Below are 115,343 nucleotides of genomic sequence, written 5' to 3'. Positions count from 1 at the left end.
CTCGAATCCGAAGCGGAAGCGATTGAACTGGAAGTGGCGCCCGAAGGGTTTGATATTGCAGCGGAATTGATCGAAGAACCCGTGGTCAACCAGGAATCACTGACTGGCACGCTCGAAGAGATTTATCATAAACACTATCGCCGGGTGTACAGCCTCTGTTTGCGGATGACCTCAAATGCGGCTGATGCTGAAGATCTGGCACACGATGTGTTTATCCAGCTTCAGCGTAAATTGAGCAGCTTCCGCGGCGAATCAGCCTTCACCACCTGGTTGCACCGCATTACGGTCAATCAAGTGTTGATGCACTTCCGCAAGAAATCCTATCGGTCTGAAACGGTAACCGAAGACGGTGAACTCCCCGAAGTCGTGCAACCGTCAACCAAACGACCGTCAATGATGCCGATTATTGATCGGATTGCGCTCCTCAGAGCAATTGAACAACTGCCTCGGGGCTACCGGATTGTGTTCATCATGCACGACATGCAGGGGTATGAACACGAAGAAATCGGGCAGATTTTAGGCGTGAGCGCTGGAACATCCAAGTCCCAGTTGCACAAGGCCCGAATGCGGCTGCGAGAATTGCTGCTCAAGCGGGTTGGGGTCGAAGCCATTGAAGGTCTTGATGATGCAAGCCTGGCGCTCCTGGCCCAATTATGATGATACTGCACTTGACGGGTTCTGTGATGAACCATTGATTGAAACCTGGTACGTGACTTTCTCTTTCGTAACGCGATTCCTTTCCTCTTCATGTTAAAAGCTGTGCCTCACCGTAGGCACAGCTTTTTTGTTTGTCCAGGTTTTCCCGATCCAACCGGGCTACTTCTTTTCGACAACAGCCGCCGAAACAGTGTATTCCTGTTCATTTCGCCAGATTCGGATGTTGACTTTGGTTCCAGGAGTTTTGCGAGCAATCAGGCGGTTGAATTGTCCACTTGAAACCACTGGGGTGCTATCAATCGCCAAAATAATATCTTCACGACGGATTCCAGCATCATCTCCGGGGAGCCCGCGCTCGACTTTGGTCACCAGAACACCCCGCGCCTGCGTGCCAAGTCCCAGTGTCCGGCGGACAATCGCGGAGATGTCACGGGTTTCCACACCAAGTGAACTTCGACGGACAAACCCATTTTCGCGCAATTGCGGTGTAATTTCCCGTAAAATGTTGATCGGAATGGCAAATCCAAGCCCCTGAGCCCGAACCAGCACCAGCGTATTGATTCCGACGACTTCGCCTTTTAAATTCACCAGCGGCCCGCCAGAATTTCCAAAGTTGATTGCGGCATCCGTCTGGAGAAAATCATCATACTCGCCATCCAGCCCGGTTCGCCCTTTCCCACTGATAATTCCAAGCGTTACGGTATGATCCAGTTCAAAAGGGCTTCCGATAGCAATCACCCAGTCTCCGACCCGTAGCGTATCGCTGTCGCCAAAAGGTAATGCAGGGATTGGTTTTTCCCCGAAATCAACTTCGAGCAGGGCCAGATCCGTGGCTTCATCATATCCCCGCAGGCTGGCTGTCAAAGTGCGAGCATCTGGGGTGACCACAGTGATTGGGCCATCAAGCTTTAACGATCCTCGAATGACGTGAAAGTTGGTAACGATCAATCCCTTGGAGTCCAGACAAAAGCCACTTCCAATCGAAATACTGCCGTCCTCAGCCGTGGCTTGAATATTCATGACAGATTGATCTACCTGAGCCACAACATCAGCGATATTGACTGGAAGAATTGATGGAGCAAGCGTGGCACCTTTGGTGGGCAATGCAGATGGCGGAATGTTTTTCTGGGAGAGTGCGGGTGTTTTTTTGGCTGACCGGGGATTTTTTTCCTTTTGGACAGCCGTCCCTCTGGAGTGCCCTGGCTTGCCCCAAACAGATGGTTGAAAACCGAACCAGGTTTCCGCCCCGAGAAACACTGAAATCATCAGAAGTGCAGTTAATCTTGTCATTGGTAGTCCGTTTCGTTGACAGGGGATTGGCGTTTCTCGTGGTCGGCTTGAGGTGGGGCAAATACCCGGCGTCCGCGGATGATTTGTTGAGGGCCATGCGTTGGACGATGGCCAGAGCGGACCATTTCGGCTAACAAATCCACGTCATAGTCACATTCACGTGCCATTTCTTCGCGGATCGCATGTAATTCCTGCAAAAAGCGTGGTTTACGATACATATCCCGGAATCCTCAAGCATCCTCACACATTACTCGACACCAGAAATTCCGGGGTCACGATCATTGGTGAGAAAAAACCACTTGATGTGTTGAAGAGACGTACTCTGGTTTGACGCTGGACATTGGCGATATGCCCAAAATTCCAGGTTACCAGAAAGTCAATTTTATGAATTGAGGCCAGCGCCACGTGAAGGGCATCAGCCATGTATTTACGCTGAAAGATCCCGCGGCTCAAATATCCGTCAGCCAGGATTGCAGCTTCGTCGGAAATTTCAACCTGCGGGATCTCTCGAATCAAATTTAAATATGAAGCACGATATGGTTCAGGAAGGCGTTCCAATTCGCGCTGTACCAAAAGCGACGTCAGGGGACGAAACGTATTCATTTCGTGTTCCCACCAGCGGATAGTTAAATCCCGGCGAAAAGGGTCATCATTATCGAGATAGGCGCCGATCACCGAGGTCTCAAGGTACAGGCTCAGTTTCATGCTTTTCCAATTCTTTGGTTGTCTGCAGATTGACACGCCGGACCGCATCATTAAAGGGAGTAAAAATCAAATTCTGGGTGGCAAAATTGATCTGTACCCGACAGTTATACAGGAAATCTCCACCTAAAATCCCATGTTGCTCGAAACCGGCTGATTCATTTAACCGAACCAAATCAAGCACTGGAAGTCGAACATCCTGTTTCACTAAATCAGCGACCTGAACTGTTTTTGTCTGAAGCAACTCCACGTTTTGGGTCACTCCGGCGGCACCAACAATATGAATTTTTTCCGCAGTCAGGATTTTATCTTCCCAGTGAAGCCGCTTGACAGCTCGATCAGAAATCACGCTGATGCTGGCCCCTGAGTCAAAGATAAAATGCATTTTCTCGGCGCCGTCGAGCATCGTCTCAATACTGATCAATCCGCTTTCCGTGAACCGGAACGGAATAATGCTCGATTGAGGGTCTACCGCCTGGGTAACCACGGACTGACCAGTCCTGGTATTTGGCTCCATTCTGAGTTCCTTGGCTTGATAATCAAGTGTGACCAGGAATTCATTCAAGACCGATAACCCCAAAAACCCATCAGTGGCCTCAGTTGCAGTACTGGTCCGGGGACCCTGAACTTCGCGTAAATACACCGGCACTGATGTAATTTTGATATTGCCAATTTCAAGGCTTTTCAAAAAACCATAGACAATCGGAAATGCCCCTTGACCACCAACGGCTCGGGCCTGCCCTCCCTGAGCAACGGGTTTGATCCCTAACTTTTCAGCCGTTATCTGTGAAATCACTGAAATACCGGCACCCGTGTCAATCACAAAGTTTAAGGGGCCTTTCCCATTCACTTTGACTTTGACATGGGGGCGCCGATTGCGAATCGTCAGCGGGATCGTGGCACTCTTGGGGTCTTCCACCACATTGGTGTGAGAATCACCCAGATATGAATAAAACCGAATGACGCCTTCGATTCGATCTCGGCGCTCAATATCGGTTTTCGGCGTCACCCGAAGAAAATCTTTAAGGGCATCGGCTGCCACTCGAAACCGCTCCATTCGCGAAGCAATCCGCGCCTGTAACAGGTAATAATCTGGTTCATTGTGATTGCGTGAGATAGCATTGTTGATCAGTCGCTCCGCCTGCTCCAGTTGATTTTCATAATAGGCAACCTCAGCAATGGCTGCCAACGCCAGATCATCCTGCCGGTCAATTCCCAATGCCAGTTTTAATTCATCGTAAGCCAGGCCGAAATAGCCAGATCGCAAGAGTGCAATCCCTTTAATCGAATGAGCCCTGGCCAGGGGAAGATCTGAGGCGCTGGTGAATGACACTTCGTCATAGGCTTCGCTCAATCGGCGTTGCTTGACAAACAGATAGGCCAGCTCCAATCGGGCGGGATGGCAGTTGGGGTCTGCCGTTAAAATCTGCCGAAGACTGGTTTCAGCCGCCTGCCAGTCACCCTGGCGGACAAGTTTGCGGACAGCTTTAAGTAGCTTTTCAGGGTTTGTCTCGTTTTGTTCTGATACGACTTTGGGCACCCCAGATGGTAGGGCCCAAACACCTGGCGATTGCCCAACTAAAAAAATACACAGCAATCCCCACATCAGTCCCCGTTTGAATCTTCCCCTGAAGCTACCTGCAGGCCGAGTGGAGAAGGGCCACAAAGCGAATTGTTGCATATGCCTGATACCTCCTAAAAGTTGTCGCCCGCACAATAAAACCGCATCACAGACAAGTAATACGGCGGCCTGGAAGGATGGGGAAGCCGGCATCCCGAAATTGGTGCTTACGACGTTGTGGGAAAAATAAATTGTAGGGCTTACTGACACGTCTGTCAAAACAAGAATTAAGTGGTTTTCTTTCTATATTTTACCAGTATGACAGAGGGATAAAACGAGGGATTGGGTACGACTTACAATCGAATCGAGGGGCAACAGGAGTCCTGAAATAAGAGCCACGCTGGCAGCTCCCGCCTGCAGGACTTCGGAAACACGGTTCGCCGGAATGCCGCCAATGGCAACCACGGGTTTTGAAACCTGAGCAGTCACTGCTCGAACCAGCTCAAGCCCAACGACTGGAGAAGGATTTTCTTTCGTCTGCGTACGAAAGACGGGGCCAACGGCAATGTAATCAACTGGAAGCTGGTCAGCATTGAGCGCCTGATCCAATGAATGGGTGGAGTAACCAATGATTTTTGACGGACCTAAAAGCTGGCGGGCCGCGGCAGGAGGCAAATCTTCCTGACCAACATGCACTCCATCAGCATCAACGGCCAGTGCGATATCCACCCGGTCATTGATGATGATTTTGACCCCACGTGGCCGGGCATAATCCATGATCTGTCGGGCAATGTCATACCAGGTCCGGCCATCAATTTCTTTATCGCGTACCTGGATCAAGGTGGCACCGCCTGCAATCAATTGCTGAACCAGTTCCAGGTGCGATACCCCTGTCAGAGATTGATCAGTAATGGCGTACACCGGGGGAAGCACCATCGGTTGAGGAAGCACTAAATCATCAATGAACGGCGTTGCCATGGCTCAATCCTTCTTTTCTGTTGCTCCATCAACCAGTGCCTGGAGTAGGGCTTCATTGAATTTGTACCCTTCTCCCCACACAGTCAGAATATATCTCGGCTTGGCATCAGGTGGTTCCAGTTTGGCTCGAAGCCGGTTGATATGAGGGTCAATATTGCGCTGAAACCCGTCATATTCATTACCCCAGACTTCATCCAACAATCGGTCTCGCGAAAAAACCCGCCCTGGGCGAGTTGCCAGAATATGCAGGATTTTAAATTCAGTTGGTGTGAGATCCAATCCCTTCCCTTTCCGACTGACGACATGCCGGGCGAGATCAATGCGAAGATCACCTCGGATTAAAATCTCGCCTTCAGATTGAACCGGAGCAGTCCGTCGTCGCAAAATGGCCCGGACTCGAAGCTCCAACTCACGCAAACTGAATGGCTTGGCAAGATAATCATCCGCGCCATGCTCCAGACCTTTGAGACGATCTTCAATTTCCGTGCGCGTTGAGAGAAACAAAATTGGCGTTTCATTTCCAAGCTGACGTAGTCCCCGGCAGGCGTCAAACCCATCCATGACAGGCATCATCACATCCATAATGATCAAATCAGGATGATGTGCCAACGTCAGGTGAATTGCTTCACGACCGTTTTCAGCTTCGATCAGGGCAAAATTCATCCGAGAAAAAAATTGCCGGATGGTAAAGCGTGCCCGATCATCATCATCCACAAGGAGCAGCGTTGCCTCAGCGCTCGTCATGGCGGGGGGTCTCCGTTTAATCTGAAATGTCCTGGATGGACTACAATGCAAGAAACGCAGGTTCAGAAAGTATCAAAAACTTTGCTAAACTACTGATTTTTAAGGGTGGTTTGACAGGTCACACAAGGGATTCAGTCATCATGCAACATGGGATGATTCTTTTGCAAGAAAACACTGACAGTTCCTCCAATCACTTCGATGGGATCAGTCTCCGCCTGGTACGAGTTGCCAGGAGTAAAGTGGTGAAAGCGCATCTTTTCAGATGGTTATCAGGTTTGATCTAGTTCAAAATTGACAGATTGCCCCTGCACTGTGATAGATTCACTCTCACCTCAACACCTTGCACCCCAAGCAGTTTTGCCTGTCTGATCTGTCGCATTCGGGAGGCGTCTACTATGTCAACACCACTCAATATTGATACGCTCCTGGCAATTGCCTGCAGCAAAGGAGCCTCGGATCTCCATATTAAAGCGGGAAGCCACCCCTTTACGCGCATTAACGGCGAATTGGTCCCGATCATTGATGCACCACGATTATCTCAGGAAGATACACTCGCCATGGCGTTCAGTATTATGAACAACCGTCAAAAACAGCGCTTTAAAGATGCCTGTGAAGTTGACATTGCCTACGGGGTATCTGGGTTGGGACGGTTCCGGTGCAATATTTTCCAGCAACGTGGCGCGGTCGGCATGGTTTTGCGCGTCATTCCGACCAGCGTTCGAACCGTGGACGAACTGCAACTCCCGAAAGTGATTGAGAAAATCGCTGAGGAACGCCGTGGGTTGATTCTGGTAACTGGTACCACCGGGTCGGGGAAATCAACCACCCTCGCCGCCTTGATTGACCATATCAATCGAACCCGAACTGATCACATCATTACCATTGAAGACCCAATCGAATTTCTCCACCGCGATAAAAAATCATTTGTCAATCAGCGTGAAGTTGATGTTGATACCCGCAGTTTTCAAGAAGCCCTACGTGGTGCGCTTCGCCAGGACCCAGATGTGGTGCTGGTTGGTGAAATGCGCGACTTCGAAACCATTGAAACGGCCCTCACCGCGGCTGAAACCGGGCATCTGGTGCTTTCAACACTGCACACCCTGGATGCCACTGAAACGATCAACCGGATTGTTTCAATCTTTCCTCCACACCAGCAAAAAGCAATCCGCATTCAGTTGGCCAGTGTACTGCGATCAGTTGTTTCCCAGCGACTGGTGCGAGCCCATGACCAGACCAGCCGGGTTCCAGCCTGTGAAATTCTCATCAACACATCCTATATCAAGGATTGTATTGTGAATCAGGAAAAAACATCGTTGATTCGCGACGCCATTGCTCAGGGAACATCACAGTACGGCATGCAGACGTTTGATCAGTCACTCTATGATCTGCTCCAGCGCGGATTGATCTCTTACGATCAGGCACTCAATGGGGCCTCTAACCGCGATGAATTCATTTTGCGTACCAAAGGTATTCAATCAACGACCGATCAGGCACGCGAGGAAATGGAAAGCAAGCTCACCACCCGGAGCGGTGGGACTGGAAGCTCACAGCCAACCGAACGCATCAGCCGCTTTTAGAATGAAGAATTGAGAATGAAGCCAGTGGTTAGTGGTTAGAAATCAATAATGCCAGTTAAGGGTTGAAGCCGTTTTGGTTCTCAGCCCACGAAGTGGGCGCCGGCTCGTAGCCCAGGGCGAGTCGTCGAGCCTGGGAATTCGGGTCAGCCCCCACCGTTTCTGGTGGTGGCGCGCCCAAAGCGACGCTGACCACCGGCTAACCTGGCTCCATCCCAACGGGAATGAGGACCAACAACCACTTCAACCCTTAACTGGCATTATTGATTTCTAACCACTAACCACTAACCACTGGCTTCATTCTTCATTTTTCATTCTTCACCATGGATGACCGTCTCTTCCAAACAATGCTGACTGCAGGCATCAAATATCTCGCCCTTCGTCCCCGGAGCATTACCGATACCACCCAGCATCTAAACCGCAAGCTGAAAAAATTGAATATTGAGGACCAGGAGCGAGAAGAGATAGTGACAGAAGTCATTGATCGGCTGAAGGAATATGGCTATCTCGATGATCAACGCTTTGCCGAACAATTTGCCCACGGGCAAGTGGCACGCCGCCTGGTTGGCAAACGCCGACTCACTCAGGAATTGACCCAGCAGAAAGTGAAGTCAGAAACGGTGCGCGAAGCCGTGAACGAGGTATATGCTGAAATCCCTGAATCAGATGTCATGGAACAGCTCCTGGAAAAATTTATCCGCTCTAACGGACTCCCAACATCCCCTCAAGAAATCAACCGACTCACCAATGTACTTGTCCGGCGTGGCTTTTCATTTGAGTTGATCCTCCCTCGACTCCGGCAACTTGCCCGTCAGGCAAAACTTGAAGCAATGTCAGAAGCACTGGACACCATTCAGATGAATGAAGAATGAAGAATTGAGAAAGTGGTTAGTGGTTAGTGGTTAGTTCCTGGTTCTTGGTTCTTCTTCGAAAGTATTGATTTCTAACCACTAATCACTAATCACTAACCACTAATTACTAGCCACTAGATGGTTTCTTCATTCTTATGAACATTCTCATTACCGGTGCCGGTGGGCTACTAGGACAGCATCTTGCGACTGAACTCAAACCTTCTCATAGAGTTACAGGATGTCGGCACAGTGATCTGGACATAACAAAGGCTGATTCTATCGCACAGGTTTTTGATCGGATTCATCCTGACATTGTGGTGAATTGTGCCGCCATGACGGCGGTTGATGCCTGCGAATCTGAGCGGGAACGTGCATTTCAATCTAATGCCATTGCTCCGCAATTGCTGGCTGTGGCTTGCCGCCAGCACTCAGCCCAACTGGTTCATATCAGCACTGATTATGTGTTTGATGGGAGCAAAGATGGTTTGTATGAACCGGAAGACAAACCAAACCCGATTTCGGTTTATGGTCAATCAAAGCTTGAGGGCGAAGTTCTGGTTCAGCAGGAACTTCCATCGGCCTGTATTGTGCGGGTCGCGGGGTTGTATGGCAAAGGAGGTCGTAACTTTGCCAGTCAGCTTGGAACACTTCTGCGCAAGCCCGGAACACTCCGGTCAGTGGCGGATAACCGCATCCTGACCGGATATGCCGTTGATGTGGCTGCCCGCCTTCGTGAGTTGATCGAAGGCCATCACACCGGGCTTTTTCACGTAACCAACAGCGGTACGCCTTGTAGCTGGTATGAACTGGCCTTGTTTGGCGCCGAAGTCGTGGGCGCTGATGTCCAGGCTGAAATACTTCCTGTTACAGAAGCTGAGTTAAACCGCCCGGCACCACGCCCGATGAATTCCGCCCTTGGCTGCTCAACCAGCACTCAACTGGGGTTTAAACCATTGCGGGACTGGAAAGAGGCGTTGGTCGCTTATTTATCAGGCTGCTCATTATTCCAATCAATTGAGTGATCGAAGTTTTAGACTTATCGATCAGGCGAGTTCTTCAACTGTATTGGGACGGTTCCCACCATAAAAAGCAAACCGACCTTTGATGTTTTCATATCCCGGTTTTGGGCTGGGATACACCCAGGCAATCCGCATCGCTGTTTTTCCTTGCCCTGAGAAACTGACCCAGTTACAGGTGCCCTTGTACGGGCAGGTGTAAAGATCGTCGGTGACCTGCAACACTGCCTGGTTCACTGTGGATGGATCAAAGTACCAGTTTCCTTCAAAAGATTCGACTTTTGACGGATCGTCAGTTGAAGCCAGAATAATCCCAGTGATTCGTTCTTTAATGGTCACTTTCATCGCGGAATTCCTTTCCCTTTGACAAAAAAGCCCCCGTTGGAACGGGGGCTTCTCTTTTTTGAGCTGGTCGGTGGAAGCTGATTAGTCGCCAGCCGCCGCTTCAGCCACGACTTCTTCAGAAACCTCTGGTTTTTTCGTGAGGAATTTCTCAGATGTGTCAGGCACTTTCCCTGAGAATTTTTTAATCGCGGCGTTGTCAATATTGATCGAACACAGGCTGCCGCACATTGAACAAACCTTCGAGCCAGCCGCTTCGGATTCTTCCTTGTAGCGACGGGCTTTCTCTGGATCCATCGCCAGCCGATACATCCCTTCCCAATCCAGACGTTTGCGATAGAGCGACATCTGGTCATTCCATTCTTTGGCACCTTTGACGCCCTTGACCAGATCGCCGGAATGAGCCGCAATGCGGGTGGCAATGATGCCTTCGATGACATCCTGGTGGTCTGGCAGGCGGAGGTGTTCGGCTGGTGTCACATAGCACAGCATATCGGTGCCAGCCGCCGCTGCAATCGCCCCGCCGATAGCACCGGTAATGTGGTCATAACCAGGTGCCACGTCACACGTCAAGGGGCCAAGGACATAGAACGGTGCGCCTTCGCAAACCTTCTTTTGCAACTGGACATTGGCCTGAACCTGATCGAGCGGCACGTGCCCAGGGCCTTCGACCATCACCTGACAACCTTTGGCCCGCGCACGAGCGGTTAATTCACCCAACACCAGCAGTTCTGCCAGTTGTCCCCGGTCAGACGCATCACCCGTGGCGCCAGGGCGCAACCCGTCACCGAGCGAGAAGGTCACATCATAGCGGGCAAAGATGTCGCACAGCCGGTCAAATTGTTCATACAGTGGATTTTCTTTGCCGGTGGCTTCGATATATGCCGCCAGCAGCGAGCCACCACGGCTGACAATGCCTTCGATACGCTGGTGGCCACGCAATTTTTTGACCGTTTCCTTGGTAACTCCGCAGTGAACCGTCATATAATCCACGCCCTGTTGAGCCTGTTTTTCAATGACGGCAAACAATTCTTCCGGATCCATCTTGAGGATTGAACCTTCCGAGGCCACCTGGTAAATCGGAACCGTTCCAAGCATCAAGGGACTGCGCGAAATCAATGTTTCGCGAATCAAATCCAGGTCCGTCCCAGTTGAAAGGTCCATCACGCTATCGGCACCATAGTGTACCGAGACGTGCAGTTTTTCGATTTCTTCTTCAACAAACTGATGATAGCCAGAGGCACCGATATTGGCGTTGACTTTGGTTCGCAAGCCCTTTCCAATGCCGATGGGCCGGAAGTCATGGTTGATGTTTTTTGGAATGACAATTGTGCCGTTGGCCAGCCCCTGACGAATGAACTCTGGCTCCAGTCGTTCATCCTCGGCCACCATGATCATATCCTCGGTGATCTTGCCCTCGCAGGCAAGCATTCGCAACGTTTGATATTCACCTCTTTTCACAAGAGTGCCTCCCTGTTCTAAAACTAAATGCCATGTGTACAACTGTGGTTGGGTAATTGGGTAAGTCAGTAGTCAGTAGTCAGTAGTCAGTAGTCAGTAGTCAGTAGTCGAGCGTTGGGGGTTTGAGAGATCTTGTCAAGTGTATTTGGTTCTATTTGAGTCAGTTATGAACAATTCTCTTCAAGAATTCGACGGATTCAACGATCCGGGTTTTGTCTACTGACTACTGACTACTGACTCAGTTCTACTGACTCAGAAATCAATCTTCATCATGTTCTTTCCCATCATAGTGCAACACGAGACTTTCATTGTCCACCATGGTTTCAAGATGCACCGTGCGGCCCCACAGCTTTTGGACATATTCGAGCACCTTGCGGCCATATTTTAAATCCAGTTCAGTGCCTTCAAAGCGATGGGTCAAATAGAGTTCGCGGTTGCGGTTATAGTCGGCATCGGTGACTTCAATGTAGGGAAAGCCAAAGTTGGTTCGACTGGCAACAAGCTGATCGCGGACCCGTTCCCAACGTTTCTCGGTAATGGTCCATTCTTCATCATCCACCAACTCATAAACATACAAATCCAGTTCTTCGACTAATTGTTCGGTCAAATAATTGCGCAGCAGCGATGTGTCGTTTTCCATTTCGCGAACTTCAAAGAGTTTGTGTCGCCCTTCGCCGCCTTTGCGTCCATATTTTTCACGTTCTTCAGCCGTCGGGTTGTCCCAGCGGCGCTCGATGTCTTCGAGGATTTTGTAGCCCAGATAATAGGGATTGAGTTGTCCTTTATGTGGTGAAACAACACCGGCATGGAGTTCAGCAAACTCAATGTATTCATCACCTTCCAGACCAAGTTCACGCATTATCCGTGCATGCCAGAATGAATTGTGATGGACCATCCCGTTGGCTACATAGGCGTGTTTGGTCGCTACCGTGATGTCATATACATCAGCGCAGCCTGGTTCGATGGAAACGATCTCATCGGTAAAGTCTTCTTTTCTAAACCATTGACGACATTCGACATATTCAGTTAATCCTTGCTGCTTTCTACTTAAACTAAAGCCGATTTCGTCGAGGAACCGTTTGGCTGAGGCCCCCTTGATATGGAGTTGCGTGCAACTATCCTGGCAAGGCTGCTGGGTTGAGAGAATGCCATAGTTGAGCAAAATGACCTGAACCAGGTGGATCAGGTTCTGACTGGAGGAAGAAAGGATGATCCCGTGTTTCCCCGCATAGGCATCTGCATCGAAATAGCCGCGCAAAAAGGCCGATATCACGTTTTTTGGAGAGCGCAAAATCAAATCTGGGATTCTTTTTTGAGGTGCTTTTTCCGCCAGATTGATACCAATCGAGTTGAGCCAGGTAAGGAGCTCGCGCGAATGAACAATCACGCGCCATCTGCCTCCAACTTCAGTGGGATCCCAGTGACGAAGTGGTGTCACCCCCCATACTTCAGGGATGGTGTGTTCCAGGCGAATCGCCAGTTCTTCATCACCCGTGGTAAAGCAAATTCCTGATTTTGTTCGGTTTCCATCTCCGATGAAGTAGCCGAGCACCCAGGCCAGGCGGTCATCAAGGACCTGATTGGTCTTTAAGGCAACCCGCGTCGGAAGAACTTTGCCGGCACGTCCTGGCTGGTAAGCCGCCTGTTGCAATGCAAGCTGAATCCCCGATGCGTTTTGTGTTCTTCGGCCTTTTAAATGGCGAAGAACTGTCCAGATCGAAACTCCCGCCAGTACGGCAACTTCTTCCAGCGTGGGAGTGGGATGTCCGGCCTGAAACGGAATCGCCTGTGGTTTGGTCGGCCAGATATTTGCCCCACATTCAATCGGAATCTGATCGCCCACCTGCAAGTCCTTTAAAAATCCCCAACTCCCGTCAGAAAGAAGTACTCGATGTTGATGTGAGCCTTCAATGGTCAGACCACGACGGGTTCGAATCCGAATTGTTGGGACCTGCTCTTCCTTGTGAAAGTCAGTGATTGGGTAAAGTTTGGTTTGTCTGCCACTCGCCACCTGGATTTTTCGCCCATCCTCGTAAAGCTGGTCAAACCGGATAAAGCCATTTTCAGTCAATAAGATAGAGTCACCGGTACAACATGCCCATCCTTCGTTTAATGTCTTCGTTTGCATCTGTGGCACGAAGTACAACATTTCTTCGTGGACCATACTCATGATATCGCGTTGCCAGGGTTCAAGGATCGGCGAATATTGGGCAATGAACCAGACCAGATCTTTTTCAGGCAGCACTGGTTCACCGGGCACATAAATTTTTGGGGCTTCGGTTTTTCGGTCCAGCTCCTGATCGGTGAACATATCGTCATATTTGCCCTGACGTGCACCTTTCTTCTGGCGTTCTGACGGGGTTTGATTCCGGGCTTTTTTGATCAGGAAATCAGGGTCAACGTGTTCTTCAATTGACAAGACCGCATCCAGGAACTCTTCGACGGTCTTACGGCCATAGGTGAATTCATACTCGTTGATGCGCGACGAATGGACACCAACTTCGTCAACCATCCGGCGGTTGGTACGTGAGAAATAGGCGTTGTTTTTAAAGAAATCAACGTGACCGAGCACATGGGCAATGACGAGCTTATTTTGGGTCAGGGAGTTGGTTTCGAGTAAGAAGCCGTAGGAAGGATTCGTATTGATGACAACCTCGTAAATACGTGACAGTCCAAGGTCATACATCATTTTCATCCGATGATAGGCTTTCCCAAATGTCCAGTGTGAGTACCGACCAGGCAGGGCATAGGACCCGATTTCATACATCACGGTAGCCGGCACAATCTCAAAATGCACTGGAAATGGATCAAGTCCAAACTTCAGCGCGATATCCCAAATCTGTTCGAGCGCTTTTTCAAGTTCCTTGATTTCACGATCCATTGGGTAACCTCTTTCTGGAGAATGAAGAATTGAAAATGAAGAATGAAGAAAATGGGTTGGTGATGGGTGCTTCGTACCGGGCAGTTCGTTCTCAAGTACTGGTTTTTGATTTTTCGAAGGTACCGGCTTCTAAGGGCTAAGAACAAGGGATCAGCTACCAAATAATTTCTTCATTCTTCATTCTTTATTCTGCTTTCTTCCGCCCTATTTCTTCAGGCTTTCCAGAATGCGCGTGCGATAGAGCAGGGCTTCTTTGCGAATGGCAACTGGATTGAGTGTGAGCACTTTGCGGTCGCGCATCACGATTTTTCCATTGATGATCGAGGTTTCGACGTCAGACGCCTTGGTGGCATAGACCAGTGTCGAATAGAGATTATACACCGGCCACTGGTGTGGGGTATCCAGATTCACCACAATCAGGTCCGCCAGCTTGCCCGTTTCAATCGAACCAATCCGGTCTTCCTGATGAATGGCCCGGGCGCCGCCAATGGTTGCCATTTCCAGCGCCTCGCGGGCCGAAACCACGGTTGGGTTGCGGGAAAATTCCTTGTGAAGTTTGGCTGCCGTGTCAATTTCTTCAAACATATTCAGGTCGTTGTTTGACGCCGCCCCATCGGTTCCGAGGCCAACCCCGAGGCCAGCCTTTAACATATCTGGCACGGGTGACACCCCGGCGGCCAGTTTCATATTGCTCTGGGGATTGTGTGCCACGCCAACGCCGTGGTTTTTGAGAATCTGGATTTCTTCCGGGGTTACCTGGATCACGTGGGCGGCAATCACGCGGGGCCCAAGCAGTCCCATTTTCTCGACGTGTTCGACCGGGCGGGCCTGGTAGCGACCCTTGATGATATCAACTTCGCTATAGTCTTCGGCCAGGTGGGTTACGAGCGGCACTTCGTAGCGGTCAGACAGTGCTTTCGCGGCTTTGAGTAAATCCGGTGAACAGGTATAGGGGGCGTGCGGTGCGATGGCTGGTGTAATCAGCGGGTTCCCTTTGTATTTCTTGATGAAGGCTTCGGCGTATTTCAGCCCATCCTGCGGAGTTTTGGCGTCCGGCACTGGAAAATCGAGCACCGTTTCGCCCAAAACGGCACGCATCCCGGCCTTGTGGGTTTCATCGGCAATGTGGTCTTCAAAATAGTACATATCCACAAAGCAGGTTGTACCGCCCAGAATCATTTCCAGACAGCCAAGCCGTGTTCCGGCACGGACAAACTCCGCCGTCACATTTTTAGCTTCTGCCGGGAAGATAAAATTCTGCAACCAGTCCTGGAGTAACAAGTCATCGGCCACACCCCGGAACAGGGACATCGGCACGTGGGTATGAGTATTGATCAGGCCGGGAATTACGGCTTTGCCAGTGGCATCAATCAGCGTTTTGGCCCGATAGCGCGCCCCAAGCTCTTTGGCATCACCCACCGCCACGATTTTGTCGCCTTTGATGGCAACCAGCCCGTTCGCATACACGTGGTGTTCGGCGTCCATGGTCACCACCTGGCCGCCACGCAAAATGATATCAACCGTTTCAACGGCCCGCCTTTTCTCGGCGCCCCAGATACTCACCCCTGGCCCAAGGATCAGAAATAGACTAAAGATACTTGCAACCCAACGACTTAGCCGGGGAAAGAAAGGAATTGAGTTCATAAAAATTTACTCGCTTTGCAATTCAATTTTTTCAGAGACAGACACGAAAGCGGTCAGCCTCAACACACTTCAGGCTGACCGCTTCGTTGGATGAGGGTTTGACCATCGGGTAGGCGCTCAAATAAACATCTCTTCATCCTGATAAGCCTGGTCAATTTGCTTGCGTTCTTCGGCAAACAGAACCTCCAGAAAGCCCTTGGTCGCGGCCAGAACCGCCGTAATTTCGCTGATTGGCTTGAGCACATCGCGCTGGACCAGACCCGCTGTGTCGTCAATGCGCAAGGCCGTCCGCGAGGCCACCCGGTCAAAGCGTTCAATCTGAAGATGGATCTTGTCCGTCGTCTCCTGAACCAAATCACGGATTTCACGGGCTTCTTCCTCGGTCATCCGGGTGATTTCGCGTGTGGTTGTGGTGACTGCCGCCATGCAGGCTTCGGCTTCGGTTTTGAGCGTGGTCACGGCTTGTTTGGCCAGGAGTGTGGTTTCGTTGGTGGTCGCCAGGATCTGCTGGGTTTGCTCCAGAACCGGAGTCACCGCCATCACCGAAGCCCGAGCCTGCTCAACCAGGGGTTTGGTTTCAATGACCGTTGCATTTAAGTTTTCCAGCAATGGCTTGAGACTCTCAACCGTCGTGCGTGTTTGAGCGATAAGCGGTTCGGTTTGGCCATGTAAGCTCTGGATAATCGTTGCTACTTTCATCAGGGCAACCAGCATGCCGATTAAGATAAAGAGCTGAAGGCCGGCAATCGCCAGAATTCCATATGTCAAGAGTTCCATATCAATGACACCCGTTTACTCAACCTTAAGTCACTGTGAGTAGGTGAAGAAAAAAGGAGGCCCAGGAGCCCTGGCTCCAATGCCTCCTCTCGGCTAAGTTGTCAAACACAACGTGATGAAAACGTGGGGGTTATACTTCTTCTGGTTCAGCTTCCTCCAGTGCTGCTTCGAGCGCCTGGACTTCGGCTTTTTTGTCCTGATAGGCACGTTTGCCGGCATCAATCGCCGCCGCCAGACGTTGGCGTTGTTCTTCAACCCGCTCGCGCCCGGCACCAATCAAACCGGAAGTTCGTTCTTTGACCTGTTCATTGAGGTGAGTGGCTTTCTCACGCCCGGTTTCATACAATTCAGATGCCTTGCTACCAAGCCGACGGGCATTGTCCCGGGTATATTCGACGCTACGCTTGCTGGCATCAGCAATGTCGCCGCGGAGTTCACGGCCTGATTTTGGCGCAAACAGCAGCGCGACGACGGCGCCGATTCCGGCACCGACCAGAAAAAAGGTAAGTTTGGTTGAGGCTGAATCTTCGGCCATGGGTAAACATCCTCCTAAAATATGCTTGGTTCGATCAAAAATGGGTGCTGAAACGAAAAAACAAGGGATTGCACTTGCCGACTCTACCACAAGACCCCTCACGCAAAATAGCAAAATGGAAAAGTGAGGGACGAGGAGCGAGAAGCGAGAAGTTAAACCCAGTACCTGAAACATTGGGTTGTTTCAAATGGAAACCTCGATCTGAGCTGTTTTGAGACTGGAATCAGACATCGTCGTCATCGAGCAAACCCCAACCCTCCGCCGAATCAACTTTCTGCCATAACCCGGTGTCCATGGATGAGACGATCAGCCCAGCCTGTTTCATCGTGGCCAAAACATAATAGACTCCATAATGGCACGACGGAACTTCCTGCAGGAGCTGGACCACCGTTGGCTGTTCGGCGTGCAGGCGATACCAGATGTCATTGGCCAGGACCAGATAGCGTTCTTCGCCTTCCCAGATCAGTTCGGTTTGTTGGGGCTGGTAGATTGATTCAAGATCAATCTGCGGGCGGAAATTATCGAGTTCATCCTGCATCCGGATCGCGTCCATCAGCATATTCATCCCTGGAGGGCAGCCTTCAAACAAGCCCAATAATTCCCTGGGTGGACGTTCTCCGCTCTTAAAATCAAATGTTCCTTCAACCGGTGGTGGTTGAAAAAGCTGATTAAAGGCTTCTGGCCCAGATAAATGGCCGATTTTGGCGCACGAAGGATCACCAGCGTCAAAATATATTTCCGAGTAGGCATTTCCAAAATCATCCGTCACAACCAGTCGCCCGGTCATGCGCGACACCACAATCGTTTGGATAACGGTGGCGAGGTCAAAATACTTTAAATGCCCGTGGAACTGCCGGTTCCGGGTGCCGCTTTCATTCTTGACCGAAGATTCCAGCCGTTCCGCAAAGGTATTGCAGAGGTGAATGGCAAACTCCGGGTAGGCTTCAAGCATAGTTCGGAAATTGCGCCGAGGGACTTCAAACACTTCGCCACCTTCTGGCGCCCGAGCCAGCACCGCGTGGTCAGTCCCGGTCAACATCGTAAGTTCACCGATTGAATCGCCACGCCCCAAAAAAGCCACCGTCACCACCTCATCGGGTTTGTCACCCAACCGGCAAATTTCCACCATCCCTGACTTCACCACATAAAAGTTGTCGGCTGACGATCCGACCTGAAACAATTCCTGCCCAGGTGAAAGCTGAACCAGGCGACCACGTTTAAAAATTGATTGGAGCGTCCTTTCCGAAAGGTTGGCATAGAGCTCACACTCACGCAAAAACTCAAGTTCATTTTCGGGAAAGTACTCGAACATGGGACACTTCCTGTGAAAGGCTGGGCTGGGTATGCAAGGCTGAGATCGGAGTGGAATTCCTATTGTGTCAAAAGGGCGCGCCATGGTCAAATCACCCGCTGCATTTCAGGTGACGGAAAAAGGACTGATTAAACGCTTTTTTTTGGATGAGTAAAAAGTTAAATTATTGAAAAATATGTACTTTCCTGAATCCTAAACCCTGAACCCTGAACCCCGAACGGTATACCACAATCCACAACAGAATTTTTACCAGGCAAAGTACTTATGAACGAAACACCATCTTCCGCCCTCCCTCCACGAAAAGCACCCGCCATTCGAACCATGATGATGCCTCACCAGACCAATGCCTTTGGAACCATCTTTGGCGGCGTCATTTTGAGCTACATTGACCTGGCCGGGGCGGTTCCGGCACGCGAACTGGCGTCTCATCAATATGTAACTGTGGCCATGAAGGAAGTGATTTTTGTGGAGCCGGTCTATGTTGGTGATCTGGTAAGCTTTTACGCTGAAGTTTCGCGGGTCGGTCGGACATCAGTGACCGTCCACGTCGTGGTTGAATCTGAACGCTGGCGCGAACCGGGCAAAATCGTCAAAGTCACTGAAGCCGATGTGATTTATGTTGCGGTCGGCGATGATGGCCGACCAACCCCGATCCGGAGGAAAGAATGAAGAATTGAGAATGTGGTTAGTGGTTAGTGATTAGTGGTTAGTGGTTAGTGGTTAGTGGTTAGTGGTTAGAAATCAATACCTTCCAAGAACCAACAACTAACCACTAGCCACTAACCACTACAGCGGTTCTTCATTCCGCTTTTACTTGATTCCCAGGATGAACCGTTCCACCGCTTTCGCCAGCCCGTCTTCCGTGTTGGATGAAGTGCGGTGAAAGCCCATTTCCAGCAGTTCCGGTTCGGCATTCCCCATCACCACGCCGACACCTGCATACTGCAACATATCAATATCATTATGGTTGTCTCCCACTGCCATGACCTCGGACTGGTCAATTTCAAAGAATTCAGCCACAAACTCCAATGCCGTTCCTTTTGATGCCGCCGGGTTGAGTAAATCCAGGATGGTCATATCGTTGCGAGGATAGGAGGTCATCAGTAACCGGGTGACTTCCGACATTTCAGCCATGAGCAGTTCAGCCAGTTCAGCCATGGGCTGGCAAGGACCACAAAACATCACCTGAATCACCGGGCCTCTGACTTCCTGCAATAAACTTGGTACCGGGCGGACATAGGCCCGATTCATTTCGAGATACCGTTTGAGCGGAACATTATTTTCCGAGACGCTGTCAGTCAGGATCCGTCCGTCCCCTTCGGGATCTTCCAGTGCCAGCGTATCAGCCCCAAACTGTTTCCCAAGCTCAATCAAGCGGCGGGCGATCTCGTTTTCGAGCCAGTGATACCGATAAATTGACCTGGTTTCCAGATTTTTAATGAGTGCGCCATTGTGGGTGATGATAGGAGTGCGAATGCCAAGATTTTGAGCAACTGGGCGCACGGCATGAAACCGGCGTCCGGTTGCCAGCACCAGGTGTACCTGATAGGCGCGTTCTGCCTGCTCCAGGGCCTGTCGTGTTCGTTCGGTTACCTTTCCGTCTGGTGTAAGCAATGTTCCATCAACATCCATTGCCAGTAGCCCAATCTTGCCCATATAGTTTTTCTCTCAGAACTGCAGGTTATTGATTTATTTTTTTGGAGCATAGCACGTTGGCCGCCGGACAAAGACGCCCTCTTTGCAAGCCTCCACCTCGTCGGATTTTTCGGGCTGAAAAATCCTCGGGCTCAGGGCTCGTAAGCGCCAGGAGAAGGAAACAGAGCCCGATCTGGACAAGGAGACCGGGAGACAGGGAGAAAAAACAACTGGTCGCCTTCCCCCGCTCTCAATCGGAACTGATTCAACCTGACAACCCTGGTGAATTGTCTCCGTGTCTCCCCATCTTCTTGTCTCACACAGGCTCAAACTTCCTTCTCCTGGCGCATATGGGCTCAGGGCTGGGGGTTGAAGACTCGCAGGCTCGGAGCAAAGGAAGGGAAGAAGGATGAGGGATGAAATAAAACCAATTTCTTCAGCCCCAAGCCCTGAGCCCTGGTTTTCTCAGCCCAACGTCTTCAGCCCGCTATCTTCGGCGTCATTACGGCTCACGGTACTCAGTACTCAGGTTTATGGCTCGTTCTCTCAAAAGACAACTTCTTTCATTTGTACTGTTTGTGCTGGTGGTGTCAGCCAGTTTTTTCGGCTATACCTACTGGCGGATTCACCGCTTTGACGGGCTCATCTCAAAAACAGCCAAAGAATATAAACTTGAAGAGCAACTGGTCCGGGCAATTGTTTATGAAGAATCGTACTTCAATCCCAAAGCCCGGAGCGGCGCCGGTGCCGTCGGCCTGATGCAGGTTACCCCCGTGGTGATTACCGAGTGGAAACAAAAACGGCGTGAACAAAATGCTTCCGCCAACTTTGCCCGTGAAATGGCCAGACGCGTCCCAAATCTGTCGGCTTCCCAGGCATCAAAACTCACTGAAGATGATTTGTTGCAATATCCGGAAATCAATCTGGCCATTGGGTGCTGGTATCTGGATTTGCTCCGTCAGCGGTATCAGGCTGAGAAAATTGTCGTTCCGATGATGCTCGCCGGATACAACGCTGGTCCAAGCCAGGCCGAACGATGGCGAAATGCACCGGCTCAGGCAGGGAAACCACAACTGACCGCCGATGAGTATGTGGCCCGCATTGATTACCCGGAGACGCGTAATTATGTGCGGCGCATCCTGGATCGGTACAAAAACAAGCGGGGCATGTTAGAGTTTTAACCCCTCTTAATCCAAGATTTTGCTTGAGTTTGAGGTTGCGTTCAAACCAGATTCAGGCTAAATAGATCGTCCTTCATTTTTGATTGTGCGTCACTCATATTCCACCATTCAGGATTGGCAACAGGCCACCAAACTCCTATGCACTCAAACCTTCATCTTCCTTTGCCAGAGCGCCCTCGATTGCGCCAAATCCAACTGATTCCAGCCGAAGCTGAGGAAGAACGGGTATTGATCGCCCATGACCCGCAAAACTACACGGAGCCGGTGATCATTCCCGAAGCTCTGGGGCTATTCCTGCTGTTTTGTGACGGGCAACATACGGTTGAGAACATGCAGCAGGCCATTCGATTTCAAGCTGGTATCACGATCCCTCGGGAGCGAATTGTTCAAATTCTGGAGATGTTTGATTCGTTTTTGTTGTTTGACAGCCCCCGGTTTGAACAATTCCAGGCAAAAATTGATGAGGCGTTTCGTTCGTCGCCAGTTCGGCCTTGCGCTCACGCCGGAGCCAGTTACCCGGCTGAAATTGACGCGCTCCGTGCTCGACTCGATGAGATTCTGGCTGGTGGTCCGCCGGTTGAAGCACGTCCTGACTCGCGCCTGGTGGGGTTGATCTCACCACACATAGATTTGCGGGTTGGCGGAGCGGTCTATGCTCCGGCATACCGGGTTTTAGGCGAGAGCCTGGCTCACTTCGAAAGCGATCCGACCTCGGAACAAACCTTCATCATATTGGGAACTTCTCACTATGGCGGAAACGGACTGTTTATGGCCTCTCGAAAGGCGTATGAAACGCCCTTTGGCCAGCTTCAATGCGACGTGGCTTTTTTAGAACATCTCGAAGTCCAACTTGGCCGCAGCATTAGCCAGGATGACACCTCGCACCGGCATGAGCATTCAATCGAGTTTCAGGTTATTTTTCTGCAACACCTGTTTCCGAAAGCGGCTGAACAAGGGCGACTGCGGATTGTACCGATTTTATGCACTTCATTTCAGGCCCTGCTGGATGGATCAGTCGGGACTGAAAATCCAGACGAGCTTGAATATCAAGACTTTGTCAAAGCACTCCGGACCACGCTTCAGTCACATACCCAATCCAGTTGCCTGCTTGTTGGCGGTGACCTGGCCCACATTGGGCGCAAATTTGGGGATCCGTTTGATGCCGAGGAAAAACTGGAAACCGTTGCCCAGGCTGATTCCGAACTCCTGTCCGTGGTTGAGCAACGCAATGCTCAGGCCCTCTTGACCCACATTGCCCAGGATCAGGATGCGCGTAAGGTCTGTGGATTCCCTCCAATGCTGACTTTTTTGGACGCGCTTGATGTTTTTGGCGACTGTGAGGGTGAAGTCCTTCACTACGAGCAATGGCATGAAATCGAACGCGCATCAGCCGTGACCTATGCCAGTCTGGCTTTCTGGCAATCCCGCCAGGAAGGCTGACCTGGGAAAAACAATCAAAAATTTCGAACCTGAACCTGAATCCTCAACTGTCTTGATACACTATTCGATAGATTCATCCACCAAACACACTTATTATTTCCGGCTTACGACAACCAACCCTGAGCTCCTGTTTTTCCCTTCGACTTGCAATCATTGATTTTTGACTTTGAACGACTGGTTACAAAACGCATTATGACAATTGTATATTCTGCTCGATGGGTACTTCCGGTTTCGATCCCGCCGATTCCACACGGCGCGGTTGCCGTTCACAATGGACTCATTACCGCGGTTGGACCGGAAGAAACCGTTCGTGAAAGTGTTGCCAAAGATGGTCCTTATCAAACTGTCAATTTAGGTGAAACTGCGCTCACACCGGGCTTTGTGAACGTTCACTCCCATTTGGAATTAACCGCTTTGCGGGGGCTCCTCGATGAATTGCCGTTTTACCCCTGGATTACAAAGCTGGTTGAACTCAAACGTGAACGGTTGCGGGCCTCGGATTTCCAAATTGCAGCCCGGTGGGGCGTGATCGAAGCCATTCGGGCGGGCATTACGACACTGGCGGATACGGGTGATTCAGGCTCAGCCATGGATGCCATGGTCACTGGCGGTGTCCGTGGAATTGTGTATCAAGAAGTCTTTGGCCTCGAAATGCTCAAAGCCAAACGCAGCTTGAGCGACTTAAAACGGAGAATCCAGACCTTACGCCGCCATGAAACATCGCTGGTTAAAGTTGGGATTTCACCGCATGCGCCATATACGGTTTCAAAATTGTTGTTTCAACTGACGACTGAATTTGCCGAACAAGACAAACTTCCCATGTGTATCCATGCCGCCGAGTCCCAGGCCGAGGAAGACTTTATGCGGCAAGGGCTTGGTCCCATCGGCGACTCATACCGCCGCCGGGATATCCAATGGTCACCGCCTGGCGTTTCGACCATCCGCTATCTGGCTGATTTGAATGTGCTGCGAGTAAAACCACTCCTGGTGCATTGTGTTCGCGCCACAGAAGAAGATATCGGGTTGCTTTCACTCTGGGACGCCCGCGTTGCCCATTGCCCAAAATCAAACGCCAAATTTGGTCATGGAATTGCCCCAGCCCTGCGCATGCGCCGCCGGGGAATCCCGGTTGGGCTCGGAACTGACAGTGTGGCCAGCAACAATGTATGTGATTTGCTTGATGAAGCACGCTTTACAGGACTGCTCCACCGGGCTTCAATGGGTGATGACTCCGTCTTGCCGGCTTCGGACCTGCTGGAATGGATGACCCTCGGTGGGGCCACGGCCCTCGGTCTGGAGAACCGCATTGGGACCCTCGATGTCGGAAAAGACGCTGATATCACGGCCATTTCACTCTCTGGAGCGCATACCCAACCAGTTCACGATCCGGCAGTTGCCTTACTGGCCTCGGCCAGTGGTCGTGATGTCATTATGACGATGGTGCGCGGAAAAGTTTTGTTTGACGGCCAGAATGTCCTGACCTTTGATGAAAACCGACTCCGCAACCAGTTGCAGGAAACAACCAACCGGCTCACCAGCTAAAAAACAGAATGAAGAAACCAATGAGTGGTTAGTGGTTAGTGGTTAGTGGTTGGTGGTTAGTGGTTGGTGGTTAGTGGTTAGAAATCAATGCTTTCGAAGAAGAACCAAAAACCAAGAACCAAGAACCAAGAACCAACCACTAAACCAACCACTAACCACTAACCACTAAATTAACCACTAACCACTAAATTAACCACTAACCACTAACCACTTTCTTCATTTTTCATTCTCAATTCTTCATTCTTCCCTCGTCATGGCTTATTCCACTTTTTCAATTCGTGTTCCGGCTTCGACCGCCAACCTTGGACCTGCATTTGATACCCTTGGACTGGCCCTGGGCCTGTATTTAACGCTTCGCGGCACATGGCATGCGGAGGCTGGTGACTGGAAACTGACGGCAACTGGAAGCGCGGCGACCCACATTCCGCTCCGACCTGAAGAAAATTTAATCTGTCAGGTGGCTCACCACACAGCGGCAACGATGGGGATTTCACTTCCGGCCCTCACGCTTGAAATGATCAACGATGTCCCGCTGGGGAGCGGCCTGGGAAGCAGTGCCGCCGCTATTGTCGCTGGGGTATCACTGGTTGAGAGTTTTCTGGGCCGTGAATTGACGCTTGACGAGTTTTTGTTACACGCGATGGTCTTTGAGTCCCATGCAGATAACCTGGCACCAGCCCGGCTGGGGGGATTGGTCCTGTTGTGTGAACGTGAAGCTGGGGCGCCATACCTGCTGCGACGGGCCTGGCCCCCCGAAATTTCCTGCATCGTGGTCAGACCGCATTTTCCACTGTCTACACAGACGATGAGGGCCGTGTTGCCTGATTCCCTTTCGCGAGCCGACGTGGTATTCCAGATGCAACGCATCGGACTTTTATTGACTGCCCTGGAAGACAAACGGTTTGACTTGCTGGGCGAAGCGATGCAGGACCGGTTACATCAAGGATTTCGCGCCCGTCACATTCCAGGGCTGGAAGACATTCTGGGGCTTTCACACCCCGGATTGCTTGCAACTGCCTTGAGTGGTGCGGGACCATCAGCCCTGGCTTTGGCTCTTTCACATCAAGAAGAAATTGCCTCGCGGATGCAGGCGTGCTTTGCTCGCTACGGACACGAATCAACCGCTTATTTTTTAGATGTGGATTTGATCGGAAGAAAACTAGAGTGGGTTTGACCAGGTCAAAATGACAGGGTGACAAAGTGACAGGGTGACAAGGTAACAAAATGACAAGATGACAAAGTGACAAGGTGACAGGGTGACAAAGTGATAGGGTGACAAGGTGATTTTTTTCATCCCTCATCCCTCATCCCTCATCCCTTCAAGACCCCTGAACCCTAATCCTTCACACCAACGGCCTGCAACCGACGGGCTGCCTGCAAATCGAGCACATACTCCAGGCCAACCAGGCCAACCAGCCCGCCAGCAGCCACCGCCAGCCCAAAGTAGCCCAAAAGCGATCCCAGCAGGGTAATCACGCCATACCCCATCGCCGCGAAGAAAATCACCACCATTCCGATCAAGAATCCAATGAGCGACTGGGTTGTCCGCTGGTCTTGAGAGAGCGGATAAGTAGGCTGTGCAATCAGCAACACGGGGATTAAAACCCTGGCAATAATGAAAAAACCAATGGCCAGCAATGTTGCGATGAGAAAAGGGTGAAAGCTGTAAAACATGACCAGCAACAGGACGGCTGGAAATGCAAAAAATTTCACCATCACTGTCAGGCGCAAACCTTTGAGAATGTCTTTTCCCCTAAGTGGAATGACCTGCAACATCCAGCAAGCTGAAGCGTGAGAACTTTGCTTGATGATATCCAGCCCTTCGATTACTCCCGAAAATCCATAGTAGCTCAGCATGAGTAACCCGAAAAAATGGGCTTCTGGGCGAAACGAGCTAAATCCAGCCAAAAAAAACAGGATCATAAACACCCGCGGGACCAGGGTCCGAATGCGTGAAATCTCTTCGCGCTGGGTAACCGTCAAGACCAGTGACGCCAGCGCAAAGGTATGATCGGGAATCACCCATCGGCGCACGGGTGGAATCAGTCGGTACAGGCTCAATAATTTTACCGACAGGGGACTGGACGTGGGCTGAGAGGCCGGCTCTGAGAGCTTTTCAATCAAGCGCGGAAAATACCCTTCGGTATCAATTCGCCAGATAATCCCAATGGCACCACACACCGTTACCAGCATCACCAGTCGTTCGGTGTTAGCCACCAGTGACAGGTCGCCAACCAAAGAATCAACAAACCAGGTTGACGGCAAAAACTTCACCCACACTGAATCAGTCAGCGATAATTTTTCAACTTCCTGGGAAAAGGGATGGCGGTTGACCCCAAAAAAATCAAATGAAATGCCAATGATGCCGATTAACACCAGCAGAAAAAGCCCCTGCGACATCTGGCGAACCCGATCAATCCCAATAAATTGGGCCGCCACCATCAAGACCACCAGCCAGTACACCACCAGTGAAAAACACCCAATCAGCAATAAAATCAAAGTACAGACGGCCAGCACCACCGGGCAGTCAAGGTAAAACACTGAGACAATCAACGGAATCAACGAGTAACTGACCGCAATGAAGTTCACGATAATGAACAACACAGCGATTCGCGCGGTGAGGAGTGTTTTCTGGGTAATTGCTTTTGAATGAAAGGTCTCCAGATTGCGTTGGCGAACGTCATATGGGTCGGGGGCAATGTTGAGGCTCGCAATCAGGAAGGTCGAGGCAAACAGCATGATGAGATAGCTGGGCAGATCGGCAAACCGGTCAATATTGAGGGAAAACAACACCCCGAATGCCCCCATTGAAAGCAAAATTTGGCGAATGGGATTTCCGACGCTGCCCGTCACTGGATCTTTGCCAGGTCTGAGCGCCTGCTTCAAATTCATGGTGACGATAACTCGAAGCTGTGTCAGATCAAGCTGACCTTCGACAACGGCAGCAGCAGGAGTGAGAAAACAATGGGCTGGAAGCATAATGAAGTGAGGGTGACAAGATGATGAAGTGACAAGGTGACTGTATGACTGAGTACAAGTCCCCATAAAAGGGGGGATGAAATTCGACTACTCGCTGGCAGAAACATTGGTTTTCGCCCGGATGGGCGCTGGACAATAGCTGGTGGCAAGTGTCGCTTTGGACACGCGGCCACCGGACAGAGCCGCCATCACGGATTCGCGCCCGGATGGGCGCTGGAACAGGAGTCGTGAGTCAGAAGCCGGAAATTCCACGAAAACCGGGACCCGAACCAGCTTCCAGCGCCCATCCGGACGCGAACCACTGTGGATTGAAGCTCCGGTGGTGTGCCCAAAGCGGCAAACCACCGGCTATTCGGGCGAAAGCCAATTCGGAATCACCGAAATTCCATCCCCTATTTATGAGGACTTGTACTGAGTGACAAGGTGGCAAACTGCGATTTTGACATATGATCACCTTGTCACCTTGTCACCTTGTCCCCCTTGTCCCCTTGTTCCCTTGTCACCCTGTCCCCTTGTTCCCTTGTCACCCTGTCCCCTTGTCACCTTGTCATTTTATCATTCGATTCGGAGGGGTGGTGCAATGGCTGACCTTGCCACAGTTTTAAAAGAGCTTGCTCAAGGGTGGGCTCTCCAGATAAGGCTACAATTTCCGGAATCGTGCCAATGCCAATTAACCGACCAGCATTGAGCACGGCGATGCGGGTGCATACTTTTTCGACGATATCAATCATGTGTGATGAGTAAAAAATGGTTTTTCCACTCGCCACCAGATACTTCATCAGATCTTTCGCCCGCGCCACGGTTTCGACATCCAACCCGTTTAACGGCTCGTCCAGAATCAAGACATCTGGGTTGTGCATCAAGGCGGCAATCCAGCAGACTTTCTGCTTCATGCCTTTTGAGAATGTCCCCATTTGCTGGTCAGCCTTGTCTGAAAGTCCAAAGAATTTGAGCCATTCCTGAACACAATCCGGAAGCTGATGGGCGGGTAATTTATGAAGTTGACCCGTTAAGGTGAGATATTCACGGGCAGAGAGCTTTTCAAATAAGGCACCGGATTCAGGAAGATATCCAACGCGTGCTTTGACGTGTAAGGAGTCAGTCAGAATACTGTGGCCGCAAACGAAGGCATTTCCCTGGCTTGGCTTGATTAAACCGGTCAGGATTTTGATGGTTGTGGTTTTTCCAGCCCCATTGGCACCGATATAGCCAAAAATTTCGCCACGCTGAACTGAAAAACTGATGTTTCTCAGCACCGGCTGGGTACCAAATTGTTTACTGATTTCTTGAAGGTGAAGAACCGGTAGTGAAGAACTGTCAAACCCCTCGGGTTGGGCAAATGCAGAAGAATCCATCATAAGCGTAGCCGGTGTTAGGAAGAATGATTGTCAGAGGAGCTTGGGTCAACCCTCGGACCCTGAGGATAGGAAAAAGGCTTCCAGAAATGAAAAAAGGCCACGCTGCAGTGTGCGCGTAGCCCTTATCTTAATTCCAAGTGGGGCGATTGATGGGTCTCGAACCCACGACCTCCTGGGCCACAACCAGGCGCTCTAACCAACTGAGCTACAACCGCCATAAAAAAGGAAAGCGGCACAATAGCGCAGGTCTCAAAAAAACGCAATCAGAATGTACTCTGACAGGCGACGGTACTTTTTCGAACTGAAAAAAATGGGCTGAAGAAGTTGTGTTTAAGGATAGACCCGAAGCCACTTTCTTCAGTTTGCGCTCCATGGTTAACTCCCCCCTTTATCACCTTTGTTAAAAACTTTCCCAACCAGTGAGCCAAACCGACCACTGGCTTTTTTCCAGGTCGGCTCTGGCGGTGGCGCGTGTTTTTCAGCTTTTTCCTTCGCTTCATAGTGGTCAGGGTTAATTTCCAGTGCCTTACCGAGCATTTCATTTGCCTTGAGTTCCATGCCGAATTTGCGATAGAGGTCCGAAAGTTCGACATATAAATCCGGCAAGTCAGGGTTTTCCAAATCCAGCTCAATGGCGACCAAATATTCTTTTTCGGCCTGTTTATTGCGTCCCTGCATCTTCATCAGGACCCGAGCCAGTTGGGCATGGTACTCAGAATTCTTCGGGCGCATTTCAACCGACCGCCGGATGGCCTGATAGGCTTTCTCAAGATCGTTATTCCCTAAATATTCAATACACCGCATGTAATATTCTGAAGCGCTTAAATTTGCGCTAATTCCGCTTGTTTGCAATGGTGGTAACGGATTGGGAGTACCAGTGGATGGGGTTGCTCTTCCGGCTGGTGGATAGTTTCCACTCGGCTGACGGGATTGTGGTGGATATGTCGAAGCTGGAAGTGGATAGTTTCCACTCGGCTGACGGGCTTGGGGTGGATACGTCGAAGACGGAGGTGGATAGGTTGACGAAGGTGCCGCTGGCGGTACCGGGTTTGGCCCTGAAGGAGGAGATTGAAACGGCTTTGGTGTGTTGTACTGGGGTTGCCCTGGTGGAGTTGCTGGTCGTTGCCCGGCTGGCGGCGGTTGAACCGAGAGCGGGGTATTGTACTGGGGCTGCCCCGGCGGAGTTGCTGGTCGTTGCCCGGCTGGGGGGGCTGGTGGATATGTCCCTGCCGGCGGTGCTGGTGGTCTGGCTGGCGGCGGATAGGTTGATGCCGATGGAGCAGGCTGATAGGGTGCTGGAGTTTGGTACGGACTGGCAGGTGGATATGGCGCATTTGGCCCAGACGGCGGTGGTGCTGGACGCAACGGCTGATTTGTTGGTGTTGGCGTAAAGGTCGAGGTAGGGCGACTCCCTGGAGGTGGCGTCATTGGTGGTCGTGGCGCCGTGGTGGACACCGGGGGCGTCATTGGTGGTCGTGGCGCCGCTGTCGAGACACCCGAGGAAGGTGGCGCCGTGGGCGCCGTTGGAAAGCGCACAGCGGCATCATATTTGCGGCGCTTGGTTTCATCACCTAACGTGCCATAGGCTTCTTGCACCCGAATAAACACTCGTTCCAGCTCTGATTTTATTTGAAAATCGAAGGCGGCCAGTTGTGAATGACGATCTGGATGATACTTCTTGGCCCGCTCACGATACGCCTTTTTGATTTCTTCTGGGGTGGCTCGACGGTTGACGCCAAGCACCTGATAGTGATCGGCATTTTGTTCGATTTGCCGGACCACTTCGGTCACTTCAAAGCACAACTGAGCGGCAGCGGCGGCATCAACGCTCTGGAACTGGGCATCCGATGGTGACTGCATGCTTTCGGCCACGGAATTTGTAAATAGTTGTGGTCGAGTATCACCTTCCAGGCTTTCCACAATCCCCGCCATTTTCAAGGCACAAATTGTTCGCAACAGTTGCTCTTCAGGAATTCCCGAAATTGCCAGAAGCTCATTGATACTCAACGGGGCGTCCATGCGTGAAATGACATAAGCCTCGTGAGGTTTGAGCGAAACGGTTTGAAAGAGCATGTAGGGATCAGATGCCGGGACAACCTTGCGATTAAAATCCCCCAACCAGCGTCGAAGCAGTTGCTGATCCGGAAGCTGGCGGATGCCCTCAAAAATAATTTCCGCTGTTGGCATTGCCAGGCGAAACCCTTTGATCTCAATTCGGCCAGGCTTGAAGTCATATTGCCCTTCCTGCCAGGTAAAGAGCGAAAAGATGATTTGGGTCACTTGTTCGGTCAGCAGGGTTTTCACCTCGGCCTCCTGCAGAAAGCCAAGGTCAATGAGACATTCACCAAGCTGGTGTTGGCTCAGGTGCATGCACAGGATGGCCTCATCAAACTGTTCCGGAGAAAGCTTTCCGGACAGGCGCAACCGTTCGCCAAACCGCTCACTGATAATGTCGCTACTGGCATAGACCGTGGCGCCATCCTCAAAGTAAACCGATTTGTTGATGGAATTATGGTTAATTGACAGAGTTCCGCTGAGCCGCTGTTTATGGCATTCACACAGAATCTTCGGGAAAGACGTTTGCTCCAGTCTGTAAGACATCCGTTGAGCCTCCCAATGCAATTCGTAAAGAATTGCTCCTTTTCCTGATACAAATATGACCTGTGTGCGGGATGGATTACCGTCTAAGCCTTGGTGATCAATGAAATGCTATCTATCAAGCGTAACGCCCTCTCGGAAGGAGAAAAAAGGGCAGTCTGGCCAAAACTCCTCTGACGGGAGCCTTTCAATCAAAAAGTGAGTTTGTCTTGAGGCAGAGTCGAGTCGCATACGCAAGGTGATGATGGCGCGCATGAATACAGAACCCTACCAGAAATTTCCAGTTAAATTCAACTCTAAACCTACCACAATAAAATCCCAGGCAAACCGATGCCTTTCTTTGCCTGAACTCCGTAATGAGAGAACTGAATTACAAAACAATCATCCAATTGAATCATAAGGAGTTATCATCTAACCAACTTTCCTGGCCTGGCAAGTATTTCACCTGATTTAAGCGGCAGGCATTCGTTGAATTCATCAAAAAAAGGAGGTGGCATAACCACCTCCTGGAGAGAATAGATCGAGGACTTTTGTTTTTGGCAAACCTTAGAAGATCAACTTCAGACCAAACTGGATCGTCCGGCGTCCACCACCGTTTTCATTGATATCAGCAAAGGTTGTTCCCGCATCATCAATGAATGGATCCGGCACGCCCCGGTTCGGGGTGTTAAACACGTTAAAGAATTCAGCCCGGAACTGCAGCTTCATGCGTTCGGTCACATTGGTGGTCTTAAAGATCGCAAAGTTTCCGATTGAAGTCCGGTCACCCTTTTCTGAGTTGCGCGCCACATTGCCATATGGTGAACCAAACATCCGGGCCGTGGCACCGGTGTTGGCAATGAACCGCACATCGTTGACGCTGACTGGAACCTCAGCGCCGTTCTGGTTGAAGGCATTGAGCAGGAAGTAACCGGTTGGCGAGGTTGAGGTAAAGCCAAACACATCCGTGGCGGTCTGCTGGTCAATCGCCACTGTTCCAACAGGTGCATTCGGGTTGCCATAGAACGGACGCAGCGATTCAGCCGCACCGTTGAATGCCGCCGTAAATCCACCATCGTTGTATGGGCTGCCGAAGAAGAACTGAACTGGGGTGTACCGCTGGCCGGGTAGCGCCTGGTACGTTCCAGAAAGCTGGAAACCACCCAGCAATTTGCCTACGACGCCACGCTGTTCGCGGAAAAATGGAATGTCATACAGGAAGTTCAACGCCAGTACATTGCGGAAATCAAACGCCCCAAATGACTTTTCACTACCAGTTGTATTAAATGGATCCTGGGCAAAAGCAGTTGTTGCACCACCAGCAAACGTTCCGAAAATTTCAGACGCGTTGTCGAGTTGTTTAGAGTAGGTATAGGAAATACCCAGGTTCAAATCTTTGATCGCCTGCGTATCCAATCGCGTTTGCAGTGAGTGGTAGGTTGAGGTCGCACCATTGATACGCGTGCGGAGCAATCCATTACCGGCAATCAGCCGACCATTGGGGGATGGCCGGACACCTGATGGCAGGAAGCCCGGAAAATCACGTGCCAGAGCATCAATGCGCGGGTTGGCATTGACGGATTGGAACTGTCCGATTGACGTCGTTCCGACATAGCGGACTTCAGCCACGGTCTTGGTGCCAAACTGGCGCTGCATCCCGAAGGAATACTGCTGGGTATATGGAGCATGGAAGTCTTGAGCGACATTAGTGCGGTTCAACAGGCGCGGATCCAGGGTGCGGAGTGGCGCCAGGCGCTGTAAAGCACCACGAACCGAGGTTCCAGTTGGGTCAGCCGGAACGATTCCGGCGCCACCGGGGACGCTCACCAAAAAGACAGTTGGGGTTGAGGTCTGCACGTTCAACAAGATGTTGTAGAACGCCAAATCATAGGCAATCCCGTATCCGCCACGGAACACCGTGTTGCTATCGCCAAAAATCTTTTTCCAGAACCGTGGGGAGTAGGCAAACCCAAGCCGAGGAGCAAAGTTGTTTTTGTCGGTTTCAATGCGGCGCACGATGCGATCTTCAAGCGGCACATCCAACCGGAACAATGCCGTTTCCGGATTTGATTCACGTTCAGTGGTAATATCATTGAGCACGTTGATTGGCTGGCCGCTATTTTCATAGCGCACGCCGAGGTTGAGGGTCAGGTTTTCACGAATCCGCCAGTCATCCTGGAAATAGTAGAATTGGTCGAATTCCGGGAAGTTCACCACGTTTTCACCAAATGCAATGTTCCCTGAGGCAACGACGTTGCTGGAGAAGTTATTGAAATTGGTGAAGTTGAACTGACCGTTCTGCAGCGGCAGGAAGAAAGAATCGGTCAAGCGGCGCTTGAGATCAAGCCCCATCTTGAGCGAGTGCTTCCCGGCGATGTAGGAGAAATTGTTTAACACCTGATAGTTGTCATTGATACGGCCCTGGGGCAGGTTGGTCGCCACGCCCCAATCCAGAAAACCAGCCGGCAGGTTAAAGAAGGCCACCGCCGACCCGGCATCGCTGGCTGACGGAATCGTGCTGTTTCCACCACCGCCAAAGAACACGCGGATGCGGCTGTAGTTGATTCGGGTTTCATTCACCGCATTGGGTGAAAGCTGGTACACAATCGTGCCACCGGCCTGCTGGGTGCGGGCCGGGACATCTCCGAAGAACCCGTTCTGGAAGTTTCCAGTCGCATTGGCGCTTTCCTGTTTGGAGTAGAAATAGCGGCCAAAAATGCGCAGTTTTTCGCTCTTGTTCCAATCCAGGCGGATGGAACCAAAGTTTTCTTCAAATGGCTGATTGATCTGGCGCGAAATCGCACCGAATTCAACCTGAGCCGTGCGACCACCCACCGTCACCGGAATCAACCGGGTGGCGATGTCAGGCCGAATGGTCGGGTTGCCGTTTGAAATGTTGAACGGCGCCGCCGCTCGAATCACACCGGCAATGTTGGAATCAGCAATTCCCAACAGGGTTTGCAAACCGGCGGGTGTTGGGGTCAACCCCGAAGCCGTGGACTGTGACAAGGACGATTCCGTTTGCCGAATCCCCTGATAACTGGCAAAAAACAACAATTTGTCTTTGACAATCGGTCCGCCAAACGTGGCGCCAAAGGTATTGGTGACCCGGGCTGGCGGATCTTTCAATCCCTGGCGACGTTCAATGTTGGTCAACGAATCCAGATTCTTCCGGTCACGGAAGAAATATGACAGTGTTCCGTGAAATTCATTGGTGCCACCTTTGGACACGATATTCACGACCGCGCCTGACGACTGGCCATATTCAGCGGAGAAGTTGTTGGTAATGATCTGGAATTCCTGAACCAGGTCGGCGTTGTCCACAAAGAATGATGGACCAGCCACCGAAATGTCATTGTTGTCCTGACCATCAATGCTGAAGTTGTTGGAGCGCGAACGTCCACCGTTGGACGAAATCCCGCCGCCGCCATTGGTGTTGGTAAAACCAGCATCCGCCGGGTTGACGACACCGGGTGTCAGGTAGGCAATGCTGTCCACACCACCGCCAGCCGTGTTGATCGGCAAATCCGTGATTTTGCGCGATTCAAAATTGGTGGAAAGCTGCGAGACATCACGCTGTAACACAACGTTGTCACTGGCGGAAACTTCGACAATTTCATCAGCGCCGCCCGGTTGAAGCGTGACATTTAAGGTAATGTCAGTCCCCAGTTTAATCGCAACCGAGGTAAATTCGCCACGCTTGAAGCCTGCGGCAACGACCGTGACGTTATACAACCCTGGTGTCAGAGCCGGAAGGCGAAACAATCCATCACCAGACGTGGTGGTTGATGCTTCAGCACCCGTATCTACACCTTTGAGTTTGATTTCGGCGCCGGCGAGCACGGCACCGCTTTCATCAGTCACAAGTCCCCGAATTCCACCCGTTGCTGACTGAGCGAAAACCGTTACCTGGCTTGCGATCAAAATCAGCCCGATGGCGAGAATCAAGGAGTGAGTAAAAGACCAAACCTTTGCTTTCATTGTACATCCCTCCGTATCAATTCTTGTTTGTTGACCTGCAAAAAAAGGAACCAACTTAAACCTGCTCCAAATAAACTGAAGTTGATAAGGAACAAGGCATTTCGCAGGCAGAAGCTGGTTTACAGCCTGAGGAGTTATCTTTTTGATTGTTTTGAGCAAACTGATTGGGGGTTCAAAAAAATGGAATGCACAGCAAGCTAGCAATTCTCACGCCAGGAAGTGGGATAGCACTGTAAATCAATCTAGTCAGAAATCACTTATTAGCAATTAATTCTTTTAAGTACTTTGAATTCAATCAAATATCAGTCGGGAAAACTACCAGTGCCGGTTATCTATTTTTCGAGAAAGCGCCAATTCTGATGGGTTCCCAGTGATCTCAATAACCCAAACTTGCAGAATAATGAATGAAAATCCAAAAATATGAATCAACTCACAAAAAAAGAGACCCTTTTCCAATATTCTGGAAAAGGGTCAAAAGACCTGACACTCAGGGATGAACAAGACACTCTGCAGTAAAGCTCGAAGAACGAAGGATGGAAGTTGATCTTACTTTACAGATTTGCTGGTGCCGGCAACGATCCCCATTTTGTCTTTGGTCTCTTTGCTCAGCGTCCCGGTGACTTTCAGATTATTTTGCTGTTGATAGGCTTTTAACGCCTCAACTGTTTCGTCGTTTTTGTAGCCAGTCACTTCACCCCGGTACAATCCAGCACCTTTTAAAAGTTGCTGGGCTTTTCCATACTGGGTGTTGGGATTGGCTTTTCGTTCTTTGGTGGCCGGCGCCGCCACTGTTTTTGAAACAGCCGTCGGCTGGTTATCTTGCACAATCGCCGCTTTCACCGGAGCGGTGCTGGTGACCAGCGTCACCATAAAAGCGCACATCAGCAAGCAGGTTTTGATCAATGAGAGTGGGTTAACGATTTTCATACAGTTTTTCAAATCCTTTCAAGTTCAAAAATAAATTGGGTTCAAAGTCAAATAACTCTTGATTCCGCATCAAGTTATGTGACTTTCGTTGACATCCTCTAATGCAACACCCGTGCCACAGCTTTTTTCATGATCCAAAATGATATTCCACTCCCTCCAGAACAAGCACAAATAGTTGAAAATAAATGAATTGCGTCAAAAATAAAAAACGAAGCCAGAATTTCAGGGATCTTCGGCTTCGTTATCAGGTTCCCGGTATTTAACTGTATCCTGTTGATACAGTTAAATTTAATTTTGATTGAAGTTAAATCAACCTTTTGTTCAGGGCTTTGGGTTGACGCAACCGAAAAAATCAGTTGCCGATGGGTTTGTAGCTGCTATCGGGTGGGGATTCGACAGACGGAGGACTGGCCAGAATTACCCCAAACTGCCCCCGGACGGTTTGGCGAATACGAAACCGGAAGCGCCGAAATCGCCGGGCATATTCGGGCTTGGGGTCAGCATCGAGCGTAAAACCGGTGGCGCCCCGGTCAAAGCGAAAACTGTAGTCAAAGCGTCCATCACTCACGACCTCACTGGCACCCGCACCGCCAATGTAGCGTTGAAATTGATCACTCAGATTACCATTTTCGCTCATAAGCTGAGGAAAGGTGCCAAACCGACCACGAGTGGCGTTGAATTCAAACTGGGCGGTCACAATTGAGCGCACATTGGCAATCGCCCGCGCCTCATAGGCACTGCCAAATGCTCTTTGAAGGGCAGCTACGCTCAGTGATGCCACAATCCCGATGATGGCAATCACCATTAATAGCTCAATTAAAGTTAAACCTTTCTGATTGACACGTTGTTTTTTCAATTGAATCAATTGAATTTGCTTCATATTTTTCTCACCTGCCTTAACAAATTGAAAATAAAGCCATTTGTTTAATTTCTAAAATTCAACAAACAGCCGCTGGTGAGAAGTCCGCAAATTGGGCGCCACAATCACAGAGAACAGGGGGACAGGGGGGACAAGGTTTCAGGCCCGGAGGGTTGTCGTGTAATAGCCGTGGTGCGAAGCCCACGGTCACGACCAGGACGCGACCCAAGCCTAACAAGAGCATCATTCAATACCAACGGAAAGGACACAGGTTTTCTTATCCTGGCGCTTATGGGGGCAGGGTGACAATAGAAAAATGCTCTGGATTTGACTATTTCGCTATTCACGCTTTATTCAGGCATCAGCGCGACGAAAACTTCATTTGAGACCAAAACACCACGTCGGGTGAGCCGAAGGACTCCATTTTGAAATTCAACCACTTCAGCTTCCAAAAGGCGTTCGAGTTCACGCATAAAAGCCTGGCTGAGGGTCATTTCATACCGGCTGGCCAGCCATGACAACTCGACGCCCTCGCGCAAGCGCAACCCCATCATTAAGGCTTCATAAAATTTTTCTTCCGGGGTCCGTGCAGTTCGCCCCACCACGGCCATGCCCTGGGTTGACATCAACTGAAGATAGTCATGGATCGAAGATGGGTTGTGGTATCGCTCATCTCCGTCGTAGGAATGCGCTCCGACACCAAATCCGAAAAACGGTATGTCAGTCCAATATTTCAGGTTATGGTGTGATCGCAGGGTTTTGGACCGGGCAAAATTTGAAATTTCATACGCTTCAAAGCCATTGCGTTCGAGTATATCCAGCAGGGCTTCATACATCTCAGCAGCCAGATCATCATCCGGCGTCGGAAGTTTCCCACTCAAAATCTGGTCGGCCAGCTTGGTGCCTTCTTTGACTTCAAGCAGATACAGCGACAGGTGCTCAGGGTTGAGAGCGAGTGCTTCGTGTAAATTATATTTCCATTCAGCCATGGTTTGATTCGGGAGGCCCGCGATTAAATCCAGACTCAGGTTGTCAAACCCGGCAGCCCGTAAAGCCGCCACCGCTGCTCGTGACTGCTCGGCAGTATGATCACGCCCGGTGGCCCGAAGCTGATGATCGAGAAACGACTGCACGCCAAGGCTCGCCCGGTTGATGCCACACTGTCGAAACCCGGTCAGTCGCTCCAGTTGGGTATCTCCGGGATTGACCTCAATGGTAATTTCAGCTTGCTGAGTAACGTCAAAGCGCTCTCGACAGGCATCAAGCAACCGACCAATTGCCTCCGGCGCGAGAATTGAAGGTGTCCCGCCACCCAAATAAATGGTATCAATCACGGGTCGTTTCCCATTGACCATTATCTCTGATGGAGGAAACGCTCGAATTTCCTGTTCTATTGCCGCCAGATACTGTTGGGATAAGTCATCGTCAAAACTACGGGTGACAAATCCGCAATAGGTACACTTTGAGTGACAAAACGGCAGGTGGAGGTAAATTCCGGGTTCTGGGTTCCGGGTTCCAGGTTCCGGGTTTTCGAAATCTTGGTGTTGAGGTTCCTGAGGTTCTTTATTGAGTTGAGTCATGTCCAAATTTCATGTGAGGTGGATTCTTAAGTGGGTTGTGATGGCTGGGTTGCTCTATTTTCTGCTTCGAAAAGTGCGGATTCAACCTCTGATCGAAGCCTTACACCGGGCGAACCCTTCCCTGTTGGCAATTGCGGTGGTGGTCGGGGTCGCCATGGTCGTGGTCCGGGTTTACAAGTGGCAGGCGTTATTGCACCGACTGCCAGAAACGGTTACCCCGCACCCGATTTCATTTCGACAGGCGTGGGTATCGGTGTTGGGCGGGTTGGCCTTTGGGCTCATTACTCCGGCCAGAGCAGGTGAACTGGGCCGAATTGCCTTTCTGCCACCAGCGACTCGAACCCTGGCGGGCGGGTTATTTATCGTGGACCGATCCATTGATCTGGTAACCATTCTAATGCTGGCCCTGGCCGGCTCAGCCGGAGTCCTCACCCTTGGGTGGCAAATCGTGATGGGGACAGCCTTGTTTTTCCTCGTGGTTGGTGTGCTCCTCTGGCCGATTGTGCTGCCCTGGATTTTGGGCTGGATGCCCCTTCCAGTCAAACTTTGTCGAATCCTGTCAGAACTGGTGACGGGACTTGAGCCCATCAGACTCCGTGACCTGGGGTGGAATTTGTGTCTCGGCTGTGTGCTGATGGTACTGGATGTCATTTCGCTCTATGTGCTGGTGGCCACGTTTGAACCGGTCAGTTTCAAAGCCGTCGCCTTTGCTTTCCCATTGATTTTATTGACCAACCTGGTCCCTATCACGCCAGGGGGCATCGGAGTTCGGGAAAGTGCCTCGGTGTTTCTCTTCCGGCAGTTTGGCGTCAGCGAGGCTGCAGCTATTTACTCGGCGTTGTTATTATATATTTTGAATTCGCTCCTGCCTGGGTTGTGGGGCATTACCTATGTCCGAAAATTGGGAGCCGTTTCATCAGCAGCCGATTCCACTCCGTTAGAAAAAACCAGTGAGGCCACATTGTCATGAATTTGATGGGGAAAACAGTGCTCATCACCGGCGGGGCCCGCCGCCTGGGTCGGGCAATGGCGCTCGAACTGGCCGCACAGGGCGCCAATATTGCCCTGCATTTCCGCTCCTTTCCAGAAGAAGCCTTTGCAACCCTCAATCAGATAGAGCACTGCGGCGTACAGGCCGCCGCCTTTCAAGCCAATCTGCTTCAATCTGAAGAACTTGCCGATATGGTCGCCCAGGTGTATCGAACCTTTGGCCAGGTGGATGTCTTGATCAATAATGCCGCCGTGTTTGACCGCAAACCGTTTTTTGAACTCACTGAAGCCGATTGGGATCATACCCTCGACACAAATTTGAAAATTCCATTTTTGTGTTCCCGGCTGGTCGGAGAAAAAATGCTCGGGCAAGGGGCTGGAAAAATTATCAACCTGGCCTGCGTGGGCGGGGTGCGTCCCTGGGCAAACTTTATCCCGTATTCGGTCTCCAAAGCAGGACTGATTATGTTGACCGAAGCCCTGGCGCTGGCCCTGGCGCCGCTGATCCAGGTCAATGCCATTGCTCCAGGAAGAATCGAATTTCCCGGCCAGCCATTACCTGATTTACCATCTTTCCCGAGCGGCCAACCTCAGGACATCACCCGTGCCGTGCGCTACCTGATTGAATCTGACTACGTTACCGGTGAAACACTTTTGGTGGATGGTGGTCGTCATTTAAGATGAGCAGACCTGGACAAGAGCGAGGAGTGAGTAGCGAGTAGCGAGTAGTCAACCCAAATTTCAGTTTGAGAAGTCCAGAGATGGTTACTTTTGACAGTTCGGAATTTACTGAATAAATCACATTGTGAACGATAAGGGGTTTGACTACTCGCTACTCGCTACTCACTCTTGAGCCGCTACTTCACCACTTCACCCAAAAAACACTATGACAAAAACTTATTTTACAACTGTATTGTGTCTGCTTCTGACGCTGGGGATGGCCTGGTCGCCAGAACCCTTTTCAGCCAGGGTTCTGGGATCAGACCCGGATTCGAACGCAACCACGGCCAACATTGATTTTGAATGGGAACTCAATGGCCCTTTTGGCGGCACGGTTCGTTCGCTGGTTCAAAATGAAGCCAATCCACAACAATTTTTTCTCGGCACCTCAGACGGGCAACTGTATGTCTCAAATGATGGCACGCGAAACTGGACCTGGATCTCGACTTTTAACAAATCCGGCAATTTGATTGACAACCTGGTGATTGACCCGCGCGACCCTGAAACGGTGTATCTGGGAATGTGGGCGCTGGGTGAAAAACGCGACGGAGCGATTTATAAAAGCACGGATAGCGGAAAAACCTGGAAAAATGTATTTCGAGACCATTCGATCCGAGCCCTGACCCTGGCGCCAACTGATTCAAAAATGATCGTGGCGGGTGCACTCGATGGTGTCTTTCTGAGCACCGACGCCGGAAAATCCTGGGATCGTATTTCTCCGGCCAATCATCCGGAACTCCGCAACATTGAATCGGTCGCGGTTGATCCGCGGGACACCAAAGCCATTTATGCTGGAACCTGGCACCTGCCCTGGAAAACCACCGATGGTGGGAAGAGCTGGTTTTCGACGAAGGGCACTGAAACTCAGATTTTGGATGATTCCGATATTTTCAGCATCCATATTGATCGAGGGAATCCAGACCGGGTGTTTAGCAGCGCCTGCAGCGGCATTTACCGGAGCCTGGATGCTGGAAAAAACTGGACCAAGTTTCAGGGGATCCCCTACAGCGCCCGTCGGACGCATATCATTTTTCAAAATCCGGTTCATCCTGACACCATTTTTGCCGGTACGACCGAAGGTCTCTGGCGAACCACCGACGCCGGCACAACCTGGAAACTGGTGACCTCAAAAGAAACCGTGATCAATGCGATTGAGATCCACGAAACAACACCTGATCGCGTGGTGATTGGCACGGCCAACAGTGGCATCCTGGTCAGTGAAAACGGAGGGGAAACGTTTGTGCCCTCCAATCGAGGGTTTGTCACTCGTCAGGTTTCAAGCATTGTGGTTGATCCGATGCAGCCGGGCCGGTTGCTGACCTCAGTGCTCTACAATGGAGCTGAAGGCAGTGTCTATTTGTCAAATGACAACGGTCAGTCATGGTACCCGTCATCGCAGGGAATCGGCCCAAAAGACGTCTACTCGCTCACGCTCAACCCCGGAAATGCGTCGCAGGTCTACGCCGCCACCAGCAACGGTGTGTTTCTGTCCGAAAACGGAGGCACAACCTGGAAGCGCCTGGAGATGAAAAAAGTGAAGCCAGCACCACCGCCGCGTGCCAAAACCAAAGCTCCCGGCAAATCAAAAAAAGCGGCGGGCGGGAACCAGAAAAGCTCCACCAAAAACACAGCCACCAAACACCACGCATCAGCAAAATCGAAAAAATCACAGCCAGCTCCAGCCAAACCCAAAACGGCAGTGACCAGCGACCAAACCAAAACCGCCAAAGCTCCAGGCAGTTTGTTTCAGGATCTGGATGGACATGTGATGGAAATTTCAGTGACTGGTGACGGACGCAATGGCCTGGTGGCCGCCACCTGGGAAGGACTTTTCCGGACCTACGATCCGGTCAAAGGCTGGGAAAAACTCAACGTGACAGGGTACACCGGGCGATTTTTTGCCGTGGCGACAACACCCCACGAACCGGATACTATTCTGGTGGGTACCTCAAATGGACTCTATGCCAGCCTGGATCAGGGAAAGACCTGGAAACAGATTGAAGTTGATTTTGACGACAAATCGTTTGTCCAGGAAATCGCAATTAACCCACGTGATCCCAAAATGATTCTGGTCGGCACTCGACATTCGCTGTATATGACCCGGGATGGAATGCAACAGTGGGAGCGACTTGGACACGGCATCCCGTATGGAGAAATAGCCTCGGTTCGGTTCAACCCACGCAACCCGGATGAAATCCTGGTCGGTGATGCCAGTCACGGCGGACTCTACCTCTCGACTGATGGAGCAAGAAAATTTCGACGCATTGATCAAAAAGAGCTCCCCAGCCATCGTGTCTGGGCAGTGGCATTTGATCTGTTTCGCGAAAATCACTTTTATGCCGGTTCTTTTTCATCCGGAGTGATCGTCGGAACGTCGGCGGCACCACAATCCGCCGGCCAACCATAAATCCAGGAACAGCACCCAGAAGCTGTCCCCACGTTTCTCAACCGTTCGTCAACCAGATGGGGGTCTCATGAAATTTCGGGTGCTTTTGAATTTGAGCCTTCTGGCTGGAAGCCTGGTGATAGTTTTGGCGGAGACAACACTCGCCCAACAACCACCAGTCCTGACATCAAATGTCAAAAAATCGGCTTCGATTTCCATCACAACGGCAACGAGCAATCACCAGACAGAGCAAATCCTTAGTTCGGAGATAGATCATTTCTACAAAGTTACCGACAGGCTGTATCGAGGCGGTCAACCGTCAGACAAAGGGTTTGAAGAACTCAAAAAGCTGGGCATCACCCATATCATCAGCCTCCGCTCTGACAGCGATGACGTCAACATACTGGATGATGAAAAACTGACCTTCGAACACATTCCGGTCAGCGTGAATCCATTCAAAAAACCCAAAGAAGCGGACGTCGTTCAGTTTCTGAAAGCCGTGACGGCGGCTTCAAAACAGTCAGTGTTTGTCCATTGCCGGCAAGGAGTTGACCGAACCGGACTCATGATTGCGGCCTATCGAATTGTCATTGATGACTGGAGTCGGGAAGACGCGATTACCGAAATGAACCGTATCGGCTCGCACTGGTATTATCGGCGGTTTGAATCCTACCTGCGCAAACTCGACATCGAAAAAATCAAAAAACAGATCAATCAATGATACCAGTCAGTAGTCAGTAGTTAGTAGTAATGCCAGTTAAGGGTTGAAGCCGGTTTTGGTTCTCAGCCCAGGAGCTGGGTGTCGGCTCGTAGCCCAGGGCGAGTCATCGAGCCCTGGGAACCAGCTACTCCCCACCCTTTTCCCACCCGGCCAGCCGCCGCCGTAGGCGGCGGCTGGCCGGGTGGGGGTGAGAAGGCGATGTTTCCCAGGGTTAAAACCCTGGGCGACGAGCCTTCCACCCGCTTCGCAGGTTCAAACCCTGAATTTCCAAACAGTCTCTGAGATAAAAGGTACAACCCAGATTTGGGCGCGGCAGGCTTGGCCTTGCAAAAAAACGAAACCAATTTATAATTACTCCGTAATTTTTCTTCCAATCCATTTGTTTTAGGCTGGCACGAATGCCACCTGTTGAGGTTAACTTGCACGCAACCGCTCAACTCTGGATGTTATGGAAAATTGTGTGAGTATCGTGGCCGAAGTACCGACGTTGTTTCCTGTTACCGCTGAAGAACTGTATGCCGAAGTTGCTGTCGCAGCGGCAGTTCACCAGACGTACACCTATCGGATTCCTCAGGGCCTGCATCACCTGGCGCAACGCGGGTGCCGCGTGGCTATTCCATTTGGAAAATCGGTTCAAGTGGGATATGTCGTGGCGCTGCACGATGCGCCGGATGAAAGTGTGCCGGTCGAACGCATCAAAGACATTGAAGAATGGCTGGATGAAACACCACTCCTGACTGAGGAAATCCTGGACCTGACCCACTGGGTGGCGGATTACTACTACGCACCCTGGGGAGAAGTGCTCAAATCTGCGATTCCAAGCGGGTTGCAGGCCGTTCCGCACGTTCGAATTACCATCACTGCCCATGGCCGGCATGAACTTGAAGAAGCCCAGGCCGCCCAGCGCCATCATCTGACGAAATGGAAATTTCTGATCTGGCTCACCGAAGTTGGCGGCACGGCACTGATTGAAAATGCGCCGTCAGACTACTCTCAGAATCGGGTCAAAGCACTGGTGCGTGAACTCGAAAAGGCAGGGTTTTTGCAGGTGCAACAGGCCCTTGGGAAACGCCGCGTTCAGGCTAAACGCCAGACAATGGTTCAGTTGCCGCCCGTAATTCCGCCTGAACTGGAACTTTCAGAACCAGCCAAACCCCACAAACGCACCGACGCCCAGGAACGAGTCCTGACAACACTCAAAGAAGCCGGTGAACCGCTGCTACTCCCGGCATTGACCGAAAAAGCGGCTGTCAGCCCGGCCATTGTCCGCACCATGGCCCAGAAAGGGATGGTCGAACTGGTGATTCGCGAAGTCCGTCGTGATCCGCTGGCCCTGTTGAAAACCCTTCCCCGCCACGACGGCTTTGAACTCAATGAAGACCAAACGGCGGCGGTGGCTTCGATTTTGGAAGCCAGCCAGCGCAATGAATATGCCTGTTTTTTGCTCCAGGGCGTCACCGGATCCGGAAAGACCGAAGTCTATCTGGCAGCCATGCAGGCGATGCTTGAACAAGGCAAATCGTCGCTGATGCTGGTGCCTGAAATTGGTCTCACTCCAATGTTTGCCCGACGACTGGCCGAACGTTTCGGGTCGCTGGTGGCCATTCTGCATTCTTCACTTTCGGAAGGGGAGCGGCTCGACGAATGGGAACGCATCCGCGAAGGCGAAGCTCGGATTGTGATTGGCACCCGGTCGGCAATCTATGCGCCGCTGGTTGAATTAGGATTGATTGTGGTGGATGAAGAACACGATACATCATATAAACAGGCCGAAACACCACGCTATCACGGACGTGATACGGCAGTGCTCCGGGCACACCGCAAAGGCTGCGTGGTTGTTTTGGGAAGCGCCACACCGGCCATCGAATCAGCCTACCACGCCTCAACCGGGAAATACCGAAAACTCGAACTCAATCAACGCTTTGCCAACCGGGCACTCCCAACGGTCGAGGTCGTGGATATGCGCGAAGTGTTTAAACGGCATGGCAAACAGGTCGTGTTTTCCGATGAACTCTTGCTGGCACTCAAAGAAACCCAGGCCAAAGGTGAACAAAGCATGGTCCTGCTCAACCGACGAGGGTTTTCGAGCTTTCTGCTGTGCCGTCGCTGCGGAGAAAGCATTCCGTGTCCGGATTGCGACGTGACACTGACCTACCACAAGGCTGACCAGCGGCTGGTGTGCCATTACTGTAACCATCAGGCGCCAGTCCCCAAACAATGCCCAAATTGTAACGGTTTGTTTATTTACTTTGTCGGAGAAGGCACTGAACAACTCGAAGAACTGCTGCAAGCCCAGTTTCCTGATTTTCGAATTGGCCGCCTTGACCGGGATACCACCCGCCGTCGGGGTGTCTTTGAACGAACCATGGGTGAATTTGCGTCAGGAAGCCTGGATGTGCTGGTCGGAACCCAAATGATTGCCAAAGGGCACGATTTTCCGAATGTCACGCTCGTCGGGGTGGTCTCGGTTGATGCCGGGCTGGCGCTGCCGGATTTCCGCTCTGGTGAGCGCACGTTTCAGTTGCTGGCTCAGGTGTCTGGTCGGGCTGGCCGGGGTGAATTACCGGGCCGTGTTGTCCTGCAAACCTATCACCCAGAACACTATGCGTTGCAATGCGCTCGAACCCAGGATTACACCCAGTTTTACAATCGGGAAATCAACTTCCGGAAACAATTGTGGTATCCGCCGTTTTCAGTCCTGACCAATATTATTGTTCGCCATAAAGATGCCACCCAGGGGTCAACGCTGGCAGATAAATTCGGAAAGTTTCTCCGGGCTGCCGCTCAGGGTGACAACACCGTGCGCATTCTGGGACCATCAGAAGCACCGCTCTCGAAACTCAAGCAGGAATACCGGTATCAGATCTTGATTAAAGCCCGGCAACGTCGTAAGTTACGTGATGTTCTCGATCTGGCGTTTACCTATCTGGCTGATGATGCGGCAGCCAAAACCGGGAAAGCATTCACACCAGAGAACAACCCTGACCGATATCACATCATGGTTGAAGTTGATCCGGTTGACCTGCTTTGAGAAATGAGAATCAAGGACTTAGAATCAACCCCCACCCGTTGACACAGGTGGGACTGACTTCATTCCCAGTTAGATAGTTGGACATCATGGAAAAGATTGCAGTTGCGATGAGTGGTGGAGTGGATAGCTCTGCCGTGGCGGCATTGCTCAAAGAGCAGGGCCAGGACATTGTTGGTCTTTCGATGCAGTTGTGGAATCAGCGCCGCATCAATGTCGGACCGGACGGTGAACCGCTCCCTTCGCGGTGTTGTTCGCTGGATGATTTGTATGATGCGCGTTCGGTCTCAGCCCATCTCGGGATTCCGTTTTATGTGCTTAATTTCGAAGAGGATTTCGAAGAGCATGTGGTAGCCCCGTTTGTTGCCAGTTATGTCAACGGCAACACGCCAAGCCCCTGTGTTGCCTGCAACAGCCGGTTGAAATTTAAAACGCTGGTCAAACTGGCGGAAGACATTGGCGCTGCCAAAGTGGCGACAGGTCACTATGCCCGCGTTCACTTAAACCATGAAACTGGACGCTATGAGTTGCTCAAAGGGCTGGATCCAAACAAAGATCAATCGTACTTTTTGTTTGAGTTAACCCAGGAACAACTGGCCGTCGCCCTGTTTCCGCTTGGCGAACTGTCGAAACCCGAAGTTCGCGAAATTGCTCGCCGCAATGGACTTCCGACGGCTGAAAAAGCAGAGAGCCAGGAAATCTGCTTCATTCCAGATGGCAACTATGCCCGATTTATTGAGCGCTATCTGCAGGAAGCTGGTGGCGAAGTCCATGCCGAACCACAGGCCCCCGTGGCCTCAGCCCTGGTTCAACTGGGGTTACGGCGAACGCTCCCTGAGCCCGGTGAAATCGTTGGCGTCGATGGCACAGTGCTTGGGCATCACGAAGGTACCCACCGCTACACGATTGGGCAGCGGCGCGGATTGAAAATCAATTCGCCGGATGGTCAGCCGCTCTATGTGGTTGGCATTGATCCGATTCGCAAACGGGTCGTTGTGGGATCAGGTGATTACCTGCCTGGCAAACAGTACACGGCGGCCCGGATGAACTGGATCACGATTCCAGAACTAACTGAATCCATTCGGGTTCGAGCGCGGATTCGCTACCGGCATGGTGAGGCGGCAGCCACGGTTTTCCCAGAAGAAAATGGCACGGTGCGCGTTGTTTTTGACGAACCGCAACGCGCCATCACACCCGGTCAGGCAACCGTCTTTTATGACGGGGACAAAGTTGTCGGCGGTGGCTGGATAACGGGCTAACCTTTTTTCGGAGGGCGGCGGCGGAGTGCGGTGGCTTGATGCCGATTTTCTTACTTTGGAGTGCGGCGGCTTGATGCCGCTTATGGGTTCGGAAAGGAACTACTATGTCAAATGTCGCAACCGTACCTGTGGAACCTCCCTGGACGAGTGAGCCTGAACTGGACGAACAGGATGCGCTCGCGCTCCTTCCAGATGATTCACCACTCCTTGAAAGCAAGGAACCCGAGATGGAATCTTCACTTCATTATCTTCAAGCGTTGATCCTGTATGTCAGTCTGGAATGGCTCTGGCGGGAACGAACCGATTTCTTTTTGGGTGCCAACCTCAGCATTTATTTCAAAACTGAAGAACTGAAACAGAAGACTTTGGTTGGGCCAGACCTGTTTGTGGTCACTGGCACCGAACGTCGTCAGCGACGCTCCTGGGCAGTGTGGAGGGAAGGAAAGTTCCCAGATTTGATTATTGAACTGCTTTCAGAATCAACTGAAAAGAATGACCGCACGACCAAAAAGGAAATCTACCAGAATCAGTTTCACACACCGGAATACTTCTGGTTTTCGCCGATTACTCTTGAGTTTGAAGGATTTCATTTGGTCGGAGCCCACTATCAACCAATCCCCCCTAACGAACGCGGTCACCGTTGGAGTGAAGTTTTGCAGTTATTCCTGGGGGTTGAAAAACGGCAGCTTCGATTGTTCCTGGTAGATGGCACGCTGGTTCCGACCCCAGAAGAAGCGGCACAACAAGAAATCCAACGCGCTAATGCCGAAGCCCAACGCGCTAATGCCGAAGCCCAACGGGCTGAAACCGAAGCCCAACGGGCTGAAACCGAAGCCCAACGGGCCGAAACCGAAGCTCAACGGGCCGAAACCGAAGCTCAACGGGCCGAAACCGAAGCTCAACGGGCCGAAACCGAAGCTCAACGGGCCGACGCTGAGGCTCAACGCGCTACAGTTGAACAAAACCGGGCTGATGCCGAGGCACGTCGGGTTCAAAAATTGATGGAGCAATTGCGGGCGTTAGGGGTTGAGCCTGAATTTGAGTAATTGTGTATGGCAGATTTTAAACATCGGGTGGCTGAAGGAATTCCAGGGAAGGTGTATGTTGACTGGAGTTGTCTTGATTGTGATGTGTGTCGAGATTGTGCGCCGACTATTTTCACTCGCAATGATCATGAAGGTGTTTCCTATGTTTTTAAACAACCAGAAACCGAAGCAGAATGGGTTGCGGTTCAGGAAGCGGTGGATTCCTGCCCAATTGAATCAATTGGAAACGATGGGGACACACAAGACTGGTCGAATGAAGGGGAACAACTTGTCACTTCAGCAGCATTAGGAGATATTGATCAAGTTCAATACCTGCTTGAAAAGAGGATTGATCTAAACTCAATACACCCAAACAAAACAGCACTGATGGCAGCCAGCCAGATGTTATATTCAAACAAAACGTCAGAATATATCCGAATTGTCGAAATGTTATTGAAGAACGGGGCTCACCCGAATGTAAAGAAGTCCTGGGGAGAGACCGCCTTGTATTATGCTTCAAGTTGCAAGGAAGGGCTGCCGATTGTTCGACTACTTTTGATATATGGTGCTAATCCAGATGCGGATTTTCGAAGAAACCCCTTACAAGAAGCAATCCAGCATAAATTTCAAGATATTGTTGATTGCCTGACGGAGTGGAAAAAGCAGGGTACTGACAGCTTGTTTTGAGAAATCTGCTTTACTTTCCGTCAATGGCTGTCGCCTGATCCCCTTTATTCTTCAAATAAATCAGCCGGAGTCCCTCTAACGTCAGGTTGTCGTCAATCTCAGTGATGACAGACGTTCCTTTTCCTATCAATCGCGCCAGCCCACCCGTGGCAATCACGGCTTTGAGCGGTCCAAGTTCCTCTTCCATCCGCTTTAAAATCCCTTCCACGAGTCCGATATAGCCAAAATACAATCCTGACTGAATGCTGGTCACGGTCGAATCGCCAATCACTTTTTCGGGGTGGCGGATGTCTACGCGGGGGAGCCGCGCCGCCCGTTGGAACAGTGCTTCGGAGGAAATATTGACGCCTGGGGTGATGATTCCGCCCAGATATTCGCCTTCAGCCGAAATCGCGTCAAAGGTGGTTGCCGTTCCAAAGTCCACCACGACACAGGGGCCACCATATCGCTGAAAAGCCGCCACCGCGTTCACAATTCGGTCAGCACCAACATCCGTTGGCGAGTTATACCGAATTGGCATGCCTACGTTTTCCGTAGGCCGCACAAACAACGGCTCCTGGCGAAAATAGACCATCGCCATCCGAAACAGTGTGAAGTTGAGTGGCGGCACAACCGAAGCAATGATGATACCGTCTACCTTGTCTGGTTCAAGATGAGCAAACTCAAACAGGTTACGGCACAAAATGCCATATTCATCCACCGTCCGCTCGCGTTCGGTTGTCAACCGCCAGTGGTTGGTCAGTTTTTCGCCCTGATAGACGCCGAGGACGGTATTGGTATTTCCAACGTCAATGACAAGAAGCATAAAAGCAGGGTTCAGGGTTTTCGGAAAGGATGAGGGATGAAGGATGAGGGATAAAAAAAGTCATTTTGTCATCCTGTCACCTTGTCAGGGTTTGGTTCTGGTACTAAAAGTGCCGCACGCACAACCGGCTAATCGCCGTCGAATGACCGGTCGAGGTATCAACATCAATCAATACACCATTCATTCGGACATCACCTTCGGCGCTTCCAAGCCGGACAGGAAGACCGCTCAGGAAACGTTCCAGCACACTATCAAGCGACATTCCAATCACGCCTGAGTGGGAACCAGTCATGCCCATATCGGTAATGTAGCCTGTTCCAGCGGGTAAAACCTGTTCGTCAGCCGTGGCCACATGGGTGTGCGTTCCAACCACCGCCGAAACCTGGCCGTCAAGATATCGCGCCAGCGCAATTTTTTCAGCCGTCGCTTCGGCGTGGTGGTCAATCAGAATGACATCAGCCCGGTTTGAAAGCTCTTTCATCAGACTGTCCGCCTTGCGAAACTGACAGTCCGTGCGGGGCATATTGGCACGCCCCATCAGGTTGATGACGGCAATCGAAACGCCGGTATTGTGTTCGCCAAGCCACATTCCGGCCCCAGGCACCCCTTCCGGATAATTGGCCGGGCGCAGCATGCGCGGCTCAGATTTGAAGTAGTCGGTGGCTTCCTTGCGATCAAAAGCGTGATTTCCAGAGGTCATCACATCCACACCGGCAGCCAGCAATTCTTCAGCCAGGTGGGGAAGAATCCCGACACCGTTGGCAATGTTTTCAACATTGGCCACGACAAAATCAATCTTGTGCTTTTTGCGCACATCACGGAGGCGATCTGTCAACAGACGAACTCCCGCACTGCCGACAACATCACCAATCATCAAAATTTTCATAGCAATGGAACTGAACAAGGTTGGAAGAGGTGAGGCGATTGAAACAGGCAAGGGATTTGTCGGTTTAGGTCGTGATGCACGACCTCGCCAGTCACACGAAAATACTTTTGGAGGGGGGTCTCTCCGCGTAGCCGTTGTAGCAGTCTGTTTGAACCTGTTTTTCAACAGGTGGGTAACCTAGCTTCTGTCGTGGCATCCACGTGCGCTGACGAGTATTGCACTGACAAAATATGGTGCATCGGTTTCCCGTTCTTACAATATCGGCCCAAACGAGCAATGCCCTTCACTAACTTTGCAGAGAGACAACACCCAGACGGACAACTTGCAACTTGCCTCAAAGATGGTTGCTTAAAGCAGTTACAGTGTTTTGAATGATCATTTGCGGAAACCAAAACTCTACTGTGCGAAAAAAGAAAAAGCAACCAGGAATACCCAGTTGCCAGGGGATCAGGGAATGAAGAATGAAGAATGAAGAATTGAGAATGACCCAAATTTTGCCCAAAATAAGACAACCTTGCCCAAAGACCGCTGCCGACCAGGGCGGGACCTGCCGCGTAAACGGGAAGCGGTCAGGTCCTGAGAGTGGAATCGAACTTCACCGAAATTGAGCCTTCGCGATGACGAAACTGACTTCCACCCTGTTTTTTCTGTCCTTTCTGTCCTTTGGCTCGGGCTCAATCAATCGAATTTGTGACGAAAACTGAGGAAGAGGTCAGTATTTTGGGCGAAATTAAGGGAATGAAGAATGAAAAAACCTGGTACTTAGTGCTTTGGACCAATATCTTCGAAGAACCAAGAACCAATTGGTTTCTTCACTCTTCATTCTTCATTCTCAATTCTTCATTCTCAATTCTTCATTCATCAGGCTTGAGTCCTGGCGAGCTTTGAATGGCGGTAACCATAGGTGAAATAGAGCATCAGACCAATCGCCAGCCAGACCAAAAATCGCACCCAGTTGGTAATTCCGAGTTCAGACATCAGGTATCCGCAACTGAGCAGTCCCAAAACCGGAATCAACGATAGATTTCTCAAGAAACACATCACCGACAATCCGGCTGAAATCAGAATAAAGGCATAGGTTGGAATCCGATGTTTAATCACTTCCCACCCTGACAGGCTTGGGTCAACCAGATCAACTCCGGTGAAGAACCTGGTCAATTCGGTTGGGTATTTCACAAATCCAATCACCCAGAATAATACAAAAAACACTGGGATGATGAATTTAGCATTCACATATGGCACCTTGAATTTAGCTTCGATCTTGCTGCTATCCAACATCAAAATGCCACCACATACCAGAATGAAGGCAAAAAGGGTCCCGATGCTGGTCAGGTCGGTCACTTCGGTCAAATTCAGGAACAGTGCGGGAACGGCCACCAGAAATCCGGTGATAATCGTCGAAAACCACGGGGTGTGGAACCTGGGATGGATCGCGGAAAAGATCTTGGGCAGCAAACCATCGCGACTCATTGACATCCAGATTCGCGGTTGACCAAGTTGAAACACGAGCAACACGGTGGCCATGGCAATCACAGCGCTAACAGCAACAATCATTTCAACCCATTGAAGGTTAGCCACCTGTGGACCAAACACAAACGCCAGTGGGTCACCAACCTGGAGCGTTTTGTAACTGGTCATCCCCGTCAACACCAGTGAAATCAACACATACAAAATCGTGCAGATAATGAGTGAATACATCATCCCGCGGGGCAGGTCGCGTTGGGGGTCACGGCATTCTTCAGCCGTCGTGGAAATGGCATCAAATCCGATATAGGCAAAAAACACACCTGAGATGCCTTTGAGCACGCCGCCGATTCCATTTGGGGCAAAGGGGTGCCAGTTTTCGGTTTTGATATAAAACGCACCCAGCACAATCACAAACAGCACAATGGTTACCTTTAAGGCGACCATTGCATTTGAAGCCTTTTTCGACTCACGAATCCCCACATACACCAGCGTGGTAATCAATAAGGTAATGACCAGAGCCGGAAGGTCACACACCAGGCGTAACGGGCCAACCAGATGCGGCGCCGTGGTCCAGGCAAGATGTGCTTCATAGAGCATTTTGCTTTCAGCCTGGATTTGGGTCAGGGTTTGCCCCTTCGCCAGCAATTGAGTTACAGCTTCAGCCCCACGTGAAGCGGTTAAAAAATCCATGGTCAGGTATTGCGGAATTTGAATCCCGAAACTCGCCATCAAGGCGGTGAAATAGTCGCTCCACGAAATTGCCACGGCAATATTTCCGATGGCATATTCCATCAGCAGGTCCCAGCCGATAATCCATGCGGCAAGTTCGCCAAATGCTGCATACGCATAGGTATAGGCAGAGCCAGATACCGGAATCATCGAAGCAAACTGGGCATAACATAATGCCGAAAATCCGCAGGCAATCGCGGTAAAAATAAACAAAAACACAACTGCTGGACCACCGTTGAAGGCCGCATTTCCAATCGTCGAAAAAATCCCAGCGCCAATGATGGCGGCAATTCCCAGCGCGGTCAGATCAAGGGTGGTGAGTGTCCGAATCAGTTCGCCTCCGCCATGACCTTCCCCATCAGAAAATCCGGCGGCGGCATCTTTTTGAATGAGCGAGATAGACTTTTTGCGTGTCAGTGATGAAAAGTTCATGGTCGAATGTCTGGACTCGTGGTAAAGGCGCCAGAGCGCGAAATGAAAAGACCTGAGGCAGCAGCTTCAGGAGAAACCAGATCAAGTGATCAATTGTGAACCGTGATTGATGAAAAAGTGAGGCGGAGGCAATGCTACTTGTCACCTCACCGAACGTCAACCAATACCATTGCGGGTTCAGGGTTCAGGGTTCAGGGTTTAGAATTCAGGGAACTGTATCAAGTTCAACTGGTTTATTCTGAGCCTGAGTAAAACAATAGGTTAAAAAAAGAGTGATACCATTGTGGAATGAAGTCATCGCATTAGAAAACAGTCAAGTAATTCAACCAATTGAAGTTAGTGAACGACTGACTACGATCTACTGACTACAAACTGGTATTATTTTGTTTTTCAACGGACATTGAACCTGAACAGCTAGTTAACTCATTGGAAAAATTGGATTTCCATCAAACCCTGAACCCTGAACCCTGAACCCTTTCTTGCTCTGCCGTGGGATCAATGGCAAGATGTCGCACCTTCACTCGCTGAAGTTTCAATTCCATTTGTGACAGGCAACATCATGTTAATCAGCTATCAAGGGAAACTCCCGGTTTTTGACGAAACCGTGTGGATTGCAGAAAGTGCACAGGTGATCGGTGATGTCAGGATTGGTTCAGAATCAAGCGTCTGGTTTGGCTGCGTGATTCGCGGCGACGTGGAACCAATCCGCATCGGCCATCATACCAACATTCAGGATGCTTCGGTGCTCCACGTGACCGGTGGGCGATTTCCGCTCACCATTGGAAACTACGTCACGATGGGGCATCGCGTGCTGGCACATGGGTGCACGATTGGCGACCGGTGCCTGATTGGCATGGGTGCGATTCTTCTGGATGGTGCGGTGATTGGCGACGAATCAGTCGTGGCGGCTGGCGCGGTTGTGCCCGAAGGCATGATTGTCCCGCCACGGACACTGGTGGCGGGGATTCCAGCCAAAATCAAACGCCACATTACCGACCAGGAACTGGCCCGCATCGAAGAAGGCTGGTCGCACTATGTCGAGTTGAAAAATGAATATATGACGGGTTCATAGTCAGTGGTCAGTAGTCAGTAGTTCTCAACAGGTTTAGAGCTTATTGTTATTGATTAACAGTTAGATAGCTGTATCTCATTATATTCAGTTGATAATAAACTCTTTCCTTAAATAATTACTGACTACTGACTACTGACTACTGACTGAAATCTTTATGCTTAAAACTCCAAAATACACCCGCGATTTGCTACCGGCTGAATTTACCACTGACACTTCAGCCCACATTCACAAGTTTCAATTTATCGAATCTACCGCTCGTGAACTCTTCCACCGGTTTGGGTTCAAGGAAATCCGGACACCGATTTTTGAACATACGGAGCTGTTTGCACGCGGTGTTGGCACTGAAACTGACATCGTGACCAAGGAAATGTATTCCTGGACCGACATCAACGGCGACAAGCTCACGCTCCGACCTGAAAATACAGCATCGGTGATTCGGGCGTTCATTCAGCACAAAATGTGGACGCAGGCCGACACCGTCAAACTTTTTTATAGCGGGCCGCAATTCCGACGCGAACGCGGACAGAAAGGACGCTTCCGGCAGTTTTACCAGATCGGCGCCGAAGTCATCAGCAAAACCGATAACCCGGCGATTGATGCTGAATGTATCGAAATTCTGGTGCATTTGATTTCCGCGCTGGGAATTCCCAACACAGAACTTCGGCTGAATTCAGTTGGCGATGCGGAAACACGGGTTCGGTTTATCGACATGATCAAACACGAACTCAAGGACAGGATCAGCACCATGTGCGGAGACTGCCAGCGACGGTATGAGACCAACCCGTTGCGCATTCTGGATTGCAAAATTGATACAGCAGTGGTGGCCCAACTGCCATCCACCATCAACTTGTTGTCTGACGAAAGCCATCGCCACTTTGAGGCGCTGTGCCGGATGCTTGACGAACGTGGGATTTCCTACGTGGTTGACTCGCAGATGGTACGTGGGCTGGATTACTACACCAAAACCGTGTTTGAAATTGTCTCGGGTTCGCTTGGGTCACAGAGCGCCTTGCTCGGCGGCGGACGCTATGACGGGTTGTCTAAAACACTCGGCGGTCCACCCGCCAAAGGATTCGGATTTGCCATCGGCGTTGACCGGTTTGCGATGTCGCTCCCTGAAGACCTCAAAGACACCAACACGCCACAGGTGTTTGTGGCCCCTCTTGGGGAAGCCGCATTTCACAAAGCCGTCACGATTGTCAGCGAGCTTCGACGGGCTGGTGTGGCGACGTTGATGGATTTTGAACACCGAAGTCTCAAAAGCTCGATGAAACTGGCAGATAAAGTCGGCGCCCAACTGGTTTTGATTTTGGGCGAAACCGAACTCCAAACCGGCCAGTGGGCGTTGCGCTCAATGAAGGACAGTTCACAAACCACTATTTCGGCTGAAAACTGGCTTTCTGATATCCAGAAGGCCCTTGGCAGTTAATCTCTGATGACTGGGCTTCGGGCTTTGGAACCAATATTTCCAGGCCCCAAGCCCCCAGCCCCCAGCCCCCAGCCCTAAAACCTATGAAAATCCTTGAAACGCTTCGACTCCGAGCAGCCGCTCAACCGCAACATATTGTTCTTCCTGAAGGCGAAGACGAACGCACGATTCTGGCCGCACAAATGGTTGATCGTTTGAAAATGGCGCGGCTGACGCTCATCGGCAATGTGGAAAAGATCACAGAAAAGGCCCGTTCGCTGGGCGTGGATTTGGGTCCGTTTACCGTGGTTGATCCGCGCAAGACGCCAGACCTGGAACTCTATGCCCGTGAATATTATGACCATCGCAAAGCCAAAGGGATTGCTCCGGATGAAGCTCGCAAGCAGGTCATGGAGCCGCTCTATTTTGGCAACATGATGGTGCGGCTTGGGAAAGCAGACGGTTCGGTGGCTGGCGCGACCAATACCACGGCCCACACCGTACGGGCCGCACTGCAGGTGATTGGGCTGCATCCGAAGTTCAAAATTGTGTCGAGCTTTTTTCTGATGGCTTTACCAAGTTCGTCGCTTGGGGCCAGCGGAAACTTCATTTATGCCGATTGCGGCGTGGTGATCAACCCGAATGCCACCGAACTGGCCGAAATTGCGATTGCTTCAGCGGAAAGCTGTCGGGCGCTCCTGCAGGTCGAACCACGGGTGGCGATGCTCTCTTTTTCAACCAAGGGCAGTGCATCGCATCCACTGGTGGATAAAGTTGTCGAAGCCACCCGGACGGTTCGCGCACGGGCGCCAGAGCTTTCAGTAGATGGCGAATTACAGGCGGACGCGGCGTTGATTGCCGATATCGGCTCTAAAAAGGCACCGGGAAGTGCCGTGGCAGGAAAGGCCAACGTGTTGATTTTCCCAAACCTGGAAGCGGGCAATATCGGTTATAAATTGACCGAACGACTGGCCGGCGCCACCGCGATTGGTCCGATTTTGCAAGGACTGGCCAAACCAGCCAACGACCTGTCACGTGGCTGCAAAGCTGAAGACATCGTGGATGCCATTGCAATTACAGCGGTTCAGGCACAGGCGGCAAAAGGTTGAAATGGGGTTATTCATAAGATAATGCCAGTCATTTTATTCTCGAGGCACAACCGATTAATTTCAAATGAGATAGGCCAACGAGGAGAGGCCATTTTCTTTGTTTTGCTAACCAAATCGTTTGGGCGTCCATACCCAATTTTTCGCCCTCAGTTTCTTGGAGATAAATGGCCGGCAGTTGATTTTATCGTTGAATTGATTGGTTCCGGTGACCAAACTTTATATTTTTTCGCTCAAGTGAAAACAACCCGCGATGGATATACAAAGCAAAAACATCGGCTTAAAGTTCAAGTTAGTGCCGAGGGTATTCAAAAATTGGCATCTTATCCGGCACCAACATACATTTTTGGGATTGATGAGGTAAAAGAAGAAGGTTTTATTCTTTCTGCCAACGGAGAGTCCCTCAAACGGATTTCAAGCTTGCCGACAACGTATCCAATCCACAAAATAAATCAGGATTTGCTTTTTGACGAAGTTTGTCAATTTTGGAAAGGGACACAAAAAAAGCAGATATCATCGAAATTCTTTGATCCAGGGTGGAGATAAACATATGAAAGGTGGAGAAACTTCTTTTTTGGGAATTCGTGCCGAACAGCTTGCCATTGTTTACTTGACCCGCAGAAATGACCTTGTTGTTAAAATGGAAGGACCTGGATTTTTCCCCGACTTACTTGTAAGTCTTTCCAAAGAAGGAAATTACACCGGAAGAATGTTTGGCGTTATTGTGAAAGCAGAGATCCAGCACAAGCCAGATCAGCCTTGGACAACAAAACAAGCCACAAGCTTCCTTCAAGAGGAAGAAACTAAACAATTACTGGATATTCCATTTCCGGTGTGTCTTTTTGTTTTTAGGATGGATACTGATGAAGGTTTTTATAAGTGGGTTCGAAAACCAGTTTTTTCTGAAGATGGTTCACCTCAGTTGATAATTGATCAAACGACACCACTTGAAAAACTTGATAATGATTCAATGAATCGAATGGTTCAGGAAATTAATCACTGGTATGAAGCTCGGGTAAAGATCCCAGCCTAATATTAAAAGCCAGCCTTCGTCGTGAACGATAGACCAACGTCCTCTCAAAACACCCCATTCAAAAACAATATCACCTGGACAACCTGCTTTGACTGCGGCCAGCAAATCCCACATTTTGCCAGCCTCACAGAAACTGAACTTCAGCAATTGATTGAACTCATTGATGCCAAAAAAGGTGTATTGGCGATGCAGGGCTTGATGCAGATAACTGGATGTTCAATAAACCTGGCCAAACTTTGGGTCAATCATCGAGGGGGTCTGTTTAACCCGGCCAATCATCCACCTTGTCCGCTTTGTGGGAAACCGCTTCGTACCTCAACTGCCCGCCAATGTCGCCATTGCCACCACGATTGGCACCAGGAAGAATGAAGAATGAAGAATTGAGAATGAAGAAACAGATTGGTTCTTGATTCTTGGAAAGTATTGATTTCTAACCACTAACCACTAACCACTACCTTCATTCTTCATTCTCAATTCTTCATTCTTTCCATCACCCCATGGCCCGCAGGCCGCCTTTTTCATCTTTTTCAACCGCTTTTGGACTTTGCGGCTGGTTAGGTTTCCCAACCCGGATACCGGCCCCTGGGGCAACAGTTTCGACTCGCCCGGTAATCTTGGCCCCAGCATCCACTGTCAGCACCGGCGCACAAATATCGCCGTCAATTTTTCCGGTTCCGTGGATGTCAATGCGTTCACGGGCAAAAACATTGCCTTGCACTTCGCCTGAAATCGAGGCTGAGCCAACCTCAATGTTGCCTTCAACAAACCCTTTCTCGGCCAATATCAGCCTGCCGGTTTCGGATTGGATGCGGCCATAGAGTCGGCCTTCAATGCTGATCAGGTCCTTGAAGGTCACTTCGCCGCGAATTTCGGTATCTCCCAAAATCATCCCACCATGTTCGACTGGCTGCTGTTTGCCGAAGCGCATACACAGGTCTCCTTTTTGAACGGTTAAAGGGTTTTGTTCAGGGGTTGGGGGTCAGGGTTTTCGGAAGGGATGAGGGATGAAGGATGAGGGATGAAAAAATTCATCTTGTCACCTTGCACCTGATCATTCTTCCAGGGTTTCGAATAAGGAGGGACCAACTCACACATTGAATTGCCCACCCGCTCGCGCAGGTGGGACTGACGGCTCACGACGCACTCAAGGTTGCTCTTCGCTGACGTCGAGCGAACTATTTCCCATCAATTGATGATAAATGCGATCCAGATCTTCATCGCTGTAATAGTCAATTTCAATCCGTCCGCCCTTGGCCCCGGTTGTAATTCGGACTTTGGTGTTGAGGGTGCGCTGCAGCTTGGTTTCGGCAGCTTTGAGGTTGGGATCTGCTTCTTTGGGTTGGGCAGTTGGCTGGGGAGGCCCATCAATCAAGCGCCGGACGATCCGTTCGGTTTCCCGGACCGAAAGTCCTTTCGCAATGATATCTTCGGCGACCTGCCGTTGCAGGGTTTCATCTTCCAGGCTGAGGATAGCTCTGGCGTGTCCCATACTGATGCGGGAATCTTCGACCAACTGCTGCACGTCGGGAGAGAGACGCAGGAGACGCAGCATATTGGCAATGGAGGATCGTTCTTTGCCGACCTGGCGGGCAATATCTTCCTGACGCAGTTTGAAATCCTGCATCAATCGCTGGTAGGCATTGGCTTCTTCAATCGGGTTGAGTTCTTCGCGCTGAATGTTTTCGATGAGAGCCAGTTCCAATAATTTTTCATCGGGAACGTCTTTCACCACGGCTGGAATTTTATGCAGGCCAGCCCGTTGAGCCGCACGCCAGCGCCGTTCCCCGGCAACCAGTTCGTAGCCCAGGCCATTTTTACGAACCAAAATTGGCTGGACGACCCCGTTGGCGCGAATTGACTGGGCGAGTTCCTCAAGTGACTCTTCGCGAAAGGTTGTTCGGGGTTGCTGTGCGTTTGGGCTGATCCGGTCGATGTCGATTTCAAGGAAATCATCACCTTGATACGAATTCGCTGGAAGCAGAGCGCTCAGTCCGCGCCCCAATGCCTTTCTTGTCATGACTCATTACCTCATTGGCTAATCGAAGATAGCTTTCGGCCCCACGGGATTTCACATCATACAGGATAATCGGTTTGCCGTGGCTTGGGGCTTCGGCCAACCGCACATTGCGGGGAATCGCGGTTTCAAACACCTGACTCCCATAAAAATCGCGCAGGTCATTCATTACCTGGGTCGAGAGGTTAGTCCGCTCGTCAAACATCGTCAACAAAAACCCTTCAACCGCGAGGGTCGGGTTATAACTGCGACGGATGCGCACCAGGGTGTCGAGCAATTCGGAAACCCCTTCGAGGGCAAAATATTCGCACTGAATCGGCACCAGCACTGAATCAGCGGCACTCAACGCATTGACGGTCAGAAGTCCCAGGCTTGGTGGACAATCAATAATAATGTAGTCATAGCGTTCGCGAAGTGGTTCGAGGGCTTTTTTAAGCACATATTCACGTTGGGCAATGTCAACCAGTTCAACCTCGGCGCCAGCCAGATTTCGATCCGCCGGTCCGATCTGGAGCGATTCGATTTCAGTCGGCAAAATCACATTGGTCATCATGTCACCCAGAATGACCACGTTATAGAGGCTGCGACGAAAAGACCCGCGCTGAATGCCAAGACCGCTGGTTGAATTTGCCTGAGGATCCAGATCAACCACCAGTGTTTTCACCTCGCCGACAGCCAGGCTCGCCGAAAGGTTAATCGCGGTGGTGGTTTTTCCCACTCCGCCCTTTTGGTTAGCAATTGCAATAATTTTCCCCATGCGACCCCCAGGTTCGTTCGTGAATTCAAGATTTGGTTGTGACGTGTAGATGCGTTTGTGAGGGAAGGAGCGAATCTACCACAGTGCCCCATCCCAGAAAAGGCTCAGGTGACAGGAACCGTCTTTTTGCGAATAAAATGTTCCACGTGGAACATGGTCACCCTGGGAGCGCCGGCATCCTGCCGGCACAACGTGATTGATGTCCAATCAGTTGCCGGCAGGATGCCGGCGCTCCCAGGAAATATTTATCTAAGCGGATTCGAGTTCCTGATTGTTCTGATCAGAAACTTGTGCTAAGCCAGGGAAGCTCCATCCAGTTCGTCTCCACCTTCGATCTGGAGCAAAGTCGAGTCGCACCTGCGGGAACGCCGACAAATTGATTTGACCTGCCGCTGGGGTTTCAGCTTTCACCGATTTACACAACCACGTCGGGTGTCCCGTTTGACATCGTGTTGCCCAATGGTACAACCCGGATTCCATACATCCAGCGCAATGCCGCCGGGCGACAATTCAAGACGGGGGCAGATCTCAATGAATTCATCACCCAAATCAACGCCGGAAGCGGAATCGCCGGGGTTGGATTGCTCCCGCTCGTCAATGACAACCTGAGATTTGGCGATAGCTTCCAGTCATTTGACCTGCGACTGACCAAAACGTTTACCATCGGCGACCGGCTCAAAGTGCAGGGCATCGCCGAAGTGTTTAATCTGTTTAATGTGACCAACATTCGTGGCGTGACCAACGTGAATTATTCCGGCTTCCAAAACACGTTGATTCGCGACAGCCAGGATCCAAATAATCCTGGGTTTTTGCGGTCATCACGGTTTGGAACACCGATTCAAACGGCGGGCGGTGTGTTTGGAACAGGCGGTCCACGTGCCTTTCAGCTTGCGGTTCGGGTGAATTTTAAGGGAATCAAATCAGTTAGTAGTCAGTAGTCAGTAGCCAGTAACCTCAAAATGCATTCGGCCCAAATCTCTGAAGAGGAGTCGCCTTGCGGTGCTCCTCTTTTTTTGTTTGAATAGAGAGCAGCCTTCAACAAGGTATCGCCTGTGAGGGGAGGTTTATCTCATGACCAGTCAACCATATCTGGCAACCTGGTTTTCGAAAAACAAAAATCTAATTCTGGCAAATCTGGTTCTGATGCTGTTGCCGCTGGCGGTTGTGACACTTTTTATCCCATCAAAAACGGCTAAACCTCAATCGAATCAACTTCCAGTCATCATTGGAAACCCACAACTTTACCCAGTTTACATTCACCGTCGCGGGTGGGGATTTATAAATGCAAATGGCGCTAAAGTCATTCCACCTACACTAGAGGAAGTTACTCCGTTTTCTGAAGGACTTGCTGGCGTCAAGATGAATGGAAAGTGGGGGTACATCAATGAAACTGGAACCCTAGTCATTCAACCAAGATTCGATGCCGCTGGTGAGTTTCATAATGGACTGGCAAAAGTGGTCTTTGACGAAATAAAAAGGTTTGGAGTACTAATTCCACGCCCACCCATCGCATTCATCAATCGTCACGGAGAGAAGGTCATTGATTGCTTGCAGTTTCAATCAGTAAATGGATTTCAGGAGGGATTGGCCGCCGTTCAGATTGACAACAAGTGGGGCTTTATCAATTTGCAAGGTCAAGTCGTCATTCAGCCCGAGTTTGAAATAGCCTATGATTTTTCAGAAGGGTTGTCACTGGTTTTTAAGGATGGGAAATATGGGTTTATCACTCCCAGTGGAGACTGGCAGATTCCGCCGCAATTGATATCAGCCTCCAGTTTTCACAATGGACGAGCCAAAATCCTGGTCATCGCACAAGATGAAGCAGAAAGTTATGGCTTTTGTGACCGGCAAGGAAAACTCGTTATTCCAGCCGAGTTTGAAGATGCCAGTAATTTCTCGGAAGGACTGGCTGCTGTTCGAAAAAATGGCAAATGGGGGTTTATTGATGCCGAGGGAAAGGTGGTGGTTCCCTTCCAATTTCAAACGGCTGATTCCTTCTCAAGCGGGAGGGCGGCTGTGTTTCTTGGAAATGGTGTAACACCAGATGCAAAGTATGGGTACATTGATTCAACTGGAAACGTGGTCATTCCCGCCAGGTTTGGCAAAGCGGAACCATTCCGCGGCGAGTTAGCCTCTGTGAAAATCGCGTTTGAGCCGAAAGAGCTTAGCTACGTTAACCGCGATGGGAAAATCATCTGGCGAACGATTCTTCGCTAAGGGTTCCTTCTGAGCATCAACAGATAGCGTTGATCGCCTGAAGGCAATTTCGCTGTTTCAACTGTCCAGCCACGCGGTGGGTTCTGACTCGATGTCTGAGCCGTGTCTCCACCAACCCACACCAAAGCCGCGTGCAGTCCAGGCAGTTTCAAAAGTTTCGGCAATTGTTTGTCCAGTTTCTCAATTGCCCGCGCGAGGATTCCCCAGCGCGGGATTTTTTCTGTTCCGAAGAGTCCTGCCAGTTGTCCGGCTTCAACGCGACCTTCAAAAACCTTCACGCGTGATTCGAGCCCCAGGTTTTGAACAACTTCGTTGAGGAACAGGGCTTTCTTGTGCTGACTATCGGTCAACCAAAAATGTTCCACGTGGAACATTATTGAGAGCGGCACACCTGGGAATCCACCACCCGAGCCGACATCAACCCATACCTCCACTTCGTTGTTGAGTGCCTCCAGATAAGGTGCGGCAGCGAGCGCGTCCAGATAGTGCAACCGGGCGGCGGCCTCGGGGTTAGTAATCGTCGTCAGACTCATGCGCTGATTCCAGTGACAAAGCACTTCAAAATGCCCAGCCAACTGCTCAAGCTGCAGTTCAGAAAGATCAATCTTGTTTTGGGAAAGCAATGGGCGAAGGGAGGTCAGAAGGGAAGACATAGGCTTGGGGCTAAAGAAGACGAGCTAAAGAAGACGGGCTGAAGAACTTGGGCTGAAGAACTTGGGCTGAAGAACTGGTTTTATTTCATCCCTCATCCTTCATCCCTCATCCCTTCAGTCGCCCCAAGCCCTCAGCCCTCAGTCCTGGTTTTTCATCCCCGGCGGTGAATTTCGAGGTGCATGCTCAGAATGGCAATTGCCGCCGGAGTAACGCCAGGAATGCGTCCCGCCTGGCCAATTGTTTCCGGGCGGACTCGTGAAAATTTCTCGCTCATTTCCCGCGAGAGTCCTGGGATTCCACGGAAAACAAAATCCGTTGGGATTTTCACTTCAGCCGCTTTCGCCATTTTCTGGGCGGTACTTTCCTGGTGCTTGACGTAGCCGGCATATTTCAGATCATTGACCGCCACGCCAAGTTCTTCCTCAATGAAATTTTCATGGCTTAGTTGACGCAGGACTCCGGCAATGGCCTCGATGGTGACTTCCGGGCGCCGGGCCAGCGTTGCCAGTCGGGTCGTTTCCCTGATTTGTGTCCCTCCGGTTGTCTGGCGGAAGGTCTCGTACACCTCAGACGTTGGCGAAAGTGGTGTCTTTTCAAGCAACGTGTGTAATTCTTTAACTCGCTCTTGCCGGGCCAGAAATGCCTGATACTGCTCGTCGTTGACCATTCCAACTTGCCGTCCAAGTGGCGTCAATCGCTGATCAGTATTGTCAATTCGCAGCAGAAGCCGGACTTCAGAACGCGAAGTGAACATCCGGTACGGCTCATCCACGCCGCTGGTAATCAGGTCATCAATTAAGACTCCGACATAACTTTTGGCGCGATCAAGGGTGATTTGTTCACGACCAAGCGCCATCAGGCCCGCATTCATACCGGCAATCAAGCCCTGACAACCCGCTTCTTCATAACCAGTCGTCCCGTTGATCTGCCCGGCGTGAAACAAGCCGCGGACTCGTTTGACTTCGAGCGTCGGACGCAATTCGGTCGGATCAACAAAATCATACTCAATTGCATATCCAGGCCGGATCAACTGCGCTTTTTCAAGGCCGGGAATGGACCGCACGATTTTTTCCTGAACATCAATCGGAAGGCTCGTTGAAAGCCCGTTCACATAGACTTCGTTGGTGTGATGGCCTTCGGGTTCGAGGAAAATCTGATGCCGGTCTTTGTCGGCAAACTTGACGACTTTGTCTTCAATTGACGGGCAATAGCGAGGCCCGGTGGATTGAATCTGCCCACTGTAGAGCGGCGACTTGTCCAGGTTGTCCCGAATGATGCGGTGGGTATCCGGCGTCGTGTAGGTGATGTAACACGACAACTGCGGCTGCACGACTTTTCGCGTCTGGAACGAGAACGGAACCGGCGTGGAATCACCCGGCTGTTCTTCAAGATTTGAGAAATCAATCGTTCGGGAATTGATACGGGGCGGCGTCCCAGTTTTTAACCGTCCCACGCGCAACCCCAGCTTGTGAAACGAAGCGGCCAGCAAAATGGAAGGTAATTCACCAGACCGTCCAGCCGAATAGGTGCGCGGTCCAATGTGAATCAACCCATTGAGAAACGTCCCAGTACAAACCACCAGCGCTTTGGTGGCAATCTTGCGGCCATCCCACATCTCGACACCGATGATGCGATCCTGCTCGACCATGATGTCAATGACTTCGCCCTGTCGCAGATGCAAATTGGGAACGGTTTCCAGATAGCGGCGCATTTCCGTGCGATAGAGTCCCCGATCAGCCTGCGCGCGTGGCGACTGAACCGCTGGCCCGCGACTGCGATTGAGCAACCGGAATTGAATCCCTGTTCGATCAATAATCTGGCCCATAAGGCCGCCAAGGGCATCCATTTCACGCACGAGATGGCCCTTGGCAATGCCGCCAATCGCCGGATTGCACGACATCTGGGCAATCAAATCGAGGTTCAAAGTAATCAGCGCCGTGCTGCAGCCAAGTTGAGCGGCAGCGTGCGCCGCTTCACAACCGGCGTGCCCGGCCCCAATCACAACCACATCAAATTCTTCGTTAAAACAATATTCAACTGACATATTCACCACATCAATACTGAGAAATGAGGTCTCTTGCGTGCTCCTCAAACCATGCTGATACAAGATGTTTAGGGATTTTGAAGGAAGGGAAGCAGAATACAGGATTGAACGCCCGGTGCGAAGCCTCTTTGCCGAATGCCGCTGAGTCAGCCCCGCAGTTTCAATTCATCAATGGGTGTGGCAATCTAATATCAGGGCTGAGGGCTTGGGGCTGATACCAGGGCTGAAGACTTCGGGCTGAAGATTCGCAAGCTCAGGGCTGAAGACTTCGGGCTGAAGTTAAGTAACAGGAACAGGAGGAAACAATGAATACACAGGAATTGAGTGCACGAGTTGTTCAACAACTCCCAGTTGAAACACAAGAATTACTTTTTCCTCTCATCTCAGAACTACGGGCGCTTCCAGTTGAAACACAACTTGAATTCTTAGTTGATTTGCACAAAGAGCTATCTCAACGAAAGGTTCAACCACAATTTATCCATGAAGTAACCATTTCGCCTTCATTACCAAATGAAGATCAGGAAGTTCGGGCAATAAAACGCCAACAACGAGAGGAATGGTTGAAGGCAAACTATGCCGACTATGCTGGAAAATATATTGCTCTTGATGGAAATCAGTTGCTAGGAGTCGGCCAAAACTATGCCAAGGCCCGAAAAGCAGCACTTCACGCAGGTGTAAAGAATGCCTACATTGACTTTGTGCATCCACCTAACGCTAAGGGTTTTATGGGAGGATGGTGATGGCTTATAACTTAACGGCTAACCACTTTTCTGAAATGGTTGGGCAGTTTCAATGAGTTGAAAACCGGTTATGCGGTTTTCTCTTGTCGCTGAATAAATTTTCCAAGCAAAGGAACGGCAAAAGAATACTTCCCAAATCTGTTTTTATACACTAAACCAGCTTCAGCCAGCTTGGATAACATTTGATTCACGTGGCTACTGCTAAACGATTTTCCGCTTTTACTCTTCGATTTATCAACGATTTCCTGAACTGTAAATTCTTCATCACAATTCTTTAGGGAACTGATCACGCTTAATAATTCGCGCTGGCGATCCGTTGCCCGGTTCCAACGACCTGAGAAAAAGTCACTATCCAGCTTTCTCAGAATTTCATCCACCGGGAGCTGCCCGGTTTTTTCTCTCTCAGTTTGTTGAATAAAGGCGTCAAAGGCTTCGCGACAAATAAATTGAATAAAATAAGGATAGCCGTTTGACAGATCAACAATGCTGTTGACTGATTCAGCCGTAAAGGTAACCGGACAGTTTGTATCTTTGATTGGCTTCTCAATTGCTTCACGGCTTGCTGATTCATTCAACCGGGTCAAGGTCACAATGCGAAACATCCGTTCAGCAAACGTCCGGGCTTCAACCAGTTTTGGAAACAGTGTTGGAAGCCCGGTTAAAACCAGCATCAAGGGAATACCCTTCTTTTGTATTGATTGAAAGACATCAAGCAACATGGACAATGGGTACTGTTCTTTTGCGGATTGATCACTGAGATTTTGGGCCTCATCATAGGCAATAATGATTCCACGACAAGGTGTGTTCTGCAGATGTTTCCAAACAAACTCAAGTACAAATTTAAGCTTGTCAGAAACTAATCCAGGAGTTTGTTTATACAAGTACTGCAAAATTTCAAAATTCAAGGTTTGTCGGACAACTTTCGCGGTAGCAGTAAACCCAATCTGTTGAATTTCTTTTTGTGAAATCTCAATGCTTGATGAAATGACCGCCAGATCCGTCAGTAACCGAATCGCTAAGTTTTCCTCATTAACGCTGGCTGATTCAGAAAAATCAGTACTTGACCACTTCCACCCTTCTTGAATAGCAATCGGCTTGAAGGTATCCAACAGCACTGTTTTCCCAACTCCTCGAAGCCCAGTCAAGATTAAATTTTCAAGAATGACGGTTTGCCGCAATAATTTGTGAAATTCTTTTGTCTCTTGATCTCGCCCGGCAAGATAGGGTGGCGGGTGACCGGCTCCTGGTCGGAATGGGTTTTGGAACATCATATTTTTCATAGAGTTAGCCTTTGAAGAGATTTATTCTTCCTGAAAAAGTTACTCAGGTACTGAGCATTGTTTAGATTTATATCCAATAAGCCAAATAGCTAAATTTACACATTAAGCTAAATTTAGCTAGTTCACAGATAATATGTCAATTTAAAACCTTATTAAAACCTATTTTCCAATACAAAACGTTGCAAAAATCCGGTCGAAAATCTGCTCGACGGTGACTTCACCTGTGATTTCCCCCAGGGCACCAAGGGCGCGGTGCATTCCCGCCAGTGGCACTTCTTCTGAATATCCTTCAATCAAGGCTTCACGGGCAGCGCTGAGTGATTCAAGCGTTTCATTGAGTTTTTCAGCGTGTCGGGCATCAGTGATGAGCATATCCGGCTGGCTATCAAGCGAAGCACCACTACAGACCTGCCAGATGGCTTCGCGGAGTTCGTGCAATCCAGATCTGGTTTTGGCTGAAACGGAAACGATTGGCACGTCCAGATGCTGCCGTTCAATCGCCGAAATAAATTCATCCGCCTGGTGCGGCAAATCGGTTTTATTGAGGACAACCACCGCGTGCCGATCACTGAGCAACTGCATCAAGTTTTCATCTTCAGGCTGAATGCCAGTCGCCACATCAACCACCAGGACCACGACATCGGCTTCGTTGAGGGCGGCATAACTGCGTTCGACACCGATCTTTTCAACCACATCCGTTGTGGCACGAATGCCCGCCGTATCCACCAGCCTGACCGGGATACCTGAAATGGCAAGGCTTTCGGTTAATGTGTCGCGGGTTGTTCCCGGCAAGTCGGTGACAATCGCCCGGTCTGAATCAAGCAGGGCATTAAACAGACTTGATTTGCCGACATTTGGACGGCCAATAATGGCGAGACTGACGCCCTGTCGGACCAGGTGACCAGCTTTGTAGGTCGCAACCAGTGCCCCAAGTTCAGTTTCAAGTTTGGTCAACTGGTCAATGATGTGGTTTCGGGTATGGGTATCAAGGTTTTCTTCGACAAACTCAACCGACGATTCCATATGCACAATCATCGAGAGCAGCGATTCCTTGGCAGGCTGAAGTTTGAGCGAGAGTTCGCCGCGCGTTTGCCGAACCGCCAGTTGGGCCTGATAGGCGGTCTGAGCATTGATGAGATCACGGATGCCTTCCGCCTGAGTCAAATTGATGCGGCCATTGAGGAACGCACGCATGGTAAATTCGCCCGGAAGCGCCGTCCGGGCGCCGCTTCGAATCGCCATCTGCACCACTCGCTGGAGCACAATCGGTGCCCCGTGGCAGTGAAATTCAATCACGTCTTCGCCAGTAAACGAGCGTGGACGAGGGAAATAAATCGCCAGCCCATCATCAATGGGCGCACTGGAATCCAGATCCAACAAATCACCGCGCACTGCCCGGAAGGGAACTTCATCAAGGACGCTCCGGCTGTGAAAAAGCTGTTTCGCAATAGAGAGCGCCTGCAGGCCACTCAAGCGAACCATGCCAATGGCACCGCGTCCAGGAGGCGTTGAAATCGCCACAATCGTGTCTTGTAAAGCAGTTTGGGATAGGGACATAGGAATTTGGGGCTGAAGTCTCGCAGGCTCGGGGCTGAAGTCTTCGGGCTGAAAACTCGCAGGCTCGGGGCTGAAGGTTTTGGGTTGAAGCAACCAGTGATTTCCATGCTTCATTTTCCAAATTTCGCCCAAAACACTGACTGTTTGCCCAGGTTTGGTTATTGAGCCTGAAACCAAAGGGCATAAAGGATATAAAAGAAAGGGTGAAAGTCGGTTTTGTCGGAGTGATAAGGAGATTTTGGTGAATTTTCAGTTTGCTCAAGGCCCAACAAGATTCCCCTTTGCGAGTCGTATCCCGATCTGGTCGGCACTGGTCTTTTGGCAAGGCAGTGCTATTGGGGCGAAATTTGGGTAACTTGCACAAATGATTGGCTCTTGATTCTCATGTCTTTCTGAAAAGGATTGATTTCTAACCACTAACCACTAAAGATATGCTTCATTTTTCATTCAATTGAGCACAACGCGTCGGCCTTCGCGGCAAGATCGTTCGGCAGCATCGGCCAGTTGCATAACCTGGAGCACATGATCAAGCGAGACATAGGTCGGTTTTCCCAATCGAATGGCTTCGACAAAGGAGGTCACATCCTGGGCAAAGTGGCTCAGGTGATGGGCCATGGGGAGAATATCAATTACTTCAGTACCGATGGCCAGTTTGACCTGCTGGCGATTCTTGGCAACCAGCATTCCTTGAGTTCCAATGATGGTCAGCGCATGTGAAACACCAGTCACGGCGAGTCCGGCGGCATCCGCAATTTGACCAATCACACCATTGGCAAAGCCAATGTGCGCCGTGGTAAAGCGGCTTTGGAAGAAGCCGTCATCGGTGGTGCCAACCAGGGTCTCAGAAGCATCAATCCACTGGGCGGGTCCAGCCAGTCGGATCAACCGGCTGAGCACCGAAGCCCCAGCAAACAAGGAAAAACCGGAATTGATATTAAAAGTCCAATCCTCCAATGATGGTTTTCGGGCACTCAAATCGCCCCATAATACAGCCAGCGGTTGACCAACTTTCGACAGGTTATTGACCAGTGCTTGAAACCAGGGGGCGAGCAGTTCAATATGTTCCACGTGGAACACAATGGATTGACCTCTGGCCAGATCAATCAGACGCTGAGTTTCAGCCAGCGAGAGGGCAGCCGGATAATCCACCGAAGTATGTTTGCGGGCATGGAGTGCCGCTTCACAAATGGGCGCATGCTGTTGATTTAAGGTACATACCATCACCACATCAACATCGGGTCGTTTGACCAGTGTTTCCCAGTCGGTCGTGGCTTCAGCCTGATACGGTGCCGCCAGTTCCTGAGCCCGAGTCAAAGAATGTGACGCCACCGCAACCAATCGAACATCATTGCGCAGGTTGAGTTCGCGGGCCCGGATGCGTCCCACACGCCCGGTCCCAATGAGTGCCACACGCAGGGTTGAAGTTGAAGTCGCCACAAAAACCTCGTCGGTGAAAATCAAAAGGGGAATGGAAGCAACAGTAAGCGTTGAGGGAACATTGATGTCGCCGTGAGGCTCAATTTATACCATTGCACGCCTGAACATGCGATTTGGAATTGAAGAAACCGGGCGCTTCGGCTGAAAATAGAGCTGTCCCAGTTCTCATACGCCGCTTCTTTTTTCTTAGAGGTCATAATGTCAACCACTACAGCCCTGGCCCAGTATCAAGCCCTCTTGAATTGGATTACCCAAACCACATTTGATTTGACCAGCCAGTTTCCAACTGAAATCACCTGCCACCGAGGGTGTACCGGGTGTTGTCAGCAACATCTATCAGTTTTTGAAGTCGAGGCAGAAAACCTGCGTCAATTTCTCAAAATCCTTCCAGAATCAGTCCGCCAAAAGCTATCTCACCAGGCACGCGCCACGCTTGATCGCGAAGCCCGATTTAAAGCTGAAACTATCGCACCTGATACTGAGTTCCCGCCTGACCCGGCAAGCTCCATCCCCTGTCCAGCATTAGTTGATGGCGATTGCGCGGTATACCCGGCGCGTCCCGTGATTTGTCGCACGCACGGGTTTCCACTGCTCTACGTGGATGAAGAAACGGATGAAGCCTTGCTTGATGTTTGCCCACTCAACTTCACTGAAGCCGAAGACAGGCTTGAATCGCTCACCGAATCTGACGTGATTCCAATGACCGATATCAACGAGCATCTCGTCCGGGCCAATTTGGCCTTTCTCCAAAACACAACCGGCGGCACAGCCAATGCGCTGAACCGCCGGTCAATTGCGGAAATTCTTTTGTCAGTAGTCAGTAGTCAGTAGTCAGTAGTCAGTAGTCAGTAGTCAGTAGTCAGTAGTCAGTAGTCAGTAGTCAGTAGTCAGTAGTCAGTAGTCAGTAGTCAGTAGTCAGTAGTCAGTAGTCAGTAGTCAGTAGTCAGTAGTCAGTAGTCAGTAGTCAGTAGTCAGTAGTCAGTAGTCAGTAGTCAGTAGTCAGTAGTCAGTAGTCAGTAGTCGAGTGTTGGGATTTTGAATTCTCTGTCAAGTGGATTTTGTTCTATTTGAATCAGTTAGGAACAATTCTTTTCAAGAATTCGACGGATTCAACGATCCGGGTTTTATCTACTGACGACTGACTACTGACTTATCAACTACTGACGACTGACTTATCAACTACTGACCCAATAATCACCGATCCCGCTTGCGATGCTCGGCAATAAACCACGCGTCTTTTTCGTGAACCTGAACAATCCGGGTAAAGAGATCAGCCGTTCCAGGATCGCCACATCCGGTCGCCGTTTCAATGTCGGCCCGGAGCTCCAAAATCACTTTGTGGTGATCGTGGAGCAAATCTTCAAGCATCGTGTCTGGAGTGAGAATTCCCGGCTCCGCTGATTTGAGCGTGCCAAATTTGAGGTGTTCTTCCTGGCTTCCAATCGGGACACCACCCAGGGTCATCACCCGTTCAGCCTGCTCATCAATAGTTTCATTCACGTTCGTGGCATGGTCGTCAAAGAGCAAGTGAAGCTCACGAAACAGAGCACCGGAAACCGTCCAGTGATATTTTTTGTACTTGGTTGCCAGCAAGGCGGCGTTGGCAATATTTCGATTGAGGACTTCAATCAATCGAGTCCGTTCGTTTTCACCAAGTCCAACTCCATATCCATCCAACTCACCAAACTTCTGAATCAACATCATCATCTCCTTTTGAAAAAAATATCAAAACAATGCCAGTTATGAATTATGAACGTGGTATCTAATTGAATCACAGAGAGTTAGCCATTTCATAATTCATAATTCATAATTCATAATTGCTCTATGATGGAACTGATTCGACGGTCAGACCGACTTCCTGACCGAAAGCGAGTTCCAGTGTATGTCCATCCGGGTCCCGAAGAAAAGCCCAGTATCCAACCGGTACGCCGGCATCCGCAGGACCGGAAATCAAACATCCTTCGGCGCGAGCCTGGGCGCACAATCGGTCAACTTCTTCACGCGAAGCACACCCCACTCCCAGATGGGCGAAAGGCGACAGGCGAACTGTGACCAGAGGAACACCAATCAAAACAATGGCAAACGGGCGCGTTCGGTCGCTTAACCAGACCACAGTGGTATTGGTGCTCGTGTCATGCCGGCGGTGAACCACCTGCATATTCGCATATCGGGTATAAAAAGCGATGCTGGCCTCAACGTCCGTCACGGGGAGTGCAATATGAGTCAATCCGATGTCAGTCATTGTTTCACCTCTTCTTTTAGGACTCAGGGCTGAAAACTTCGGGCTCAGGGCTGAAAACCTCGGGCTCAGGGCTGGGGGCTGAAGAAAATGGGCTGTGGGTTCCAATCCCCAATATCTTCCGCCCGATGTCTTCCGCCCACTTTCTTCCGCCCCAAGCCTTCAGCCACCGTCTTCGCATTAAACTTCATACGTTGTGATTTCAACCACATGGCCATCCGGGTCAGTCAAATAGAGTGACACGCTATAGCCGTGATCTTGAATGTCAAACGGAATGCCGCGTTCCTTGAGAACCACCTGAGCCCGGTCATAATTGGCTCGATCCGCACGAAAAGCAACGTGCCAGGTGGGGCGGGTGACTTGCTGGTCAGCTTTGGCCGGAAACAGGGCAATCGCGGTATTTCCAGAAATCATATCAATCGGGTAGGGTTCGCTGCTGGGTTGGTGGCGCTCAAGACCCAGGACATCCTGATACCAGCGGGCAGAAACTTCAAGATCTTTGACGGTGAAAGCAATATGGTCAATGTGCTGCAATGTAAACATAAATCAACTCCGGGAAATTTGGAAAAATTCTTTTTTTAGACTCTATCTAAGTCCATTTACAAAAAAATACTACGGTTGGACACAATGAGCGCACAAACCGCGAAGAGTCAGTTCAAAGGTCTCAACTTTTTGGTTGCCAGGGAGCACCGCCTGCACCACTGGTGCCACGACCTCCCAATCAATATCTTCAACTTTACCGCACTGACGGCAGATGAAATGGTGGTGTGGCATTAAATTTGGGTCAAACCGGGCAATCCCGTTTTCAAAAAGTTCAGCCACCAGATGAGCTTCTTTCAACCAGTTAAGTGTGTTGTAGACCGTTGCTCGCGAGGTCATCGGAAAGCGTTCATTCACCGCCCGAAAAACCTCTTCCGCCGTCGGGTGATGATCCACCGACTGCAGGAATTCCACAATCACCTGCCGTTGGGGTGTCATCTTCAACCCTTTGGTCCGAACCAGATTTTCGACTGATTGATGTGAGAGTCGCTTCATAGCGAACTTAGATTAAGTCTAAATTAAGAATCAGTCAAGATATTTTTCCGGGTTCCGGGTTCTCGAAATATCTCTGATCACTCAGGTGTGTTTGGGTTATTTAGAACTTGCCAATCGCTGATTTTTGGATTGACTACTCGCTACTTCGCTACTTCGCTACTTCGCTACTTCGCTAGGAAGCATTGATCGCCCGAGCGAGCGCCCAGCTTCGGATGTGCTTGATTTGTTCGGTCATGGTGCGTGAAAGCGGAATGGTCTGACTCAGGGTCTTAATCAAATGAGTCATGCTTAACGGTACTTTCTGGTTAAATGCTTCAATGGAGGCAACTTCCACGGCTTGCTCGATTTCAGCACCGTTCCAGCCTTCTGAGGTTTTTGAGAGCGTCACCAGATCAAACCCCATCATATTGCACCCTTTGCGGAGCAGGTGAATCGTGAAAATCTGTTTGCGTTCTTCTTCGTTAGGCAAATCCAGGAAAAAGACCTGGTCAAATCGCCCTTTGCGGATGAATTCCGCCGGGAGCAAGTCAATCCGGTTGGCTGTGGCGGCCACAAAAACCTGTTCGTCTTTTTCCTGCATCCAGGTCAGGAACGTGGCAAAAATGCGAGTTGACGGCCCTCCCTGGGCGCCTTCCTTGATGCCGACGATGCCGGTCTCAATTTCATCAATCCATAAGACGCAAGGGGAGAGGGCTTCGACCGAAGCCAGGGCGCGCCGAAACGCGTTTTCCGGTGCCCCGTACCCAACGCCTGAAAAGATATTGCTCATATCAAGCCGAAAGAGTGGCAGGTTCCACATTGAGGAAATGACTTTGACCGCCAGGCTCTTTCCACATCCGGAAATTCCCATCATCAGCAATCCCTTGGGCTTTGAGACACTGGCCTGTTCAGCTTCTTTTGAAAACAGATTGGCGCGTCTGGCCAGCCAGTTTTTGAGCGAATGATATCCGCCTAAATCTTCGGCCTTAAACCGGGGATAGATAAATTCCAACAAGCCGTCTTTTTTGGTGATCTGTTCTTTTTCGACCAGCACCTGATTGATCACTTCTTCGGAAAAAACCTGTTTTCCATAAAAGATTCCACTGAGGACGTGCTGGATCTCGCTAAATGTCAATCCTTTTAACCCATTGATGAGATTGCGCTTCAGGGCTTCATCCGCGATAGTCGTCTTGAAATACCGGGTGGTGAGATAGTCAACCAGGGGACCGATTTCATCTTCCGCCGGCAAGAGAACTTCGACAAGATAGATTTCCTTTTTGAGTTCGTCAGGGATGCTCAAGATTGGCGAAACAATGCACAAAAATTTGCCCTTTTCTTTCAGGGCATAATAGGCATCGCGCAACTCACGGATAATCAATGGGTTATTTTCGACTTCACGATGAAAATCCTTGAGCAGAAAAAAGCCGCGTTCCTGGGTCTTAATGATAAATTCCAGTACGCCACGGGCCTCCATTGTGCCGGGAATCAAGTCTTCTCCATGCCGGAGCCCCTGTGAAATGGTCCAGATATAGACATTGAGCGGCGGGTTAAACCCTCGGGCGATTGATTGAATCATCCGCTCGACACGATCTTCTTCCCAACTCAGCAAATACAACAGCGGATACTGGGCAATGATCGCTTTTCGCACACGATCAATGGGGCGGGGACGGACAGTTGCAGGTTTGCTCATAAATAATTTCGCCAGGTCAAGGGTACAAATAAGGATTTGTCAGTACCACCCGCGTGAGCGGGTGGATTTTGGAATCAATGAGGCCCACCCACTGACGCGGGCGGTACTGACTCATCGGCTCTTCTGATTCGTCTCCAACACAAAAGCCAGTAGAAGCAGCATCATTCAGCCCTCACAACCGCCATGACACAGTCAACGTTCTGAACCTTCAACAACAATGGCGTGAGCAAAGTGCCTCACGCCATTGTCTTTCATCAAAACTAAAATTCGACTTCGACTTCTTTCGCCTTTCGCGGCGGAAGGATTTCAAACGGGATCATTCCCTTATGGACTTCTTCGAGTGCAACCCGGGTCGGTTTGTGTGAGTTAGAAACCAGTCGGGGAGAATCGCCTTTCTGAATTTGCTTGCTGCGCCGGGCAGCAATCAAAATCAGGCGGTATTTGCTGTCAGCGTAATGCAGCGATTTTTTGTCTTTGTCAGTCATCGTTTTACTACTCCTTCAAAGGTGGAAACCAGGTTTCTCAAGATATGCTCTGAACGTCGCCACCGGACGCGTTCAGAATGAACAATTGAAATCAAATACTGTGTAGCAGCTTCTAAATCATCATTGATAATCACGTAGTGAAATTCCCGAAAACGTATAACTTCGTCGCGAGCATTGCGCAAGCGTTGTTCAATGTCTTCAGGTTTATCCAGCCCACGTGACCGCAACCGTTGCGCCAGGACGTCAAAGCCAGGCGGCATAATAAACACCTGCGCCGAATGGGGCATGACCTGACTGATGAGCGAGGCGCCCTGCACATCAATATCCAGGACAATATCTCGTCCACGAGCCAGTTCGTCCTCGATCACCCGCCGACTGGTACCATAAAAATTCCCATGGACATGGGCTGATTCCAGAAATTCTCCGCGCTCGCGCATTCGCAAAAATTCATCCACGGAAACAAAAAAGTAGTCTTTCCCGTGCTGTTCCCCAGGACGTGGTGCGCGTGTAGTGTAAGAAACAGAATAGCCCAGGTTATCAACCGATTTTAACAATCGAGCCAGCAAGGTTGTTTTCCCAGCTCCGGACGGTGCCGAAATCACAATCAATCCGCCACGCCGGGTAAGCGTTTTTCGAACATCGGCCTCATTCGACATTTTGCACCTGTTCCTTAATTTTCTCGACTTCCATCTTGATAGCTAACGCCGCCTGAGTAATCGGGACGTCGCCGGACTTTGAAAGAATGGTATTTGCCTCGCGATTCATTTCCTGGGTGAGAAAATCCATCTGTTTTCCAAGTTCGCCCTGAGCCCCAAGAAGCTGGCCAAACTGGGTCAGGTGACTTTTGAGCCGGGCAATTTCTTCAGTGACATCGCTACGATCCGCCAAAAAAGCTGCTTCCTGGGCCAGTCGAGCCGGGTCAATTTCGCCTTTATCGCGGATCAGATCCGTGATGCGGCGTTCAAGTTTTTGCTGATACGCCTCAACCACTTGCGGTACCATGGCCTCGACTTCAGTTACCCGGCGGCCAATGTGCTCTAACCGAAGTGTCAATTCCGCAACGAGTTCGGCGCCTTCGGCCATGCGCATTTGTTCCAAATTCTCCAGTGCCTGCCCAAGCGCCGTGGTCAACCCCGTGGCAAGCTGCTCAACCAGGTCAGGTCCAAGTGCGGCTGATTGAATGGCTCCAGGCAATCGGGCAATCAAACTCAAATCAAGCATGCCATCAACACTGGTGGCTTCCTGAGCCTGGCGCAAAGCCGCAACATAGCCACGCACCAACGGAAGATTCACATCATAACTCACTTCACGATTTGGCTGAACGACAACAGAGACCTCGACTCGACCACGCTTGAGAACCGATTGGACTTGTTTTTTCACCCGGTTGTCCTGACCTGAAAACTCGACCGGAAGCCGCATCACAACATCGAGAAACCGGCTGTTGACCGTTCGCACATCAACATTGATGGTAAAATCTTGCATTTCGCATTTTGCGGTGCCAAAGCCTGTCATGCTTTTCATGGGTTTTTATTCCAGTTGGGAGTCAGTAGTCAGTAGTCAGTAGTCAGTAGTCAGTACAGTAGTCAGTAGTCAGTAGTCAGTAGTCAGTAGTCAGTAGTCAGTAGTCAGTAGTCAGTAGTCAGTAGTCAGTAGTCAGTAGTCAGTAGTCAGTAGTCAGTAGTCAGTAGTCAGTAGTCAGTAACTGAGTGTTGGGGTTTTGGAATTCATGTCAAGTGTATTTGATTCTATTTGAGTCAGTTATAAACAATTCTTTTCAAGAATTCGACGGATTCAACGATCCGGGTTTTATCTACTGACTACTGACTCATCAACTACTGACTACTGACTTATCAACGACTGACTCATCAGCAAACTGAAGGTCGTACAGTCGGCGATACAACCCGTTGGCAGCCAGGAGTTGATCGTGGGTGCCAGTCTCGACAATCTGACCGGCGTTGAGAACTACAATTTTATCGGCTTGTTGAATGGTCGAGAGGCGATGGGCAATCACCAGTGTGGTCCGTTCACGAGTCAAATTGGTCAATGCCTGTTGAACAATCCGTTCCGATTCGGTATCCAGGTGGGAAGTCGCTTCGTCGAGCAATAAAATCGGCGCATTTTTATAAAGCGCCCGGGCAATGGCAATGCGCTGACGTTGGCCGCCTGAGATTTCCTTGCCTGACTCACCGACATTCACCCTGTATCCACCACGTTCTTCAATAAACTCTTGAGCATACGCGGCTTTAGCGGCTTCCTCAACTGCTTTTGGATCAATTTCCTTGGCGCCATAAGCAATATTATATTGGAAGCTTTCCTGAAACAGGATGCTTTCCTGTGACACCATGGCCATTTGAGCTCGCAATGAAGCCAGTTTTGCCGCTCTCACATCCACGCCATCAATTAAAACAACCCCGGAATCACAGTCATAAAACCGGAGCAACAGGTTGAGCAATGTGCTTTTCCCGGAACCGGTTCTCCCGACCAGTGCCACCATTTGTCCTTTTTCAATCACCAGATTCACCCGATCAAGGGCTGGGGTTGATGTGCCTGGATAGGTAAAGGTGACGTCTGAGAACTCAATTCGGCTGGAAAAAGAAGGCAACTCAACCGCATCTGGCAAATCCTGGATTTCTGTATGTTGATCAAGCAGCCGAAAGACCCTGGCCGCCGCCGCCGCCACCTGGCTGTAGGCATTGTGCGTCTGGCTGAGTTTGCGGACCGGATCATACAACTGAAACAGTGCCGCCAGCGTCGCCGTCACACCTCCAATCGTAATTTGCCCGGTCGCAATCAGATACTGGGTGTAGTAAATCACCACGGCCCCAATGCCGACCCCCATTAAATCCATGATCGGAGACGGCAAAAAGAGCGCCCGCGCAGTTCGGAGGTTGGATCGGCGCAACCGCTCGGAAACCACAAGGAATCGTTGCTCTTCGAATTTTTCGGCACCAAAAGCTTTTACAATCTGTTGATGGGAAAGGGTTTCCTGGGCAACCCCGAGGACTTCCTGAACACCTTCCTGGGTGGCATGGCTCGTCATCCGAAGGCGTTTGCCAAACCGGGCCGTGAGCGTGGCGACAAAGGGAACAACGGCCAGCGAAACCAGCGTCAGTTTCCAGCTCAACACAAAGGCCAAAATCAAGAGACAAATCAGGGTGAAGCCTTCCCGAAGGGCATCCGCCAGATACAGTGAAACCGCCAGTTGTGTTTTTTCAACGTCGCTGATGATGTGGGCCGTCAAATCAGAGGTCCGATGCTGGTGGAAAAAACTGTTCGACTGGGCCAATAAATGCGCAAACAGATCCTGGCGCAGATGAACGATGACCTTTTGGCCGATAGTCGTCAGCAAATAATTCGAAAAAAACTGGCTGACCCCACGCAAAAAAGTAAAACTGACCATCAATCCCAAAATCGAATACCAGAAAGCAGTTCCCTGGGGAAGCCAGCGATCAATCAAAAGAAGGGAAGGGGAAGAGTTGGGGGCCGTATTTCCAATTGAAGCTGGCAGAGAAGCTCCGACCGCAGCCGGTGAAGAGGCGGTCAGTCCATCGAGAATTGGCTTGATCAAGGCGGTTCGGGCCGCTTCAAAAAGACCAACGCACGCTGTCAAAATTACTGCCAGAAGCAGGATGCCGACATAGGGCCGGACATACCGCACAAGTCGCCAAAAAGTGTGCATAAACTCAGATGAGGGAAGGAAAAAGAAGCGCGAGTATCGCAGTTTCCCTGGAAAGCGTCAAGAAAGGTCTTGACAGTGCACGTTGAAAGCCCGTTTGGAACCGTGTACACTTGCTCCCCCATCTGGGAAAAACTAATTTTCGGCTGACATGGGATTTACCACACTGCAACGTCATCACCACCTCATCAGGTGGCTTTCGATGCGCGGCATGACTGAAAACCCGAACATCCTTTTTCTGATTCACGATTGGGCTGGCCGTGTGTGGATCCACACAGGGTTCGGCACATATCGCCCGAGAAAACATGGGTTTTGCAAAAACACTTTGGATTATTCTGCGACGACTGTTGATGATCTTGATCTTTGCGGTTGTTTTTATTTCCAGTGCGATCCTGACCTACTACTTCTCCCGTGGTGAAGAAGTGGCTGTCCCAGACGTGATTGGTAAAAACGAAGATCAGGCTCGGAAAAGTGCGGCCCAGGTCGGCATGAAGGTCGAAGTGATTGATGTCTTTGATTCCCAGGAACAACCCGGTAAAGTGCTCCGCCAGTATCCGAAACCTGGCGCCATCATCCGCAAAGGCGGGTCAACCACGCTTCGAATTAATGTCAGCCGCGTGAAACAAACCTCGCGGACCACAGATTCACCCCCACTTGCCCCTCCAACTCAACCGTCCCTGGATATGACTCCGTGGAGCGAAGATCTCTGCGGCGTTCTTATTGCGTTTCGGCTGCCATCAGATCACAACCAGACCGAGCGCTCTCGAAAATCAGTTTCGCCTTCCCATTTGGTATGCCAGTTATGATCCCTGAAATTAAAATTGCTCCTTCGATTTTGTCGGCTGATTTTGCCCGGCTCGGCGAACAAGTCCAGATGGTTGAAGCGGCTGGCGCCCAGCTCCTCCACGTTGATGTGATGGACGGCCATTATGTCCCCAACATCACGATTGGTCCGCTGGTGGTCGAAGCCCTTCGCCGTGTTACAGATATGCCACTCGATACCCACCTGATGATTTCAGAGGCGGATCGCTACATTGACGCCTTTGCCCGGGCTGGATCTACTTCGATTTCAGTCCACGTCGAGGCCGTCACCCATTTGCATCGGACCCTTGAAGCCATCCGCAAGCTTGGTGCCCAGCCAGGCATTGCCATCAACCCAGGGACCTCGCTGGCATTGCTGGATGAAGTGCTTCCCTATGCTGATTTTATCCTGATCATGACGGTCAATCCGGGATTTGGCGGTCAAAAGTTTATTCCCACCTCGCTTCAAAAAATCGCTCGGCTGCGTCAAATGATCACTGAGCGCAATTTGAATGTTCGCATCGAAGTTGATGGCGGTATTGGTCCAAACAACGTCCGGTCGCTGGTCGAACACGGCGCCGAATGGATCGTTGCCGGCTCAGCTATTTTTGGGGCTCCGGACATCGGGGCTGCCGTTCAAGCAATGCAGGCCGCAGCCGAAGGGCTTGCCACTGCAAATATTTCATAGCGCTTCGTTTTTCGGTTCAGGCCCAAAAGGTCACATATCGCGCGGCCAGACTCATCCCCTCACTCAATACCAGTGAACTCCTCCGGTACGCTCGATCTGGTTTGTTTTTGTAGCCAACAGGCATCAATCGCACTCGTCAGAAAAAATAACATTATCCATCTGTAACGTATTGACTTCAAAAACAATTATATATAGCTCTCTTGACCAAACGACTGCCCCGAAGACGACAAACATTTTCACAAAGGAAGTTTATGGCATTCAAACGGATATTGATTGGATTCTGCATTGGTCTGCTGGCGCTGCAGGCGATTGGTTGCGGCGACAAGGCGGCCAAAAAGGTTGAAAGTGAAGCCCCACGCGATGGACGTGACCGGGAAATTTACGTTGACGGGCTGAAGGCGATTCAAAAGCGACGCTATGAAGAAGGCCGCATCCTGCTCAACACCATGATCAGTACCTATGACAACAGCCCGATTCTGCCTCTAGCCAAGCTCCTGATTGCCGATTCGTTTTATCGCGAAGGCGGCTCATCCAATCTGGCTCAGGCTGAAGTGGAATATCGTGAATGGCTGCAGTTTTTCCCAAATCATCAACTGGCCGACGATGTGCTCTTGAAAATTGCCGATATTCACATCCGCCAGGTTGATGCCCCAAACCGGGATTGGACCGAAGCCCGCGCGGCTGAACGCGAACTGGTACGGATTCAAAAGGAATACCCCCAAACCGACCTCAACCCCGAAGTCAAAGACAAACTGAAATTTGTCCGCGAGCAGCTCGGCATGCACGAACTGGGCATCACCCGGTTTTACTTCAAGTACCGTCAGGGGTGGAATGCGGTTGTTTCGCGTGGCCGGGATATGTTGAAAAAATATCCTGAATTTTCCTATGTTGACGAAGTGCTCTTCCTGGTCGGTTCGGCCCTGGTTGAGAAGGAAGACACCCCCGAAGCCGCCAAGTATTTTTCACGTCTGGTGCGAGAGTTCCCCAATAGCGAATATCGGGATAAAGCGGCTGAATTCCTGGAACGGTTTGGGATGGAAGTTCCCGATCCAAGTCCAACGGCTGAAACCAAGGAAACCCTGGTTGAACGCAAGGGATTGCTGGCACGAATGAAGACTGAAATTTTTGGTGCCAACTATGACGTCAATAAAGATGGTGTCGTGCTCACCAAAAACGAGCAACTCAAACCGGAAATCGAAGCCATGTTTAACCTGCCGAAAACTGATCTGACGACGCCGGATGCCACCTTGACCACGGCTGGCGGCAAGGTCAAAACCTTTAACAAAGACGACGAAAAGCAAAAACAAAACGGCACTCAGAATTCATCCGAAACCCCGGTTGTCAAACAAAGCAATGAGAAAAAGAGCCGGGGACAAAAGTAAGGCAACACGAACTGTTTGTTGCACAGGCCCAGGCAAATAGCAGACAATCAAGGGAGCAACGGAGATAATCTTCGGGGCTCCCTTTTCCTTATCACCCATAGGCGCCAAGAACCGTGGGCTTCGCACCACGGCGACCCTGCGGGCCTCAAACCGTTATCTTGGCCGTCTCCCTGTCTCCCTGTCTCCCTGTCTCCCTGTCATCTTGTCACCCGGTCACCCGGTCACCCGGTCACCCTGTCTCCTTGTCTCTCTGTCTCCCTGTCCCCTGTCCTCCTGTCATTTTGTCATTTTGGTTGTCAGAATTCCGTGGTTATGTACCATAGGAATTGGGTCAAACAACTCCACACATCTCAATTCAATCAGGCTTCATTCACGTCAATAAAACTATGAAGAAACGTCTTTTCCTGTTTGCTGCGTGTTTTTTATCGCTCTTTGCCGGTCTAGCAACTGTTGCTCCGGCACTGGCTCAAACGCCAACTCCACAACTGGCAACCAGCCCCGCCAGCTTTGATTTTTATGCGCGGGGTCCCTACCGGGAAGAATTTCCCCGCCCGTCAAAAATTCTGGGATACGAACCCGGTGAATTTCACACCAACTATGCCAGCTTTGAGCGCGTGCTGCGTGAGTATGCCGGTAAATCAGACCGATTGAAGGTGATTGAGCGCGAACGCACGGCTGAACGCCGGACCATGTACCTGCTGGCCATCAGTTCTCCCGAGAATATGGCCCGTCTCGACCAGATCAAAGCCAATGTCGCCAAACTGGCTGACCCACGGACACTGTCTGAAGCCGATGCCAGGAAACTGGCAGCCGAAACACCAATTGTGGTCTGGCTCAGCTATAACATCCACGGCAATGAATCAGCCGGGTTTGAAGCTGCCATGCACACGTTGTATCAACTGGTTGCGAGCCAGGATCCAAAAATTGTTGAAGCCCTGAAAAACACGGTTGTGCTCATCAATCCGGCCCAAAATCCTGATGGTCACGAGCGATTTGCTACCTGGTACAACGCGGTTGGAATTGGGCGGGCTGAACCATTTGCAATGGAGCACGATGAGCCGTGGAGCGTATATGGACGCAACAACCACTATCTGTTTGACCTGAACCGTGATCTGATTGCCAGCTCTCAAATCGAATCACAGTCTTCGATGAAAGCGTTTCTGGAGTGGCATCCACAGATTTCAGCCGATCACCACGGACAAACCGCCAATTTCTTTTTCCCGCCAGCCGCACTGCCCATCAACCCAAATTTGCCAAAGGAAACCACCAACAAATGGCTGGATGTGATCGGACGTGGCAATGCATCGGCCTTTGACCGATATGGGTGGAATTACTATGTCCGTGACGTGTTTGATCTGTTTTATCCAGGGTACTGGGATAGCTGGCCGGCATTAAACGGCGCAACCGGAATGACATACGAAACCGATGGCGGCGGGTGGAAAGGACTCAACTGGCGACGTGATGACGGCACCAACGTCACGTTTCGCGATGGGATTGCCCGGCACGTCACCGCCAGCCTCGCTACAATTGAAACGGCTGCCGCCAATCGTGAAGCCCGGCTCTTTGATTACTACCAGTTTTTCAAAACCGGGATTGAAGAGGGAACGAAAGGCAAAATCCGTCAATTTGTGTTGTTGCCGGGGAAAGATCCTGGCCGGACCAGCAAACTGGTGGCCAATCTGCTTCGCAACGGGATTGAAGTTCAACAAGCCGGCGAATCATTTTCCGCCAAAGGAGTCCATGATTATTTTGGGTCAGCCGCTGGCAACCGTGAATTTCCAGCCGGAAGTTACATCGTCACACTCAATCAACCCCAAACCCGAATTGCCAAAGCGCTCCTGGAACAACACACGCCGCAAGATGATGAGTTTCTCAAACGCCAGAAGGAAAAGCGCGAACGCAATGAACGTCGCGGGACCAGCGCCCCAAAAGAAGAGCAGGATTTCTATGATGTAACGGCCTGGTCCTTGCCGCTGGCCTATGGCGTTGATGCGTACTGGCTTGAAGAAGCCGCTGCTGTCAAAGGTGACTATGTCGTCAAGGTTGACACAACCCAATTGATGCTGGCCTCAAAGCCAAATACCACCGCTGGAAGCCGTTCCGTTCCGATTATCCCTGAAGCCAAAGCGCCTGCTCGTGCAACCACCGCTTACGTGTTTAAACCTGATACTGAAGCCGGTGACAAACTGGCGCTGACACTGCTGAGCGAAGGCTACCGCGTAGCCACGGCGGTGCGTCCGTTACGAGCCGGCGGGAAAGACTATCCAGGCGGGGCATTTATTGTTCGGGTCGAGCGAAATCCTGAAATGCTCCATACCCGCATTGCAAAGCTGGCAGTTGAACTTGGCGTTGTCGTTGACAGCATCAACACAGCGTACACCGACACTGGCATCACTGGAATTGGTTCGGAATCAGTCTTCACGTTAAAAGCTCCAAAAATTGCCATCATCGCCAACGAAGGCGTGAGCCAGACGTCCTATGGCGCGACCTGGTTTTTGCTGGAAAAAGAATTTGGGGTTGAGTTCACACCCATTTCAATTGATGTCTTTAAGGGCATTCGCATGGCTGATTTCAACGTGCTGATTCTGGCGGATGGCAGCCCTTATGCCTACAAAGAACGCTTTGGCGAAGGTGGAATCCAAAAACTGAAAGCATGGTGCGAAGAAGGCGGCACCCTCATTTGTCTGGGAAATGCCTCCGCGTTTGCGGCTGACAAAGACGTGGCCCTGACCAGTGCGCGAATTGTGGATGGCGAAGACTCGAAACCAGAGGAAGCCAGAACCGATTCAAAATCTGACGATACTGAGGATTCAAAATCCAAAGACACTGAAAAACCTGAAAAATCAAAAAACAAACCGGATGCCGACAAGAAGGACTCTGACAAAAAGCCCGAAGCTGACAAGGAAAAATCCGACGAAAAACCAAAAGGCGGAAAAAAAGAGAAGAAGCCAGAACCGCTTCCAGTCCCTGGTGCAATTATGAAAGCCAAAGTGAACCGGGATCACTTCCTGACCTTTGGGTATGATCAGGATGTCTTGCCGGTGCTGGTCAATTCTGGAAACTTCTTTAAATTGACCGACACCGGAAATAACGTCCTGACCTTCGAAGGAAAAAATTTGTATTTGTCAGGCTACATCTGGGAAAAAAACACCGACCAGTTCATCCAGGATACCGCATACGTGGTTGAAGAACAGGTTGGCGGCGGACACGTGATCCTGTTTGCAACCGAACCCAACTTCCGGTTCATCTGGCATGCGTCAACCAAAATGTTTCTCAACGGATTGATCTATGCCCCAGGCTTGAGCGGAGTCAGTGCCGGGTACCGGCATTGAAAAACAGGGCTGAAGACATCGGGCTGAAGAAGTCGGGCTGGGGGCTGGGGGCTAAAGACATTGGGCTGAGGTCTTCGGGCTAAAGACAACGAGGGATTGAGATTGGTTTTACCCATTTCCTTCAGCCCTGAGCTTGCGAATCTTCAGCCTCTCAGCCCAATGTTTTCAGCCCAACTTCTTCAGCCCCCAGCCCAATGTCTTCAGCCTCAAAAATTATCCAGCCCCCCGAAAACAAAATATTCAAGTCAACTACCCGGCCCTAAAGGGCCAGGCTTGAGTCGTGCCAAGGCCCGATGCCACGCTTGGAGTGGCCGAGGTGTTTGGGTGTGGTTCAAGCCTCGGTTGACCAGACCCCCTGGCGAAATCCAGGGAACCGATAGGGAAGAAATTAGGTACCGGCGGATGCCGCCTCAGTCCGCCGCTCTACGGTAACGTGTTAAAAGGAACGGGAGGGAATTCCGGTGCGCGTCACGTCAAACCTTCCCATATCCGGTCGAGAGGAGGACGGATTCAACCAATGGTCACAGTTGGTTGATACGCGCAACTCTCCGCAAGGAGAAGAGAGGACATTTTTCTTATGTTCGTTTTTGTCTATGTTTTGAATTGTGAGGGGAAACCGTTGATGCCGACGTCGCCGGCCAAGGCGAGGTGGTTGCTCAAAGAGGGGAAGGCGAAAGTGGTTCGGAAAACGCCATTTACCATCAAACTGCGGTTTGGTTCATCGGAGTACAAGCAGGAAGTGGTGGCTGGGATGGACAGTGGAAGCGCCAAGGTTGGCACAGCGGCGGTGGCGAATGGGAAAGTGATGTATCAGGCGGAAGTCACCTTACGCACTGATGTTTCGCGCAAGATGGAACAACGCAAAGCCTATCGCCGGACCAGGCGCAGCCGAAAAACACGCTATCGCCAGGCGAGATTTGAGAATCGGGGAGCATCGCGCCGCCCGGGCCGGTTGCCACCTTCGATTCGGAGCAAAGTCGAGTCGCATCTTCGGGAACGACGACAGGTGGAACGGCTGTTACCTGTGACTCGATGGAAGGTGGAAACGGCAAGTTTCGACATTCACAAGCTGGTCAATCCGGAGGTAACCGGAGTTGAATATCAAAACGGACCGCTCAAGGACTGGTATCATGTCAAAGCCTACGTGCTGCACCGGGACGGCCACCAGTGTCAAAGCGGACAAAAGATCAACCACAGCCTCAAACTCAATGTCCATCACCTCCAGTTCAAGAGTCGTCAGGGCGGTAACCATCACGGAAATCTCCTCACGCTGTGCCTGACCTGTCATCAGGCGTTGCACCAGGGAAAGTTTGAGATCAAACCGAAACGAAATGTGACCAAACCGGCGACCGAAGCGGGGATCATCGCGTCCCAACTCAAGGTATCCGGCTGGGAGTTTGAACCAACCTTCGGCTACGAAACCAAATACAAGCGCGAGCAGTTCCTGAAGTTGCCCAAGTCTCACACCACTGATGCGATTGCCATTTGTTGTGAGGATGGCGAAGTCGTAGAAGCCGGGAACGGAAATGTTTTCGTCAACCGTCACGTCAGCAACGGCGATTATCAGCAAACCACCGGCAAACACAGCCAGAAACGGATTCCAACCAGCAAGCTGTTTGGGCTGCGCAAGTTTGATTTGATTCAAACTGTGAAAGGAATCGGGTTTATCACCGGCAAGCGCAGTAGCGGGTATTTCGCTCTGGGTGCAATTGACGGGACTCGTCTCACCGACAGCGTCAACATCAAAACGAACTGTGTTCGGTTGAGGGCCAGAACCACAACTTTACTTCAAAGCAGGAGCAGCCTTTCCTCCCGGCCCTAAAGGACCGGGTTTCCACGCTGAAGATAGGATGAAAGTGAGCACACTATGACACGCACAATATGGATGATCACTTTGATGGTGGGTCTTGTCTTGTCGTTTTCGCTGATAGCGATAGGTCAGGAACCCGTTGGACGCCAGGTAGTGAAGGGCTATCTGGTTGATAAACAAACGGCCCTGGATTTTCTGCAATATGAAAATCCAGAATCAAAAGCAAAGAGCTACACCAAACAACAGGCGCTTTCAAAAGAAGCCCAAAAGAAAGGCTACGGCATCCTTTCCGGTTTCACCTTTCTTCCATTTGATGGTGACGGGAGCAAACAGGCCAAAAAACTTTTTGAACGAACCAGCAAGCAGGCTGGTCTCTATGTTGAAGCTGAAATCGTCAGACGCGACAAGGTTGAGACTTTTTCACGGACGAAAGACACCATGGATCCACTGAATAATCAGTACAATCTGCCTCCGGGAACAGCCATTCCGTCAAAGGAATCTGAGAGCGGTGCCAGTATTCGTTCCGGGTGCCGGGTTCCGGGTTCCGGGTTCCGGGTTCCGGGTTCCGGGTTCCGGGTTCCGGGTTCCGGGTTCCGGGTTCCGGGTTCCGGGTTCCGGGTTCCGGGTTCCGGGTTTTCGAACTGAATTTCTTTTCGTCCTTTTCGTCCTTTTGGTTGTTTTCCCGGAACCCAAAATTACAGCCGGTTGATCATCGAAGCCACATACCCGGCGCCAAACCCGTTGTCAATATTGACCACGGTCACATTGGAAGCACAGCTATTGAGCATCCCAAGCAAGGCTGAAAGCCCACCAAAGGCGGCACCATAGCCGACACTGGTCGGAACGGCAATCACCGGAACGGCCACCAATCCACCGACAACCGACGGCAAGGCGCCCTCCATTCCAGCTACACAAATCACCACACGCGCCTCACGAAGCCGGTCTTGTGCCTTGAAAAGCCGGTGAATCCCAGCCACGCCAACATCAAATAACCGCTCGACTCGATTTCCCATCGTCTCGCACGTGACCACGGCTTCTTCGCACACTGGAATGTCTGAAGTCCCAGCACACACCACCAGAATCAATCCTTTTCCCCGCATCGTTTGGTCCCGTCGAATGCTAATTGCCTGAGCCGCCTCGTGAAATTGGGCTGCCGGGGAAAGTTGCAGGATGGCCTCATACACCTCAAAAGTTGTTCGGGTAATCAGGACATTGGGGCTCCGACCAAGGAGCGACCTGGCAATTGTCACGACCTGCTCTTTTGACTTTGAAGCGCCAAAAATGACTTCTGGAAATCCATGGCGGGCCGAGCGGGCATGGTCAACAGTGGCGATACCAAGATCCTCAGACGGCCAGCCTTCCAACCGTCCGACAATGTCTTCCAGTTGATGATGGCCTTGTTGAAATTCGCGAAGAAGATTTTCGAGTTCAGCACGAGTCATTGTATTCAGGGTTTTGAAAACAGGGTTCAGGGTTCGGGGTTCAGGGTTTTTGGAAGGTATGGTTTAAAATAGTACCTCGCTGATATTTTATCTGCATTTATCCCGTTTGTCTTTTACCCTGAACCCTGAACCCTGAACCCTGAACCCTAAAAAAAGAAAGAGTTGAGAAGGCAGTGTTGCTGATTCACAACATCTGCCCGCTCAACTCTTTCTGATTGTGAATTATTGAATTGAACTATGACTCAGAAACTTCATTCATAATTCATACTTCATAATTCATAACTGGTTTATCTAATCTTGCTTGGGGCGCGGAACTGACCAATCGAGCTACCAACCGTGGCCGTTTGTGGCGGATTTGGATTTCCGGTCACAAGCTGCCAGGTACCACCGGCCAGGATGCGACCTTCAATGCGGTTGTTGGCTGTGTCGCCAACAATGACTGACGTATCACCCGCAAAAGCACCCGTGGTAAACAGGCAGAAGGTAATCCCTTCCGGCAACCGGGTTTGACCAAGGCTCACACCCGAAGTTGTCAGCACCGTGGCTGGACCTGGAACCGCACCAGGGAAGAGCAACACCCGGTTGTTTCCAGTATCGGCCACTCCCAGATCGCCAGCAGCATTGACGCCGACGCCCTGTGGGTTGCGAACCTGAGCCAGACCTGAACCAGATGAGGCAAAGGTCGTTCCAGTGTTGGCCGCTGCCACATCAGCATTGGCAATGCTCAAAATCCGGCTGTTGGCACTATCGGCCACAAACAAGGTATTGGCCGTTGTGATCGCCAGCCCTTGCGGAGCTGAAACACGTCCAGCGCCTGTGCCAGAAGCCGCCAAAATAATTGCCGGCCCCGCAACACCGCCATCCAGTCGGAACACGCGCTGGTTGCCGGTGTCTGAAACATAGAGGTTGCCGGCTGCATCCAGTGCCACACCGGATGGGGTTTTGACGGCTGCCGGGTTGATGGTTGAACCCGTTGTGGCAATCACCGTCCAGGTCAGACCACCATCGTCTGAACGCAGAATTCGGTTGTTGCCGGTATCGGCCACAAACACGAGGTTGCCGCCATCGCCGGCTGCCACCGCTTCTGGGTTCTTGAAGCCGTCAATGCCGTTTAAGACATCCGTTCCAAGCACCGTCCAGGTGGTGCCATCATATTTCTGAATTCGGTTATTGTTGGTATCCGCCACAAACAGGAATGGCAACTCAAGACACGAGGTGACTGAAATCGTGACGGTATCGCTTGAAGCCGGACATGGGGCATTGGTGATGGTCCATTGCAGGACGTAATCACCCGCGCCATCAGCCGGGGTAAAGGTCGTGTCAGGATCAGTCATGCTTCCAAACTGAGTTGTTGACAAGTCTGGTCCTGAAACCACCGTCCAGCTTCCAGAGCCGACGACTGGTGTATTGGCGTCAAGTTGAACCGCGCTGCCGTCATTACAGACCGATTGATCCGGACCAGCATTGGCCGTGGTTGGTGTGGCTGTAAAGGTAATCACAACCGTGTCTGTGGAAGATGGGCATGGTGAATTGGCAATCGTCCACTGCAGCGTGTACACACCAGCGACGCTGCCAGTCGGCGTGAAGGTCGTGGTTGGACTGTTCACGTTGGCGAACTGGGCAGTTGAAGTTGATGGACCTGAAACAACCGACCAGGCACCTGATCCAAACGTCGGCGTATTGGCCGCCAGCGTGGCTGGTGCGGATGAAATACACAGGCTTTGATCTGGACCGGCATTGGCTGTTGTCGGTGATGCCACAAAATTAATGACCACCGTATCGGTTGAGGCCGGGCAGCCTCCGCCAACCGGAGCAATTGACCATTGTAGCGTGTAGGTGCCAGGTCGCGTGACTGGCGTAAAGGTGGTGGTTGCCACGGCTGTATTTGCAAACTGAGCACTTGAGGTGCTTGGTCCGCTAATGACCGACCAGGTCCCTGAACCGCTCGATGGTACGTTGGCGGCTAGCGTGACAGCGGTGGTCGTTTGACAAACCATTTGATCTGGCCCGGCATTTGACGCCGTTGGTCCAGCATTCACCGTCAAGGTTGCGGTATCAACTGCATTGGCGCACGGGCCGTTCAACACCGTCCAGGCCAGGGTATAGCTGCCGGCAGTCGTTGGAGTAAAGGTTGACGTCGCCAAAGCGGTATTGCTGAACTGGGTGGAACTGGTATCTGGTCCGGATTGAACTGACCAGGATCCAGTGCCAACGGTTGGAACCGTGGCCGTCAAGTTGACGGCGGCTCCGGTACAGACCGTGCCATAGCTGGCTGGCCCGGCATCGGCTGTCGGTGTGGCATTGACCGTAAAGGTCTGACCCGTGATAAACGGCAGGCCGGTTACGGTTGGGGTCACACCGGTTGAATTGGCCATATTGAGCCGCAGCATACCGTTCCCGGTTGCCGCCGCCGCCGTTCCTGTGTTCACAACCACATCCCACGTCGCCGTTGGTGCGGCACCGACCGCTGTGGTTGAAGTGATTGATTCACCCGTCAGATTGCTTGAAACATCTGTCAGGCTGAAGTTGCTGTTGGTCACACCGCTCACTGGCGCCGCAAACGTCACCCGATAGGTCACGCTAGCTGGCGTTCCGCACACCGGGTTGGTCGCGCTCTGACGGTTGATTGAGGTTACCGTTGTGCTGCCTGGGCCGGCTGAAAGCGGGGTGCAATTCAGCGCCACTGACAACAAATAGTCCGCCACCAGTGGAACCGGTGCTGGAGCAGTATTGGTCGGGAACGATCCAGCCGTCGTAAAGACCCGGACATAATAGGTTCCGGTATAGCGCGCCACAAAGATCAGGGCTTCAGAAGTTGAGTTGGGGGTGGCTGAAGTCAGGCTTCCAGCACCAGAGGCATTTGAAGAACTCCCAGCCGTATCATTTGCCCGGTCAAGCAAGTTCCCATTGGTGTCAATCAAATCAATGGCCGGGTTAAAGGTGCTTGTTGTATCGAGACGATCTGGATTTGGGTCCACACTGACGAAAATGGTGTCTCCAGCCGTGGCGGTAAATTTATAGACGTCGGCATCAGTTACAGCACTGAGTGCCCCAAAGAAATATCCCCCAGTTTGAACATCAGGATCATCAAAGAAATTGTTCGCCATTGCGGTTTCAGCCGTCGCCATCGCCGATGGCGGCTGCACCACGTGGAAAATTTCATACGGCGCGGCATTGGAGGTGTTAACCCGTAAGAAGGATGTTCCAGACGGAACCGTCACACCGGCCAAATTTGGCGAAGATCCACCAAACTGATTCGTGTTGTCATCCGTGTCAGACTGCAACGTGTCGGTGGTGGTGGTCACCCGCAGATCAAATTCACCCGTTGAACTGCTGTAGGCACCATTGACAATCGCAAACAATCGAGAGTTTGCCGTCGCAGCCGTCACCGAGTAAAAGTCAATGTCACCTGAGGTGCCCATCTGGCCTTCCACACCGCAGGTCAACGGCGTCGCCGTTCCGGTAGTGTCGTTGTTGCCTGTCGTCGCTTCGTTTTCAAAATTACTGCACTGAGTTACTTGCAAAAAGTAGCCATTTTGTAGAGTTGAACCAGTATCATCAACAAACAAAAAGACTTGTTGTCCAGCCGTCAAACTCACGCACGAAATGGTTTCATTGATGGTTGACCGATTTCCAGCCGCAAAGATTGTCACAGTGGCCGGCGCACCAGCCGCCGGACAGGTGGTTGACAAATAGATCATTGCATTTGGAATAGTAGTCGAGATAGGGGTGGCATTGGTCAATTCAAAGGTATAACGACCAGCCGAAGGCGCCGTAAAGCTATATACCGTATCCCGCCCAGGTGCGGTAGTTGGAAGATTCCCAGCATTGTTTCCAGCGGGACTGGTGGTCCACCCTGTATCGCCAGAAGTCACCGTGTAATCATTGGTGGCTCCCTGCAAGGTACCTGGCACAATGGTACCAAGGGTCAGGACTTCAGCCGTTGAACCGGCGGTACCGCACGTATCATTGGGCGGTGTATTGGTTGAAACAAAAAGCTGAACGCCATTGGCTGGCGGTTGCAAAGGCAGTGGCGACGTACCACCAGGGCCTGGATTATCACGGCGGTAAACCAGGATGTAATAATCAGTTCCAGCCGTCAATGACTGGGCCTGAATCAACGACTGACCACCTCCCGCCCCATCATCGCTACACACAAGCTGAGTAAACGGTCCTGCGCATGATGGTGCCGTAAATATAGCCATTGCCGTATCAACGGGAAAAGAGGTTAACCCTGATGGAGACAAAGAAGTAAAGGTAGGAGCTGGGGCAAAAAAAGTGTTTGGAAGCTGGCCGGTACCGGTCTCACCGACACTTTGTGTCATGAGCCGATACAAACCGGTCGTGGTCGGTGTAAATCTGAACCAGGTTCCAAGAAAATCAGATCCGAGCGCACCACTGGCGATTCCACACGTCCGAACGGGGTCGTTGGTACTGGTGGCTGAGAACACGTTGACCAATGGGCTCACATAAGGAAATGGACCGCTTGCCGGAACCACAACGGCCCCAGAACACATATCGTTGGAAGGAGCGAGTGGAACGTGCGGCGCAAAAACACCAGCTTTCGAAAAATCACCTGATTCCTGGCTTTTCTTTTGTTCAGTCTCAATCAAGGCATTCTTCTCTTCATTGGTCAATTCTTTCTGCTTCTCTTCTTGAGGAACAGACTTCTCCTGTCGAGAAGTTGAAAATACTTTGTTGATCAATCCTTTGCCGCTACTGGCAAGGGACGAGGGTGCGGACAGAAACGGCATGGCGGCAAAGCCAAGCAGTGTCAGCACCATCAGGAATCCAGCCAGGCGTTTGGCGCGGCTGGATAGGTTTTCTGTAAGACGCATAATTCTCCTCCCGGGGGTCGAACTGCATTTTTCTGGCACAAATTATTGGTGGATTGAAAATTTCATGGCCCAAACACTGGACTCCTCAAAGAGGGAGGTCTGTGATCTGCAGGTGTGTAAAAAAATGCACAACTTCTGGTGCCCTTCGCTGGCGGGGAGCGAAGATAAAATTCGATTAAAAAGTGCCGTGTGATTGAAAAATTGAGTTCGGAATGAACACAGAGTAAAGGTTTTGAATTTGTTACATCAATATAACAATATTGTCAACCTAACAACCTGACTTCAGAATGAATTCGACAAAAAAAGAAAAGGACGTTTTCCTGGCGGAAAACGTCCCGTAAAGAATCAAAAAAATGTAGCGCTACACGTTTAAGGAGGAGTTGCTACGACTTAGAAAATTCAGTACTTACTCAAACTGTAAGGCCGCATTCAGCCCTTTAAATTCAATTCGGCTCAGGCTGCGCGTGCCGTTCTGGTTATTGAAGACGACGACATCATTGGCGGCTGATTTCTCAAGGGAGGTCAGCTTGTAGGGGACACGGGCCAGTTCCTTTTTGCCGTCCAGAATCACCAGTTCGCTATTTTGGTCATCAACAAACTTTGCGGTGTAGGTCCCCGCATTGATGGTCTGACCTTGAATGACGCAAGCCCGGGGCAAAGTCATCTTTTTGCTCACATTGCGGGCCATCGCCGGCACCACGGCCAATCCCACCATTACCACCACAAGCATCAAACGGGTCACAAATGCACGCACCATATCACTCACCTCATTAAGTTTGGAAAGAGTTGCCAGAAGAGCTTTGGAAGATTCAAGATGAATTCATCCAAAATGAACTTGAACTTTTATTCAGTTTTGATAAACGTAAAATATGAACTCAAGTTCATTTTGTCAAGAAAAAAAACCGGAGATAAAACCAGGGCTGAAGACTTCGAGCTGAAAACTTCGGGTTTGGGGCGGAAGAAAACGGGTTCAATACCCTGAGCCCGTTTTCTTCAGCCCGACTTCTTCAGCCCTATGCCTTCTGATGCACCAGGTCAAGCGCGTCATGACAGATTGAAAATTGTCTAGTACCATCTTGATTATCCACGGGTTACCGTTATCACCTTCGACTTGTCGCCTAACTCTCTCCGAAAATATTCACGTCTGAACCATCCAGGCAGCTTGTTATCCAATGACAGGCATCACCAATCTGTCGGTATTTCTTGCCCAGGGATTAGAAAAAGAAGTCGCAAAGATTGTTGTTATTTTATGAATTCATATTTCCAGGAATCTACCCCATCAACTGCAACTGAAGCCGTCAACCGTCCCAAACAGGCACGCAGCCGCCGAACCAGGGAAAAAATCATCGAAGCCGCCTTGAAGCTGTTTAATGAACGTGGCTTTGAAAAAACCACGTCCAATGACATTGCCCAGGCGGCTGAGGTGAGCATTGGCTCGTTTTATGTGTATTTCACCGACAAGCGACAGGTCTTACTGCTGGTTTTGGAACGGTTGCTCAGTGAACGCATTGATGCCGTCTTCAGCAATTTTCAGGCCGATGACCATACCCTGCCAAGCTTACGCAAACAAATTCGACAAGCGGTGGCCCGTGCTTTTTACAACAAATGCCTGACACCAGGACTGACACGAGTTATCCAGGAGTTAGCTGGTAAGGATGAAGAAATTGCCCAGTTGAGAAAAAAATTTATTGAAAAATCAATTCATCAATTGAGGGACATTCTGGCGACTTGCGAAAGTCAGGGGTTGACCAATGAAGTAGATGTCAACATTGCGTCGCGAGTCATTAACCACGCTGTTGATGCTGTGGCCTATGAATACATGCTCTCAGGCAACCGATCTGAAGAAGACAAACACGTCTTGATCGAAGAACTCACCAATATGATCTTTCGCTACGTTTTTAAGCCCATAAAAGAAAATGAAGAATGAAGAAAGTGGTTAGTGGTTAGTGGTTAGAAATCAATACTTTCGAAGAAGAACCAAGAACCAAGAACCAAGAACTAACCACTAACCACTTTCTTCATTCCTACTTCAGCCCAAGTCGGTTTTTTAAATCCGGAAGATAATTTCGGCTGGCACTGACCTCGTGACCATTGGAAAGCCGCAACAACATGCGTTCATTTGAGAGAGGGGAGAGTTCGCGAATAGCGCTTAATCGCACGGCAGCCTGCCGATGAACCCGGATAAACTGTTCTGGATCAAGGCGATTGAGCAAATCTGTCAATGTCTCATTTGACCAGTACCGGTCTTTTTCAGTGACCAAAAACAACAACTGACTCTCCATTTCGAGGCATACCAGTTCATCCACTGAAAGAATAAACAGCCGCTGATTTTTTCGCCCAACCACTTGCCGGGCAAAGGTCGAGCGTGGAGGTAAAGCCGCCAGAAGTGATTGAATTTGGTTCAATTGGGGTATGGAGCCAGAGGGTGATTGGGGGAGGGAAGGGGCAGGTTGGGTTGAAGAGGGCTGTTGAAACTGACGCCGGCACCGTTCCAATGCCTGGCCAAGCCGATCCTCGGCTACAGGTTTCAGCACGTAATCAGTTGCGCTGACGTCAAAAGCCCGAACGGCATATTGATCATAAGCCGTGACAAACACAAACTGCGGCAATTGCTCAAGCTGCAGGGTGCGGAGTACATCAAACCCGTTAATTCCCGGCATTTGAATATCCAGAAAAACAACGTCAGGCGTCGTGGATTCAATCAACTGCACGGCACTTGGGCCATCTTCAGCCTCACCAATGATTTGGCAATCCGAATGGTGCTCGATCAAAAACCGAAGCTCATCGCGGGCAAATGGTTCATCATCAACAATTACAATTCGCATAGAGAGAAACTGAATCAACTTCGGGCTATTTTACTCAAAAACAGGACGGGAATTCCCAAAACACCAACCTTCCACTCCAGTTGCCTCTATTTTCCTCAAAGCCGTCTAACTCCTTTGGAAATGAGCACTCTGCAGAATGTTTTCCACAAGTTTTCCACAAGTTTTCCACAGGCTCTGTGGAAAACTTAAGTCCGTAATCCATCGGGAAAAAGCAAGTGTATTTTTTGATTACTCCGCACCAGACTTGGAGTTGCGCGTAAAGTTGTGATTTTCATCAGGGTTACATTTCCACAGGATGGGAACTTTTTCCACAAGTTTTCCACAGCCACTGAAAGTTTTTTTGCACAGGGCGGTAGAATGTAGAATGTAGAATGTAGAATGTAGAAAATAAGAGGTTACTGCTTCTCAATTCTTCATTCTTCATTCTTCATTTATCGCCGATCTTCCCTGGCTGCGGTGTAACCAGCTCGGGTTCGCACCGCCAATTTGCGTTTTGGATCAATGGCTTTGACACTGATCTTGCGATAGGTGCCGTCAGCTTTGTCATTGGTCGGAGTGTAACTCAGCGTGTATTGGGTTCGCAGGTCGGTGTTGATTTGCCGCGCTATTTCGTCTAATTCGGCCAGAGACTGCGGGAAGAACGCCCGGCCACCTGTTTCATTGGCCAGACTGGAAATCAGCTCTACAGCCTTCTCACGTTGTGATTTTCGAAAAATCCCTCCCGAATCAGGTAATTCATCCGGAAACCCGACGATATAGACCTGGACATCATACTCATGCAACAACTGAATCAGGTCTTTGGTCTTGTAAAAGCTGTCACGGTCATCGCCATCCGACATCACAATGACCGCTTTGCGGCGGTTTTTCCCCTCCTTGTGGGCATATTCGGCTGAGACCGCCAGCGCATCAAGCATCGCCGTTCCGCTATTGGCAATCAGGTTGTCGAGTGCATCCTGGATGTCTCCGATGCGGGTGGTAAACTCTTCAACCAGTTCGGCTTTCTCCTTAAAATCCACGACAAAAAACTCATCGCCTTTTTTGGCCGACCTGGTCATATAGAGCGCGGCCTTGACCACGGTTTGGAGCTTGGCACGCATAGAACCACTGGTATCAATTGCAAATCCAAGGCTGACTGGGGCTTCTTCACGCGTGCAGCTTTCAATGGTTTGTTGAACCTGGTCTTCATACACCTGAAAATTGTCTTTGGTAAGATCGCCCACAAAATGATTGTCCTTGTCAAAGACAGCCACATCCAGCAACACCAGGTCTGACTTAATCACAATCCCATCGTCATCGGACTGTGCCCCAGGGCTTTTTTTCAATGCCGGTTTGGTCGGGCGTTCTTCTTTTTGCCCAGCCGACTGGGCAAAAACAGCCGTCGGAACGACAAAATATTCAACCAACCCAAATGGAATCAAAAGGATAATCGAAATCAGCCAGGCAGTCAGGCGATGTGAACCAATGCAATGGGATGACATAAAAAGCACATACCTCCACACAGAAAAACCAGTCAATGAAAAAGTGTTGATTTGCAGAAATGAATCCAACCCCGGGGAAAGTTCCAACCAATGTGGGAAGCTGGTCTGTCCCCAACCTCATGTCGGATTCTTACAGAGCTTTATGGCGTTGTCTATTTGGCAGTTACGAAAAAGGTCTTGGGTTCAAGGTATTTTGGAAAACGTGAAGGGCAAAACGACCAACGGCCCAAGACCCTGATTTTAGGGTATCAGGACTTTCCCAAAGCAACGCAAGCGCTTAGAAAAAGCCTGTGGATTTCTTCTTGTGCTCCCCCCTTCAGTATGCTAGTCTGGCAATTGCTCAAAAGAACTTTTTTTCAAGCTAAGTCAGTGTAAGGTAATAACTTACAGTTTTCCTTTAAGTCTCAAACGCCCTCATTTTGCCCTGTGGAAAACCTGTGGAAAACCTGTGGAAAAAGTTCCTTTTTCACTTTTGAAACAAGCCATTTAACCCTCAAATATTTCAGACTTGGTTGAAGAGTTGCAGTATGGATAAAACTCAATGGGAAGCTTTTTTGTTAGAACTCGAAAAGCGGATTAACCACGAAAGCTTCAATACCTGGTTTAAACCTTTGACGTTCCATTCGATCACCGATGCGGAATACAACATCGGCGTTCCAAATGAGTTATTTCGAAACTGGATTGAAGAAAACTACAGCGAGATTCTGGAAGAGTCGCTGGTGGCTATCGGGGTTTCGCATTTGGCACCAGCACTGGTCATTACCGAACTCGCAGCCGAAGCAACTGCCAGCCCCCAAACTTCAGTTGTTCCAGATATTTACCGCTCATCAGCGAATGGCTCACGTTCAATCTACCCGACAGAACCAACCGATTCCAATACCAACACCCGGTATCTGGATTTGGAACCGACCGAATTGCCACTCAATCCAAAATACACGTTTGAAACGTTTGTGGTCGGCTCGTGCAACCAGTTTGCCCATGCGGCGGCAATGGCGGTGGCGGATGCCCCATCTCGAACCTACAACCCACTTTTTGTCTATGGAGGCGTGGGACTGGGCAAAACCCATTTAATGCATGCCATTGGGCAGGCGGTTCGGGAACGCAACAACCAGTTGCGACTGGCTTATATCTCGTCAGAGAAATTTATGAATGAGCTCATCAACGCCATTCGGTATGACCGGGCCCAGATGTTCCGAGAAAAATACCGAGGAATTGATGTCTTAATGATTGATGATATTCAGTTTATTGCAGGAAAAGAGCGGACCCAGGAAGAGTTTTTCCATACCTTCAACGCGCTCTATGATGCGCAAAAGCAAATTGTCATCTCCAGTGATTGCCCGCCGCGTGAAATTCCAACGCTCGAAGAACGGCTTCACTCCCGGTTTGAATGGGGGCTGATTGCAGACCTGCAACCGCCGGATCTGGAAACCAAAGTCGCGATCCTCAAACGAAAAGCCGAGATCGAACGCGTAGACCTCTCAGATAATGTGGCACTGTTTGTGGCTGGAAAGATCAAATCCAACATCCGCGAACTGGAAGGTTCACTCATTCGACTCGTGGCCTATGCCTCGCTCAACCGCCGCCCGATTGATATCGAACTCTGCAAACAAGTCCTCAATATTGAGGAAGACGAACGCATCATCACGGTTGAAATGATTCAGCGCGTTGTGGCTGACCATTATGGATTGCGGCCAGGAGATCTCAAACTCAAGAACAATTCGCGCAATATTGCGATTCCACGTCAGGTTGCCATGTATTTATGTAAGCAGCTTACCTCCCGCAGCCTGCCCGAAATTGGCCGCGAATTTGGCAACAAGCACCACACCACTGTTTTGCACAGCATTGAAAAAATCGGCCAGCTCTATCATTCCCAGGGCGATTTCCACCGGCTCATCAACAGCCTGATCAGTACGCTGAAATAGGATCCCAACCTGGACACTGCCCGTCATGCGCTAAAGTCTTCTGACTGAAGACGTTACAGGTTCCCAGGCATAATATATCTCCGTACAAAACAGTAGCGAATTTTAAAACACAACGAATAGTGAAAAATCAGGCCACTCTCAAACGATCAAAAACCTGTGAAAAACAGGAGTTTTCCACAGGTTTTTCCACAGGCAGGTAGTACTTATCATATTTGTTTTCAATAACTTCTATTTTTTTCCACAGGCACTCTCAAAACACCCTGTGGAAAACTCGGAAAATCTGTGGAAAACTCATCAAACCTGTGGAAAACTTTTTGGGGTCAAAAAAGTTTTCCACAGGGTCGGGGAGTTTTCCACATTTTTTCCACAGGTTTTTCCACAGGTTGAACATCACTTAATTGTTCTGAATAAAGAACATCCCCGAGTTTTCCTTTTTTTCCACAGGCCCTACTACTACTACTAGGGATTTATATATAAAATGTATTTATAGTAAGTATAGTAGTAAGCACTTGCCGGCATCGGTCATCCAGAAAAATTTCAAAAGTCAAAAAAATCCCGTTTCAACGCAAAAACCTCAAATTCGAATTGCCATTTTTTGAACTTCGTTGGCCAGTGTCTTTTCCTGTGGTCCTCGAACTTTGAGTGAAACATCAAAGACTGATTCAAACATCGAGGCATTGCGTTCGGCACACCAGGTTTCGATGTCGCAGGTGGTTGAGGCCAGCGCATCAATTTGAAGCTTTTTCCCCTGAATTTTTACCTTTACATCTGAGACCACCCCCAAATGTCGGCGATCAAGCCCATCGGCAATTCTCAGGATGGCTGAAAGCTTGCGGACCACTTCGCGCTGAAATGGCGTCAGAGCCATAAATTCAAGGTGTTTGGACTTCGGGGTTGATCCACGGTGATAACGTGCGATGTTGGCCAGTATAGCGACTTCGTGGCTATGAAATCCTGGGAGTTCGGCATGCCGAATCAGGTACATGGCGTGTTTATGGTGGCTGTTGTGAGCAATGTGATAGCCGATGTCGTGTAAGATCGCCGCATATTCAAGCCATTCCCGTTCGATATAGCCCAGTTTGTGCAACGATTGGGTCTCGTCAAAGAGTCGCCGGGCCAGGAAGGCGGTATGGTGTGAGTGGCGTTCTTCGAATTCATACCGTCTGGCGACCGAAAGAACGCTCCGGGCGCGTACACTGTCCTGGTTTTGGAGCCGAAACAGGGAGAGCTGCGCTGATGTTGTGTCACGCTGGGATTGGGCTTCGAGGACATGCGGCTCATTTTCACGCAGGGAATTGAGGATGATCCCTTCCCTGAGCGACCAGTCACAGGTTGTGAGTTCTTTCGCCCCAAGTTCTTTCAGGATTGTTTCCAGCAAAATTCCACCGGCAATAATGATGTCAGCTCGACGGCTATCAAGGCCGGGCATTCGGTGACGTTCTTTGAGGGTTGTTTTTTGAAGTTGTTTATTGACGATGTCCAACCCGGCCAGCGTTAAATTGAGGCTAAAAGGTGTGTAATCCGCTGACCGATCTTCAATGCGGTCAGATTGGGTTTGAGCTGCCGCACTGGCGAGAGCCAAAATGGTGCCGGATGTCCCGATCACAAACGAATACCCGCCAGCCTGTTTGATTTCACGAACGGTTCGCGCCAGACTGCTGCGAATATGCGTGATTGTGGCCTGAATGGCTTCGCGGGTCGGAGGTCCTGATTTGGCGGCGGCAAAAAATTGTTCCTGAAGCCGAACCGCCCCCAGTTTCACCGACAATAACAGTTCCGGCTCTTTGCCTCGTGTCAGAATGAACTCGGTGCTCCCGCCGCCAATATCAATGATCAATCCCCGTTTTTGATGGAAATCAGTCACTTCACTGACAGCCAGTGAAATCAAGCGGGCTTCTTCGACTCCAGGAATGATTTCAATCTCAAGGCCGGTTTCCTTTTTGACCCGGTTGAGAAAGTCTTCGCGGTTCCAGGCTTCGCGGACGGCGCTGGTAGCCGTGACCAGAATCGGATGCGCCTGATGGGCATTGGCCAGTTCGGCAAATCGTTGAAGGACTCTGATTGCTGTATTCATCCGCCGGGTTGAAAGATGATGAGTTTGGAGCGTACCGGCTGCCAATCGGACCATTTCCTTTTCCCGATCAATAATATGCAGGTGCTGACCTGGGCGAATTTCAGCAATGATCAGGTGGATTGAGTTCGAGCCGATATCAATGGCCGCGATCCGGCGATTGACAGGAGATGACGTTGATTCGATCACAAATGCCTCTTCGAGTTCAGGGGTCAGGGTGAAGACTTCGGGCTGAAGAATATCGGGCTGAAGACTTCGGGCTGAAGACTTCGGGCTGAAGATTTCGGGCTGAAGACTTCGGGCTGAAGATTTCGGGCTGAAGATTTCGGGCTGAAGACTTCGGGCTGAAGATTTCGGGCTCAGGGCTGAAGTCATTGGGCTTGGGGCTGAAGGCTTCGGGCTTAGGGCTGAAGAAGTCCGGTTTGAGAAAGTATCACACCCAACTTCTTCAGCCCAGTGTCTTCAGCCCTGGTTTAGGGCTTGGGGCTTAGGGCTGAAGACTCGCAAGCTCGGGGCGGAAGAAAACGGGTTCAAAACCCTGAGCCCGAAATCTTCAGCCCTGGTTTTAGGGCTCGGGGCTTAGGGCTGAAGACTCGCAAGCTCGGGGCGGAAGAAAACGGGTTCAAAACCCTGAGCCCGAAGTCTTCAGCCCGAAATCTTCAGCCCCAAAAGAAAATCCCCTGCCGGTTTTGCAACCGGGCAGGGGATTTTGATTGGTACAGGTCTATAAGCCGAATTCTGTGGTCACCAGGAAAAGGTGACTGGTGATCATTCATCTAGGCCGGCAATTACTCGACGGCTCAAGCGACTTACCCGGAAGCTGTGTCCACACAGTGTTCCAAAGAACACCGGCGAAACTCGGACGGGCAACCCTCAAACGCTTCCCTATTTAGTCTTGCACTGCGAGGAGTTTACCTAGCCAGATCTGTTACCAGACCTGCTGGTGGGCCTTTACCCCACCGTTTCACCATCGCCCACCATGCCTCCCGAGGGAGGGGTAGGTTTCGGGCTGTCTGTTTTCTGTTGCACTTGTCGTCACCGGCTGGCTGACGCCAACCAATGCCTGGCCGTTAGCCAGCTCGCTGCCCTACAGTGTTCGGACTTTCCTCCCTCCATCTTGCGACGGACGGCGATCACCCAACCTGTACCAAAAGTGTGAGAGCCAGGAAAGCTCACTGGCTTCCTGGCTCAGACGGAGGAGGTGGGATTCGAACCCACGGTACCGTTTCCAGTACACAGCATTTCCAATGCTGCACCTTCAGCCACTCGGTCACCCCTCCAGGGGAATTAAGAATTAAGAATTAAGAATTAAGAATTAAGAATTTCTAAAGGTTGAAAACCTATAGTTTGCCTCGATTTTTGGCATCAGGGTTTTTTAATTCTTAATTCTTAATTCTTCATTTGTCTGGCGGTGAGGGTGGGATTCGAACCCACGGTACGGTTTCCCGTACTTCGGTTTTCGAGACCGACCGATTCAACCACTCTCGCACCTCACCAAAGTTCGTTCAGCTTGTTTGGTCTGCCGTTTGGTTCGAAAAAATGCCTGCAAGACCTGACTGCATTCATCCCCCAACATGCCGCTGGTGATTTCCAACCGATGGTTGAGAAATGCGGTCGAGCAAATTCCAAAATGCGAATCCACCGCCCCAGCCTTCAGGTCACTGGCGCCATAAACCAGTCGTTTGACTCGTGCCTGGATGAGCGCTCCGGCGCACATGGCACAGGGTTCAAGCGTGACATAGAGCGTAGTGTCGAGCAACCGATGGTTCCCAAGCACCTGCGCTGCTGTTCGGAGTGTAACGATTTCGGCATGCGCCGTTGGGTCTTGATCACGCAACGTGCGGTTGCCGCTCCGGGCAATAAGCTGATTGTCAAATACAAGAACTGCACCAACCGGGACTTCGTCTTGTTCGGCACTTGCCTGGGCTTCTTGCAAAGCAACTTCCATCCAGAAAGCGTCAGATGGGGTTTCAATCATAATGAAATGAATTGTGACCGTGATTGCTTGTGGGAAAAAATCGCGTGAAGTGTGTGTTTCGTTCCCAAAGCCTTGAAAAAAAGACGAACGGCTATGGTACAAGTCAATCGTGAAAACTGTCAAGACAGCAATTTTTGGAAGGACTTGAAGACGAACATGATCCATTCCTGGGTTTTGGATTTTTGCCGCACGATTCAACAGCACAACGGTCGAGCTTTTCTGGTTGGCGGGTATGTGCGCGATCAACTGTTTGAGCGCGAATCAAAAGACTATGACCTCGAAGTGTATGGCATTCCTGGAGATAGCCTGCGGTCATTGCTCAAAAAAATGGGCCGGGTCAACACCGTCGGCGAACAGTTCACCGTCTATAAATTTCGTCCGCTGGTTGATCCAGAAACTGAAATTGATGTGAGTTTGCCGCGACGGGAATCAAAAACCGGTGTCGGCCATCGGGGGTTCACCATCGAAGGCGACCCGTTTATGAGTTTTCACGAGGCGACCCGCCGTCGTGATTTTACGATCAACGCTTTGATGCTTGACCCGTTAACGGGCGAAATCATTGATCCACAACATGGACAACAGGATATCAAACAGCGGTATTTGCGAGTGGTTGATCCGGAGACATTTGTTGAAGACTCACTCCGGGTGTTGCGCGGTGCCCAATTTGCTGCTCGATTTGAACTGGCAATTGATCCAGACACCGTTGCTTTGTGCCGCTCGATTTCACTCACTGATCTGCCGCACGAGCGAATTTGGGGGGAATTTGAAAAACTCTTGCTGAAATCGCGTCGGCCTTCGATTGGGATGGCCGCCCTGAATGAACTCGGAGTGGTTGATCAACTTTTTCCTGAGTTAGCGGCCTTGCGTGGATGTCAGCAGGAACCGGAATTTCACCCGGAAGGTGATGTCTGGATTCACACGCTGATGTGTCTTGATCAGGCAGCCCAGCTTATTGACGATCTGCCGAAAGAAAAGCAGATCACGGTGATGCTGGGAGTCCTGGCGCACGATTTTGGCAAGCCTTCCACCACAGAAATTATTGATGGGCGAATCCGATCTTTTGGTCACGATGACGCTGGCGTTCCACTCACCGAAACGTTTCTGGACCGACTGGGTGTATTCACGATTCACCACTACCCGGTTCGCGAACAGGTCAAAGCTCTGGTGCGTGAGCATTTACGGCCCGGTCAATTTTTCCTGGCACAGCCACCGACTTCAGATGGCGCCTTTCGCCGTCTCGTTCGTCGGGTTGACCCGGATTTGCTCTATCGGGTGGCAAAAGCTGACTCACTCGGGCGGCTGCCCCCGGTCAACACCGCGCACATGCAGGAATGGTTTCGGGAAAAAATTCAGCAGTTGGATTTGGAGCAGGGAGCGCCGCCACCTTTTTTGCTTGGACGCCACGTGTTGAGCCTGGGCATCAAACCCGGTCCAAGAGTGGGGCAGGTGGTGAGTGCGGTGTATGAGCAGCAACTGGAGGGAACGATTCACTCACTTGAGGAGGCACTGGTTGCTGCAAAGCACATTCTGAAGTCTTTGGAGTGCGGTGGCTTGACGCCGCTTTGAGAAAAAAGCAACGTCAAGTGGGCCGCACTCCGACGGCTATCCATTGAGGGCGTGTTCATACAGTCGGTTGGCCAGGACTTCAACCCGGACTTTGCCTTCAAGCTGGAACAGCCAGGCTTCCGGAAGGACCAGTCGGCCAAATTTGGCACCCAGCAAGCCACCAGCCACCGCGGCGTTCAAATCAGTTTGCCCACCCAGGTTGATGACCATTTCCAGACCTTCGAGAAATGACGGGGCATTTTTGAGCGTCCAGACCGCGACGGCAACCACACTGGTGGCCAGTCCTGACGTATCCAGATCGGCTTCAGTTCCTTCAGCGCCTTTTTTCACTGCCCCACGAACCTCAGCATTTTTGTCCGCCAGGAAGGTGTCGAGCGAGCTGAGCGCCTGTTTGTCATTTTGCGCCAGACGGGTGATCAGATAATTGATGGCCACGGCGGAATGGGTTGCTCGATCATCCCAGTGTGTCAACCGGGAGACTTCAATCGTGTCAGCGACCAGCTTTTCAATGTTGCGCGCCCGATAGAGTCCAACGGGGATTGTTCGAGGCAGATTACCGCCATCTGGCGGGTTGAAATCCGAATCAAGTGATGCTCCCTCAGAGGCTTCTTCCCATCGCTCACCTTCATTGAGCCGGGACAGTACATGAGCGGTCAGTGGTGTCAGCGTTTGGGGATGGGTTCGGTAGAACCCTTTCAAGCAGCGCACCATGTCGGATGTCTTGATGGATCGCTGGGTACAAATGCTTTCCAGGGTGAGCATCATCAAATTGCAGTCATCAATGTCGGTTCCGCCAGCCAGCTTCCAGGGAAGTTGTGGGCTAATGACCGGATCGTGGCCATGGGCACTGGCTTCAGCCGCACGTACCGGAAGCGACCGTTGGGTTTGAATTTCCTCTTTGGTGAGACCTTTGGCTGGTGCTCCGAGGGCATCGCCGAGAGCTACCCCCAAAAGACACCCTTGAAACCGTTCTTTCATGCATCCTCCAAAAAACTGTGTGGTATTCAGGTACAAGTCAGTAGTCAGTAGTCAGTAGTCAGTAGTCAGTAGTCAGTAGTCAGTAGTCAGTAGCCGAGTGTTGGGAACTGAGAATTTGTGTCAAGTGTATTTGGTTCTATTTGATCTATTTATGAACAAGTCTTCCCAGGAAATCATCAAACTAAAGTACTTGGGTTTGGTCTACTGACTACTGACTCATCAACTACTGACGAAAAACTGGTATTGCTTGATTCGGGCTAGATGGTGTGTGAAGAGAAACACTTGTATCACGCATTTTTGGTGATTGTCTATCCCAGGCGGTTAAGACACAGTGGTTTGTGGATTTGTGAATAAGGTACAATCGCGACCATCTTCATTTTTGTCTTTTCTTTTTTCCTGTACTTGAGGAGCTCATGGAATCAATTTTTGGCCCGAAAGGGCTTTTGGCTCGTCACCATCCGAACTTTGAATATCGCTCAAATCAGATTGAAATGGCGGAAGCGGTTCATGATGCGTTGCAGCGCGGGGGGCATTTGTGCGTCGAAGCCGGAACTGGAACCGGAAAAACCCTGGCGTATTTGATCCCGGCACTGGCACTGGGCAAGCGGGTAATTATTTCAACGGCGACGAAAAGCCTTCAGGAGCAGCTCTACCAAAAAGACGTTCCATTTTTGGAAAAGGCGTTGGGTCGCAAGCTCCGGGTCGCTTATTTGAAAGGACGGAGTAATTACCTCTGCTTACGTCGGATCAAACAATCTGACACGGCACTGACTTTTGCCGGAGTTGAAGATGTGACGTATTTTGATACGGTTCGGCGCTGGTCAGGGAAGACAGAAACCGGTGACCGGGCGGAACTGGTTGATTTACCTGAAAATCTGGCGTTTTGGCACGACATTGATGCCCGAAGCGAAATTTGTTTAGGTTCAAAGTGCCCTGACTTTGAAAAATGTTTTGTCACCCTTGCCCGGCAACGCGCTGAAGACGCCGACGTGGTGATTGTCAACCATCACCTGTTTTTTGCTGATTTGTCGGCTCGCAACAACGACTATGGCGCGGTGCTGCCTGACTACACGATTGTCATTTTTGACGAAGCCCACGAAATTGAAGACATTGCGGCTGAATATTTTGGCATTCAGGTCAGCAACTACCGCATGCAGGAACTGGTTCAGGACATTTTGCGGGTGCCGATTCCTCAAGATGACGTTGTGACTGATGTCATGCGGTGCGGTGCGCGGATCACCGAGCAAGCGGATATGTTTTGGGGTGGGTTTTTCCGCAAATATGGAACTGGCGATGGACGATTTACACTGGAAATGACCCATTTTGCCCGCCGGAATGAAGAAGGCAAGTTTGAAATGACGCCTGCTGGTGAGCAATACCTGATGCTCGATAACCTGCTGGCCAAATTGCGCGAACTCCTGAAAAAAGTGAATGAGCCACCACCGGAGATTGAACGCTTGGTGCGCCGGATTGACGCCCTGCGGTTTGACCTGGAGTTTGTCGTCACGAGTAATGATCCAACCTTTGTCTACTGGATCGAGCGACGCGGACGCGGGTGTTTTATCCAGGCCACACCGATCAATCTTTCGGAACTCCTTTCAGATCGTCTTTTTACCCAAATGGAATCCGTGGTTTTGACCTCAGCCACACTGACCTCATCTGGAAAATTTGACTTTATTCGTTCCCGCCTGGGTATTGAGTCATGCGCTGAACTGATCATTGATTCACACTTTGACTATCGCACACAGTCAATTTTGTACCTTCCGAAGATCATGCCTGATCCGCGTTCCCCGCAGTTTACATCGGCAGCGGTTGAGGAAATCGTCAAGCTGCTCAACATCAGCCGGGGGCGGGCCTTTGTGCTTTCGACCAGCGCGGCTCACATGCGCGATTTGTATCAGCGGGTATCGGCCCAGGTTGAGTTTCCGTGTTTTGTGCAGGGGCGTGGTTCAAAAGCCGGATTGCTGGAAAAATTTCGCACGACGAAAGGCGCGGTGCTTTTTGCCACGGCCAGTTTCTGGCAGGGAATTGATGTTCAGGGCGAAGCGCTCTCGTGTGTGATCGTGGATAAATTGCCGTTCCCAGTGCCAACTGATCCAGTCGTCTCAGCTCGCCATCGGTTTTTGGAAGAGCAAGGGCAGGATCCCTTCCAGCAATACACCGTTCCGCAAGCCATCATCACGCTCAAGCAGGGGCTTGGCCGCCTGATTCGGAGTTCACAGGATAAAGGTGTGCTGGCAATTCTGGACCCGCGGTTGCGGACGAAGTTCTATGGACGCACGTTCTTAGAGAGTTTGCCGCCATCGCCAGTCACCAATGATCTGCGGCGGGTTGAGCAATTGTTTCAGCGGCAATAGGATAGGGTTCCGGGTTCCGGGTTCCGGGTTCCGGGTTCCGGGTTCCGGGTTCCGGGTTCCGGGTTCCGGGTTCCGGGTTTTCGAATGTTGATCTTTCGTTGTAAGTACCTTACCGAAAATTTCCAGACATTTTGAACCACGAAACACACGAACTACACGAAAAAAATCAAACACTTACCAAATCCAGTATCTCAGAAAACTTATGACAAGGTACGTATTTGGTTTTTCCCTCATCCTGAACTCAAGTCTTATTCCAATTTGGAATGAAATCCCTTCGTTAAAAAACAGTCAAGTAATTCAATAAAATAAACTTAGTGAACTACTGACTACTGACTACTGACTACAAACTGGTGTTAACAGGAATCTGAGGCGTTCAAAGAATGCTGATGCGTTGTTTTATTCAGGTGATGGGTTTGATCTTCTGGTTGGTGCTGACTGGTATCCTGTTTTGTCAGGCACAGGATTCCAAACCATCTGCTAAAGTCCCGGAAACAATTCGAATTGGGCTCTTTACACTGTTTCAACCGCGAACACTCTCGATCAAACCAATTCTCTCTCCGGCTGAGATACTCGCTGGTGAAGTCCACCGCCAGCTTCAGCCTGGAAAGACCTATCGCGTTCGACTGGTAAAAGGACAACCGGCATTGTTTGAAGGGCAGATCAAAATTCTGGAAGGAAAAAGCCTTGAGCTTGTAACCGCTGAACCTGCCACCGCTGCCCAGTCGGCGGTTGAACTTGAACTGACGGCTCAGCAGAGCACTCGACGTGTCACCGGAAAAATTTTGATTCAAGTCAGGGAAAATGCTCTGCAGGTCATTTTGACCCAATCTCTTGAAGATGCGGTGGCTGTGGTGACTGCCTCAGAGATGAAAGGGGTCGGGTTGAGTGAAGCGCTCAAGTGTCAGGCCATTGTGGTGCGAAGTTTTTTGATGACACATCTTGGACGCCACCAAAGATTGGGGTACGATGTGTGCGATTCAACCCATTGCCAGTTGTACTTTGGTACGCGATTTGACCAATCTTATCCGCCGCGCCTGATCGAATCTGCCCGTCAAGCCACACACGCCACACACGCCACGGTGCTCTGGGAAGCCGAGCATCCAGTCACAGCCTATTACACTGCTTGCTGTGGTGGACATACCACCGTTTCATCAGTCGTCTGGCCATTGAATGATGAAATTGAGTCCACAAATGATGTGCCGAAAGTCATTTGCAATTGGTGTCGCGGGGCTCAGTTTTACCGATGGCAACGCCGCATTGCGGTGCATCGGCTGTTGGGCGCAATGACATCAATATGGAGAGCGAAGCCATTGGATAAAGTGGGGTTGCAGATTTCAAATCGCACTCCGGATGGGATTGTAACTCACCTCACCCTCGCTGACGGTCAGCGAACGGTTGAGGTTGCCAATGGTGAGTTTCGCAGTCTGATTGGTCGAAAACTCGGGTGGAACCTGATATTGAGCAATGTCTATCAACTGACTCGACGCGGCGATTTTTATGAATTTACAGGTCATGGATTTGGGCATCAGGTTGGGCTGTGTGTCGCCGGAACCGTGGCGCAAGCCAAAGCGGGCCGGTCGTATCAGGAAATCCTGCGGTTTTATTTTCCGCAAGCCACCTTGGTGACAAGGTGACAAGGTAACAACATGACAAGGTGACAAAATGATAGGGTGTTTTTTCTACTCGCCTTTCAAGGATTGACTACTCGCTACTCGCTACTCACTACTCGCTTTATTTCGCTACTCACTACTCGCTCTCTTTCGCTATTGAATACTTTTATTCCCTCGCAATTGCGATCAACCTACGTTTTATCACAGGAGGATTCCCCCTTGAGTACCAACGGAAAAGAACTCAGCTTTTTTGAGAACGTGTGCTCTTATTTTGATCAGGCAGCCTCGTTCACCCAACACCCCAAATCCTTACTGGATCAGATAAGAACCTGTAACAGTGTGTATTCCTTTGAGTTTCCGATTCGATCACAGAATGACATCAAAGTGATTACTGCCTGGCGTGTGGAACACAGTCACCACAAATTGCCAGTGAAGGGTGGTATTCGCTATTCGGAACATGCCAACGAGGACGAAGTCAAAGCCCTGGCTGCCCTGATGACTTATAAATGTGCTGTGGCCAACGTGCCGTTTGGCGGTGCCAAGGGCGCCATCCAAATCAATCCCAAGCAATTTTCAGCCGCTGAACTTGAGCAGATCACCCGTCGCTACACGGCGGAACTGATCAAGAAGAATTTCATTGGTCCTGGAATTGACGTGCCAGCCCCGGACTACGGGACCGGCGCCCGGGAAATGGCCTGGATTGCCGACACGTACGCGGCATTCCACCCTGGTCTCATTGACGCCCATGCCTGTGTCACCGGCAAATCCATTTCCCAGGGAGGCATCCGGGGGCGATTTGAAGCCACCGGGCGCGGCGTGTTTTATTCCCTGCGTGAAGCCTGTGCCCATAAAGACGACATGGAAGCCCTGGGATTGACTCCGGGGATTGAAGGGAAGCGGGTTGTGGTGCAGGGACTTGGCAACGTGGGGTATCATTCGGCCAAATTCTGCCAGGAAGGCGGGGCCGTTCTGGTTGGGCTGGCTGAATATGAAGGCGCAATTCACAATCCGGCAGGGTTTGATCTGGAAGCCGTCGTCAAACATCGTCGTGAAACCGGGTCAATTTTGAACTTTTCAGGAGCGACCAATCTGGCCACGCCTCACGAAGCACTCGAACTCGACTGCGATATTTTGATTCCGGCTGCCCTTGAAAACCAGATTACAGAGGCAACTGCACCGCGCATTAAAGCCAAAATCATTGCCGAAGGCGCCAACGGACCAACCACGGCAGCGGCTGAGGCCATTTTGTACAGCCGTGGAGCTTTGATCATTCCAGATATCTACTGCAACGCAGGCGGTGTGGTGGTGTCCTACTTCGAATGGTTGAAAAATCTGTCGCACGTTCGATTTGGAAAAATGGACAAGCGGTTTGATCAAATGGTGTTTGGAAACATCCTGACAACGATTGAACGCACCACCGGCAAATCATTGTCTGATGCCGAAAAAACCGCGATTGCCCACGGCGCCGATGAAATCGAACTCGTCAACTCTGGCCTGGAAGAAATCATGGCGATTGCCTATGACGAAATTCATACCATCTGGAAATCACGGGCTGGAGTCAGTACATTGCGATCCGCGGCATTTATCAGCGCCATTGATAAGATTGCCATTTCCTATGCCGAACTGGGGATTTTCCCCTAAGACATCGGGCTGAAAAAACCAGGGCTGAGGGCTTGGGGCTTGGGGCTTGGGGCTGAAGACTCGCAAGCTCGGGGCTGAAGAAAATGGGTTCCATACCCTGAGCCCGATGTCTTCAGCCCTCAGCCCCAAGCCCTGGATTTCTCAGCCCCAAGCCCAATGTCTTCAGCCCCACTTTTCAGAAAAGGTACTTTCCAATGTCACTCAGAGATCAAATCCTTGCAGATATCACCGTGGCGATGAAGGCTCGCGATCAGGCACGGCTCGACACGTTACGGATGGTGAAAACATCAATTCAACGTCAGGAAATCGAAGATCAAAAACCGATGGATGATCCAGCCATGATGAGTTTGCTCAACAAGCTGGTCAAACAACGGCGCGAAGCGGCTGATGCCTTTCTCAAAGGAAATCGTCAGGAGTTAGCCGATAAAGAACTGGCTGAAGCTGCTATCATCGAAGCCTATTTGCCTCAACCAGTTGATGAAGCCACGCTGGTACAGGCGGTTGAAAGCGTGATTGCTGAAACTGGAGCTTCGTCAGCGAAAGAAATTGGACTGGTGATGAAACAAGTCATGGCAAAGCTGGCAGGTCAGAATGTGGATGGAAAAGCCGTCAATAGGATGGTTCGCAGCAAGCTTGGTGGGTAAGAGCTGGAGATTTTCATCCAGGGAGTGAAACTTTTTGAACTCTAAACTCAGGCTTATGCCGTTGAGAGTTGGGCTTAAGAAGTGGAAAAAGGCAATTTTTCATTGCTTTTTGCTCAAAAATTGACCAAGCTAGGGCAGATTGTGTTCCAACATCCAGCATTCTTCCTCTCCTTTGTTCAACACGACTGATTTTTCAGCAATTACATCACCCATCAATTTTGGATTCCTTGTCCAATCGTGCATGGGTGGTGTTGGTTTTACTGAATTTTCCACGCCGTACATCGGACGGACTTGTGCCTGGAGTTGCACTTTCGCCAGGGAAACCATAGTTTTTGTAGTCTTCGATCACAAAGAAGCCAGGAGTTTCTGAAACAATGTCAAATCTTGGGTTATGGATAAGTCTCGTCATTGTTGTTGTTGCTGTTATTGGCGCTTTCATTTTCATCTTTAAGCCATCCAAAGAGAGTTCGTCTGGATTAGGCATTGAGCAACCTTCAGACAATTTAATTTCCGACCAGGCCAGAGCGCAAGACGAGGCCCGCCGTGTCGAAGACGCTCGTCGAGCTGAGGAACAGGCTCGTGCGGCTGAGGAATCGCGCCGCAAAGCCGATGAGGCACGCCGGGCTGAGGAAGCCCGCAAGGCTGAGGAAGCTCGCAAAGCCGATGAGGTACGCCGGGCTGAGGAAGCCCGCAAGGCTGAGGAGGCACGCCGGGCTGAGGAGGCACGCCGGGCTGAGGAAGCCCGCAAAGCCGAGGAAGCTCGTCGCCGGGCTGAGGAAGAAGCACGCCGAGCTGAGGAAGCTCGCAAGGCTGAAGAAGCTCGCCGCAAAGCCGAAGAAGCTCGCAAAGCTGAAGAAGCCCGTAAAGCCGAGGAAGCTCGTCGCAAAGCTGAAGAGGAAACTCGTCGCAAGGCAGCCGAAGATGAAGCCCGCCGCAAAGCCGCTGAGGATGAAGCCCGTCGCAGGGCCGAAGAGGACGCTCGCCGGAGAGCTGAAGAAGCCCGTCGCGCTGAAGAGGCACGCAAGGCTGAAGAGGCACGCCGAGCCGAGGAAGCTCGCCGTGCTGCCGAAGCAGCCAAAAAAGCTCAGGAAGTTCAGGCCAGACCTCCCGTTTTTGAATTACCGCCAGAAGAGCCGCCCAAGCCAAAAGCACCCGAACCGGAGCAGGTTTTCTTTGTACCGCCGGGTGGTCCAGCCCCAGAACCAATTCACCCCCCAAAACCTCAGCCGCCGCCAATTGCTGCGCAGGGCACCATTCCGTTGACTTCATTTACCCCGCCTGCTGGGTACCAGTCAGCCGCACCGCCGGTATCGAGCACGGCACCGGGTGTCTTTAAGTATGACCCGGCGAAATACAAAGGCTCGGAAGCGGATCATAAAACCGCCCAGCGTGTGGCCCGAACGATTGTGAGCGACATCAAAATCTACAATGAAAAGAAGGTTGTTGAAGGCCGCAAGGCAAAGAACCTGTATGACCTTCTCAAGAAAGAGTTTGATCACGGTCTCAAGACCTATGAGGACCGGATTGGCGAAGTTGTCCGCGCGGAATCAACCTACTTGTACGACACGATTGTTGACAAACTGTGTGACGGCGATCCGTCGTGTCTTGGTCCAAATTTCCCGAAGAATTATTAGCCCTGATTGATTTTTGGCGATTTGAAAAGGTTCAGGCTGGGATTTCCTGGTGCTGAGCCTTTTTCTTTTCGTCAGAAGGCAAATCCAAAACCTTAAAAAGATCAGTTTGTAGTCAGTCGCCAGTAGTTGATGAGTCAGTAGTCAGTAGACCAAACCCGGATCGTTGAATCCGTGGAATTCTTGAAAAGAATTGTTCCTAACTGACTCAAATAGAACAAAATACACTTGACACGAATTCCCAAATCCCAACACTCGACTACTGACTACTGACTACTGACTACTGACTACTGACTACTGACTACTGACTACTGACTACTGACTACTGACTACTGACTACTGACTACTGACGACTGACGACTGACGACTGACGACTGACGACTGACGACTGACGACTGACGACTGAC

93 protein-coding genes, 3 tRNA genes and 2 other RNA genes (1 of these 98 running past the window's edge) are annotated in these 115,343 nt (G+C 50.7%); 41 read left to right on the top strand and 57 right to left on the bottom strand.

From position 1 onward, the window contains the following. Positions 1-657, top strand: the 3' portion of a protein-coding gene (locus tag HY774_10195; GenBank protein ID MBI4748848.1) for an RNA polymerase sigma factor. It extends 108 nt beyond the left edge of the window; only the last 657 of its 765 coding nucleotides appear in the window; its start codon lies off the left edge, out of view; its stop codon occupies positions 655-657. A 159-nt stretch (positions 658-816) separates the two neighbouring features. Here the strand turns inward: HY774_10195 and HY774_10190 are convergent, their stop codons facing one another. The 6 genes from HY774_10190 to HY774_10165 form a co-directional block, all read right to left on the bottom strand. After that, positions 817-1,947 (bottom strand): trypsin-like peptidase domain-containing protein, encoded by a 1,131-nt coding sequence (locus HY774_10190; GenBank protein MBI4748847.1) that lies wholly within the window; start codon positions 1,945-1,947, stop codon positions 817-819. Then, positions 1,944-2,165: a hypothetical protein gene (locus HY774_10185; GenBank protein ID MBI4748846.1), complete on the bottom strand. Its 222-nt coding sequence runs from the start codon at positions 2,163-2,165 to the stop codon at positions 1,944-1,946. The genes HY774_10190 and HY774_10185 overlap by 4 nt, the downstream gene beginning before the upstream one ends. 22 nt (positions 2,166-2,187) lie before the next feature. Beyond that, positions 2,188-2,652 (bottom strand): type II toxin-antitoxin system VapC family toxin, encoded by a 465-nt coding sequence (locus tag HY774_10180; protein MBI4748845.1) that lies wholly within the window; start codon positions 2,650-2,652, stop codon positions 2,188-2,190. After that, a complete protein-coding gene (locus HY774_10175) occupies positions 2,630-4,330 on the bottom strand; it encodes an aspartyl protease family protein (protein ID MBI4748844.1) in 1,701 nt (566 codons plus the stop codon). Before HY774_10175 ends, HY774_10180 begins: the two co-directional genes overlap by 23 nt. Positions 4,331-4,513: 183 nt before the next feature. Continuing rightward, positions 4,514-5,146 (bottom strand): thiamine phosphate synthase, encoded by a 633-nt coding sequence (thiE, locus tag HY774_10170; GenBank protein ID MBI4748843.1) that lies wholly within the window; start codon positions 5,144-5,146, stop codon positions 4,514-4,516. 45 nt (positions 5,147-5,191) lie between these two features. Continuing rightward, a complete protein-coding gene (locus tag HY774_10165; GenBank protein MBI4748842.1) occupies positions 5,192-5,932 on the bottom strand; it encodes a response regulator transcription factor in 741 nt (246 codons plus the stop codon). Positions 5,933-6,327: 395 nt separating this feature from the next. Here HY774_10165 and HY774_10160 point away from each other — a divergent pair, with 395 nt between their 5' ends. The 3 genes from HY774_10160 to rfbD all read left to right on the top strand — a co-directional run bounded on the left by HY774_10160 (position 6,328) and on the right by rfbD (position 9,379). Next, positions 6,328-7,509, top strand: coding sequence for a type IV pilus twitching motility protein PilT (locus tag HY774_10160; GenBank protein MBI4748841.1), 1,182 nt, complete (start codon positions 6,328-6,330; stop codon positions 7,507-7,509). Positions 7,510-7,829: 320 nt separating this feature from the next. Beyond that, complete coding sequence (locus HY774_10155; protein MBI4748840.1) at positions 7,830-8,378, top strand: regulatory protein RecX; 549 nt, start codon at positions 7,830-7,832, stop codon at positions 8,376-8,378. A gap of 134 nt (positions 8,379-8,512) precedes the next feature. After that, on the top strand, positions 8,513-9,379 hold the full coding sequence (rfbD, locus tag HY774_10150; protein ID MBI4748839.1) for a dTDP-4-dehydrorhamnose reductase: 867 nt from the start codon (positions 8,513-8,515) through the stop codon (positions 9,377-9,379). Between the two features lie 21 nt (positions 9,380-9,400). Here rfbD and HY774_10145 read toward each other — a convergent pair whose 3' ends face one another. The 7 genes from HY774_10145 to HY774_10115 all read right to left on the bottom strand — a co-directional run bounded on the left by HY774_10145 (position 9,401) and on the right by HY774_10115 (position 18,325). Then, the gene (locus tag HY774_10145; GenBank protein MBI4748838.1) at positions 9,401-9,718 is read right to left on the bottom strand and encodes a DUF427 domain-containing protein; all 318 of its coding nucleotides are present in this window, start codon (positions 9,716-9,718) and stop codon (positions 9,401-9,403) included. 81 nt (positions 9,719-9,799) lie between these two features. After that, a complete protein-coding gene (thiC, locus tag HY774_10140) occupies positions 9,800-11,146 on the bottom strand; it encodes a phosphomethylpyrimidine synthase ThiC (protein ID MBI4748837.1) in 1,347 nt (448 codons plus the stop codon). 289 nt (positions 11,147-11,435) lie between these two features. Beyond that, positions 11,436-14,057, bottom strand: coding sequence for a SpoVR family protein (locus HY774_10135; GenBank protein ID MBI4748836.1), 2,622 nt, complete (start codon positions 14,055-14,057; stop codon positions 11,436-11,438). Positions 14,058-14,261: 204 nt separating this feature from the next. Continuing rightward, positions 14,262-15,701 carry an amidohydrolase gene (locus HY774_10130; GenBank protein ID MBI4748835.1) on the bottom strand — a complete coding sequence of 480 codons (1,440 nt, stop codon included), beginning with the start codon at positions 15,699-15,701 and terminating at the stop codon, positions 14,262-14,264. A 117-nt stretch (positions 15,702-15,818) separates the two neighbouring features. Beyond that, on the bottom strand, positions 15,819-16,478 hold the full coding sequence (locus HY774_10125) for a hypothetical protein (protein ID MBI4748834.1): 660 nt from the start codon (positions 16,476-16,478) through the stop codon (positions 15,819-15,821). Positions 16,479-16,608: 130 nt separating this feature from the next. Continuing rightward, positions 16,609-17,013, bottom strand: coding sequence for a YtxH domain-containing protein (locus HY774_10120; protein MBI4748833.1), 405 nt, complete (start codon positions 17,011-17,013; stop codon positions 16,609-16,611). Positions 17,014-17,236: 223 nt separating this feature from the next. Beyond that, on the bottom strand, positions 17,237-18,325 hold the full coding sequence (locus HY774_10115) for a cyclic nucleotide-binding domain-containing protein (GenBank protein MBI4748832.1): 1,089 nt from the start codon (positions 18,323-18,325) through the stop codon (positions 17,237-17,239). A 264-nt stretch (positions 18,326-18,589) separates the two neighbouring features. Here HY774_10115 and HY774_10110 point away from each other — a divergent pair, with 264 nt between their 5' ends. Then, the gene (locus tag HY774_10110) at positions 18,590-18,994 is read left to right on the top strand and encodes an acyl-CoA thioesterase (GenBank protein ID MBI4748831.1); all 405 of its coding nucleotides are present in this window, start codon (positions 18,590-18,592) and stop codon (positions 18,992-18,994) included. Positions 18,995-19,135: 141 nt separating this feature from the next. Here the strand turns inward: HY774_10110 and HY774_10105 are convergent, their stop codons facing one another. Further along, the gene (locus HY774_10105; GenBank protein ID MBI4748830.1) at positions 19,136-19,981 is read right to left on the bottom strand and encodes an HAD family phosphatase; all 846 of its coding nucleotides are present in this window, start codon (positions 19,979-19,981) and stop codon (positions 19,136-19,138) included. A gap of 512 nt (positions 19,982-20,493) precedes the next feature. On the opposite strand from HY774_10105, the gene HY774_10100 reads away from it, so the two are divergent. The 4 genes from HY774_10100 to thrB all read left to right on the top strand — a co-directional run bounded on the left by HY774_10100 (position 20,494) and on the right by thrB (position 25,297). Beyond that, entirely contained in the window at positions 20,494-21,141 is a 648-nt protein-coding gene (locus HY774_10100) for a transglycosylase SLT domain-containing protein (GenBank protein MBI4748829.1), read from the top strand. Positions 21,142-21,279: 138 nt separating this feature from the next. Further along, positions 21,280-22,581, top strand: coding sequence for an AmmeMemoRadiSam system protein B (amrB, locus tag HY774_10095; GenBank protein MBI4748828.1), 1,302 nt, complete (start codon positions 21,280-21,282; stop codon positions 22,579-22,581). A gap of 192 nt (positions 22,582-22,773) precedes the next feature. Beyond that, on the top strand, positions 22,774-24,123 hold the full coding sequence (locus HY774_10090; GenBank protein MBI4748827.1) for an amidohydrolase family protein: 1,350 nt from the start codon (positions 22,774-22,776) through the stop codon (positions 24,121-24,123). Positions 24,124-24,376: 253 nt separating this feature from the next. Next, positions 24,377-25,297 carry a homoserine kinase gene (gene thrB, locus HY774_10085; GenBank protein MBI4748826.1) on the top strand — a complete coding sequence of 307 codons (921 nt, stop codon included), beginning with the start codon at positions 24,377-24,379 and terminating at the stop codon, positions 25,295-25,297. A 161-nt stretch (positions 25,298-25,458) separates the two neighbouring features. On the opposite strand, the gene HY774_10080 is transcribed toward thrB, so the two are convergent. From HY774_10080 to hemW, 9 genes are all read right to left on the bottom strand, one after another. Beyond that, entirely contained in the window at positions 25,459-27,102 is a 1,644-nt protein-coding gene (locus HY774_10080; GenBank protein ID MBI4748825.1) for a hypothetical protein, read from the bottom strand. Positions 27,103-27,189: 87 nt separating this feature from the next. After that, positions 27,190-27,447: a hypothetical protein gene (locus tag HY774_10075; GenBank protein ID MBI4748824.1), complete on the bottom strand. Its 258-nt coding sequence runs from the start codon at positions 27,445-27,447 to the stop codon at positions 27,190-27,192. 194 nt (positions 27,448-27,641) lie between these two features. Beyond that, positions 27,642-28,460 carry an ABC transporter ATP-binding protein gene (locus HY774_10070; protein MBI4748823.1) on the bottom strand — a complete coding sequence of 273 codons (819 nt, stop codon included), beginning with the start codon at positions 28,458-28,460 and terminating at the stop codon, positions 27,642-27,644. Positions 28,461-28,598: 138 nt separating this feature from the next. After that, positions 28,599-28,675, bottom strand: a tRNA-His gene (locus tag HY774_10065). Positions 28,676-28,835: 160 nt separating this feature from the next. After that, entirely contained in the window at positions 28,836-31,061 is a 2,226-nt protein-coding gene (locus tag HY774_10060) for a DnaJ domain-containing protein (GenBank protein MBI4748822.1), read from the bottom strand. 543 nt (positions 31,062-31,604) lie between these two features. Then, positions 31,605-35,018, bottom strand: a complete 3,414-nt coding sequence (locus tag HY774_10055; protein ID MBI4748821.1) for a carboxypeptidase regulatory-like domain-containing protein — start codon at positions 35,016-35,018, stop codon at positions 31,605-31,607. 546 nt (positions 35,019-35,564) lie between these two features. Beyond that, positions 35,565-35,945, bottom strand: coding sequence for a peptidoglycan-binding protein (locus tag HY774_10050; protein MBI4748820.1), 381 nt, complete (start codon positions 35,943-35,945; stop codon positions 35,565-35,567). A gap of 352 nt (positions 35,946-36,297) precedes the next feature. Further along, entirely contained in the window at positions 36,298-36,825 is a 528-nt protein-coding gene (locus HY774_10045; GenBank protein MBI4748819.1) for a prepilin-type N-terminal cleavage/methylation domain-containing protein, read from the bottom strand. A 329-nt stretch (positions 36,826-37,154) separates the two neighbouring features. Then, complete coding sequence (hemW, locus tag HY774_10040; protein ID MBI4748818.1) at positions 37,155-38,384, bottom strand: radical SAM family heme chaperone HemW; 1,230 nt, start codon at positions 38,382-38,384, stop codon at positions 37,155-37,157. On the opposite strand from hemW, the gene HY774_10035 reads away from it, so the two are divergent. The 4 genes from HY774_10035 (at position 38,383) to HY774_10020 (ending at position 43,201) form a co-directional block, all read left to right on the top strand. After that, the gene (locus tag HY774_10035; GenBank protein MBI4748817.1) at positions 38,383-39,354 is read left to right on the top strand and encodes a flippase-like domain-containing protein; all 972 of its coding nucleotides are present in this window, start codon (positions 38,383-38,385) and stop codon (positions 39,352-39,354) included. The two genes, hemW and HY774_10035, sit on opposite strands and share 2 nt — an antisense overlap. Then, positions 39,351-40,058 (top strand): SDR family NAD(P)-dependent oxidoreductase, encoded by a 708-nt coding sequence (locus HY774_10030; GenBank protein ID MBI4748816.1) that lies wholly within the window; start codon positions 39,351-39,353, stop codon positions 40,056-40,058. The genes HY774_10035 and HY774_10030 overlap by 4 nt, the downstream gene beginning before the upstream one ends. 202 nt (positions 40,059-40,260) lie before the next feature. Further along, complete coding sequence (locus HY774_10025) at positions 40,261-42,501, top strand: hypothetical protein (protein MBI4748815.1); 2,241 nt, start codon at positions 40,261-40,263, stop codon at positions 42,499-42,501. 67 nt (positions 42,502-42,568) lie between these two features. Then, positions 42,569-43,201 carry a dual specificity protein phosphatase family protein gene (locus HY774_10020; GenBank protein MBI4748814.1) on the top strand — a complete coding sequence of 211 codons (633 nt, stop codon included), beginning with the start codon at positions 42,569-42,571 and terminating at the stop codon, positions 43,199-43,201. A 62-nt stretch (positions 43,202-43,263) separates the two neighbouring features. Here HY774_10020 and HY774_10015 read toward each other — a convergent pair whose 3' ends face one another. Beyond that, complete coding sequence (locus HY774_10015; GenBank protein ID MBI4748813.1) at positions 43,264-43,545, bottom strand: hypothetical protein; 282 nt, start codon at positions 43,543-43,545, stop codon at positions 43,264-43,266. 116 nt (positions 43,546-43,661) lie between these two features. Here HY774_10015 and priA point away from each other — a divergent pair, with 116 nt between their 5' ends. From priA to HY774_09995, 4 genes are all read left to right on the top strand, one after another. After that, complete coding sequence (priA, locus tag HY774_10010; GenBank protein ID MBI4748812.1) at positions 43,662-46,232, top strand: primosomal protein N'; 2,571 nt, start codon at positions 43,662-43,664, stop codon at positions 46,230-46,232. Positions 46,233-46,318: 86 nt separating this feature from the next. Next, positions 46,319-47,488 (top strand): tRNA 2-thiouridine(34) synthase MnmA, encoded by a 1,170-nt coding sequence (mnmA, locus tag HY774_10005; protein ID MBI4748811.1) that lies wholly within the window; start codon positions 46,319-46,321, stop codon positions 47,486-47,488. Between the two features lie 104 nt (positions 47,489-47,592). Further along, positions 47,593-48,534, top strand: a complete 942-nt coding sequence (locus HY774_10000; protein MBI4748810.1) for a Uma2 family endonuclease — start codon at positions 47,593-47,595, stop codon at positions 48,532-48,534. 6 nt (positions 48,535-48,540) lie between these two features. Then, positions 48,541-49,200 carry a ferredoxin gene (locus tag HY774_09995; GenBank protein ID MBI4748809.1) on the top strand — a complete coding sequence of 220 codons (660 nt, stop codon included), beginning with the start codon at positions 48,541-48,543 and terminating at the stop codon, positions 49,198-49,200. 10 nt (positions 49,201-49,210) lie between these two features. On the opposite strand, the gene HY774_09990 is transcribed toward HY774_09995, so the two are convergent. The 4 genes from HY774_09990 to HY774_09975 form a co-directional block, all read right to left on the bottom strand. Beyond that, on the bottom strand, positions 49,211-50,005 hold the full coding sequence (locus HY774_09990; protein ID MBI4748808.1) for a type III pantothenate kinase: 795 nt from the start codon (positions 50,003-50,005) through the stop codon (positions 49,211-49,213). A gap of 103 nt (positions 50,006-50,108) precedes the next feature. Beyond that, entirely contained in the window at positions 50,109-50,891 is a 783-nt protein-coding gene (locus HY774_09985) for a TIGR00282 family metallophosphoesterase (GenBank protein ID MBI4748807.1), read from the bottom strand. A gap of 116 nt (positions 50,892-51,007) precedes the next feature. After that, a non-coding RNA gene (ssrS, locus tag HY774_09980) (6S RNA) lies at positions 51,008-51,195 on the bottom strand. A gap of 557 nt (positions 51,196-51,752) precedes the next feature. Beyond that, a complete protein-coding gene (locus tag HY774_09975; GenBank protein ID MBI4748806.1) occupies positions 51,753-53,519 on the bottom strand; it encodes an amino acid permease in 1,767 nt (588 codons plus the stop codon). 559 nt (positions 53,520-54,078) lie between these two features. Between HY774_09975 and HY774_09970 the strand changes: the two genes are divergently transcribed. The 6 genes from HY774_09970 to HY774_09945 all read left to right on the top strand — a co-directional run bounded on the left by HY774_09970 (position 54,079) and on the right by HY774_09945 (position 58,507). Next, on the top strand, positions 54,079-54,591 hold the full coding sequence (locus HY774_09970) for a gamma carbonic anhydrase family protein (protein ID MBI4748805.1): 513 nt from the start codon (positions 54,079-54,081) through the stop codon (positions 54,589-54,591). Positions 54,592-54,745: 154 nt separating this feature from the next. Then, a complete protein-coding gene (locus HY774_09965) occupies positions 54,746-56,020 on the top strand; it encodes a histidine--tRNA ligase (GenBank protein ID MBI4748804.1) in 1,275 nt (424 codons plus the stop codon). Positions 56,021-56,103: 83 nt separating this feature from the next. Next, positions 56,104-57,108: a phosphate acetyltransferase gene (pta, locus tag HY774_09960; protein MBI4748803.1), complete on the top strand. Its 1,005-nt coding sequence runs from the start codon at positions 56,104-56,106 to the stop codon at positions 57,106-57,108. A 57-nt stretch (positions 57,109-57,165) separates the two neighbouring features. Beyond that, entirely contained in the window at positions 57,166-57,651 is a 486-nt protein-coding gene (locus HY774_09955) for a DUF4365 domain-containing protein (GenBank protein MBI4748802.1), read from the top strand. Between the two features lie 4 nt (positions 57,652-57,655). After that, entirely contained in the window at positions 57,656-58,138 is a 483-nt protein-coding gene (locus tag HY774_09950; GenBank protein ID MBI4748801.1) for a DUF4365 domain-containing protein, read from the top strand. A gap of 21 nt (positions 58,139-58,159) precedes the next feature. After that, positions 58,160-58,507 carry a hypothetical protein gene (locus HY774_09945; GenBank protein ID MBI4748800.1) on the top strand — a complete coding sequence of 116 codons (348 nt, stop codon included), beginning with the start codon at positions 58,160-58,162 and terminating at the stop codon, positions 58,505-58,507. Between the two features lie 121 nt (positions 58,508-58,628). On the opposite strand, the gene HY774_09940 is transcribed toward HY774_09945, so the two are convergent. The 3 genes from HY774_09940 to HY774_09930 form a co-directional block, all read right to left on the bottom strand. Further along, entirely contained in the window at positions 58,629-59,066 is a 438-nt protein-coding gene (locus HY774_09940; protein ID MBI4748799.1) for a polymer-forming cytoskeletal protein, read from the bottom strand. A 216-nt stretch (positions 59,067-59,282) separates the two neighbouring features. After that, positions 59,283-60,155, bottom strand: a complete 873-nt coding sequence (locus HY774_09935; protein MBI4748798.1) for a ParB/RepB/Spo0J family partition protein — start codon at positions 60,153-60,155, stop codon at positions 59,283-59,285. After that, positions 60,091-60,909: an AAA family ATPase gene (locus HY774_09930; protein MBI4748797.1), complete on the bottom strand. Its 819-nt coding sequence runs from the start codon at positions 60,907-60,909 to the stop codon at positions 60,091-60,093. The genes HY774_09935 and HY774_09930 overlap by 65 nt, the downstream gene beginning before the upstream one ends. Before the next feature lie 452 nt (positions 60,910-61,361). On the opposite strand from HY774_09930, the gene HY774_09925 reads away from it, so the two are divergent. Both HY774_09925 and HY774_09920 read left to right on the top strand, forming a co-directional pair. After that, positions 61,362-61,847: a hypothetical protein gene (locus HY774_09925; GenBank protein ID MBI4748796.1), complete on the top strand. Its 486-nt coding sequence runs from the start codon at positions 61,362-61,364 to the stop codon at positions 61,845-61,847. Positions 61,848-61,980: 133 nt separating this feature from the next. Further along, positions 61,981-63,126, top strand: a complete 1,146-nt coding sequence (locus tag HY774_09920) for a WG repeat-containing protein (GenBank protein ID MBI4748795.1) — start codon at positions 61,981-61,983, stop codon at positions 63,124-63,126. Here the strand turns inward: HY774_09920 and HY774_09915 are convergent. Continuing rightward, positions 63,123-63,779, bottom strand: coding sequence for a class I SAM-dependent methyltransferase (locus tag HY774_09915; protein MBI4748794.1), 657 nt, complete (start codon positions 63,777-63,779; stop codon positions 63,123-63,125). The genes HY774_09920 and HY774_09915 overlap by 4 nt on opposite strands. 152 nt (positions 63,780-63,931) lie before the next feature. Next, positions 63,932-65,824, bottom strand: coding sequence for a tRNA uridine-5-carboxymethylaminomethyl(34) synthesis enzyme MnmG (gene mnmG, locus HY774_09910; protein ID MBI4748793.1), 1,893 nt, complete (start codon positions 65,822-65,824; stop codon positions 63,932-63,934). 305 nt (positions 65,825-66,129) lie between these two features. On the opposite strand from mnmG, the gene HY774_09905 reads away from it, so the two are divergent. Next, positions 66,130-66,564 carry a hypothetical protein gene (locus tag HY774_09905; protein ID MBI4748792.1) on the top strand — a complete coding sequence of 145 codons (435 nt, stop codon included), beginning with the start codon at positions 66,130-66,132 and terminating at the stop codon, positions 66,562-66,564. Positions 66,565-66,632: 68 nt separating this feature from the next. Here HY774_09905 and HY774_09900 read toward each other — a convergent pair whose 3' ends face one another. The 3 genes from HY774_09900 to HY774_09890 form a co-directional block, all read right to left on the bottom strand. After that, positions 66,633-67,835, bottom strand: coding sequence for an AAA family ATPase (locus tag HY774_09900; GenBank protein MBI4748791.1), 1,203 nt, complete (start codon positions 67,833-67,835; stop codon positions 66,633-66,635). 168 nt (positions 67,836-68,003) lie between these two features. After that, positions 68,004-69,401: a tRNA uridine-5-carboxymethylaminomethyl(34) synthesis GTPase MnmE gene (gene mnmE, locus HY774_09895; protein MBI4748790.1), complete on the bottom strand. Its 1,398-nt coding sequence runs from the start codon at positions 69,399-69,401 to the stop codon at positions 68,004-68,006. Between the two features lie 447 nt (positions 69,402-69,848). After that, positions 69,849-70,838, bottom strand: a complete 990-nt coding sequence (locus tag HY774_09890) for a Gfo/Idh/MocA family oxidoreductase (protein MBI4748789.1) — start codon at positions 70,836-70,838, stop codon at positions 69,849-69,851. A 198-nt stretch (positions 70,839-71,036) separates the two neighbouring features. On the opposite strand from HY774_09890, the gene HY774_09885 reads away from it, so the two are divergent. Further along, the gene (locus tag HY774_09885) at positions 71,037-71,669 is read left to right on the top strand and encodes a YkgJ family cysteine cluster protein (protein ID MBI4748788.1); all 633 of its coding nucleotides are present in this window, start codon (positions 71,037-71,039) and stop codon (positions 71,667-71,669) included. A 363-nt stretch (positions 71,670-72,032) separates the two neighbouring features. Here HY774_09885 and HY774_09880 read toward each other — a convergent pair whose 3' ends face one another. The 9 genes from HY774_09880 to HY774_09840 all read right to left on the bottom strand — a co-directional run bounded on the left by HY774_09880 (position 72,033) and on the right by HY774_09840 (position 79,945). Beyond that, positions 72,033-72,539, bottom strand: coding sequence for a DNA starvation/stationary phase protection protein (locus tag HY774_09880; protein ID MBI4748787.1), 507 nt, complete (start codon positions 72,537-72,539; stop codon positions 72,033-72,035). A 121-nt stretch (positions 72,540-72,660) separates the two neighbouring features. Beyond that, the gene (locus tag HY774_09875) at positions 72,661-73,080 is read right to left on the bottom strand and encodes a VOC family protein (GenBank protein MBI4748786.1); all 420 of its coding nucleotides are present in this window, start codon (positions 73,078-73,080) and stop codon (positions 72,661-72,663) included. A gap of 177 nt (positions 73,081-73,257) precedes the next feature. Beyond that, entirely contained in the window at positions 73,258-73,620 is a 363-nt protein-coding gene (locus HY774_09870) for a VOC family protein (GenBank protein MBI4748785.1), read from the bottom strand. Between the two features lie 69 nt (positions 73,621-73,689). Continuing rightward, positions 73,690-74,112, bottom strand: coding sequence for a transcriptional repressor (locus HY774_09865; protein ID MBI4748784.1), 423 nt, complete (start codon positions 74,110-74,112; stop codon positions 73,690-73,692). 172 nt (positions 74,113-74,284) lie between these two features. Further along, positions 74,285-75,781, bottom strand: coding sequence for an AAA family ATPase (locus HY774_09860; GenBank protein ID MBI4748783.1), 1,497 nt, complete (start codon positions 75,779-75,781; stop codon positions 74,285-74,287). 260 nt (positions 75,782-76,041) lie between these two features. Beyond that, positions 76,042-76,266: a DNA-directed RNA polymerase subunit omega gene (rpoZ, locus tag HY774_09855; protein MBI4748782.1), complete on the bottom strand. Its 225-nt coding sequence runs from the start codon at positions 76,264-76,266 to the stop codon at positions 76,042-76,044. Further along, entirely contained in the window at positions 76,263-76,922 is a 660-nt protein-coding gene (gene gmk / locus HY774_09850; GenBank protein MBI4748781.1) for a guanylate kinase, read from the bottom strand. The genes rpoZ and gmk overlap by 4 nt, the downstream gene beginning before the upstream one ends. Further along, positions 76,912-77,787: a YicC family protein gene (locus HY774_09845; protein MBI4748780.1), complete on the bottom strand. Its 876-nt coding sequence runs from the start codon at positions 77,785-77,787 to the stop codon at positions 76,912-76,914. Before HY774_09845 ends, gmk begins: the two co-directional genes overlap by 11 nt. A 307-nt stretch (positions 77,788-78,094) precedes the next feature. Continuing rightward, a complete protein-coding gene (locus HY774_09840; protein ID MBI4748779.1) occupies positions 78,095-79,945 on the bottom strand; it encodes an ATP-binding cassette domain-containing protein in 1,851 nt (616 codons plus the stop codon). Between the two features lie 302 nt (positions 79,946-80,247). On the opposite strand from HY774_09840, the gene HY774_09835 reads away from it, so the two are divergent. The 6 genes from HY774_09835 (at position 80,248) to HY774_09810 (ending at position 88,600) form a co-directional block, all read left to right on the top strand. Continuing rightward, the gene (locus tag HY774_09835; GenBank protein MBI4748778.1) at positions 80,248-80,748 is read left to right on the top strand and encodes a PASTA domain-containing protein; all 501 of its coding nucleotides are present in this window, start codon (positions 80,248-80,250) and stop codon (positions 80,746-80,748) included. Then, on the top strand, positions 80,736-81,431 hold the full coding sequence (locus HY774_09830) for a ribulose-phosphate 3-epimerase (protein ID MBI4748777.1): 696 nt from the start codon (positions 80,736-80,738) through the stop codon (positions 81,429-81,431). Before HY774_09835 ends, HY774_09830 begins: the two co-directional genes overlap by 13 nt. Before the next feature lie 251 nt (positions 81,432-81,682). Next, a complete protein-coding gene (gene bamD / locus HY774_09825) occupies positions 81,683-82,813 on the top strand; it encodes an outer membrane protein assembly factor BamD (protein MBI4748776.1) in 1,131 nt (376 codons plus the stop codon). Between the two features lie 386 nt (positions 82,814-83,199). Then, entirely contained in the window at positions 83,200-86,145 is a 2,946-nt protein-coding gene (locus HY774_09820; protein ID MBI4748775.1) for a hypothetical protein, read from the top strand. 577 nt (positions 86,146-86,722) lie between these two features. Then, positions 86,723-87,967, top strand: coding sequence for an RRXRR domain-containing protein (locus HY774_09815; protein MBI4748774.1), 1,245 nt, complete (start codon positions 86,723-86,725; stop codon positions 87,965-87,967). 45 nt (positions 87,968-88,012) lie between these two features. Beyond that, entirely contained in the window at positions 88,013-88,600 is a 588-nt protein-coding gene (locus HY774_09810) for a hypothetical protein (protein ID MBI4748773.1), read from the top strand. 50 nt (positions 88,601-88,650) lie between these two features. On the opposite strand, the gene larB is transcribed toward HY774_09810, so the two are convergent. The 3 genes from larB to HY774_09795 all read right to left on the bottom strand — a co-directional run bounded on the left by larB (position 88,651) and on the right by HY774_09795 (position 94,992). Further along, on the bottom strand, positions 88,651-89,397 hold the full coding sequence (gene larB, locus HY774_09805; GenBank protein ID MBI4748772.1) for a nickel pincer cofactor biosynthesis protein LarB: 747 nt from the start codon (positions 89,395-89,397) through the stop codon (positions 88,651-88,653). A gap of 287 nt (positions 89,398-89,684) precedes the next feature. Next, positions 89,685-94,235, bottom strand: coding sequence for a hypothetical protein (locus HY774_09800; GenBank protein ID MBI4748771.1), 4,551 nt, complete (start codon positions 94,233-94,235; stop codon positions 89,685-89,687). A gap of 406 nt (positions 94,236-94,641) precedes the next feature. Then, positions 94,642-94,992, bottom strand: a complete 351-nt coding sequence (locus HY774_09795) for a hypothetical protein (protein ID MBI4748770.1) — start codon at positions 94,990-94,992, stop codon at positions 94,642-94,644. 492 nt (positions 94,993-95,484) lie between these two features. Here HY774_09795 and HY774_09790 point away from each other — a divergent pair, with 492 nt between their 5' ends. Continuing rightward, on the top strand, positions 95,485-96,162 hold the full coding sequence (locus HY774_09790; GenBank protein MBI4748769.1) for a TetR/AcrR family transcriptional regulator: 678 nt from the start codon (positions 95,485-95,487) through the stop codon (positions 96,160-96,162). A gap of 97 nt (positions 96,163-96,259) precedes the next feature. Here the strand turns inward: HY774_09790 and HY774_09785 are convergent, their stop codons facing one another. Together HY774_09785 and HY774_09780 are read right to left on the bottom strand one after the other, a co-directional pair. After that, the gene (locus HY774_09785; protein MBI4748768.1) at positions 96,260-97,060 is read right to left on the bottom strand and encodes a response regulator; all 801 of its coding nucleotides are present in this window, start codon (positions 97,058-97,060) and stop codon (positions 96,260-96,262) included. A 431-nt stretch (positions 97,061-97,491) separates the two neighbouring features. Beyond that, positions 97,492-98,538, bottom strand: coding sequence for a VWA domain-containing protein (locus HY774_09780; protein ID MBI4748767.1), 1,047 nt, complete (start codon positions 98,536-98,538; stop codon positions 97,492-97,494). A gap of 527 nt (positions 98,539-99,065) precedes the next feature. Between HY774_09780 and dnaA the strand changes: the two genes are divergently transcribed. Then, complete coding sequence (dnaA, locus tag HY774_09775; protein ID MBI4748766.1) at positions 99,066-100,460, top strand: chromosomal replication initiator protein DnaA; 1,395 nt, start codon at positions 99,066-99,068, stop codon at positions 100,458-100,460. Between the two features lie 574 nt (positions 100,461-101,034). On the opposite strand, the gene HY774_09770 is transcribed toward dnaA, so the two are convergent. The 5 genes from HY774_09770 to tadA form a co-directional block, all read right to left on the bottom strand. Then, positions 101,035-102,906 (bottom strand): Ppx/GppA family phosphatase, encoded by a 1,872-nt coding sequence (locus tag HY774_09770; GenBank protein MBI4748765.1) that lies wholly within the window; start codon positions 102,904-102,906, stop codon positions 101,035-101,037. 336 nt (positions 102,907-103,242) lie between these two features. Next, positions 103,243-103,680, bottom strand: an RNA gene (rnpB, locus tag HY774_09765) — RNase P RNA component class A. Between the two features lie 44 nt (positions 103,681-103,724). Then, positions 103,725-103,811, bottom strand: a tRNA-Ser gene (locus HY774_09760). A gap of 126 nt (positions 103,812-103,937) precedes the next feature. Then, positions 103,938-104,027 (bottom strand) — tRNA-Ser (locus tag HY774_09755). Further along, positions 104,006-104,674 (bottom strand): tRNA adenosine(34) deaminase TadA, encoded by a 669-nt coding sequence (gene tadA / locus HY774_09750; protein MBI4748764.1) that lies wholly within the window; start codon positions 104,672-104,674, stop codon positions 104,006-104,008. Before tadA ends, HY774_09755 begins: the two co-directional genes overlap by 22 nt. Here tadA and HY774_09745 point away from each other — a divergent pair. Next, on the top strand, positions 104,666-106,075 hold the full coding sequence (locus HY774_09745) for an HD domain-containing protein (GenBank protein ID MBI4748763.1): 1,410 nt from the start codon (positions 104,666-104,668) through the stop codon (positions 106,073-106,075). The two genes, tadA and HY774_09745, sit on opposite strands and share 9 nt — an antisense overlap. A 36-nt stretch (positions 106,076-106,111) precedes the next feature. On the opposite strand, the gene HY774_09740 is transcribed toward HY774_09745, so the two are convergent. Next, positions 106,112-107,053, bottom strand: coding sequence for an ADP-ribosylglycohydrolase family protein (locus HY774_09740; GenBank protein ID MBI4748762.1), 942 nt, complete (start codon positions 107,051-107,053; stop codon positions 106,112-106,114). A 413-nt stretch (positions 107,054-107,466) separates the two neighbouring features. Between HY774_09740 and HY774_09735 the strand changes: the two genes are divergently transcribed. From HY774_09735 to HY774_09720, 4 genes are all read left to right on the top strand, one after another. Next, positions 107,467-109,410, top strand: coding sequence for an ATP-dependent DNA helicase (locus HY774_09735; GenBank protein ID MBI4748761.1), 1,944 nt, complete (start codon positions 107,467-107,469; stop codon positions 109,408-109,410). A 380-nt stretch (positions 109,411-109,790) separates the two neighbouring features. Then, positions 109,791-111,044, top strand: coding sequence for a SpoIID/LytB domain-containing protein (locus HY774_09730; GenBank protein MBI4748760.1), 1,254 nt, complete (start codon positions 109,791-109,793; stop codon positions 111,042-111,044). 195 nt (positions 111,045-111,239) lie between these two features. Beyond that, positions 111,240-112,661: a Glu/Leu/Phe/Val dehydrogenase gene (locus HY774_09725; protein ID MBI4748759.1), complete on the top strand. Its 1,422-nt coding sequence runs from the start codon at positions 111,240-111,242 to the stop codon at positions 112,659-112,661. A gap of 194 nt (positions 112,662-112,855) precedes the next feature. Next, positions 112,856-113,305: a GatB/YqeY domain-containing protein gene (locus tag HY774_09720; GenBank protein MBI4748758.1), complete on the top strand. Its 450-nt coding sequence runs from the start codon at positions 112,856-112,858 to the stop codon at positions 113,303-113,305. Positions 113,306-113,434: 129 nt separating this feature from the next. Here HY774_09720 and HY774_09715 read toward each other — a convergent pair whose 3' ends face one another. Further along, complete coding sequence (locus tag HY774_09715; protein MBI4748757.1) at positions 113,435-113,632, bottom strand: hypothetical protein; 198 nt, start codon at positions 113,630-113,632, stop codon at positions 113,435-113,437. A gap of 47 nt (positions 113,633-113,679) precedes the next feature. Here HY774_09715 and HY774_09710 point away from each other — a divergent pair, with 47 nt between their 5' ends. Further along, the gene (locus HY774_09710) at positions 113,680-114,939 is read left to right on the top strand and encodes a hypothetical protein (GenBank protein ID MBI4748756.1); all 1,260 of its coding nucleotides are present in this window, start codon (positions 113,680-113,682) and stop codon (positions 114,937-114,939) included. Positions 114,940-115,343: the final 404 nt, after the last annotated feature.

The organism is Acidobacteriota bacterium (genome assembly GCA_016208495.1).
GTDB lineage: Bacteria > Acidobacteriota > Blastocatellia > Chloracidobacteriales > Chloracidobacteriaceae > JACQXX01.
This window is presented reverse-complemented; position numbering and strand designations above follow the sequence as displayed.

Bases quoted from the DNA above. Each gene is read 5' to 3' on its own strand.
- HY774_10190 (MBI4748847.1), bottom strand. From the start codon at position 1,947: ATGACAAGATTAACTGCACTTCTGATGATTTCAGTGTTTCTCGGGGCG.
- HY774_10185 (MBI4748846.1), bottom strand. From the start codon at position 2,165: ATGTATCGTAAACCACGCTTTTTGCAGGAATTACATGCGATCCGCGAA.
- HY774_10180 (MBI4748845.1), bottom strand. From the start codon at position 2,652: ATGAAACTGAGCCTGTACCTTGAGACCTCGGTGATCGGCGCCTATCTC.
- HY774_10175 (MBI4748844.1), bottom strand. From the start codon at position 4,330: ATGCAACAATTCGCTTTGTGGCCCTTCTCCACTCGGCCTGCAGGTAGC.
- thiE (MBI4748843.1), bottom strand. From the start codon at position 5,146: ATGGTGCTTCCCCCGGTGTACGCCATTACTGATCAATCTCTGACAGGG.
- HY774_10165 (MBI4748842.1), bottom strand. From the start codon at position 5,932: ATGACGAGCGCTGAGGCAACGCTGCTCCTTGTGGATGATGATGATCGG.
- HY774_10160 (MBI4748841.1), top strand. From the start codon at position 6,328: ATGTCAACACCACTCAATATTGATACGCTCCTGGCAATTGCCTGCAGC.
- HY774_10155 (MBI4748840.1), top strand. From the start codon at position 7,830: ATGGATGACCGTCTCTTCCAAACAATGCTGACTGCAGGCATCAAATAT.
- rfbD (MBI4748839.1), top strand. From the start codon at position 8,513: ATGAACATTCTCATTACCGGTGCCGGTGGGCTACTAGGACAGCATCTT.
- HY774_10145 (MBI4748838.1), bottom strand. From the start codon at position 9,718: ATGAAAGTGACCATTAAAGAACGAATCACTGGGATTATTCTGGCTTCA.
- thiC (MBI4748837.1), bottom strand. From the start codon at position 11,146: ATGCTTGCCTGCGAGGGCAAGATCACCGAGGATATGATCATGGTGGCC.
- HY774_10135 (MBI4748836.1), bottom strand. From the start codon at position 14,057: ATGGATCGTGAAATCAAGGAACTTGAAAAAGCGCTCGAACAGATTTGG.
- HY774_10130 (MBI4748835.1), bottom strand. From the start codon at position 15,701: ATGAACTCAATTCCTTTCTTTCCCCGGCTAAGTCGTTGGGTTGCAAGT.
- HY774_10125 (MBI4748834.1), bottom strand. From the start codon at position 16,478: ATGGAACTCTTGACATATGGAATTCTGGCGATTGCCGGCCTTCAGCTC.
- HY774_10120 (MBI4748833.1), bottom strand. From the start codon at position 17,013: ATGGCCGAAGATTCAGCCTCAACCAAACTTACCTTTTTTCTGGTCGGT.
- HY774_10115 (MBI4748832.1), bottom strand. From the start codon at position 18,325: ATGTTCGAGTACTTTCCCGAAAATGAACTTGAGTTTTTGCGTGAGTGT.
- HY774_10110 (MBI4748831.1), top strand. From the start codon at position 18,590: ATGAACGAAACACCATCTTCCGCCCTCCCTCCACGAAAAGCACCCGCC.
- HY774_10105 (MBI4748830.1), bottom strand. From the start codon at position 19,981: ATGGGCAAGATTGGGCTACTGGCAATGGATGTTGATGGAACATTGCTT.
- HY774_10100 (MBI4748829.1), top strand. From the start codon at position 20,494: ATGGCTCGTTCTCTCAAAAGACAACTTCTTTCATTTGTACTGTTTGTG.
- amrB (MBI4748828.1), top strand. From the start codon at position 21,280: ATGCACTCAAACCTTCATCTTCCTTTGCCAGAGCGCCCTCGATTGCGC.
- HY774_10090 (MBI4748827.1), top strand. From the start codon at position 22,774: ATGACAATTGTATATTCTGCTCGATGGGTACTTCCGGTTTCGATCCCG.
- thrB (MBI4748826.1), top strand. From the start codon at position 24,377: ATGGCTTATTCCACTTTTTCAATTCGTGTTCCGGCTTCGACCGCCAAC.
- HY774_10080 (MBI4748825.1), bottom strand. From the start codon at position 27,102: ATGCTTCCAGCCCATTGTTTTCTCACTCCTGCTGCTGCCGTTGTCGAA.
- HY774_10070 (MBI4748823.1), bottom strand. From the start codon at position 28,460: ATGATGGATTCTTCTGCATTTGCCCAACCCGAGGGGTTTGACAGTTCT.
- HY774_10060 (MBI4748822.1), bottom strand. From the start codon at position 31,061: ATGTCTTACAGACTGGAGCAAACGTCTTTCCCGAAGATTCTGTGTGAA.
- HY774_10055 (MBI4748821.1), bottom strand. From the start codon at position 35,018: ATGAAAGCAAAGGTTTGGTCTTTTACTCACTCCTTGATTCTCGCCATC.
- HY774_10050 (MBI4748820.1), bottom strand. From the start codon at position 35,945: ATGAAAATCGTTAACCCACTCTCATTGATCAAAACCTGCTTGCTGATG.
- HY774_10045 (MBI4748819.1), bottom strand. From the start codon at position 36,825: ATGAAGCAAATTCAATTGATTCAATTGAAAAAACAACGTGTCAATCAG.
- HY774_10035 (MBI4748817.1), top strand. From the start codon at position 38,383: ATGTCCAAATTTCATGTGAGGTGGATTCTTAAGTGGGTTGTGATGGCT.
- hemW (MBI4748818.1), bottom strand. From the start codon at position 38,384: ATGACTCAACTCAATAAAGAACCTCAGGAACCTCAACACCAAGATTTC.
- HY774_10030 (MBI4748816.1), top strand. From the start codon at position 39,351: ATGAATTTGATGGGGAAAACAGTGCTCATCACCGGCGGGGCCCGCCGC.
- HY774_10025 (MBI4748815.1), top strand. From the start codon at position 40,261: ATGACAAAAACTTATTTTACAACTGTATTGTGTCTGCTTCTGACGCTG.
- HY774_10020 (MBI4748814.1), top strand. From the start codon at position 42,569: ATGAAATTTCGGGTGCTTTTGAATTTGAGCCTTCTGGCTGGAAGCCTG.
- mnmA (MBI4748811.1), top strand. From the start codon at position 46,319: ATGGAAAAGATTGCAGTTGCGATGAGTGGTGGAGTGGATAGCTCTGCC.
- HY774_10000 (MBI4748810.1), top strand. From the start codon at position 47,593: ATGTCAAATGTCGCAACCGTACCTGTGGAACCTCCCTGGACGAGTGAG.
- HY774_09995 (MBI4748809.1), top strand. From the start codon at position 48,541: ATGGCAGATTTTAAACATCGGGTGGCTGAAGGAATTCCAGGGAAGGTG.
- HY774_09990 (MBI4748808.1), bottom strand. From the start codon at position 50,005: ATGCTTCTTGTCATTGACGTTGGAAATACCAATACCGTCCTCGGCGTC.
- HY774_09985 (MBI4748807.1), bottom strand. From the start codon at position 50,891: ATGAAAATTTTGATGATTGGTGATGTTGTCGGCAGTGCGGGAGTTCGT.
- HY774_09975 (MBI4748806.1), bottom strand. From the start codon at position 53,519: ATGAACTTTTCATCACTGACACGCAAAAAGTCTATCTCGCTCATTCAA.
- HY774_09970 (MBI4748805.1), top strand. From the start codon at position 54,079: ATGTTAATCAGCTATCAAGGGAAACTCCCGGTTTTTGACGAAACCGTG.
- HY774_09965 (MBI4748804.1), top strand. From the start codon at position 54,746: ATGCTTAAAACTCCAAAATACACCCGCGATTTGCTACCGGCTGAATTT.
- pta (MBI4748803.1), top strand. From the start codon at position 56,104: ATGAAAATCCTTGAAACGCTTCGACTCCGAGCAGCCGCTCAACCGCAA.
- HY774_09950 (MBI4748801.1), top strand. From the start codon at position 57,656: ATGAAAGGTGGAGAAACTTCTTTTTTGGGAATTCGTGCCGAACAGCTT.
- HY774_09940 (MBI4748799.1), bottom strand. From the start codon at position 59,066: ATGCGCTTCGGCAAACAGCAGCCAGTCGAACATGGTGGGATGATTTTG.
- HY774_09935 (MBI4748798.1), bottom strand. From the start codon at position 60,155: ATGACAAGAAAGGCATTGGGGCGCGGACTGAGCGCTCTGCTTCCAGCG.
- HY774_09930 (MBI4748797.1), bottom strand. From the start codon at position 60,909: ATGGGGAAAATTATTGCAATTGCTAACCAAAAGGGCGGAGTGGGAAAA.
- HY774_09920 (MBI4748795.1), top strand. From the start codon at position 61,981: ATGACCAGTCAACCATATCTGGCAACCTGGTTTTCGAAAAACAAAAAT.
- HY774_09915 (MBI4748794.1), bottom strand. From the start codon at position 63,779: ATGTCTTCCCTTCTGACCTCCCTTCGCCCATTGCTTTCCCAAAACAAG.
- mnmG (MBI4748793.1), bottom strand. From the start codon at position 65,824: ATGTCAGTTGAATATTGTTTTAACGAAGAATTTGATGTGGTTGTGATT.
- HY774_09905 (MBI4748792.1), top strand. From the start codon at position 66,130: ATGAATACACAGGAATTGAGTGCACGAGTTGTTCAACAACTCCCAGTT.
- HY774_09900 (MBI4748791.1), bottom strand. From the start codon at position 67,835: ATGATGTTCCAAAACCCATTCCGACCAGGAGCCGGTCACCCGCCACCC.
- mnmE (MBI4748790.1), bottom strand. From the start codon at position 69,401: ATGTCCCTATCCCAAACTGCTTTACAAGACACGATTGTGGCGATTTCA.
- HY774_09885 (MBI4748788.1), top strand. From the start codon at position 71,037: ATGTCAACCACTACAGCCCTGGCCCAGTATCAAGCCCTCTTGAATTGG.
- HY774_09880 (MBI4748787.1), bottom strand. From the start codon at position 72,539: ATGTTGATTCAGAAGTTTGGTGAGTTGGATGGATATGGAGTTGGACTT.
- HY774_09875 (MBI4748786.1), bottom strand. From the start codon at position 73,080: ATGACTGACATCGGATTGACTCATATTGCACTCCCCGTGACGGACGTT.
- HY774_09870 (MBI4748785.1), bottom strand. From the start codon at position 73,620: ATGTTTACATTGCAGCACATTGACCATATTGCTTTCACCGTCAAAGAT.
- HY774_09865 (MBI4748784.1), bottom strand. From the start codon at position 74,112: ATGAAGCGACTCTCACATCAATCAGTCGAAAATCTGGTTCGGACCAAA.
- HY774_09860 (MBI4748783.1), bottom strand. From the start codon at position 75,781: ATGAGCAAACCTGCAACTGTCCGTCCCCGCCCCATTGATCGTGTGCGA.
- rpoZ (MBI4748782.1), bottom strand. From the start codon at position 76,266: ATGACTGACAAAGACAAAAAATCGCTGCATTACGCTGACAGCAAATAC.
- gmk (MBI4748781.1), bottom strand. From the start codon at position 76,922: ATGTCGAATGAGGCCGATGTTCGAAAAACGCTTACCCGGCGTGGCGGA.
- HY774_09845 (MBI4748780.1), bottom strand. From the start codon at position 77,787: ATGAAAAGCATGACAGGCTTTGGCACCGCAAAATGCGAAATGCAAGAT.
- HY774_09840 (MBI4748779.1), bottom strand. From the start codon at position 79,945: ATGCACACTTTTTGGCGACTTGTGCGGTATGTCCGGCCCTATGTCGGC.
- HY774_09835 (MBI4748778.1), top strand. From the start codon at position 80,248: ATGGGTTTTGCAAAAACACTTTGGATTATTCTGCGACGACTGTTGATG.
- HY774_09830 (MBI4748777.1), top strand. From the start codon at position 80,736: ATGCCAGTTATGATCCCTGAAATTAAAATTGCTCCTTCGATTTTGTCG.
- bamD (MBI4748776.1), top strand. From the start codon at position 81,683: ATGGCATTCAAACGGATATTGATTGGATTCTGCATTGGTCTGCTGGCG.
- HY774_09820 (MBI4748775.1), top strand. From the start codon at position 83,200: ATGAAGAAACGTCTTTTCCTGTTTGCTGCGTGTTTTTTATCGCTCTTT.
- HY774_09815 (MBI4748774.1), top strand. From the start codon at position 86,723: ATGTTCGTTTTTGTCTATGTTTTGAATTGTGAGGGGAAACCGTTGATG.
- HY774_09810 (MBI4748773.1), top strand. From the start codon at position 88,013: ATGACACGCACAATATGGATGATCACTTTGATGGTGGGTCTTGTCTTG.
- larB (MBI4748772.1), bottom strand. From the start codon at position 89,397: ATGACTCGTGCTGAACTCGAAAATCTTCTTCGCGAATTTCAACAAGGC.
- HY774_09800 (MBI4748771.1), bottom strand. From the start codon at position 94,235: ATGCGTCTTACAGAAAACCTATCCAGCCGCGCCAAACGCCTGGCTGGA.
- HY774_09795 (MBI4748770.1), bottom strand. From the start codon at position 94,992: ATGGTGCGTGCATTTGTGACCCGTTTGATGCTTGTGGTGGTAATGGTG.
- HY774_09790 (MBI4748769.1), top strand. From the start codon at position 95,485: ATGAATTCATATTTCCAGGAATCTACCCCATCAACTGCAACTGAAGCC.
- HY774_09785 (MBI4748768.1), bottom strand. From the start codon at position 97,060: ATGCGAATTGTAATTGTTGATGATGAACCATTTGCCCGCGATGAGCTT.
- HY774_09780 (MBI4748767.1), bottom strand. From the start codon at position 98,538: ATGTCATCCCATTGCATTGGTTCACATCGCCTGACTGCCTGGCTGATT.
- dnaA (MBI4748766.1), top strand. From the start codon at position 99,066: ATGGATAAAACTCAATGGGAAGCTTTTTTGTTAGAACTCGAAAAGCGG.
- HY774_09770 (MBI4748765.1), bottom strand. From the start codon at position 102,906: ATGACTTCAGCCCTGAGCCCGAAATCTTCAGCCCGAAGTCTTCAGCCC.
- HY774_09745 (MBI4748763.1), top strand. From the start codon at position 104,666: ATGATCCATTCCTGGGTTTTGGATTTTTGCCGCACGATTCAACAGCAC.
- tadA (MBI4748764.1), bottom strand. From the start codon at position 104,674: ATGGATCATGTTCGTCTTCAAGTCCTTCCAAAAATTGCTGTCTTGACA.
- HY774_09740 (MBI4748762.1), bottom strand. From the start codon at position 107,053: ATGAAAGAACGGTTTCAAGGGTGTCTTTTGGGGGTAGCTCTCGGCGAT.
- HY774_09735 (MBI4748761.1), top strand. From the start codon at position 107,467: ATGGAATCAATTTTTGGCCCGAAAGGGCTTTTGGCTCGTCACCATCCG.
- HY774_09730 (MBI4748760.1), top strand. From the start codon at position 109,791: ATGCTGATGCGTTGTTTTATTCAGGTGATGGGTTTGATCTTCTGGTTG.
- HY774_09720 (MBI4748758.1), top strand. From the start codon at position 112,856: ATGTCACTCAGAGATCAAATCCTTGCAGATATCACCGTGGCGATGAAG.
- HY774_09715 (MBI4748757.1), bottom strand. From the start codon at position 113,632: ATGGTTTCCCTGGCGAAAGTGCAACTCCAGGCACAAGTCCGTCCGATG.
- HY774_09710 (MBI4748756.1), top strand. From the start codon at position 113,680: ATGTCAAATCTTGGGTTATGGATAAGTCTCGTCATTGTTGTTGTTGCT.